General features: G+C 62.6%; 85 protein-coding genes and 3 tRNA genes (1 of these 88 running past the window's edge). 35 read left to right on the top strand and 53 right to left on the bottom strand.

Annotated elements, in window-relative coordinates:
* Positions 1 to 179 precede the first annotated feature (179 nt).
* Positions 180 to 3,554 (bottom strand): hypothetical protein, encoded by a 3,375-nt coding sequence (locus NKI16_RS27320; protein ID WP_352571433.1) that lies wholly within the window; start codon positions 3,552 to 3,554, stop codon positions 180 to 182.
* A gap of 96 nt (positions 3,555 to 3,650) precedes the next feature.
* Between NKI16_RS27320 and NKI16_RS27315 the strand changes: the two genes are divergently transcribed.
* Together NKI16_RS27315 and NKI16_RS27310 are read left to right on the top strand one after the other, a co-directional pair.
* Entirely contained in the window at positions 3,651 to 4,118 is a 468-nt protein-coding gene (locus tag NKI16_RS27315) for a peroxiredoxin (protein WP_352923902.1), read from the top strand.
* Positions 4,119 to 4,256: 138 nt separating this feature from the next.
* Positions 4,257 to 5,537, top strand: coding sequence for a M23 family metallopeptidase (locus NKI16_RS27310; RefSeq protein ID WP_352622773.1), 1,281 nt, complete (start codon positions 4,257 to 4,259; stop codon positions 5,535 to 5,537).
* A gap of 75 nt (positions 5,538 to 5,612) precedes the next feature.
* Here NKI16_RS27310 and NKI16_RS27305 read toward each other — a convergent pair whose 3' ends face one another.
* Complete coding sequence (locus NKI16_RS27305) at positions 5,613 to 6,404, bottom strand: alpha/beta fold hydrolase (RefSeq protein ID WP_352575968.1); 792 nt, start codon at positions 6,402 to 6,404, stop codon at positions 5,613 to 5,615.
* Between the two features lie 321 nt (positions 6,405 to 6,725).
* Here NKI16_RS27305 and NKI16_RS27300 point away from each other — a divergent pair, with 321 nt between their 5' ends.
* The 6 genes from NKI16_RS27300 to NKI16_RS27275 all read left to right on the top strand — a co-directional run bounded on the left by NKI16_RS27300 (position 6,726) and on the right by NKI16_RS27275 (position 12,312).
* The gene (locus NKI16_RS27300) at positions 6,726 to 7,892 is read left to right on the top strand and encodes an ROK family transcriptional regulator (RefSeq protein ID WP_352827832.1); all 1,167 of its coding nucleotides are present in this window, start codon (positions 6,726 to 6,728) and stop codon (positions 7,890 to 7,892) included.
* Positions 7,889 to 8,653 carry an ATP-binding cassette domain-containing protein gene (locus tag NKI16_RS27295; protein WP_352456627.1) on the top strand — a complete coding sequence of 255 codons (765 nt, stop codon included), beginning with the start codon at positions 7,889 to 7,891 and terminating at the stop codon, positions 8,651 to 8,653. The genes NKI16_RS27300 and NKI16_RS27295 overlap by 4 nt, the downstream gene beginning before the upstream one ends.
* A gap of 39 nt (positions 8,654 to 8,692) precedes the next feature.
* Complete coding sequence (locus NKI16_RS27290) at positions 8,693 to 9,733, top strand: sugar ABC transporter substrate-binding protein (protein WP_352571438.1); 1,041 nt, start codon at positions 8,693 to 8,695, stop codon at positions 9,731 to 9,733.
* Positions 9,734 to 9,896: 163 nt separating this feature from the next.
* On the top strand, positions 9,897 to 10,892 hold the full coding sequence (locus NKI16_RS27285) for an ABC transporter permease (protein ID WP_023674669.1): 996 nt from the start codon (positions 9,897 to 9,899) through the stop codon (positions 10,890 to 10,892).
* Positions 10,889 to 11,659 (top strand): SDR family oxidoreductase, encoded by a 771-nt coding sequence (locus NKI16_RS27280; protein WP_023674668.1) that lies wholly within the window; start codon positions 10,889 to 10,891, stop codon positions 11,657 to 11,659. The genes NKI16_RS27285 and NKI16_RS27280 overlap by 4 nt, the downstream gene beginning before the upstream one ends.
* A complete protein-coding gene (locus NKI16_RS27275; RefSeq protein ID WP_023674667.1) occupies positions 11,656 to 12,312 on the top strand; it encodes a GNAT family N-acetyltransferase in 657 nt (218 codons plus the stop codon). The genes NKI16_RS27280 and NKI16_RS27275 overlap by 4 nt, the downstream gene beginning before the upstream one ends.
* Positions 12,313 to 12,490: 178 nt before the next feature.
* Here NKI16_RS27275 and NKI16_RS27270 read toward each other — a convergent pair whose 3' ends face one another.
* Together NKI16_RS27270 and NKI16_RS27265 are read right to left on the bottom strand one after the other, a co-directional pair.
* Positions 12,491 to 12,853 (bottom strand): hypothetical protein, encoded by a 363-nt coding sequence (locus tag NKI16_RS27270; RefSeq protein ID WP_156937277.1) that lies wholly within the window; start codon positions 12,851 to 12,853, stop codon positions 12,491 to 12,493.
* A 186-nt stretch (positions 12,854 to 13,039) separates the two neighbouring features.
* Positions 13,040 to 13,115: transfer RNA gene (locus NKI16_RS27265), tRNA-Val, on the bottom strand.
* A gap of 217 nt (positions 13,116 to 13,332) precedes the next feature.
* Between NKI16_RS27265 and NKI16_RS27260 the strand changes: the two genes are divergently transcribed.
* Positions 13,333 to 13,409 (top strand) — tRNA-Asp (locus NKI16_RS27260).
* A 236-nt stretch (positions 13,410 to 13,645) separates the two neighbouring features.
* Here the strand turns inward: NKI16_RS27260 and rbsK are convergent.
* Genes rbsK through NKI16_RS27245 form a run of 3 tightly spaced genes read right to left on the bottom strand, consistent with a single transcriptional unit; the run spans position 13,646 to position 16,134 of the window.
* A complete protein-coding gene (gene rbsK, locus NKI16_RS27255) occupies positions 13,646 to 14,587 on the bottom strand; it encodes a ribokinase (protein WP_031211227.1) in 942 nt (313 codons plus the stop codon).
* Positions 14,588 to 14,591: 4 nt separating this feature from the next.
* Positions 14,592 to 15,044: an RbsD/FucU family protein gene (locus NKI16_RS27250; RefSeq protein WP_352622784.1), complete on the bottom strand. Its 453-nt coding sequence runs from the start codon at positions 15,042 to 15,044 to the stop codon at positions 14,592 to 14,594.
* A 31-nt stretch (positions 15,045 to 15,075) separates the two neighbouring features.
* Positions 15,076 to 16,134: an ABC transporter ATP-binding protein gene (locus NKI16_RS27245; RefSeq protein WP_023674664.1), complete on the bottom strand. Its 1,059-nt coding sequence runs from the start codon at positions 16,132 to 16,134 to the stop codon at positions 15,076 to 15,078.
* 293 nt (positions 16,135 to 16,427) lie between these two features.
* On the opposite strand from NKI16_RS27245, the gene NKI16_RS27240 reads away from it, so the two are divergent.
* The 3 genes from NKI16_RS27240 (at position 16,428) to NKI16_RS27230 (ending at position 20,273) form a co-directional block, all read left to right on the top strand.
* Complete coding sequence (locus NKI16_RS27240; protein WP_023674663.1) at positions 16,428 to 18,092, top strand: ABC transporter substrate-binding protein; 1,665 nt, start codon at positions 16,428 to 16,430, stop codon at positions 18,090 to 18,092.
* Between the two features lie 128 nt (positions 18,093 to 18,220).
* Complete coding sequence (locus tag NKI16_RS27235) at positions 18,221 to 19,342, top strand: carbohydrate ABC transporter permease (protein ID WP_292654234.1); 1,122 nt, start codon at positions 18,221 to 18,223, stop codon at positions 19,340 to 19,342.
* Positions 19,343 to 19,355: 13 nt separating this feature from the next.
* Positions 19,356 to 20,273 carry a carbohydrate ABC transporter permease gene (locus NKI16_RS27230; RefSeq protein WP_352622786.1) on the top strand — a complete coding sequence of 306 codons (918 nt, stop codon included), beginning with the start codon at positions 19,356 to 19,358 and terminating at the stop codon, positions 20,271 to 20,273.
* A gap of 50 nt (positions 20,274 to 20,323) precedes the next feature.
* On the opposite strand, the gene NKI16_RS27225 is transcribed toward NKI16_RS27230, so the two are convergent.
* From NKI16_RS27225 to NKI16_RS27215, 3 genes are read right to left on the bottom strand one after another with little or no spacing between them, the layout of a single operon-like run.
* Positions 20,324 to 21,067 carry a creatininase family protein gene (locus NKI16_RS27225; protein ID WP_352622788.1) on the bottom strand — a complete coding sequence of 248 codons (744 nt, stop codon included), beginning with the start codon at positions 21,065 to 21,067 and terminating at the stop codon, positions 20,324 to 20,326.
* 5 nt (positions 21,068 to 21,072) lie between these two features.
* Complete coding sequence (hxlB, locus tag NKI16_RS27220; protein ID WP_352622790.1) at positions 21,073 to 21,639, bottom strand: 6-phospho-3-hexuloisomerase; 567 nt, start codon at positions 21,637 to 21,639, stop codon at positions 21,073 to 21,075.
* Positions 21,636 to 21,833 (bottom strand): hypothetical protein, encoded by a 198-nt coding sequence (locus NKI16_RS27215; RefSeq protein WP_352590603.1) that lies wholly within the window; start codon positions 21,831 to 21,833, stop codon positions 21,636 to 21,638. The genes hxlB and NKI16_RS27215 overlap by 4 nt, the downstream gene beginning before the upstream one ends.
* On the opposite strand from NKI16_RS27215, the gene NKI16_RS27210 reads away from it, so the two are divergent.
* Entirely contained in the window at positions 21,824 to 22,846 is a 1,023-nt protein-coding gene (locus NKI16_RS27210) for an aldo/keto reductase (RefSeq protein ID WP_023674658.1), read from the top strand. The genes NKI16_RS27215 and NKI16_RS27210 overlap by 10 nt on opposite strands.
* A gap of 87 nt (positions 22,847 to 22,933) precedes the next feature.
* On the opposite strand, the gene NKI16_RS27205 is transcribed toward NKI16_RS27210, so the two are convergent.
* The 4 genes from NKI16_RS27205 to NKI16_RS27190 all read right to left on the bottom strand — a co-directional run bounded on the left by NKI16_RS27205 (position 22,934) and on the right by NKI16_RS27190 (position 28,303).
* A complete protein-coding gene (locus NKI16_RS27205; RefSeq protein ID WP_023674657.1) occupies positions 22,934 to 23,206 on the bottom strand; it encodes an HU family DNA-binding protein in 273 nt (90 codons plus the stop codon).
* Positions 23,207 to 23,402: 196 nt separating this feature from the next.
* Positions 23,403 to 25,814: an endopeptidase La gene (gene lon, locus NKI16_RS27200; protein WP_023674656.1), complete on the bottom strand. Its 2,412-nt coding sequence runs from the start codon at positions 25,812 to 25,814 to the stop codon at positions 23,403 to 23,405.
* 280 nt (positions 25,815 to 26,094) lie between these two features.
* Positions 26,095 to 27,369, bottom strand: a complete 1,275-nt coding sequence (clpX, locus tag NKI16_RS27195) for an ATP-dependent Clp protease ATP-binding subunit ClpX (protein WP_006332719.1) — start codon at positions 27,367 to 27,369, stop codon at positions 26,095 to 26,097.
* Positions 27,370 to 27,673: 304 nt separating this feature from the next.
* Positions 27,674 to 28,303, bottom strand: coding sequence for an ATP-dependent Clp protease proteolytic subunit (locus NKI16_RS27190; protein WP_023674655.1), 630 nt, complete (start codon positions 28,301 to 28,303; stop codon positions 27,674 to 27,676).
* A gap of 347 nt (positions 28,304 to 28,650) precedes the next feature.
* On the opposite strand from NKI16_RS27190, the gene NKI16_RS27185 reads away from it, so the two are divergent.
* Positions 28,651 to 29,241, top strand: coding sequence for a hypothetical protein (locus tag NKI16_RS27185; protein WP_023674654.1), 591 nt, complete (start codon positions 28,651 to 28,653; stop codon positions 29,239 to 29,241).
* A 3-nt stretch (positions 29,242 to 29,244) separates the two neighbouring features.
* Here the strand turns inward: NKI16_RS27185 and NKI16_RS27180 are convergent, their stop codons facing one another.
* Complete coding sequence (locus tag NKI16_RS27180; RefSeq protein ID WP_352622793.1) at positions 29,245 to 30,348, bottom strand: NAD(P)/FAD-dependent oxidoreductase; 1,104 nt, start codon at positions 30,346 to 30,348, stop codon at positions 29,245 to 29,247.
* Positions 30,349 to 30,445: 97 nt separating this feature from the next.
* Between NKI16_RS27180 and NKI16_RS27175 the strand changes: the two genes are divergently transcribed.
* Positions 30,446 to 31,693: a cytochrome P450 gene (locus tag NKI16_RS27175; protein ID WP_352622795.1), complete on the top strand. Its 1,248-nt coding sequence runs from the start codon at positions 30,446 to 30,448 to the stop codon at positions 31,691 to 31,693.
* Positions 31,694 to 31,715: 22 nt separating this feature from the next.
* Here NKI16_RS27175 and NKI16_RS27170 read toward each other — a convergent pair whose 3' ends face one another.
* The 5 genes from NKI16_RS27170 to NKI16_RS27150 form a co-directional block, all read right to left on the bottom strand.
* Complete coding sequence (locus NKI16_RS27170; protein ID WP_352622797.1) at positions 31,716 to 32,066, bottom strand: cupin domain-containing protein; 351 nt, start codon at positions 32,064 to 32,066, stop codon at positions 31,716 to 31,718.
* A 5-nt stretch (positions 32,067 to 32,071) separates the two neighbouring features.
* Positions 32,072 to 33,352: an O-acetylhomoserine aminocarboxypropyltransferase gene (locus NKI16_RS27165; RefSeq protein WP_352622799.1), complete on the bottom strand. Its 1,281-nt coding sequence runs from the start codon at positions 33,350 to 33,352 to the stop codon at positions 32,072 to 32,074.
* Positions 33,353 to 33,525: 173 nt separating this feature from the next.
* On the bottom strand, positions 33,526 to 34,047 hold the full coding sequence (locus NKI16_RS27160; RefSeq protein ID WP_352622800.1) for a CoA-binding protein: 522 nt from the start codon (positions 34,045 to 34,047) through the stop codon (positions 33,526 to 33,528).
* Positions 34,048 to 34,121: 74 nt separating this feature from the next.
* Entirely contained in the window at positions 34,122 to 34,544 is a 423-nt protein-coding gene (locus NKI16_RS27155; protein ID WP_352622802.1) for a VOC family protein, read from the bottom strand.
* 9 nt (positions 34,545 to 34,553) lie between these two features.
* Positions 34,554 to 35,375 carry an enoyl-CoA hydratase gene (locus NKI16_RS27150; RefSeq protein ID WP_352622803.1) on the bottom strand — a complete coding sequence of 274 codons (822 nt, stop codon included), beginning with the start codon at positions 35,373 to 35,375 and terminating at the stop codon, positions 34,554 to 34,556.
* Positions 35,376 to 35,532: 157 nt separating this feature from the next.
* Between NKI16_RS27150 and NKI16_RS27145 the strand changes: the two genes are divergently transcribed.
* The 3 genes from NKI16_RS27145 to rpsI all read left to right on the top strand — a co-directional run bounded on the left by NKI16_RS27145 (position 35,533) and on the right by rpsI (position 37,161).
* Positions 35,533 to 35,997: a PaaI family thioesterase gene (locus tag NKI16_RS27145; RefSeq protein ID WP_352622804.1), complete on the top strand. Its 465-nt coding sequence runs from the start codon at positions 35,533 to 35,535 to the stop codon at positions 35,995 to 35,997.
* A 215-nt stretch (positions 35,998 to 36,212) separates the two neighbouring features.
* On the top strand, positions 36,213 to 36,677 hold the full coding sequence (rplM, locus tag NKI16_RS27140) for a 50S ribosomal protein L13 (protein ID WP_023674645.1): 465 nt from the start codon (positions 36,213 to 36,215) through the stop codon (positions 36,675 to 36,677).
* Position 36,678: 1 nt separating this feature from the next.
* Positions 36,679 to 37,161 carry a 30S ribosomal protein S9 gene (rpsI, locus tag NKI16_RS27135; protein WP_023674644.1) on the top strand — a complete coding sequence of 161 codons (483 nt, stop codon included), beginning with the start codon at positions 36,679 to 36,681 and terminating at the stop codon, positions 37,159 to 37,161.
* A gap of 108 nt (positions 37,162 to 37,269) precedes the next feature.
* Here the strand turns inward: rpsI and NKI16_RS27130 are convergent, their stop codons facing one another.
* Positions 37,270 to 38,163: a LysR family transcriptional regulator gene (locus NKI16_RS27130; protein WP_352622806.1), complete on the bottom strand. Its 894-nt coding sequence runs from the start codon at positions 38,161 to 38,163 to the stop codon at positions 37,270 to 37,272.
* Between the two features lie 94 nt (positions 38,164 to 38,257).
* On the opposite strand from NKI16_RS27130, the gene NKI16_RS27125 reads away from it, so the two are divergent.
* Positions 38,258 to 39,136, top strand: coding sequence for an aldo/keto reductase family oxidoreductase (locus NKI16_RS27125; RefSeq protein WP_352622807.1), 879 nt, complete (start codon positions 38,258 to 38,260; stop codon positions 39,134 to 39,136).
* Positions 39,137 to 39,491: 355 nt separating this feature from the next.
* Here NKI16_RS27125 and NKI16_RS27120 read toward each other — a convergent pair whose 3' ends face one another.
* Positions 39,492 to 40,550, bottom strand: coding sequence for a glycerophosphodiester phosphodiesterase family protein (locus NKI16_RS27120; protein ID WP_352622808.1), 1,059 nt, complete (start codon positions 40,548 to 40,550; stop codon positions 39,492 to 39,494).
* A gap of 305 nt (positions 40,551 to 40,855) precedes the next feature.
* Between NKI16_RS27120 and speB the strand changes: the two genes are divergently transcribed.
* The 3 genes from speB to NKI16_RS27105 are packed head-to-tail and all read left to right on the top strand — an operon-like array spanning position 40,856 to position 43,659.
* Positions 40,856 to 41,863: an agmatinase gene (speB, locus tag NKI16_RS27115; RefSeq protein ID WP_352449331.1), complete on the top strand. Its 1,008-nt coding sequence runs from the start codon at positions 40,856 to 40,858 to the stop codon at positions 41,861 to 41,863.
* A 29-nt stretch (positions 41,864 to 41,892) separates the two neighbouring features.
* A complete protein-coding gene (argC, locus tag NKI16_RS27110) occupies positions 41,893 to 42,819 on the top strand; it encodes an N-acetyl-gamma-glutamyl-phosphate reductase (RefSeq protein ID WP_352456603.1) in 927 nt (308 codons plus the stop codon).
* Positions 42,820 to 43,659, top strand: coding sequence for an aminoglycoside phosphotransferase family protein (locus NKI16_RS27105; protein ID WP_352590579.1), 840 nt, complete (start codon positions 42,820 to 42,822; stop codon positions 43,657 to 43,659). It abuts the gene before it with no gap.
* Here NKI16_RS27105 and NKI16_RS27100 read toward each other — a convergent pair.
* A complete protein-coding gene (locus NKI16_RS27100; RefSeq protein ID WP_352456601.1) occupies positions 43,649 to 44,743 on the bottom strand; it encodes a COX15/CtaA family protein in 1,095 nt (364 codons plus the stop codon). The two genes, NKI16_RS27105 and NKI16_RS27100, sit on opposite strands and share 11 nt — an antisense overlap.
* 150 nt (positions 44,744 to 44,893) lie before the next feature.
* Here NKI16_RS27100 and NKI16_RS27095 point away from each other — a divergent pair, with 150 nt between their 5' ends.
* On the top strand, positions 44,894 to 45,121 hold the full coding sequence (locus tag NKI16_RS27095) for a DUF2842 domain-containing protein (RefSeq protein WP_023674629.1): 228 nt from the start codon (positions 44,894 to 44,896) through the stop codon (positions 45,119 to 45,121).
* Here NKI16_RS27095 and NKI16_RS27090 read toward each other — a convergent pair.
* On the bottom strand, positions 45,118 to 46,176 hold the full coding sequence (locus tag NKI16_RS27090; RefSeq protein ID WP_352456600.1) for a polysaccharide deacetylase family protein: 1,059 nt from the start codon (positions 46,174 to 46,176) through the stop codon (positions 45,118 to 45,120). The two genes, NKI16_RS27095 and NKI16_RS27090, sit on opposite strands and share 4 nt — an antisense overlap.
* Positions 46,177 to 46,265: 89 nt before the next feature.
* On the opposite strand from NKI16_RS27090, the gene NKI16_RS27085 reads away from it, so the two are divergent.
* Positions 46,266 to 47,495, top strand: a complete 1,230-nt coding sequence (locus NKI16_RS27085; RefSeq protein ID WP_352622809.1) for a GNAT family N-acetyltransferase — start codon at positions 46,266 to 46,268, stop codon at positions 47,493 to 47,495.
* Between the two features lie 23 nt (positions 47,496 to 47,518).
* Here NKI16_RS27085 and NKI16_RS27080 read toward each other — a convergent pair whose 3' ends face one another.
* On the bottom strand, positions 47,519 to 49,768 hold the full coding sequence (locus tag NKI16_RS27080) for a GumC family protein (RefSeq protein WP_352622810.1): 2,250 nt from the start codon (positions 49,766 to 49,768) through the stop codon (positions 47,519 to 47,521).
* Positions 49,769 to 50,023: 255 nt separating this feature from the next.
* Here NKI16_RS27080 and NKI16_RS27075 point away from each other — a divergent pair, with 255 nt between their 5' ends.
* The 7 genes from NKI16_RS27075 to NKI16_RS27045 all read left to right on the top strand — a co-directional run bounded on the left by NKI16_RS27075 (position 50,024) and on the right by NKI16_RS27045 (position 56,134).
* Complete coding sequence (locus tag NKI16_RS27075) at positions 50,024 to 50,587, top strand: polysaccharide biosynthesis/export family protein (protein ID WP_352491882.1); 564 nt, start codon at positions 50,024 to 50,026, stop codon at positions 50,585 to 50,587.
* Positions 50,588 to 50,599: 12 nt separating this feature from the next.
* Positions 50,600 to 51,724 (top strand): glycosyltransferase family 4 protein, encoded by a 1,125-nt coding sequence (locus tag NKI16_RS27070; RefSeq protein WP_352622811.1) that lies wholly within the window; start codon positions 50,600 to 50,602, stop codon positions 51,722 to 51,724.
* 116 nt (positions 51,725 to 51,840) lie between these two features.
* Positions 51,841 to 53,376, top strand: coding sequence for an undecaprenyl-phosphate glucose phosphotransferase (locus NKI16_RS27065; RefSeq protein WP_352622812.1), 1,536 nt, complete (start codon positions 51,841 to 51,843; stop codon positions 53,374 to 53,376).
* Positions 53,373 to 54,662, top strand: a complete 1,290-nt coding sequence (locus NKI16_RS27060) for an O-antigen ligase family protein (RefSeq protein ID WP_352622813.1) — start codon at positions 53,373 to 53,375, stop codon at positions 54,660 to 54,662. The genes NKI16_RS27065 and NKI16_RS27060 overlap by 4 nt, the downstream gene beginning before the upstream one ends.
* Positions 54,663 to 54,698: 36 nt before the next feature.
* Positions 54,699 to 54,775 (top strand) — tRNA-Pro (locus NKI16_RS27055).
* Positions 54,776 to 55,558: 783 nt separating this feature from the next.
* Positions 55,559 to 55,792 (top strand): hypothetical protein, encoded by a 234-nt coding sequence (locus tag NKI16_RS27050; protein WP_352622814.1) that lies wholly within the window; start codon positions 55,559 to 55,561, stop codon positions 55,790 to 55,792.
* Between the two features lie 147 nt (positions 55,793 to 55,939).
* Positions 55,940 to 56,134: a hypothetical protein gene (locus tag NKI16_RS27045; RefSeq protein ID WP_352622815.1), complete on the top strand. Its 195-nt coding sequence runs from the start codon at positions 55,940 to 55,942 to the stop codon at positions 56,132 to 56,134.
* Between the two features lie 38 nt (positions 56,135 to 56,172).
* Here NKI16_RS27045 and NKI16_RS27040 read toward each other — a convergent pair whose 3' ends face one another.
* Positions 56,173 to 56,631 carry a YbaK/EbsC family protein gene (locus NKI16_RS27040; protein ID WP_352622816.1) on the bottom strand — a complete coding sequence of 153 codons (459 nt, stop codon included), beginning with the start codon at positions 56,629 to 56,631 and terminating at the stop codon, positions 56,173 to 56,175.
* Between the two features lie 119 nt (positions 56,632 to 56,750).
* Positions 56,751 to 57,029 carry a helix-turn-helix domain-containing protein gene (locus NKI16_RS27035; RefSeq protein ID WP_352471998.1) on the bottom strand — a complete coding sequence of 93 codons (279 nt, stop codon included), beginning with the start codon at positions 57,027 to 57,029 and terminating at the stop codon, positions 56,751 to 56,753.
* 317 nt (positions 57,030 to 57,346) lie between these two features.
* Between NKI16_RS27035 and NKI16_RS27030 the strand changes: the two genes are divergently transcribed.
* Positions 57,347 to 57,538 (top strand): hypothetical protein, encoded by a 192-nt coding sequence (locus NKI16_RS27030; protein WP_023674514.1) that lies wholly within the window; start codon positions 57,347 to 57,349, stop codon positions 57,536 to 57,538.
* A gap of 126 nt (positions 57,539 to 57,664) precedes the next feature.
* Here the strand turns inward: NKI16_RS27030 and NKI16_RS27025 are convergent, their stop codons facing one another.
* The 7 genes from NKI16_RS27025 to NKI16_RS26995 form a co-directional block, all read right to left on the bottom strand.
* Positions 57,665 to 58,006 carry a hypothetical protein gene (locus NKI16_RS27025; protein WP_023674512.1) on the bottom strand — a complete coding sequence of 114 codons (342 nt, stop codon included), beginning with the start codon at positions 58,004 to 58,006 and terminating at the stop codon, positions 57,665 to 57,667.
* A gap of 74 nt (positions 58,007 to 58,080) precedes the next feature.
* Entirely contained in the window at positions 58,081 to 58,623 is a 543-nt protein-coding gene (locus NKI16_RS27020; protein WP_023674511.1) for a MerR family transcriptional regulator, read from the bottom strand.
* Positions 58,624 to 58,866: 243 nt separating this feature from the next.
* A complete protein-coding gene (locus NKI16_RS27015) occupies positions 58,867 to 59,190 on the bottom strand; it encodes an integration host factor subunit alpha (protein ID WP_023674510.1) in 324 nt (107 codons plus the stop codon).
* A gap of 104 nt (positions 59,191 to 59,294) precedes the next feature.
* On the bottom strand, positions 59,295 to 60,266 hold the full coding sequence (locus NKI16_RS27010; RefSeq protein WP_352622818.1) for a beta-ketoacyl-ACP synthase III: 972 nt from the start codon (positions 60,264 to 60,266) through the stop codon (positions 59,295 to 59,297).
* A 9-nt stretch (positions 60,267 to 60,275) separates the two neighbouring features.
* Positions 60,276 to 61,346, bottom strand: a complete 1,071-nt coding sequence (plsX, locus tag NKI16_RS27005; protein WP_023674508.1) for a phosphate acyltransferase PlsX — start codon at positions 61,344 to 61,346, stop codon at positions 60,276 to 60,278.
* A 123-nt stretch (positions 61,347 to 61,469) separates the two neighbouring features.
* Entirely contained in the window at positions 61,470 to 62,018 is a 549-nt protein-coding gene (locus NKI16_RS27000) for a YceD family protein (RefSeq protein WP_352456592.1), read from the bottom strand.
* A gap of 40 nt (positions 62,019 to 62,058) precedes the next feature.
* Positions 62,059 to 62,598: a ubiquinol-cytochrome C chaperone family protein gene (locus NKI16_RS26995; RefSeq protein ID WP_023674506.1), complete on the bottom strand. Its 540-nt coding sequence runs from the start codon at positions 62,596 to 62,598 to the stop codon at positions 62,059 to 62,061.
* 114 nt (positions 62,599 to 62,712) lie between these two features.
* Between NKI16_RS26995 and NKI16_RS26990 the strand changes: the two genes are divergently transcribed.
* A complete protein-coding gene (locus NKI16_RS26990) occupies positions 62,713 to 63,246 on the top strand; it encodes an outer membrane protein assembly factor BamE (protein ID WP_023674505.1) in 534 nt (177 codons plus the stop codon).
* Between the two features lie 124 nt (positions 63,247 to 63,370).
* On the opposite strand, the gene NKI16_RS26985 is transcribed toward NKI16_RS26990, so the two are convergent.
* Together NKI16_RS26985 and NKI16_RS26980 are read right to left on the bottom strand one after the other, a co-directional pair.
* On the bottom strand, positions 63,371 to 65,512 hold the full coding sequence (locus tag NKI16_RS26985; protein ID WP_023674504.1) for a sodium-translocating pyrophosphatase: 2,142 nt from the start codon (positions 65,510 to 65,512) through the stop codon (positions 63,371 to 63,373).
* Between the two features lie 254 nt (positions 65,513 to 65,766).
* A complete protein-coding gene (locus NKI16_RS26980; protein ID WP_023674503.1) occupies positions 65,767 to 66,267 on the bottom strand; it encodes a DUF2165 family protein in 501 nt (166 codons plus the stop codon).
* A gap of 79 nt (positions 66,268 to 66,346) precedes the next feature.
* On the opposite strand from NKI16_RS26980, the gene NKI16_RS26975 reads away from it, so the two are divergent.
* Entirely contained in the window at positions 66,347 to 66,580 is a 234-nt protein-coding gene (locus tag NKI16_RS26975; RefSeq protein WP_023674502.1) for a hypothetical protein, read from the top strand.
* 27 nt (positions 66,581 to 66,607) lie between these two features.
* Here the strand turns inward: NKI16_RS26975 and NKI16_RS26970 are convergent, their stop codons facing one another.
* From NKI16_RS26970 to NKI16_RS26910, 13 genes are all read right to left on the bottom strand, one after another.
* Entirely contained in the window at positions 66,608 to 67,357 is a 750-nt protein-coding gene (locus NKI16_RS26970) for an ABC transporter permease (RefSeq protein ID WP_023674501.1), read from the bottom strand.
* Positions 67,354 to 68,292 carry an ABC transporter ATP-binding protein gene (locus NKI16_RS26965; RefSeq protein WP_023674500.1) on the bottom strand — a complete coding sequence of 313 codons (939 nt, stop codon included), beginning with the start codon at positions 68,290 to 68,292 and terminating at the stop codon, positions 67,354 to 67,356. Before NKI16_RS26965 ends, NKI16_RS26970 begins: the two co-directional genes overlap by 4 nt.
* A complete protein-coding gene (locus NKI16_RS26960) occupies positions 68,289 to 69,464 on the bottom strand; it encodes an ABC transporter permease (RefSeq protein WP_031211170.1) in 1,176 nt (391 codons plus the stop codon). Before NKI16_RS26960 ends, NKI16_RS26965 begins: the two co-directional genes overlap by 4 nt.
* A gap of 43 nt (positions 69,465 to 69,507) precedes the next feature.
* On the bottom strand, positions 69,508 to 70,419 hold the full coding sequence (gene osmF / locus NKI16_RS26955) for a glycine betaine ABC transporter substrate-binding protein OsmF (protein ID WP_023674498.1): 912 nt from the start codon (positions 70,417 to 70,419) through the stop codon (positions 69,508 to 69,510).
* A 159-nt stretch (positions 70,420 to 70,578) separates the two neighbouring features.
* Positions 70,579 to 71,796: an MFS transporter gene (locus NKI16_RS26950; protein ID WP_352622820.1), complete on the bottom strand. Its 1,218-nt coding sequence runs from the start codon at positions 71,794 to 71,796 to the stop codon at positions 70,579 to 70,581.
* Positions 71,793 to 72,293 (bottom strand): transcription antitermination factor NusB, encoded by a 501-nt coding sequence (gene nusB, locus NKI16_RS26945; protein WP_352449306.1) that lies wholly within the window; start codon positions 72,291 to 72,293, stop codon positions 71,793 to 71,795. The genes NKI16_RS26950 and nusB overlap by 4 nt, the downstream gene beginning before the upstream one ends.
* Positions 72,290 to 72,784 carry a 6,7-dimethyl-8-ribityllumazine synthase gene (ribH, locus tag NKI16_RS26940; RefSeq protein ID WP_352622821.1) on the bottom strand — a complete coding sequence of 165 codons (495 nt, stop codon included), beginning with the start codon at positions 72,782 to 72,784 and terminating at the stop codon, positions 72,290 to 72,292. Before ribH ends, nusB begins: the two co-directional genes overlap by 4 nt.
* Before the next feature lie 130 nt (positions 72,785 to 72,914).
* The gene (locus NKI16_RS26935; RefSeq protein WP_352622822.1) at positions 72,915 to 73,532 is read right to left on the bottom strand and encodes a riboflavin synthase; all 618 of its coding nucleotides are present in this window, start codon (positions 73,530 to 73,532) and stop codon (positions 72,915 to 72,917) included.
* Between the two features lie 30 nt (positions 73,533 to 73,562).
* Positions 73,563 to 74,693: a bifunctional diaminohydroxyphosphoribosylaminopyrimidine deaminase/5-amino-6-(5-phosphoribosylamino)uracil reductase RibD gene (gene ribD, locus NKI16_RS26930; protein WP_352622823.1), complete on the bottom strand. Its 1,131-nt coding sequence runs from the start codon at positions 74,691 to 74,693 to the stop codon at positions 73,563 to 73,565.
* 2 nt (positions 74,694 to 74,695) lie between these two features.
* A complete protein-coding gene (gene nrdR, locus NKI16_RS26925) occupies positions 74,696 to 75,205 on the bottom strand; it encodes a transcriptional regulator NrdR (RefSeq protein WP_023674492.1) in 510 nt (169 codons plus the stop codon).
* A 152-nt stretch (positions 75,206 to 75,357) separates the two neighbouring features.
* Positions 75,358 to 75,933, bottom strand: coding sequence for an invasion associated locus B family protein (locus tag NKI16_RS26920; protein ID WP_502897627.1), 576 nt, complete (start codon positions 75,931 to 75,933; stop codon positions 75,358 to 75,360).
* 66 nt (positions 75,934 to 75,999) lie between these two features.
* Positions 76,000 to 77,313 carry a serine hydroxymethyltransferase gene (glyA, locus tag NKI16_RS26915; protein WP_352622825.1) on the bottom strand — a complete coding sequence of 438 codons (1,314 nt, stop codon included), beginning with the start codon at positions 77,311 to 77,313 and terminating at the stop codon, positions 76,000 to 76,002.
* 116 nt (positions 77,314 to 77,429) lie between these two features.
* Entirely contained in the window at positions 77,430 to 79,076 is a 1,647-nt protein-coding gene (locus tag NKI16_RS26910) for a Na+/H+ antiporter (RefSeq protein WP_023674489.1), read from the bottom strand.
* Here NKI16_RS26910 and NKI16_RS26905 point away from each other — a divergent pair.
* A complete protein-coding gene (locus tag NKI16_RS26905; protein ID WP_156937265.1) occupies positions 79,071 to 79,208 on the top strand; it encodes a hypothetical protein in 138 nt (45 codons plus the stop codon). The two genes, NKI16_RS26910 and NKI16_RS26905, sit on opposite strands and share 6 nt — an antisense overlap.
* Here NKI16_RS26905 and NKI16_RS26900 read toward each other — a convergent pair.
* The 4 genes from NKI16_RS26900 to NKI16_RS26885 form a co-directional block, all read right to left on the bottom strand.
* Positions 79,205 to 80,458 carry a L,D-transpeptidase family protein gene (locus NKI16_RS26900; protein ID WP_023674488.1) on the bottom strand — a complete coding sequence of 418 codons (1,254 nt, stop codon included), beginning with the start codon at positions 80,456 to 80,458 and terminating at the stop codon, positions 79,205 to 79,207. The two genes, NKI16_RS26905 and NKI16_RS26900, sit on opposite strands and share 4 nt — an antisense overlap.
* 328 nt (positions 80,459 to 80,786) lie before the next feature.
* Positions 80,787 to 81,302: a transcriptional regulator LdtR gene (gene ldtR / locus NKI16_RS26895; RefSeq protein WP_352622826.1), complete on the bottom strand. Its 516-nt coding sequence runs from the start codon at positions 81,300 to 81,302 to the stop codon at positions 80,787 to 80,789.
* 202 nt (positions 81,303 to 81,504) lie between these two features.
* Positions 81,505 to 81,927: a DUF6163 family protein gene (locus NKI16_RS26890; RefSeq protein WP_352621071.1), complete on the bottom strand. Its 423-nt coding sequence runs from the start codon at positions 81,925 to 81,927 to the stop codon at positions 81,505 to 81,507.
* Positions 81,924 to 82,422, bottom strand: the 3' end of a protein-coding gene (locus NKI16_RS26885) for an enoyl-CoA hydratase/isomerase family protein (protein ID WP_352783441.1). The gene runs 545 nt beyond the window's last position; 499 of the gene's 1,044 nt are visible here — the last part of the coding sequence; its start codon lies beyond the right edge, outside the window — the gene reads right to left on this strand; it ends in the stop codon at positions 81,924 to 81,926. Before NKI16_RS26885 ends, NKI16_RS26890 begins: the two co-directional genes overlap by 4 nt.

Below are 82,422 nucleotides of genomic sequence, written 5' to 3'. Positions count from 1 at the left end.
CCGCTAAACACGGGGGCTGCGCGGCGGACACGCCGACGTCACCGCAATGCCACGCCATTTTGCAGAACTTGACGCACACAACTGTCAGTCGCCTTTGGATCATGGGCGTGAATTCGCGGGGCGGACGAGCGGCCGCTTAAGATCAAAACTCGGTCGCTCGAGGTAATTGGGTTTTGACCTCAGCGATACTCGAAGATCGACCGGAAAATCCCGGGCGCTATCACCGATAGCGGATTGACCTCCAGGTTCGGCTTGTTGGCGTTGCCCTTGAGCCTGTAGGTGACGCCGATCAGGCCGCGGTCGCGGCCGTTGCCGAGCAGTGCGCCGATCAGCGGCAGTTCGCCGAAGATGCGGTTTACGCCGTAGGCCGGCATGAACGTGCCGGTCATGTCCATATTGTTGTTCTGGTCGTAGAGCGTGCCCTGGAAGGTGGTGCCGATGCGCGAGCCGCGCAGCACGCCGTTGCGCAGCTTCAGATAGCCGCTGCCCTTGTCGATTTCGCTGAAACCGCGCTCGAAATTCACCCTCGACGTGTCGAGATTGCCTTTGACCGCCTCGTTGAGGCTGCGGCTGTCGCCGGCCGGCGTCGTCGACACGATCGAGGCGAGCTTCGGCTCATTAACGATAAAGAAGTTCTTGGCGTCGACCTGGCCTTTCATCGGCCCGTCGCCGGCCCCGGTGAGCGCCAGCGTGATCGAGCCGCCTTCCATATGCTCGTAGATGTTGAGGAAGCGCAGTATGGCGCCGGCGTCGGCCGACTTCATGTTGAGCGTGCGCAGGCCGCCGCCGGTCGTGTTGCTGATGGTGATGGCGGCTCCCGAACTTGCTGTGGCGCTCACCTTGAGCCCGTTCACCCGGGAGCCGGCGGCGCTGTAGTCGAGCTTCAGATTCGACAGCACCTCGTCATGGAAGCCGGTCAGGGAACTGACGTCGGCGCTGACCGAGATCGCATCGACGCCAGTGGTCTTGGTGGCGGTGTCGACGTCGGACGTGAATTGCTTGATCAGCGAGCGTGCGTCTAGCGCGCTGCCGCTGACCTCGACAGCATAGGCCTTGCCCGACCGCTTCACCGAGACGGCGACGTCGTCGCCCCTGTTCAACGTGACCTTGCTGAACCGGGCCGAGGACAAGGCGCCGTTGACCAGCACCGCGCTGCCGTCGATGGAAAAGGTCTTGCCATCGAGTTCGAAATTGGAGAGCGTCGTGGTGTCGCCGGTCTTCGCCATGGCGAAGACGACCTTGGCGGGAATGCCAGGCCCCTTGCTCCAGCCGGCCCAGGGAATGTCCAGCCTGGCATTGGTCAGGTCGGCCGACACGTTCTGGTTGCCGGTGCCACTCTTGTCGATCGCCACCTTGATGGTTCCGGAAAGCAGCGTCGACAGGCCAGGCATGGCGGTGGCGCGCGTCTTGTCGTCGAGCACCAGCGCCACTTTACGACTGCGCGGCGGGCCGCCATCCCTGAGCGGCTCGATCAGGTCGAGCTCGGCCGGAATGCCGTTGAGCAGCGCCTTCGCCGAGATCACCGCCCGGTCGGGCGCGACCGTGATCGAGCCGTCGGCATGGCTGACTGTCTGGCCCTCGAACGGCTTGCCCAGCGACAGGTCCTTGTAGTCGAGCGCCACCAGCCAATCGAGTTTGGAAGAGTCGACACCGGACTGCAGCGGAATATCGGCCTTGACGTGGCCGGTCACCGTGCCGGATAGGTCGTCCGGCAGCAGGCCGACATGGCGCATGGCGTTGATCGGGTCAAAGGATGCCAACTCGGCGATTGCCGGCGCCTCGCCGGCGACATCGATGTCGAGCGCGCCGATCACCGGCGGATGGTTCGCGGCCTTGACGGTGAGCGTGCCGTTGCTCGCCGCCACCGTGCGGCCGCTCGGCATATAGACGCTGCCCGACGACAGCGCGACGTCGACGTCATTGCCGTGGAAGCCGACGACGCCAACGGCATCGCGGATCGGCGGAATGCGGCCGGCCGTGTCGAAGCGCGATCCTTCGACCTGGAATCGGCCGAACACTTCATCGGCGGAAAGCGGCACGCCGTTGCCGAGCCGTCCGGGCACGACCTGGAACTGCAGGCTGCCATCGACGACGCGGCCGCCGAACAGGTTCTTAAGCACCCACAGCCTGGCATTGCGCGCCGAAAACCATGGCCATAATTGCTTGACGTGCGAGACCGGCATGTCGTGGACATTGAGCGCCACCGATATGCCCGGCGCCTGGTTGGCGACGAATGAAACCGAAGCCGTGCCCAGCACTTCGCTGCCCGGTCCGGACCGGACGCCGATCTGCTCGGCGACCAGCTTTTGGCTCGTCGGCTGGTAGACGCCGGCGATACGGGCAATGAAGCTGAGTGCCGGCTCCGGCGAATCGGAAGGCGCCAGGGTCGAACCGTCGCTGGTCAGGTCGTAACGATAGGATGGCTCCTCGCCCGCTGCGCCGGTAGCCGGCTTCGGCCCGATCGAACCGGCGAAATCGAAGGTCGAGCGGCCGGTTTTCACCAGCAAACTGTCGACCTGGATTTTGTTCGACCCGGCGACGAGTGTTGCATCGAGATCGATGTCGGCCGGAAGCAGGCCGCGCGAACCGAGATCGAGCACCGATCCGGTCAGTGACAGGGCAGCGGTCAGCCGCGAACCGTTGTCGCCGGTCCCTTCCGACCCCGCCAGCTTCAAGGCGATCGCACCCAATTTGCCACCTGCCGCAGTGTCGGCATCCGCTGCCTGGATGCTGGCGTCCAGCGTGGTGATGCGTCGCGTCGCCGGATCGCGGGTGGCGGAAGCGGCGATGGTAAGCGCCCTGCCGTCGACATCCGCGTCGGATGAAAACTCCATGCTTCCCGGTCCCGACTGCGAGACGGAGGCCTCGGCGATGGTGACCGACTTGACGGATCCGGTCTCGGGCAGTGCCAGTTCGACGTTGCGCAGATCGATCTGGCGCATCGAATCCTCGCGCACCGCGTCGAGCGCGCGGTTGAGGTTGGCGAAGACGGCGGCGGAAAGTTTTTCCGGATCGATGAGGCCGTCCTGGTTGCGCAGCTCGGCCGTCCAGTCGCCGCCGGACGGCATTGCCGCCATGACGATGTGCGCGTCGGAAATCCGGGCGCTGGTCAGCCGTACCTCGCCCGAAAGCAACGGGATCAGCCGGATGCCGAAGCGGACCCGGCCTGCATCGGCCATTGGTTTTCCGTCGGCGGTCTTGAGGCTGACGTCGCTGACCTGCAGCGCAATGAAGCTCGACCCGTCAAGCGTCAGCCGTGCCGGCCCGACGGCAACGTCGACATCGAAGCCGGCCAATTTCTCGATTGCCGTTTCGGCTTCCGCGCGAAGCCGCTCCGAGCCGAAGCCGGACACGCCGATCGCATAGACGCCGGCGGCAGCCAGCAACACAAGGGCGACAAGGCCGGCAAACAGCCGCGCCATCATACGGACGCCGCGACCGATCGACGCCTGGCCGAGCGGCGGGACGCGGCACGCGGACGGAAAGGTTCCCAGGTCGGTGATCTCGTCACGCCTGAACCTGATCTTCTCGTGCTGCGGTAGCTCCTGATCCACGCAATCTTCCGTTGAAACGAATTCGATCGTGGACGAATCCCCGCTCGACATTATATCGATGCAGCCTGGCGCGTAACCTCAAACAAGGGCATCGATATGGCTGACCTCGACGTGGGCGATGTTGCGCCGCAGTTCGATCTTCCGCGCGACGGCGGCGGTTCACTCAGCCTCGCCGCATTGCTGGGAAAACCCATCGTACTCTATTTCTACCCACAGGACGACACCACAGGCTGCACCAACGAGGCGATCGGCTTTTCGCAGTTGAAGCCGGAGTTCGAAAAGGCCGGCGCTGTCGTCATCGGGCTCTCGCCGGACAGCGTCAAGAAACACGACAAATTCAAGGCGAAATACGATCTGAGCGTCGACCTTGTCGCCGACGAAGAGCGCAAAGTGATCGAGGCTTACCATTTGTGGGTAGAAAAGAAGCTCTACGGCCGCACCTATATGGGCGTCGAGGGGGCGACGTTCCTAATTGGCCGGGACGGACGCATCGCCAGGATCTGGCGCAACGTCCGCGTCAAGGGGCACGCCGAAGAAGTGCTGGAGGCGGTTCACGCCCTTTGAGAGCTGCGCCAGGCCGCTGCAATTCGATACCCGTTTTGCGCGAAGACCTTTGCCTGTCGTTCGATCCGGCAAAACTTTGTTAACCCTAATAATGTGTAATCAGGCTCGTCGTTGGTGTCGTAACGAAAGCTTGGTCCCGTGAACGTAGCCAGTCAGTCAGCGGTCTTCGGCAGACGCAAAGAGCCCCACACGGTCATCATCGCCCGGGGCGACCAGATAAGGCATTTCACCATACGCCCGTGGCTTGCGGCATTTTGCGGCTCGGCGCTGGCGGCGATCGTCATTGGCTACCTGCTGGCGACCTCCTATCTGGTGCTGCGCGACGATCTGATCGGCGCCACGACGGCGCGGCAGGCGCGCATGCAGCAGGCCTACGAAGACCGCATCTCGGCGCTGCGCAGCCAGGTCGACCGCATCACCAGCCGGCAGCTACTCGATCAGCAACTGATGGAAACCAAGGTCAGCGAATTGCTGGAACGGCAGAGCCAGCTCAGCCTGCGTCACGGCCGCCTCGGCCCGATCCTCGAACGAGCCGAAAACGAGGTCGCAACGCCGCCCGTGCCGGCGGCAAAGCCGGACGAACATGCCGACGCGACCGGGAGTATCCAGCCGACGGCGTATACTGTCGCCAGCCTTGCCGCTCCTGTGGGCGTTGACGACACTAGGCCGTTCTCGCTGTGGTCGACCCGCGCCGATCCGCTGCCGAGCGAAAGCGCGGCCGACCGGGCAGACAAGCTCTTCGTTTCGATCAACAACTCGCTGAAGGCCATCGAGAGCCAGCAGCTCACCCGCATCGCTACACTTGCCGACAATGCCTACAAAAGCGCCGACGCGATCTCGCAGGCGCTCGAGGCCGCCGGCCTGCCCGTCGATAGCGAATTCGAAAAGAGCGACGTTGGCGGCCCGCTGATACCACTCGACAGCTCGTTGGTCTTCGACAGCAAGGTCAAGGAGTTGGACGAGGCTCTTGACGCGCTGGATCATCTTAAAAAGGAAGCGCGCCGGCTGCCGCTCGCCAACCCCGCCCCCGGCCGCAGCGTTACCAGCCCGTTCGGCGTGCGCACCGACCCCATCCTCGGCACGGCCGCCTTGCATTCCGGCATGGATTTCAGGGCGCCGATCGGTATGCCAGCCAAGGTCACGGCAGCCGGCTTGGTCGTCAAGGCCGGCTGGAACGGCGGCTACGGCCGCATGATCGAGGTCGACCACGGCAACGGTTTTGTGACGCGTTACGGGCATCTCAGCGAAATCGACGTCGCCGTCGGCCAGAAGCTCGATGCCGGAGACATCATCGGCAAGACCGGCAACAGCGGCCGCTCAACCGGCCCGCATCTGCATTACGAGGTCCGCCACAACGGCGAGGCGATCGATCCGCTGCGGTTTTTGACCGTCGGCAAGAAGGTCGAGCGGTATCTGTAGAGCCGGCGATTCATTCGGCGTGAAGCCTGGCGCGCGGCCAACCGCCCGCCAGGCGATATCAAAGATAGATCGCTTTCAGCCCTCAGCAGCAGCCATGAACGCGCCGAGCCGCCGGTTGAACGGCTCACCGGTCTGCTGAACGCTGTGCCCCGCGCCGGCGATCACGGCACGATCGGCACCAAGCACGTTTTCGAGCACGTCGCAGACGGCGTCGAATGCTGCGCTGTGCCCGCCGGATACCACCAGTTTCGGGAACGGCGCATCGGCAAGTTGCCGAAGCGGAATTTCGGCCTCCCATGGCCCGCGTTCGACGACGAGCATGGCCGCGCCTTGCGCGAGCGGGGGCGGCAGCGGGTCTGGCAATTGTATCGCCGAGCCGACCAGATGGAGGAACTGGCGCAAGAAAAGCGCGGGATCGTCGCGGGGTCCGCTTTGCCAGTGGGTCTTCAGGCGCGTCACGAGTTCATTCACGGCAACATCCCCGCGCGCAAGGTCAAAGGCCGGCGGCTCGATCACCGTGAGCGAACGGATTGCTCGCGGGCGCATCGCTGCTGCAAGAAGAGAGATGACGCCGCCATAGGAATGCCCGACCAGATGGACGCGGCTTTCGTCCCAGAGGTCATGCGTCCGATCGAGGAATCCGGCGACCAGTCTGGCGTCGACGACGAAATCCTCGCGTTCGGCAGGGGAACTTGATCCGTATCCGGGCCGGTCGACCACAACCAGCTTCCAGCGCTCCGCAAGCGGTTGCTGGGCGGACCATGTCATCATGCCGTTCGTGACGCTGCCGTGGACGAACAGAACCGGCGGCCCGTCGCCCCGCACCTCATAGCCGAGATCAATCCCGTCGAGGGTCAGCTTCGGCATCGCATCTCCTCCCGCAGACCGGCGAGAGGAAGTATGCTCCCTGCAACGGAAAGGCGCAACGAACTCCGATCCCTGGCCGGCTCACAGCCGGGTTCCGAAATGGGCTTCAGGGCGCTGATCGGATTGCCGGCCAAGGTCATGCCTGGCTCCCGTCCAGCCGGTGGCGCTTCATACTGGAAAATTGCCAGAGTTGGCCCATCCGCCGGCGGGCGCGAATTCGCCGGCGTTAGAAGGACCTTGGCCACAGGCGAATTATTTTTGAATTCCATTTGACTGAATAAATCTTCAGTGCCAGTCTGGCCTCTCTCGAGGGCACAAGGCATGGCACTGCGGGGAACCAATCAGGAGTTCGGGCGGCCGTATAACCGGCGCATCGTGCTCGAATCCATCCGCCTTCACGGACCGATCGCCCGCGGCGAAATTGCCAGGCGGGTCGGGCTCACCGTGCAGACGGTGTCTACCATCGTTCGCGAGCTGGAAGAGCACGGTTACGTGTTGTCGCTGCGCGAAGAGCCCAAGGGACGCGGCCTGCCACCGGCAACGCTGCGCATCAATCCGGAAGGCGGCTATGCCGTCGGCATCCACGTCACCCCGCTGGGCATCAATGCCGCCCTGATCAACCTAAGCGGCGATGTTATCGAGAGCACCTACCGCGAAGCCCCAAATGCAACGCCCGACCACGCTTTCGAGCTGATCGGCGCCATGGTGCTCGAATTGACGGCATTGCGGCCCGGTGGCCGCGTTCTCGGCATTGGCATGGCGCTGCCCGGACCGTTCGGCGTGGAGTCCATGAGCTTTGTCGGGCCGACCACCATGACCGGCTGGAAGGATGTGGCGCTGCGCGAGCGGCTGGCCGCCTCGACCGGACTGCCGGCCTTTTTCGAAACCGATATGGCGGCGGCTGCTATCGGCGAGCGCCTCTACGGCCTCGGAACGGCATATTCCGAGTATTACTATCTTTATTTCGGCGTCGGTCTCGGCGGCGTCATGGTGCATGACGGGGCGGCATTGCGCGGCGCCTGGGGAAACGCCGGTGAAATCGGCCACATTCCCGCAGTGCCGGGCGGCGAGCCCTGCCCGTGCGGCAATCGTGGCTGCCTCGAACGGTATCTCTCGCTCGAAGCGCTGCGGCGCCGCAACATCGCCGACGCCGAGTGGGTGAGCGAGATTGCGCCGATCTTCCGCAACGCCGTCACCATCATCGAAAACCTGTTCGATCCCGAAACCATCATCCTCGGCGGGCTGGCGTCCACCGAGCTGCTCGAAAGGCTTGCCGGCGCGGCCGCGCACCTGCCCAATTCGGTCTCGGCGCGAAGCGACCGCGCGACCCCCCGCGTCCGCGTCGCGCGCGGCGGCCAGCATGCGGTGTTGCGCGGCGCCGCCGCGCTTGCCGTCTCAGGAGTGCTTTCGCCGCGCTTCGGCCAGATCTTCACCGCCGAGCGCGAACGCGGTCGGGATCTCTTGCATAACAAGGGGATCGCAGCATGAGCGAACCGCTGCTGGTGCTCGACAACGTAGCCAAGAATTACGGCGCCATCGAAGCGCTGAAAGGCATCAGCTTTTCGATCGACAAGGGCGAAGTGGTGGCGCTTCTGGGCGACAACGGCGCCGGCAAATCGACGCTGGTCAAGATCATTGCCGGCGGCCTGGAGCCGTCCTCCGGCCGCATGCTGTTCGAAGGCAAGGAATTCCTCGCCAAATCCCCCGCCGAGGCCAAGGCCGCGGGGATCGAGACGGTCTACCAGGACCTGTCGCTTTGCACCAATGTCGACGTGGTCGCCAATTTCTTCATGGGCCGTGAGATCACCAGGAAGGTTCTCGGCATTCCAGTGCTCGACGAGCGCGCCATGGAGCAGGTGGTGCAAAAAGCCTTGGCAAGCGCGGGCACCCGCATTCCCTCGCTTCGCACCAATGTCGAGCACCTCTCGGGCGGTCAGCGACAGGCCATCGAGCTCAACCGGTTCGTGCATTTCGGCGGCAAGCTGGTGCTTCTCGACGAGCCGTTCGCAGCGCTTGGCGTCGAGCAGACGCGGCGCGGCCTCGACATGATCCGCCAGGTGGCGAGCCAGGGCATCGGCGTCGTCATAATCACTCATATCATGCAACAGGCCTTCCAGGTCGCCGATCGGATCGTGGTGATCCGGCAAGGCGTCGTGGCGGGCGACGTCGCACGCAACAAAACAAGTCCCGACGCGGTGATCAACATGATCACCGGAGAGACGCTCGCCGGTGCCGGACCGACGAACTGAGGGACAAACGAGGGGTCCGGCGCAAGAGGAGCGAACGACATGAAGAAAATACTTCTTTCCGTCTTCGGTATCCTGGCACTGGCCTTTGCCACGCTCACGCCGGCATTCGCCCAGTCCAAGGGCACCGTCTACTACATGGTGCCGACATTGCTCGATGAGTTCCAGACCGGCTCGGTGAGCGCGCTGGAATTGTTCCTGAAGCAGGTCGGCTACGAGATGAAGACGCTGAACGCCGACAACAAGACCGACGCTCAGCAATCGCAGATGAACGACGTCATCGCGCTGAAGCCGTCGGCGATCATTCTTGCCGCCGTCGATTTCAATGCGCTGAAACCGTCGATCGAGGCCGCCCGCGCCGCCGGCATCCCGGTCGTCGAGTTCGACCGCCAGATCACCTCGACCCCGTCCGACTTCACCTCGGTGGCCGGAACCGTCGAGATCGGCTACGTCGCCGCCGACCAGGCGCAAAAGCTCCTGACCGCGAAAAACGGCTCGGTGAAGGGCAAGATCCTGCAGGTGCTCGGCGATCCGGGCGACCCCTACACGCTCGATATCCAGAAGGGTTTCGAGGAGAAGATGAAGGCGTTCCCGGACGTCAAGATCATCTCGCTGCCGGCCATGCAATGGGCGGCGGATGCAGCCGGGACCATCGTGAACGACCAGCTGCTCGCCAACCCCGACATCGACCTGATCTTCAGCCATGCAGCGCATCTTTCGGTCGCTGCCGTCGCCTCGCTCGAGGCCGCCGGCAAGAAACCGGGCGACGTCATGCTGATGAGCTCGAACGGCGCTCCGGTCGGCCTCGACCTGATCCGCAAGGGCTGGCTCAACGTCGAAGTCGAGCAGCCGCTCTATGCCCAGGCCGCGGCGGTCGCCATGTTCATGGACAAGGTGGTCAACAAGCAGGAGATCAAGCCCGGCGAATATGATGTGCTTGGCCTGAAATCGACCCTGACCAAAGAAGCGTGGGGGCCGAACATCAAGATCCCCGGCGCTGCGATCACCAAGGAAAATGTCGATAACCCTGCCTTCTGGGGCAACATGAAGCCGCCGACCGAAACCATAAAGCCGGTCGAATAGCAAACTCGCCAGAAGCTCCGGGCCATTGCCGGCCCGGAGCCCAGCCCTGCAGCCCCGGTGCGTTCAAACGGACGCGCACGGGTATGCTGCAGCAATTTTCAACCGCGCCTGATAGTCCGAAGACCGAGTGGTTTTTCGGGGTCGGCGCCAACCGGATCCTGAGATGAACCCCCGCACGCGCCAAACCCTCGAGTTCATCCTCGACAATCTTGTCTGGTTCATGCTGGTCTTCGTGCTGGTGGTCTTTTCCATCCTCATCCCGAACTATTTTCAGCTCGGCATTTTTGCCAACATCATCGAGGCGTCGAGCGTGCTCGGCGTCATGTCGATCGGCTTGGCGCTGGTCATCATCGCCGGCCATATGGACCTGTCGGTCGAATCGGTGGCGGCGCTCAGCGCCATGGCGGTCGGCATCCTGTTCTGCTCGTCGGGCATCGGCCTTGGCATCCAGTTGCAGCCGCAATGGCTGATGGTTCCGGTTTCGCTGCTCATCGCGCTTGCCGTCGGCGGCCTCATCGGCGCCTTCAATGGCTACCTGGTGGTCAGGGTCAAGATGAGCGCTTTCATCATCACCCTGGCATCTTACATCTGGGTGCGCGGCCTGGTGCTGGTTATCTCCGGCGGCCGCTCGGCGCAGGACCTTACGCCGGCAATCCGCTGGTTCGCCATTCAGCGCCTGGGTGGCCTGCCGCTGACTGCCTGGATCGCCATTGCGTGCTTCGTGGTGTTCTCGCTGATCATGGCCAAGACGCCCTTCGGCCGGCACCTGATCATGATCGGCGGCAACGAGACGGCGACCTTTCGCGCCGGCATCCGCGTGAACCGCAACCTGGTCATAGCCTTCGTTCTCGCCGGCGCCATTGCCGGCCTTGCCGGCTGGCTGCTGGCGATCCGCACCTCCGGCGCGACAGCTAATCTCGGGGTCGGCCTGTTGTTCAATGCCTTCGCCGCGGTCGTCATCGGCGGCGTCAGCCTGAAGGGCGGCGTCGGCACCTTGCCCGGCGTCTATGCCGGCGTGCTGCTGCTCTCGGCCATCAACACGGCGATCAATTTGATGGGCCTGCCGGCCAACTTCACCCAGGTGATCCACGGCCTGCTGGTGCTCGCCGCCGTGCTGCTCGATGCGTTCAAGCAAACCATCCGCCAGAGGCTCGCATGACCGGCCGTCTGGAAGATAAGGTCGCGCTGATCGTTGGAAGTGCGCGCGGGATCGGCAAGGGCATCGCACAACGCTTTGCCGAAGAGGGCGCGACGCTTGTCCTGGCCGATACCGAGGCTGAGGCCGGGCAAGCGACTGCGGACGAGCTCGGCGCCGCCTTCATCCGCACCGACATCTCGCAGATGGCTGATGCCGAGGCTGCTGTTGCACTGGCGCTCGACCGTCACGGCCGGCTCGACATCATGGTGCAGAATGCCGGAATCTATCCCTGGCAATTGCTGGAAAACACCAGTCCCGACGATTGGGACCGGGTCATGGCGGTAAACTTGCGCGGCAGCTTCATCGCTGCTCGCGCCGCACTGGTGCCAATGAAGGCACAGCATTTTGGCCGCATGCTGTTCACCTCCTCGATCACCGGCCCGCATGTCACCAGCCCCGGCCACGGCCATTATTCAGCGACCAAGGCCGGCATCAATGGGCTGATCCGTTCGGCTGCGCTCGAATTCTCGGGCTACGGCATTACAGTCAACGGCGTCGAGCCCGGCAACATCCTCACTGAAGGCATAGAGCAGCATCGCGGTGCGGCCTTCATCAAGAACATGGAAGACGCCATCCCGCTCGGCCGTCTCGGCAGCCCTCGCGATGTGGCCAATGCCTTCCTGTTCCTGGCCTCTGACGATGCCAGCTACATCACGGGCACGACCATCATCGTCGACGGCGGGCAGCTTTTGCCCGAGGGCAAGGATTTCCGGCTGCTGCCGCCATGACCCTCGATTTCGGCGGCGGTTTCTTCCTGCGCCGGGCGACCACTGCCGATCATGCAGCGCTTGCGATGATCTGTCTCAAGACCGGCGATGCCGGCAAGGACGCCAGCGGCCGCGAGGACGACCCGGAACTGCTCGGCCTCCTCTACACTATTCCCTACCAGGTGCTCGAACCCGAGCTGGCCTTCATTGTCGATAGTCCCGCAGGTGCGGCCGGCTACCTGCTTGGCGCGGCCGATACGGGCGCTTTCAATGCCAGCGTGGCATCAGACTGGTATCCCGACCTTCAGCGGCGCGTGGCAGACCCCGGACCCGACAGCTCGCGCTGGCGCGGCAGCGACTGGGCGCGGCATCGGGTCCATCATCCCGATTTCGCTGTTCCGTCTGCGCTGACCGCCTATCCGTCGCACGGCCACATCGACCTGTTACCGCAAGCGCGCGGAAGAGGCATCGGCAGGCGCGCCATGGAATTTCTCGGGCAGCGCCTTGCCGCGAGCGGCTCAACCGGCATCCACCTCGAGGTCATGCCGGAGAATGATGATGCGCTAAGGTTCTACGAGGCGATCGGGTTTGATGTGCTGCAGGACGCTGATCCGCCGAAGCATCGCATCTTTGTTGCAAAACGGCTTGCTCATGCGGCGGAAGCTGCAGGCTGAGCGCGGCAGGCAATTCCATGAGTTGCACGGAACACGGTGACCGGGAGGTTTATAGAAGTACAATGCTGCGGTGCTGCAGCAACGAGCTACCCCGCGTGAACACCTTTGCCGCACGGAACCAAACCTTCGTCGCGGCAATGGACATGGAAGGGCCGCCGCATCAACGCGGTGCGGCTAATCAGAGTCTTGGCGGAGCGTCTACTAGTCCAGTTGTGAGCGGAATAGGAACATCCGTACGCGGTTCCCCCGCCACAATCGAGAACACATAAAGCAGATAGATAGCTAATACCAATAGCGCGAGGAATGAGCCATTGGCGAAAATTCCTGCAACCGTGGTGCTGCGATAAGGTTCAACTTTTTCTTTCTTAAAGATGTCTTCTTCGCTACGCGTTGTCTTCACAACCCGTTCGCCTGGAAGCCGGTTTTTTTCAGCCTCCTTCGATATCTTGTCTGCGAGATCTCCCGCGATCACGGCATCATTCGGAAGATGACTCGTAAGCCATCCAGGAATATTTTCGCTCCCGCCCATGCCCATGCGCAAGTGAAATACTGCAAGTTGTAGCTTTCGGCAATCGTTTCCCTCATGAGAGGCAAGCAGATCAGACTTAAGTCCCTACGGAAAGACAGTTCGAATCAGACCAAAGTCCGAGTAGCACAGTGGTCGGATGCGTCTCACCTGGGCAATCAGCTTGAGCGGTGTAGCCCAAACTGAACACATCGAGGAAAATGGTGGGCGATGACGGGCTCGAACCGCCGACATCTTCGGTGTAAACGAAGCGCTCTACCAACTGAGCTAATCGCCCGCCCCGGGCCGGACCTTTAAGCAGTTAGGACCGGCTTCGCAAGGCCAAATGAGCGGCGAGTGGCTTGGCCGGGAGCCGGTTTCGGCAACAAAGTTCGGCTTGTCAAAAAACCTTCTCCTGTTTGCTGTTATGCTGTCCGGGTCCGCTTGACACCCGGTGGCTTACCCCTTATCCACCGCCCCAACGACGAACACGGCTGACACGTGCTCGTCCATGCGCGGGTGTAGCTCAGTTGGTTAGAGTGCCGGCCTGTCACGCCGGAGGTCGCGGGTTCGAGCCCCGTCACTCGCGCCATTTCTCCTTTGGGGTCACGTCCCCTTGATGTCGGAGAAATGTCGACGTTGATTTGTCAAAAATCATCTTCTTTCGTGACCCGGTCTAGGTCCATTCCTTTCGAATTCTGGCATTGATCCTCATCCATCGACCTGCCCGCCTGTTTGTGGTCAAGCCAGAAGACAATAGCTTCTCGGACAAGAGTCGGGTCTAACCCATTCGCTCCCGCTTACAGTCTCATCCCGCAGTGCCGGGCTTCACCCCTCGGCGAGCAGCGCCTCGACCTCCTGCAGCGTCGGCATGGACGGCGCGGTGCCCGGGCGCGTCACCGAAATGCCTGCGACGGCGCAAGCGAAGCGCACCGCCTGCAGGGGTTCCATCCCCCTCGACAGCGCCGCAGCCAGGCCGCCATTGAAGGCGTCGCCCGCACCCGTGGTCTCGATGACCGGGCCGGCGGCGACCGCTGCGACATGCTCGGAACGGTCGGCCGTGTGCAGCAGCGCGCCCTTTTCGCCGAGCGTCACGATTACAGCGCCCACGCCCTTCTCGAGCAGGCTGTCGGCGGCACGGCGGGCATCGTCGATGGAGGATACCTTGATGCCGGTCAGTTCCTCGGCCTCAGTCTCGTTCGGCGTGACATAGTCGCAAAGCGTGTAGATACGGTCCGGAAGCCTGGCCGCCGGCGCCGGGTTGAGGATGGTGGTCACCCCTGCCCCGCGCGCGATCTCCAGCGCCCCCAGCGCCGCCTCGATCGGCTGTTCGAGCTGGGTGACGAAAACGCCGGCCGCGCGGATCAGGCCGGCATTTGCCTCGATATCGGCGGGCGAGATCAGCATCGCCGCACCAGGGCTGACGATGATCGCGTTGTTGCCGCTCGTCTCCTCGATGAAGATATAGGCGGCACCGGTGTAGCTTTCCGGCGTGTCGATGACGGCGCTCTTCACGCCGGCGTGCGACCAGGTCTGTCTCGCCATATCGGCAAAGGGATCGACGCCGAGGCGGGTAAGGAAGGTGATATCGGCGCCGAGCCGGCCGGCTGCCACCGCCTGGTTCGAGCCCTTGCCGCCGGGGCCGAGCGTGAAGGACGTGCCCAGGATCGTCTCGCCCATGCGCGGCTGGCGGGCGGCGCGGTAGGCCGTATCGGCGACGAAGACGCCCAATATGACAACCGGCTTCATGACGATCGGTTTCGCCGGCATGCCGCTACTCCGCATCCGGTGGCACGACGCCCTTGCGGAACGCAAAACAGCCATAGAAGCGGCGCTCGCCGGTCTGGATGACGCAATAGGCCTTCTTGGCGCGTTCGTAGAAGGCGTAGCGCTCGACCGAGATCATCGGCCAGGCCTTGCCCTCGGCGGAATCGATCTCTTTTTGCACTTCCTGCTGCACGGCGGGAATGTCGTCCGGCTTGCCGACGATCTCCATGCGCGCGGCCGCGTCGTCGACGAAGGTGTCCAGCGGATAGAGCGACAGTACCGCCTTGACCACGTCGGCCGCCGACGCATCGATGCGCAGCAGCCGGCCAAGCACGGTCTGGCGCGCCACCGAATCGGACGGGAAATTGGTGTCGGCGATAATCAGATCGTCACCGTGGCCCATCGCCCGCAGCGCCTGCAGCACATCGGCATTGAGCAGCGGATCGATTCCTTTGAGCATGGTATTCCTCGCGAAGTTTGCTGGGGCGAAATCAGAGACGCTTGCCGGTCTCTGCGTCGAAGAGATGCACCTGGTCGAGCCGCGGTTTCAGGTGCAGTATGTCGCCCGGCTTGAAGTCGTGGCGCTCACGGAACAGCGCCACCATCTCGCCCTCGCCGAAGCGCAGGAACACCAAAGTCTCGGAACCGGTCGGCTCGACCACCGAAATCTTCGCCGGAACACCATCGGGATGGATTTCGAGATGCTCGGGCCGCACGCCGTAGACGACATTACGGCCATCCTCGACGGCACTGGTCGCCGCAATCGGGAACGGCGTCCCGGCGATCTCGACGACGGGCTTGTCGCCCTTGCGCACGACGCCCTTGAGCAGGTTCATCGAGGGCGAGCCGATGAAGCCGGCGACAAACAGGTTGGCCGGCCGGTCGAATAATTCCAGCGGCGCGCCGACCTGTTCGATGCGACCGTCGCGCATCACCACGATCTTGTCGGCCATGGTCATGGCCTCGATCTGGTCGTGGGTGACGTAGATGGTGGTGGTCTTCAGCCGCTGGTGCAGTTCCTTGATCTCGGTGCGCATCTGGACACGCAGCTTGGCGTCGAGATTGGAGAGCGGCTCGTCGAAGAGGAACACCTGCGGGTTGCGCACGATGGCGCGGCCCATGGCGACGCGCTGGCGCTGGCCGCCAGAGAGCTGGCGCGGATAGCGCTTGAGGTAGGGATTGAGGTCGAGGATGTCGGCGGCGCGCTTGACCCGCTCAGTGACCACCGCCGGGTCGGTTTTGCGCAGCTTGAGAGCAAAGGCCATGTTCTGCTCGACCGTCTTGTGCGGATAGAGCGCGTAGTTCTGGAACACCATGGCGATGTCGCGCTTGGCCGGCGGCAGATGGTTGACGACGCGCTCGCCGATGGCGATGGTGCCGCCGGAGACCGTTTCCAGCCCGGCCACCATCCTCAGCAGCGTGGACTTGCCGCAGCCGGAAGGCCCGACCAGCACTACGAACTGCCCGTCGGCGATGTCGACGCTGACATCGTGCAGAACCTTGACGGTTCCGAACGCCTTGGCCACATTGCGGATCGCGACTTGAGCCATCATTCCCCCTTCAGTTGCCGTGAAGCTAAACAACGCAAACGGCGAGGGCAAGTCAGTCTCTTATAGATAAAAAACCCATTCACGTTGACACCGCACTTCGTTGTGCGAATAGTGACAGTGTCCGGCTTATGACCCTGTTCCGGGCGCACCGGTACGCTTGTCCGGCACTGAATGCCAAGCGTCGCGGGAGGGAGAATTCGGGCCGCTATTTACGGGAGTCGCTGTCGTTGGGGAACATAATCGGCGCTCCACCATCTGAACCAATTCACAATTGACCTTCTGGGAGGAACGAAATGAAAGTCAGCCTTTATAACCAACTTGTCCGCGCCGGGGCCACCCGCCGCGACGTGCTGAAGGGAGCGGCCAGCATGGCCGCCCTCGCGGCGGCCTCAAGCGCCGGACTTGGTGCGCTGACGCGCACGGCTGCGGCCGCCGACGACCTGCGTGCGCAGATCCTGCAGATCCCGGGTGTCGGCAAGGGTCAGCCGACCGATGCCGACTTCCAGCAGGTCGGCGAGCTTTGCCTTGGCGCCACCAAGGCCAATGTCAAGGAAGGCGAATTCGCCGGTGTCGAACTCACCTTCATGGGCCTCAACAACCAGAACCTGCACAATGTGCTGTTTCGCGGCTTCCTGAAGCCGTGGGAGACCTATACCGGCGCCAAGATCAACTGGATCGACCTGGCGCAGGCTGACTACAACGCCCGCCTGCAGCAGTCGATCGCGACCGGCACCGTCGATTTCGACATCATCGAAATGGGGGCACCGTTCGAAGGCGACGTCTGCGGCAAGGGTCTCACCTCCGAGATGCCGGACTGGGTCAAGGACCAGATCGACATGAAGGATGTCGTGGCCTATCTGCAGCCGCCGGTGGGCACATGGGACGGCAAGCAATATCGCGTGACCGTTGACGGCGACGCGCATAACTTCAACTACCGCACCGACGTGTTTGCCGATGCCGACCTCGCCAAGGCCTGGAAGGACGGCGGCGGAGAAGGCGAATGGGGCGTGCCGAAGACCTGGCAGCAGGTGCAGGCGGTGACGAAATTCCTCAAGGGCAAGCAGGTGAAGGGCCAGGATGTCTTTGGCTATCTCGATGCGCCCAAGCCCTGGGGCGGTTTCGGCTTTTATTTCCTCGGCAGCCGCGCCAGCGCCTACGCCAAGCATCCCGACGACAAGGCCTGGCTGTTCGATGCCGACACGATGAAGCCGCGCGTCAACAATCCGGCATGGGTGCGGGCGATCCAGGACGTCATCGATGCCCTGCCCTCCGAACCTGCCGACCAGATCAACGCCGACCCGAACACCACCGCCTTCCAGCAATTCTTGGCAGGCACCGGTTCGATGGTTACCTGGTGGGGCGACGTCGGTTCGAACGTCAAGACCAACGATTCCTCGGTCGTCGGCGACATCACCGGCTTCTCGATCCTGCCGGGCTCGGACGATGTCTACAACTCCAAGACCGGCCAGTGGGACAAGCTCGCCAGCGGCCCGAACCATGCACCGAACTGCGCCTATCTCGGCTGGGGCGTTTATGTCATGGCCCGCGTCGACAGCGACGAAAAGAAGAAGAAGGCGGCATGGTCTGCCGCTGCCCATCTCGGCGGCAAGGACCTGTCGCTCTGGTGCGCGGCCTATCCGTCGGGTTTCCAGCCCTATCGCAACTCGCATTTCAACATTCCGGAATGGGTGGCGGCGGGCTACGACGAGGCGTTCATCACCTCGTATCTGAAGTCGGAAGCCGACAGCTACAACCATCCGAACGCGGCGATCGAGCCGCGCATCCCCGGCATCTTCCAGTACTACAGCGCCGCCGAGGACATTTTGGCCAACACCTTTGCCGGCAAGATGAAGGCGCAGGAAGGCGCCGACGCCATCGCAGCCGCCTGGGAGAAGCTGACCGACCAGATCGGCCGCGACAAACAGGTCAAGCTCTACAAGGCCTCGCTCGGCATGTAGGCTGAGATAGTGAAACTGGTTCGGCGGCGCACAGCCGCCGGACCTCACCTTGACCGACTTGGCCTCGACCGGCTCGGCCGGTCATCGAGCCTCCTGTGAACGGGCAAGAACGCGTGGCTGACCGGACCCTGGCTGACCAGACTTTGTCGACAAGTGAATGGCCGGCAGGCGCCGTGCCATCCGACCTGATACCGCGGAGCCGCAAACGGCTTGGCTGGGCTCTGATGGCTGCTGCGACGCTCGGCCTTCTGGCGGTGATCGCACTGCAAATCCTTTACAAGAGCGATGTCGATGCTATCGGCTTCGAAACCTGGCGGCCGGTGGTCTACGCCTATGTGCTGTGGGGTGTCGCACTCGGCATCGGCCAGGTGCTGACGCGCGGCGAGGACGGCCAGCGCGCGCTGTTCCTGCTGCCGGCGCTGCTGTTCACCATAGCCATGGTGATCTTCCCGACGCTGTTCGGCTTCTACATCGCGCTGACCGACTGGAACCTCAGTTCCTTCAGCGGACGGCAGTTCAACGGGCTCGACAATTTCTGGCAGATGCTGAACGACGCCTATTATCGCAACGCGCTGTTCAACATGGTGCTCTACGTGCTGGCGGTGTTCGTCGAATATGTCATCGCCTTCGGCCTGGCGCTGCTGCTCAACGCGCAGATCCGGGCGCGAAAATTCTTCCGCGTCGTGTTTCTCATGCCGCTGATGCTGTCGCCGGTGGCGGTGTCGTGGATGATCGGCAAGTCGCTGATGGAATACCGCTTCGGGCCCGCCGCGACGCTGGCGCGCCATCTCGGCTGGGAAAACCCGGCCTTCTTCTCAAACCCGATCACCGCCCGCATCTCGATCATGGTGCTCGACGCGTGGACGTTCATCCCATTCATGATGATCATGCTGCTCGCCGGCCTGCAGGCGATGTCGCGCGAGGTGCTCGAGGCAGCGCGTGTCGATGGCGCGACTGCCTGGCAGACCTTCTGGCAGGTCACCTTCCCGTTGATGCTGCCGGTGTCGGTGACAGCGGTCATCCTGCGCATCATCTTCAAGCTGAAGCTCGCCGACATCATCATCACCGTCACCTCCGGCGGCCCGGGCGGCGCGACCGATTCGGTGTCCAGTTTCATCTACCGCGAATATCGCGACCGCTCGAACGTCGGCTACGGCACGATGCTGGCGATGGCCTATTTGATCATCATCATCGTGTTCGTGACCTGGCTGCTGAAATTCGCCAGCCGCTTCGTGCGCAACGTCAACTGATCGGGCCGGCGAGATGAGCGTTCAAACCACCGACTTTGCCGCCTCCGAAATCCGCTCGCCGGCGGCGTTCTTCGCCAACCGCGTCTTCATCTACGGCGCCCTCATCTTTTGGGCTTTCATCTGTCTGTTCCCGATCTATTGGACGATTACCACTTCGTTCAAGACTGCGGTCGACGTCACCCAGGGCCATCTGATCCCGTTCGTCGACTTCCAGCCCGACTGGAAAGGCTGGCGGTCGCTCGGCCTGTCTCCGGACTCGATCTTTCGGACGTCGACGGTTCGCGACGAGTTTATCAAGCGCTTCATGAATTCGGTTATTACCTCGGTCGGCGCCTCGACCCTCGCCATCGTCATCGGCAGCCTCGCCGCCTATGGGCTGACCCGCTATCGTTACAAGTTCGCCTGGTTCAGGAACGAGGATATTTCCTTCTTCTTCCTGTCGCAGCTGATCCTGCCGCCGGTGGTTTTGGCCCTGCCCTTCCTCGTGCTTTACCGCGAAGTCGGCCTGCTCGACACACGCGTCGGGCTGATCCTGCTCTACACGCTGATGGTGCTGCCGATCGTCATCTGGATCATGCGCGACCAGTTCAACTCCATCCCGGTGGAGTTGGAGGAGGCAGCACTCGTCGACGGCCTGTCGATCTGGGGCGCCTTCTTGCGCATCGTCATGCCGATCGCGCTGCCGGGCATGGTCGCCGCCTTCATCCTGGCGATGGTGCTGTGCTGGAACGAGTATTTCTTCGCCGCGCTTTTGACCTCGACCGACGCAAAGACCATTCCTGTCATGGTGGCCAGCCAGACCGGCTCACAAGGCATCAACTGGTGGTCGATGGCAGCGCTTGCCACCGCCGCCATCACACCGCTCGCCGTCATCGGCATCGCGCTCGAGCGTTACCTAATCATGGGCATGACAGCGGGCGCGGTGAAATAACTGCGCCGGCTCTCCCTTCTCCCCTTGTTGCGGGAGAAGGGAAAAGCGCGCTAACCCGAAAGTGTTGCCCGCAAATGCTCGAGGATCATGGCCACCCCTTTTTGCCCCAATTCCGCCGAGGCTTCGGGCGCACTTGCCGTGTACCAGCCGGTGTTGTCGGCGAAGCGGCCGGCATCCACCGCTTCCGGGCACAGCGCCAGCATCAATGACGTCTCGCCGGTGCCGGCATGGTCGAACGGGTACCGGCTGTGCATTGAAGCCGGCATCAGCGGATGCACTTGCACCCAGTTGAAGAAATTGCTGCCCTCGTCGTGCTCGGCATAATAGTCGGCCATCGCCGGAGAGCCCCACCAGCCTTCGCCACGTTCTTTCTCCAGGAAGCGGAAGATCGCCTGCCGGCCGGCGGCCTTGAAGGCGAGATCGGTCGGCATGCCGGCGGCAAAATTTTCGGTCTGGTGGTGAATGATGGCGTGGATGTTGCGGAAGCCGATGCGCAGCAGGCTGTAGAACAGTTCTTCCGCAAATGGCGCCAGCACATTGCCGCCGACCTGCACCGAACCACTGCCTTCCGGTGCTGCAACCGCATAGCTCGCCGCGCCGTAATAGAAGGGCGGCAGAATGACGATCTCTGCTTCTTTTTCGAACAGTTCCAGGCTCTTGACCACCGCCAGCGTGTCCATTCCGACGGCCATGTGCTCGCCGTGATATTCGAGCACACCGAGCGGCAACACGACCGGCCGGTTCTCGGCGATCGCCTTGCGGATCTGGTGCGGCAGCATCAATTCGTAGCGCATGACACCTACTCCATATTGGTGTGGCGGGCGCGCATCGCTCCCGGCGAGACGCCGGTCAGATCCCTGAGCTTCAGCACCATCACTTCGAAGAGGACGAACAGCGCGCCTTCGAAAACCGAGCCCATCGGCAGGACGGATGTCTTTTCAGGGTCCTGGTCGTCGGCCATGGTCTGAGCCGGGATAAGCAGTGTGAAGTCGGCCAGCTTCGCGGCAGTGCTGTCGGCTTGCGCGGTGAGCAGCAGGACTGTGGCACCGGCCTCGCGCGCGACCTGCAACAAGGTCAGCACGGTCGACGTCTCACCCGGGCCGGAACTTGCGAGGAAGACATCGGCCTCGCCCAGCGGCGGCGTGGTCATGTCGCCGACGACCGACACCGGCAGACCGAGATGGTAGAGCCGCATGGCAAAACCCTTGACCTGCAGCGCCTCGCGGCCGCAGCCATAGGTGACGATCTTTTTCGCTCCAGCCAGGATGGCGCAAGCGGCGTCGATGCGGCTTTCGTCGATGCGCTCCAGCACAGTGCCAAGCTCGTTCAGCGCAATCCCAAACAGGTTTTCGCCGGCAGCCGTCATGACATTTGCACCAGCTTGCCGGTGCCGGAGAACCATTTGAATATCTCAGTCACATCTGCCCCGAACAGCTTGTTTTCACTCATGCTATCACCGCGAAAATCGGTGTCCAACGACACGCAGTGCTTTTGATGCGCCACAGCCGTGATAGTGTCACGGCAAATCGCAAATGAGGAAACGGCAGCATATGAAGACACGGCATTTCGACCGCATCGGCAATGGCGGCATCACCTTCACCGAGCTCGGCTTCGGCACTGCGCCGCTCGGCAATCTTTATCGCGCCGTATCCGATGAGAATGCCAATGCTACGCTGGAGGCGGCATGGCGGGTCGGCTGCCGCTACTACGACACCGCGCCGCTCTATGGGCTGGGCCTTGCCGAAACGCGGCTCAATCCGTTCCTGCGTTCGAAGAAGCGTGACGACTACGTGCTGTCCAGCAAAGTCGGGCGCATCATGCGCGCCTGCCCGCCGGAACAGCGCACCGGCATCGGCAAATTCTTCGACACCCCATCGCGCCGCGAGGTCTACGATTACAGCTATGACGGCGTCATGCGCTCCTTCGAAGCCTCGCTGGAACGGCTCGGCGTCGACCGCATCGACATCCTCTTCGTGCACGATGTCGACATCTTCACCCATGGCAGCAAGGAAGCCTCGGACCAGCGCATCCAGGAATTCATGAGCTCCGGCTATTACGGATTGCTGGCATTGCGCGACCAGGGCGTGATCAAGGCGTTCGGCGGCGGCATCAACGAGTGGCCGGTTGCCCAGACGCTGGCCGAGCGCGGCGATTTCGATCTGTTCCTGCTTGCCGGGCGTTACACGCTGCTGGAGCAGGAAGCGCTGCAGTCTTTCCTGCCGCTATGCCAGCAACGCGGCATCGGCATCGTTCTCGGCGGGCCGTACAATTCCGGCATCCTGGCAACCGGGCCGAAGCCCGGCGCCTACTACAACTATTCGGAGGCGCCGCAGGACATCATCGACCGCGTCACCCGCATCGAGGCCGTCTGCAAGCGCCACGGCGTGCGCCTGATCGAGGCGGCGCTGCAGTTCCCGCTGCTGCATCCTTCCGTCGTCTCGGTAATCCCCGGCGGCCAGCGGCCGGGCGAAGTCGAAAGCAATCGCTCGCTGCTCGACGCGAAACCGCCATCGGCGCTGTGGGCCGATCTCAAGAAGGAAGGCTTGATGCGCACTGACGCGCCGACGGCATAGTGCCGCCTTTCCAACGACGCTGCGGGCACAGAAAAGAAAAACCGGATATACCGGCTTTTCTTTTCTCTGAAAGACTTAAGGAGGCGCTTAGTTGACCGCGTCCTTGAGGCCCTTGCCGGCCGAGAACTTCGGCACGGTGCGCGCCGGGATCTTCACTTCCGCACCGGTCTGCGGATTGCGGCCGGTCGACGCGGCGCGTTGTGACACGGTGAAATTTCCGAAGCCGACAAGCCGGACATCGCCGCCCTTTTTCAGTTCGCCGGTGATGACGGAAAACACCGCATCAACCGCCGACTGCGCGTCACCCTTCGAAATACTCGCGGCATCGGCGACAGCGGACACCAGTTCGTTCTTGTTCATAAAAATTCCCTTCCATGAGAAAACCGGAACACTCGACTCATCCGGCAGGAAACGGACTTTAGAAAGAAGCGCTCCGGCAACCAAGTCGAAAAGCGCCACGAAAGTTGAAAAAAGCCCGGAAATCCGGGGTTCTTCACATGAAAAAGCCGGGCTCAAGGCCCGGCTCTCTCTTTGTGCATTGCAACTTTAGCAAGAGCTAATGCGCCAGCGATTTACCAGCTTCGTCCCCGACATCGACCACGGCCGGCGCATTGACGGGTTCAACCCACTGGATCGGTTCCGGCATGCGCACCAGCGCATGGCGCAACACTTCGCCAACCCGTGAGACCGGAATGATCTCCATGCCGCTCTTCACGTTCTCCGGAATCTCCGCCAGATCCTTGGCGTTCTCTTCCGGGATCAGTACCTTCTTGATGCCGCCGCGAAGTGCGGCAAGCAGCTTCTCCTTGAGGCCGCCGATCGGCAGCACCCTGCCGCGCAGCGTGATCTCGCCGGTCATCGCCACATCGGCCTTGACCGGGATTCCGGTCAGCACCGAGACGATCGCCGTCGCCATCGCCACGCCAGCCGACGGTCCGTCCTTGGGCGTTGCGCCTTCCGGCACGTGGACGTGGATATCGCGCTTGTCGAACAGCGGCGGCTCGACGCCGAAATCGATGGCCCGCGAGCGGACATAGGACGCCGCCGCCGAAATCGATTCCTTCATAACGTCGCGCAGATTGCCGGTCACGGTCATGCGGCCCTTGCCGGGCATCATGACACCTTCCACCGTCAACAGCTCGCCACCGACTTCCGTCCAGGCGAGCCCGGTGACCACGCCGACCTGATCGTCGCTCTCGACCTGGCCGAAGCGGAAGCGCGGAACACCAAGATAATCGGCAAGATTGTCCGCCGTGATGTTGATCGTCTTCTTCTTCGTCTTCAGGATCTCGGTCACCGCCTTGCGCCCGAGCTTCATCAGCTCGCGCTCCAGGCTCCTGACGCCCGCTTCACGGGTGTAGGTCTGGATGATGCCGCGGATCGCGTCCTCGCCGACGGAGAACTCCTTCGGCTGCAACGCGTGGTCGCGGATCACCTTGGGCATCAGGTGACGCTTGGCGATTTCGATCTTCTCGTCCTCGGTGTAACCGGCGATACGGATGATCTCCATGCGGTCCATCAAGGGCGCAGGGATGTTCAGCGTGTTCGCCGTCGTCACGAACATCACGCTCGACAGGTCGTATTCGACCTCGAGGTAATGGTCCATGAACGTCGAGTTCTGCTCGGGATCGAGCACCTCGAGCAAAGCCGATGACGGATCGCCGCGGAAATCCTGGCCCATCTTGTCGATCTCGTCGAGCAGGAAGAGCGGGTTGGATTTCTTCGCCTTCTTCATCGACTGGATGACCTTGCCGGGCATCGAGCCGATATAGGTGCGGCGGTGACCACGGATCTCGGCCTCGTCGCGCACGCCGCCCAGCGCCATGCGGATGAACTCACGGCCGGTCGCCTTGGCGATCGACTTGCCGAGCGAGGTCTTGCCGACGCCGGGAGGTCCGACGAGGCACAGGATCGGCCCCTTCAGCTTCTTCTGGCGGCTCTGCACGGCGAGGTATTCGACGATGCGGTCCTTGACCTTGTCGAGGCCGAAATGATCGGTATCGAGCACGTTCTGGGCAAAGGCCAGATCCTGCTTGACCTTGGAGTTCCTGCCCCACGGGATCGACAGCAGCCAGTCGAGATAGTTGCGCACGACGGTCGATTCAGCCGACATCGGCGACATCGTCCGCAGCTTCTTCAGTTCGGCTTCCGCCTTTTCGCGGGCCTCCTTGGAGAGCTTGGTCTTCTTGATGCGCGCCTCGATCTCGGCGGCCTCGTCGCGGCCGTCCTCGCCCTCGCCGAGCTCCTTCTGGATCGCCTTCATCTGCTCGTTGAGGTAGTATTCGCGCTGCGTCTTCTCCATCTGGCGCTTGACGCGCGAGCGGATACGCTTCTCAACCTGGAGCACCGAGATTTCGGCTTCCATGAAGCCCATCGCCTTCTCCAGCCGTTCCTTGACGGACAGCGTGGCGAGCATCTCCTGCTTCTCGGGGATCTTGATGGCAAGATGCGAAGCGACCGTGTCGGCGAGCTTGGAATAGTCGTCGATCTGGCTGGCGGCACCCACCACTTCGGGCGAGATCTTCTTGTTCAGCTTGACGTAGTTCTCGAAGTCGGTGACGACGGAACGGGCCAGCGCCTCGACCTCGACCTCTTCCTCCTCCGGTTCGACCAGCGCCGCAGCACGGGCTTCATGGAAGTCGGGACGGTCGGTGAACGCGACGATTTTCGCGCGCGAGGCGCCTTCGACCAGCACCTTCACGGTGCCGTCCGGCAGTTTCAGCAATTGCAGCACATTGGCGAGCGTGCCGATGTCAAAGATGGCATCGGGCTCCGGATCGTCGTCGGCGGCATTCATCTGGGTCGCAAGCAGGATCTGCTTTTCCTGACCCATCACTTCTTCCAGCGCCTTGATCGACTTTTCACGCCCGACGAAGAGCGGAACGATCATGTGCGGGAACACCACGATGTCGCGCAGTGGGAGGACTGCGAAGACCCCGTCGCTGGGAGCCTTGGATAATTTGGCCATTGTCCAACCTTTCATGTCGCGGCCGCCAATCGGCCAACCGCGAATCTCATATTAACGACCGGGGATCGTTCCGCCTACCACCGTTTGTGACGGGAGTTTTACAGCACAGAATTCGGCACCACGGCCTTCTGCCATTAGTTGGAGGCACAGGGGGTAAAGATCAAGGGTCAACACGGTCCGTCCCTCCAATCCGCAGCCATTAGGCGGCGCCGTACGCGGTGTGCGACAGCAAAACGGCGCCCTGCGGCGCCGTTTCAGAAAAATCCATTGCCGGCTCACGTCAGGCGCTGACGTTGCCCTTCTTTTCCTTCTGCTCGGAATAGATGTAGAGCGGCCTGGCGTTGCCTGACACCACCTCTTCCGAAATAACGACTTCGCGCACGCCTTCCAGCGCCGGCAGCTCGAACATGGTGTCGAGCAGGATCGCTTCCATGATCGAACGAAGGCCGCGCGCGCCGGTCTTGCGCTCGATGGCGCGCTTGGCGATCGCCGACAGCGCGTTCTCGTGGAAGGTCAGGTCGACATTCTCCATCTCGAACAGCCGCTGATACTGCTTGACCAGCGCGTTCTTCGGCTCGGTCAGGATCTGGATCAGCGCCGGCTCGTCGAGATCCTCCAGCGTCGCCAGGACAGGCAAACGGCCGACGAACTCTGGAATGAGGCCGAACTTCAAGAGATCCTCAGGCTCGACCAGGCGGAAAACATCGCCGGTGCGGCGATCCTCGGGCGAAGCGACGATGGCGCCGAAACCGATCGAGGTCTTCCTGCCGCGATCCGAGATGATCTTGTCCAGGCCGGCGAAAGCGCCACCGCAGATGAACAGGATGTTGGCGGTGTCGACCTGCAGGAATTCCTGCTGCGGATGCTTCCTGCCGCCCTGCGGCGGCACGGAGGCGACAGTGCCTTCCATGATCTTCAAAAGTGCCTGCTGCACGCCCTCGCCCGAGACGTCGCGGGTGATCGAGGGATTGTCCGACTTGCGCGAGATCTTGTCGATCTCGTCGATATAGACGATGCCGCGCTGGGCGCGCTCGACATTGTAGTCGGCCGACTGCAACAGCTTCAGGATGATGTTCTCGACGTCCTCGCCGACATAGCCGGCCTCGGTCAGCGTCGTCGCGTCGGCCATGGTGAAGGGGACGTCGATGATGCGGGCCAGCGTCTGCGCCAGCAACGTCTTGCCGCAGCCGGTCGGGCCGATCAGCAGGATGTTAGACTTCGCGAGTTCGACGTCGTTGTTCTTGCCGGCATGGGCGAGGCGCTTGTAGTGGTTGTGGACGGCCACCGACAGCACGCGCTTGGCGTAAGGCTGGCCGATGACGTAGTCGTCGAGAACCTTGAGGATTTCCTGTGGGGTCGGCACGCCCTCTCGCGACTTCACCATCGAGGTCTTGTTCTCCTCGCGGATGATGTCCATGCACAGTTCGACGCATTCGTCGCAGATGAACACCGTCGGCCCGGCGATCAGCTTGCGCACTTCGTGCTGGCTTTTGCCGCAAAACGAGCAATAAAGCGTGTTCTTGGAATCACCGCTGTTGTTGCCGACCTTGCTCATTTTCCTGTCCTTTCATGGCCGCCCGCCGATGGTCTGGTTGAAAGGGCGCATATTCAATCTATCGCGGGAATCCGCTGCCGCCAGTGCCCCGGCTCCCGCAACGCATTCCGTACGAAACACAAATCGGAAAACGGGGCAATGATTCGAACAACCCCACGCAAAGCTAAGCCGTCGAAAATCAACATAGCCTTAACGTAGGCAATTGCACCCGTCGAGGGAACAGCCAATTGTGGCCGAAATGCCGCAAGCTGCGCCAAAAGCGCGTGATCCCGCCACTCATTGCCACCGCAGGGCCACCGCGGGCCTATAAGGCAATACCTTCGACCGGCTCACGTGACGAAATGACCTTGTCGATGAGGCCGAAATCCCTGGCCTCGTCGGCAGTCATGAAATGGTCACGGTCGAGCGTTTTTTCAATCTCATCGTAGCTCTTGCCGGTGTGCTTGACGTAAACCTCGTTGAGGCGACGCTTCAGCTTGATGATGTCCTGGGCATGGCGCTCGATGTCGGAAGCCTGGCCCTGGAAGCCGCCGGAAGGCTGGTGGACCATGATGCGGGCGTTCGGCGTGGCAAAGCGCATGTCCTTGTGGCCCGCCGTCAAGAGCAGCGAGCCCATCGAGGCGGCCTGACCGATGCAGAGCGTCGACACGGCAGGCTTGATGAACTGCATGGTGTCATAGATCGCCATGCCGGAGGTGACGACGCCGCCGGGCGAGTTGATATAGAGGTTGATTTCCTTCTTCGGATTCTCCGCCTCGAGGAACAGCAGCTGCGCGCAGACCAGCGTCGCCATGCCATCCTCGACCGGGCCGGTGATGAAAATGATGCGCTCCTTGAGGAGCCGCGAGAAAATGTCGTAGGCCCGCTCGCCGCGATTGGTCTGTTCGACCACCATCGGAACGAGGTTCATGTAGGTTTCGACGGGGTTCTTCATGGACTATCCCTTTTTGAGGATGGGATTCCGGCGCCGGAGATTTGCAATCGGGCAGAATCGGTTCTGGATCGTTATTGTGTAAATAGGATGCCGGCTCACCCTAGCGCAAGGCCGCCTCTCCTAGCCATCCGGTTAAGTCGAATCAAGGTTTCCAAACCAGTTTCGCCTGTCGCCGTGCCGGCAGCCCCTCTCCTGCCGTGGGAAGGGGCGCTCATGCTTGGCCGTTGTTTAGCAGTTTCTTAACCGCATCGCTTAACGAAAAGTGGTGAAACCGCTTTTTCCGGCCACGGCTTACCCTACAATTCAACGTTGAACTCGCTTCACGCAGTTCAAACAGGGGGAGTGCGATGATCAAGAAAGTTGCTTCCTTGGCCCTTACCGGCATCAGCGTTCTCGGCATGGCGTCCGAAACGGCTGCCGGCGGACGCTCGGTCGAATGCTACGAGCAGGTTAACCGGCCGGCCGTCTACGACACCGTCTACGAGGATGTGCTCGTCAGCCCAGCCGGCCAGCAGGTGCAGTATGAAGCGCCGATCTACGGGACGCGTGAGCGCGTGGTGCAGATCGCGCCGGCGCGCGTTAGCTACGAGACCGTGCCCGCCATCACCCGCACCATCTACCGGTCCGTGAGGGTCAATGACGGCGGCTATTCCTGGGAATGGCGCATCATCAATGGCCGCAAGGTGCTGTGCAAGGTCAGGCACAAGGCGCGCTATGAACGCATGGCCGAGATCGTCGTGGTTGAGCCGGAACGCCGGCGGCGCGTTGTCCTCCCCGCCGAATACGAGAGCGTCGCCGAAGAGGTTCTCGTGCGGCCGGAGCAACGGCGCATCATCGACATTCCGGCGTCCTATCAGACAGTGGCCCGCCGCGTGGTGGTCAGGGAGGGCTCATCCAGCTGGCGCCGCGTGCATATTCCGAGGCATTGCCAGTATTAGCGCTCAGGCCACCTCCGCCCTGAGCCATTTCTTCAGGCCGTCGACATCGCCGTTGCCGACGTAGGCCGCAACCCTTCTGCCGACTGCCGCGCCGAACTTGTAGCCGTGGCCGGAGCAGGCCGAGACGACCAGGCATCTGCCTTTCTGGTGAGCCAGGAATTTCTCGTCGGCGGTGAAGGTGTAGGCGCAGGTGACCACCTCGGTGACCTTATACTCCTCGATATGGGCAATCGGCGGTGAAAACAGGTTGCGGATCGCCTCGCCCTCGCCCGGCACCGGCTGACGGTTCCAGTCTGCATCGCTGGTCGGCACCCTGTGCAGGCCCGAGCCGAATTTCATGCCGGCGCCGCCTGTCGGCGGGATGGCGTAGCCGTCGACAGTGCCGCCGATGTTGAGGACGACCGGTGCTGCCTGCCAGACCGCTTTCAGGTCCGCCGGCGGTTCGACATAGGCGAGCGCGGTGCGCCAGGTTTTCAGCTCGCCATCCAGCTCCGGGAACAGTTTTAGCACCCAGGCGCCGGCAGCGACGACGATCCGGTCGGCCTGCATCGTTTCGCCGCCCGCCAGCACGACATGCCCGGCCTCGGCGTCGATCTCGACCACCTTGCTGTTCTCATAGACATTGGCGCCGTTCGCGCTCAGCCACCTGGCGAGGCCGGCAGCGATCTTGCGGCAGTGCAGCGCGCCGCCGTCCGGCGAAAAATACGCATAGCGGAATGAACCAGGTTCTAGGAACGGCCAGCGTTCGACCGCGGCATCCGGCTCGAACAATTCGAACGGGTAGTTCCCGGCTTCCATGCCTTCTCGGTATTCCTCGGCCTCGTCTCCCGGCTGGCGCGAAATGCAGATGAAGCCGCGCGGATCGAGATGGCTTTCACCGAGATCGGCCCACATCTCATCCCAGGCTTCATAGGCTTCGGTGATCAGCCGGCCGTAGCCCGTTCCGGCCCGGTAGGCGCGGCGGATGATGCGATGATGGTCGCCGGAGGCGGCGAGCGGATTGGGGATCGGTCCCTGCTCGACGATCGAGACGAGGTGCCCGGCCTTGACCAGCGACCAGGCCGTGGAAAGCCCGGCAATGCCTGCACCGACCACGATCACATTCATGAAAACCGTCCTTCCGCAACCGCTTCGGCGGCTCACCTCACGGGAGGGCCAACATACGGTCTGGCACCAGACTGGCAAGCCGCGCTAATGATCTGGCATGACCGAATTGAAGCCGCCCTATCTTGCCTTTGATCCAGCCTCCCGCCGCCTGCGGCTCGATCCGCACGAACCGGCTTTTTTCCAGGACCCATATGAAGCCTACGCCTTCCTGCATGGCGCATCGAACGCCTTCTTCTGGGAAGAATTTGGTTTCTGGTGTTTTGGCGGCTTCGACGACGTCAACCGACTGCTGCGCGATCGCCGCTTCGGCCGCCAGAACCCGGCCGGCATTCCGGACAGCCGGGGCATCGGCCAGGACCGCACGCATCTCAGCGCCTTCGACGGTGTCGAGGCCAATTCGATGCTGGAGTTGGAGCCGCCCGTCCACACACGGCTCAGAACGCTGGTCAACCGCGCCTTCGTCTCGCGCCAGGTCGAGCGGCTCAGGCCGCGCGTCGAGACGTTGGCCAACGAACTGATCGACCGTTTCGAACCGGACCGGGTCGACTTGCTGCCGGCTTTCGCCGCTCCCTTGCCGATCACCATCATTGCCGAAATGCTCGGCGTGCCGGTCGAGATGGGGCCGCAGCTGCTCGACTGGTCGCATCGGATGGTCGCCATGTACATGCATGGCCGCACCCGCGAGACGGAGGACACGGCCAATCGCGCCGCGCGCGACTTTTCGAGTTTTTTGCGCGGCTATGTCGCCGAGCGGCGAAAGAGGCCGGGCGAGGATCTTCTGTCGCTGCTGATTGCGGCACAGGAGGACGGCCAGAAACTGTCGGAGGACGAGCTGGTATCCTCGGCCATCCTTTTGCTCAATGCCGGCCATGAAGCAACTGTCCACCAGACCGGCAATGCGGTGCGCTCGATCCTTGCGCAAGGCGGCGACCCGCGCCGCTTCTTCGCCTCACCGGAAGCAACAGCCGCGACGGTCGAAGAGTGCCTGCGCTTCGACGCGCCGCTGCACATGTTCACGCGCTACGCCTATCAGGAGGTCGAGGCCGGGCCGGGGATCATCGTCCAGCCGGGCGAGACGATCGGGCTGTTGCTCGGCATGGCCAATCGCGACCCTACTGCGTTTGCCGAGCCCCTCGCCTTCAGGCCGGACCGTGCCGACCAGAAGAACGTATCGTTCGGCGCCGGCATCCATTTCTGCATCGGCGCGCCGCTCGCCCGGCTCGAACTGCAGGTGTCGCTGAAAACCTTGTTCGACCGGCTACCGCAGCTGCATCTTGCCGAACAGCCGCGCTTCCGCGACACCTATCATTTCCACGGCCTGGAAACGCTCGCCGTACACTTCTGAGCATTCGGTCCGGCAGGGGTGATCAAAGCTTGATCACATACTCCTTGCGAGTCGTTTCAAGCACTTCCCAGCTGCCCTTAAAGCCCGGCCTCAGCACGAAACTGTCGCCTGCCCTGACAGTGCGCGCCTTCCCGCCGTCTTCGGCGATCACCGAAACCCCTGACAGGATGTGGCAGAACTCCCATTCGTCATATTCGATGCGCCATTTGCCCGGCGTTGCTTCCCAGATGCCGGCATAAAGGCCACCCGCCTGTTCCTCGACATTCCAGGTGCGGAATTTCGGTTCGCCTGAAATCAGGCGATCCGGCGCCGGTGCGCCATGCTCGGCTTCGACGGTGTCGACGCCGACGGAAAGAAATTTCGGCGTGGTCATGGCGATCAAACCTTGGCGAGAGCCTGTTCCAGATCGGCGATGATGTCGTTGACGTCCTCGATGCCGACCGAAAGCCTGACCGTGTCCGGCCCCGCCCCGGCGTTGATCTTCTGCTCGTCGGAAAGCTGGCGATGCGTGGTCGATGCCGGGTGGATGACCAGCGACTTGGTGTCCCCGACATTGGCCAGGTGCGAGAACAGCTCGAGCGCCTCGACGAACTTGATGCCCGCGGCATAGCCGCCCTTCAGCCCGAAAGTGAACACCGCGCCGGCGCCAAGCGGCGAGTACTTCTTCTGCAGCGCATTGTTCTTGTCGCTGGGCAGGCCGGGATAGGACACCCAGGCGACCTTGGGATGGTTGGAAAGCCATCCGGCGACCGCCGCCGCATTGTCGCAGTGGCGCTGCATCCTGAGCGGCAAGGTTTCCAGACCGGTCAGGATAAGGAATGCGTTGAACGGCGAAATCGCCGCGCCGATGTCGCGCAGGCCGAGGACGCGAGCAGCGATGGCGAAGGCGAAATTGCCGAAGGTCTCGTGCAGGACGAGGCCGCCATATTCGGGGCGCGGCTCCGACAGCATCGGATATTTGCCCGACTTCGACCAATCGAACGTGCCGCCGTCGACAATGGCGCCGCCGATCGAGTTGCCGTGACCGCCGATGAACTTGGTCAGCGAATGCACGACGATGTCGGCGCCATGCTCGATCGGCCGCAGCAGATAGGGCGAGGCCAGCGTGTTGTCGACGATCAGCGGCAGGCCGTGCTTGCGGGCAATGTCGCCGATCTTCTCGATATCGACGAAGACGCCGCCCGGATTGGCCAGGCTCTCGATGAAGATTGCCTTGGTCCTGTCGTCGATCTGGCTCTCGAAGGTCGAGATATCATTGGTGTCGGCCCAGCGCACCTGCCAGCCGAAATTCTTGAAGGCGTGGCCAAACTGGTTAATCGAGCCGCCGTAAAGCTTTGTCGCTGAAACGAAATTGTCGCCGGGCTGCATCAGATTGTGGAAGACCAGCACCTGCGCGGCATGACCCGAGGCGACGGCAAGGCCTGCCGTGCCGCCTTCGAGTGCCGCGATGCGCTCTTCCAGCACCGCCTGAGTCGGATTCATGATGCGGGTGTAGATGTTGCCGAACGCCTTCAGCCCGAACAGCGAGGCGGCATGGTCGGCATCGTCGAAGACGAAGGAGGTCGTCTGGTAGATCGGCGTCGCTCGCGCGCCGGTCGCCGGATCCGGCTTGGCGCCGGCATGGACGGCGAGCGTGTTGAAACCGGGCGTGCGGGCCATCGAAAAACCTCCCTGAATGGTGAATGGTGAATGGTGAATGGTGAATGGTGAATGGTGAATGGTGAATGGTGAATGGCAAAGTCGGCCAGCCCCACCCTGATTGCAAGCGGCTCATATGCCGCCTTGCCGGCCTTCCAGAAAAATCCTTCTATTCACCATTCACTATTCATTACCTACTTCTGGCGAACGCCGAAACTCTGGAACCCCGGCCGCATCAGGGGCTTCTTCGACGACAGCACGCCGGAATTGACGCCGGTCCAGCCGATCTCGCCGGACAGCTTGCCATATTCGATCTTGGGGCAACGGTTCATCACCACCTTGATGCCGGCGGCTTCGGCGCGCGCGGCCGCCTCGTCATGGCGTATGCCAAGCTGCATCCAGATGACCTTCGGCAGCGGATCGAGCCGCAGCACCTCGTCGACAATGCCGGGCACGGCAGCGGAAGCGCGAAAGACGTCGACCATGTCGACAGATCCTGGAACGTCGGCGAGTCTGGCATAGGTCATCTGGCCTAGAATCGCCTTGCCGGCCTGGCCGGGATTGATCGGGAACACCGAAAACCCTTTGCCGAGCAGATATTTCAGCACGAAATAGCTCGGCCGCACGTCATTGGCCGACGCGCCGACCATGGCGATGGTCTTCACCGAATTGAGGATGCCGGCGATATAGGCGTTGTCGTAGGCGTCGTGGTTCATGCCTCGTCATACAGCGCTTCGGAGTGAGGTGCCAACTGCCGCGTCAGTGGCTTGCAATGGGCCAGGGAAAGCCGTCAGCCGGGCAGCGAAATCGATCCGTCTTCCGCGATCGGAAAAGCCGGATTGTGCGCCACTTCCCAGATGTGCCCGTCCGCATCGGCGAAATAGCCGTACCAGCCGCCCCAGAAGGCGCGCCCGGCCGGCTTGACGATCTTGCCGCCGGCCTTCTCAGCCGCCGCAAGCACTTCGTCGACCTCGGCGTCGGAGCGGGTGTTGTAGGCGAGGTAGACGGCCGACGGCGCCTTCGAGAAGCTGACGCCCGAATCCTCTTCGGCGCTTGGGCGCGGAAACAAGCCAAGAATGGCGCCGCCCATCTGGAAGAAGGCAACGCCGTCGGTGATCCCGGCATGGCGGGTCAGGCCCATCGCCTCATAGAAGCGCGTCGCACGGTCGAGATCGTCGGTGGCGATGGTGATGATGGAGATGCGCGGTTCCATATCCGCCTCCTATTCCTCCGGCCATTCCGGCTTGCGCTTGCCGATGAAAGCGCCGATGCCCTCTTCCGCATCGCGCGCCAGCATGTTCTCGACCATGACGCGCCCGGTGTAACCATAGGCCTCGGCGAGCCCCATCTCGGCCTGCTCATAAAAGGCTTCCTTGCCGATCTTGACGACCAGGGACGATTTGGACGCAATGGTTTGCGCGTATTTGGTGACAATCTGATTCAGATATTCGCGCGGCACGACGCGGTTGACCAAACCGAATTCCTTGGCGGTTGCCGCATCGATCGTCTCGCCGGTCAAAAGCATCTCCATGGCGTGTTTGCGCGAGACGTTGCGCGACAGCGCCACCATCGGCGTCGAGCAGAACAGTCCGATATTGACGCCAGGCGTGCAGAAGGTCGCCTCGTGCGAGGCGATGGCGAGATCGCAGCTGGCGACCAACTGCAATCCGGCCGCCGTCGCCAGGCCGTCGATCTCGGCGATCACCGGCTTAGGATGGCGAACGATCGCCTGCATCAGCGCGGCGCAGGCGGAAAACGTCTTTTCGAAGAAGGCCCTGCCGCGATCGGCATCGGCGCGGTGCGTGCTCAACTCCTTGAGGTCGTGCCCGGCGCAGAACACTTTGCCGGCCGCCCCAAGGATGATGACGCGGACGGATTTGTCGGCCTTGGCGCGGTCGAGTTCCGCCATCAGCGCCGCCATCACTGCAAGCGAAAGAGCGTTGGCCGGCGGATTGGCGAGCGTCAGGCGCAGCACGCCGTTGTCCAGCCTGGAGACGACCGGCCCTTCGGCAACGGCAGGCTTGATGGCGACGATTTCGGCCATAGGTCGTTCCTCCGCGATTCCGGATCGATGATGGACTAATCTAGTATGCCGTCCCCCTTCGTCCAACTCCCTCGTCCGCTTCTGCCATAATGAATGGGCTGTTGCCGGGAACGCCACGTCGCGTTCATACAAGCAGGGCGCAAACCGGGAGACTGAAATGCCCGCCCACAGCAATCTCAAGCCGGTGCTGACGGCTGCCGAAATCAACGCGCTGATGGCGACCATTTTCCCGCAGCTCAACGACCAGTTCACCTTCTACGAGGCGTTGGAGGTGTTTCCAGGCGGCTGTATCGTGCGGCTCAACGCCGACGAGCGCCATTTGCGTCCCGGCGGCACCGTGTCGGGTTCGGCGCTGTTCACGCTGGCCGACATAGGCGGTTATGTCTGCGTGCTCTCGCATGCCGGACCGGATGCGCTTTCGGTCACCACCAGTCTCAACATCAATTTTGTCCGCAAGGCCGAGGCCGGGCCGATCGACGGCCATTGCCGCATCCTCAAGCTCGGCAAGAGCCTGATGGTGTTCGATATCGACATCGTCGCCGGCCCGGAGGGACACACGGTAGCGCACGCAACGGGCACCTATTCGATCCCGCCAAAGCGGATTGATGGTGTGGTAAAATAATACCTTTCATCCAAAGCATTGTTTTTGCTGTATTTTGATAGCTCGCCGACATTTCACGCGCCTTGACGCAGTCGCCGTCCTCTCCTATAAGCCCTCACGGAAACAGCGGCCCGCAAAGGTCGCCGTTTTGTTATTGGCAGCGGGCAAGCGCCTTTCGCCAATCCAAGCAACAAGAAACGCCTTCTTTTGAAGGTCCGAACCGAAAGCAACAATCCATGGCAACCTTTTCGCAGAAGCCTGCGGATGTGGTGAAGAAGTGGGTGCTGATCGACGCCGAGGGTCTCGTCGTCGGCCGTCTCGCCACTGTCATCGCCAATCATCTTCGCGGCAAGCACAAGCCCACCTTCACCCCGCACGTCGACGACGGCGACAACGTCATCGTCATCAATGCCGACAAAGTGGTGTTCACCGGCAAGAAGTTCACCGACAAGGTCTATTATTGGCACACCGGCCACCCCGGCGGCGTCAAGGAGCGCACCGCGCGCCAGCTGCTCGAGGGCCGCTTTCCCGAACGTGTCGTCGAGAAGGCCGTCGAACGCATGATCCCGCGTGGCCCGCTCGGCCGTCGCCAGATGAAGAACCTCCGCGTCTATGCAGGCACGGAACATCCGCATGTCGCCCAGCAGCCCGTCGTCCTCGACGTGGCCAAGCTGAACGCCAAGAACAAGAAGGTTTCGTAAGATGGCTGAGCTTTCCTCGCTCGCAGAACTCGGAGCTGCCACCGGCAATACCAACACCCAGCCGGCCGCACCCGTCCACGTCCAGAAACTCGATAAGTCGGGCCGCGCCTACGCCACCGGCAAGCGCAAGAACGCCATCGCCCGCGTCTGGGTGAAGCCCGGCTCCGGCAAGATCGTCGTCAACGACAAGGTGTTCGCCGAATATTTCGCGCGCCCGGTGCTGCAGATGATCCTCAACCAGCCGATCATCGCCGCCAACCGCGCCGGCCAGTACGACATCGTTGCCACCGTCATCGGCGGCGGCCTCTCCGGCCAGGCCGGTGCCGTGCGCCACGGCATCTCCAAGGCGCTGACCTATTACGAACCGGCGCTGCGCGCCGTGCTCAAGAAGGGTGGCTTCCTGACCCGCGACAGCCGCGTCGTCGAGCGCAAGAAGTACGGCAAGGCAAAGGCCCGCCGGAGCTTCCAGTTCTCCAAGCGTTAAGCGCTGCGCAATTACACGTTTTCGAAAGGCCGCCTCCGGGCGGCCTTTTCCACAAAAAGGGGCACCAATCACCCCATCGGGCGCGGCTCGCACGCATGGTGGCAGACTTCAGGCCTTGATGAAGTCAATGAACGCCCGCAACGGCGCCGGCACGAGGCGCCGGCCGGGATAGTAGAGGAAGGGCCCGGAGAAGCTCTGCCACCAGGATTCAAGCAGCGGTTCGAGCGCCCCGCTCTCGAAGTGAGGGCGTAGCCAATCCTCGAACAGGCTGATGATGCCGGTGCCGGCGATGGCTGCATCGACTTTGAGGTCAGTCGCCCCGCCCAGGGTCACGACAAGCGGCCCCGTCGGGTCGACCCGCACCACCTCGCCGTCGCGCTCGAATTCCCACGGCGGCATCGCACGGCTGGCAAAGCGGCCGCGCAGACAGGCGTGGCCGAGCAGGTCGCGCGGGTGTTGCGGCCGGCCATGACGATCCAGGTAGGCCGGGCTGGCGGCGGTGGCGAAGCGCTGCACGCGCGGTCCGATCGGCACAGCGATCATGTCCTGCTCCAGCCGCTCCTCATAGCGAATGCCGGCGTCGCACCCCGCCGCCAGCACATCGACGAAGCTCTCCTCCGAGATCACCTCCAACCGGATGCCTGGATAGGCGGCAAGGAACCGCGGGACGATGCTGGGCAGCACCAGCCGCACCGCGCTGACCGGCACATTGAGGCGCAACGTACCTGCCGGCCTGTCGCGAAAGCCGTTCACTACGTCGAGGGCCGATTCCACCTCGGTCAAGGCAGGACCGAGCCGCGCCAGCAGGCCTTCGCCAGCTTCGGTCAGGACGACGCTGCGGGTCGTCCGGTTGAGCAGCCTGACACCGAGCTGCGTCTCCAGGCGCCGCACCGCCTCGCTCAAGCCGGACGCACTGCCGCCGCTGGCGCGTGCCGCATCCCGAAAACCTTTGGCGCGCGCTACGGCCACGAAGGCGTTCAGGTCCCCGAGATCAATCTGCATTGTTCGTCATTCCGCACAGCCCGTGCGAATTGTACCCAATTATCATGAGATCGGACAGCGTCTATCTGTGCACCGTTCCTGAAGGAGAAAGACCATGTCCAGCGTCGACCAGTCCGGCACATTCATCCTCGGCGACCGCAAGGTGAGACGGCTCGGCTACGGTGCCATGCAGCTCGCAGGGCCCGGCGTCTTCGGCCCACCAAAGGACCACGACGCGGCATTGGCCGTACTGCGCGAAGCCGTTGCACAAGGCGTCAACCATATCGACACCAGCGACTTCTATGGCCCGCACGTGACCAACCTGTTGATCCGCGAAGCGCTCGCACCCTATCCCGACGACCTCGTTATTGTCACCAAGATCGGTGCCCGACGCGGCACGGATGGCTCATGGCTGCCGGCCTTCTCGGCAGAAGAGCTGACACAGGCGGTGCACGACAATCTGCACAATCTCGGACTCGACGTGCTGGAGGTGGTCAACCTTCGGGTCATGTTCGACGCGCATGGCCCCGCCGAAGGGTCGATCGAGGCGCCGCTTGCGACGCTTGCCGAGCTCCAGCGACAGGGCCTTGTGCGCCACATCGGGCTGAGCAACGTCACCGCTGCGCAGATCGCCGAAGGCCGCAGGATGTGCAGGATCGTCTGCGTGCAGAACCAGTACAATCTGGCGCATCGGGGCGATGATGCCTTGATCAACGATCTCGCCCGCGACGGCACCGCCTATGTGCCGTTCTTCCCAATTGGCGGCTTCAACCCGTTGCAGTCGTCGACCTTGTCCAAGGTCGCCACACGCCTCGGCGCCACGCCCATGCAGGTCGCGCTCGCCTGGCTGCTTCGCCGCGCGCCCAACATTCTTCTGATTCCGGGCACGTCTTCCGTCGCGCATCTGCGCGAGAACCTCGCCGCTGCCGACCTCGAACTGTCGGACGATGTCATCAAGGAGCTGGATGGTGTGGCAATGGCGGCCTGCGGATAGATTACCGAAGGCAGTGATGAGCCAATCTCCCCCAAGTGGGTTCCCTTGCGGGGGAGATTGCCGGCAGGACAGCGAAGGCGCGCGACCTCACAGGCGGGACAACCGAGACGCTGAAGGATCGTCGCATTTTTCTGCCACTACGCCACATTTTGTTCTTGCTTTGTGCCGGCAGCTATGCTACTAATCTGCGTATGGTGCTAATTGGCTCCAACGACCCGCCCACAGAGGCGGGTTTTCTGTTTCTGGGTTCCTTCGAAAGTTTGGCGCTGCCGGCCTGGGGTCGGCGGGACAGCGCCCTTCTGCCCTGCCGGGCATCGTCCCCACAAGAGGGAGATCCAGTTCTCGCCGCGCCGGTCTAGTTGATGCTGGCCGTGTTGGCCGGCTCGGCCGGGCGCTTCTCACCGGCATAGGGCACGCGAAAACCGTTCGCCGCCAGCCAACTGATGGCGGCCTTCGGTTCGTCGGTCTGGATGATGGTGGCGCCGCGCTCGACCCAGAAGCCGTAGGTCTCGCGCGGCAGGCTGGCCGCAACCGCCAACTCGTCGCCGCGACCGCCAGCGAGGAAGCCGCCCGGCTTGTTGACGATGGCATAGGTGTCGGCCCAGATGTGCCAGTCGCCCCTCACCGCCAGCGCGCGCATGCGCGGGCTGAACAGCGGGCCGCCGGTCTCGGTCAGTGTCTCTGATCCCATGCGCCAGTTGATCATCTCGACCGCGCGCATCGGGAAGGCCCGGCTCACTTTCTCGGCAAACATGGCGTCGCGAACCGCGTCATCGGCGATAATCGGCATGAACTGGAAGCCGCTGCCGATCGCGTCCATGGCGGCCTTGACACTGGCAATCCGCTCCGCATTCCACAGGTTCTCCTTGACGATCACCTGTTCGGCCATGCCGAGGTCGCGCGCAACCGCGACCATGCCGACGAGGCTTTCGGTATCGAGCTTGTTGTCGAGATTGATCAGGATCCTGTCCCTGGTCGTCATCAACATCTCGCGCAACGTCGAGACCGTCTCGCCCGTAACGGCGCCGGTGCCTTCGATCACCAACCGGCAAGTCTTGAGTTCGGCCATCGTGCGGTTGACCACCTCACCCTTGCAATTCGTCGTGCGGTCGAGCCAACTGTCATGCATGACGACGAATTGTCCGTCCTTCGAGCGCCTGATATCGACCTCGACGATTTCGGCGCCCATTGCGATCGACGCCTCGACGGCGGCGATCGAATTTTCGGGATAGAGCGTCTTGCCGGATTGCATGCCGCCGGCGCGGTGCGCGGCCACTATCACATGGTCGCGCCATTGGTTGGCGTGCTCGAAGCGGTTAAGAATCTGCCTGGCGCGCGTTTCGCCTGCCGATGCCTGGCCAAGGGAGAGCGCCAGCGCCGCGGAAAGCAGAAGGCTCAGCCAAATCGTTCGCATGAGACAAGTCGTTCGCACGAGAATCGCTCCGTACCGGGATCGCACCCCGGTTAAGCGATGCCCGTGACAGGCAGGTGAACGAAGCCGGCTTGCAAAATGCCGGAAAATCAAGTCAGCGCCGGCCGAAGCAGTCTTCGGCGGCTACTTTCGGTTGCTTGCCAGGCAATCTCCTGGCGAGCCATGCCGGGTTCGCCTGGCGAGCAAGGATTTGTGACCGGATCGAATGGCCATGATCCTCCGCAGGGGTCGCAATTCTGAGAATTATGTCCAATAAGGTTGCGCGTCGACGCACAGGAGATCGCTTCATGCCGCCAAGGACCATCGATCACGCCTTCACCACCCGCTCCAGGACGGGTGCGTCGTTCGAGCCGACCTATGCCGGCGCCCTGTCGTTCATGCGGCGCAAATATTCGAAGGACGTGAAGGACGCCGATGCGGTGGTGTGGGGCATTCCCTTCGACGCTGCGGTCACCAATCGGCCGGGCGCCCGTTTCGGACCGCAGGCAATCCGCCGCGCCTCGGCCATCCTCGACAACGATCCGCAATATCCGTTTTCGCGCGATCTGTTCGAACAGCTTGCCGTGGTCGATTATGGCGACTGCCTGCTCGACAGCGGCAATCACCAGAAGACGCCTGCCACGATCGAACGCGAAGCGGCGAAGATCCTGAAATCCGGCGCCTTTCTGCTGTCACTCGGTGGCGATCACTTCGTCACCTGGCCGCTGCTCAAGGCGCATGCCGCCATCCATGGCCCGCTGGCTCTGGTGCAGTTCGACGCACACCAGGACACCTGGCCCGACGACGGCAAGCGCATCGATCACGGCTCCTTCGTCGGCCGTGCAGTCAAGGAGGGCATCATCGACCCCGACCGGTCGATCCAGATCGGCATCCGCACCCATGCGCCCGACACGTTCGGTATCAAGATCCTGTATGGCCATGAAGTGGAGGAAATGCGTGCGTCGGACATCGCGTATGCCATCGTCGACCGTACGGGCGGCAAGAAGACCTACGTTACTTTCGACATCGATTGCCTGGACCCGGCTTTTGCGCCCGGCACCGGAACGCCGGTCGCGGGAGGCCCGTCTTCGGCAAAGATCCTGTCGGTGCTGCGCCAGATCAACCAGCTCGATATCGTCGGCGCCGACGTCGTCGAGGTTGCGCCAGCCTATGATCACGCCGATATAACGGCAATTGCCGGGTCGATGGTGGCCATGCACTATCTCGGGCTGTTGGCGGAACGAAAGGCCCGACTCGAAGAAATGAACCAGGGCAATCACGGCGTCGCCGGATTGAATCAGGCAAGCGGCATATAGCTTTGAGATAACAGGAATTTTGGCAAGCAATGAAACCGAAAATCTTCATCGACGGCGAGCACGGCACCACCGGTCTGCAGATAAGGGCGCTGCTTGCCGAGCGTGGCGACCTGGAAATCATCTCCATCCCGACCGAGCGCCGCAAGGAAACGGCAGCGCGCGCCGAGTTCCTCAATGCTGCGGATGTCGCGATCCTCTGTCTGCCGGACGCAGCCGCCAAGGAAAGCGTTTCGCTGATCGCCAATGACACCACCAAAGTGATCGACGCCTCGACGGCGCATCGTGTCGCCGATGGGTGGGAATATGGCTTCGCCGAAATGGACAAGGACCAGGCGAAGAAGATCGCTTCGGCGAAGCGCGTCGCCAATCCGGGCTGCTGGCCGCAAGGACCAATCGCGACGCTGCGGCCGCTGGTTGCGGCGGGGCTGCTGCCGGCCGATTTTCCGGTCACCGTCAACGGCATTTCCGGCTATTCCGGCGGCGGCCGGCCAATGATCGAGGATTATGTCGCCAAGGGCGAGGATGCACCGGAATTCCTGCCCTACGGACTGACGCTGCAGCACAAGCACGTGCCGGAGCTCAGGACGTATGCTAGGCTTTCGCACGATCCGATTATGCAGCCGGCAGTCGGCAATTTCGCGCAAGGCATGATCACGGTGGTGCCGCTGCAACTCGGCGGCCTCGACCATGTGCCGACCGGCGCCGAGCTTCACGCGGCGATCGCCGATCATTTCGCTTCCCTCGATGGCGGCGCGGTCGAGGTGGCGCCGTATCTGCATCAGGAACGCATGCCTGACATCGATCCGGAGATCTATAATGGCACCAACCGGATGAAGCTCTATGTCTTCGCCAATGACGATCGAGCGCAGGCGCTGCTGCTTGCGGTCTATGACAATCTCGGCAAGGGCGCCTCGGGCGCCGCCGTGCAGAACATGGATCTGATGCTCGGCCTCTGAATGGATGTGCCGGCATTTCCAAAGCGCTGGAAGGTCGGCGCGCCCGAACTCATCGCCGAAACGTTCAGCAGCCGCATCTGGAAGGTCGCGCGCGAAGACGGCTCACCGGCAATCGTCAAGGATCTAAAGCCTTTCGACGATGTCGAGGACGAGTTGCGCGGCGAGCATTTTCTCGCCTGGCGACGCGGCGAAGGCGCGGTGCGGCTGCTGGGCCGCGATGGCCACCGCATGCTGCTCGAGTATGCCGGCGAAACCTCGCTGTCACAGATGATTGCGGATCAGGGCGACAATGTCGCCACCGCGATCGCGGCGGAGGTAATGGCCAAGCTGTTCTCGCCGTCGAAGCACCCTGCCCCGCCGGACCTTCAGCCGTTGCGGACCCGGTTTTCCAGCCTGTTCAAAAAGGCGAAGGCCGATCGCGCCGCCGGCGAAAAGAGCCTGTATGTCGAAGCTGCCGAAATCGCGGAACGGCTGTTGTCCAATCCGCACGACGTACGGCCGCTGCATGGCGACCTGCATCACGACAACATCATGCACGGTCCGCGCGGCTGGCTGGCGATCGATCCGAAGGGCGTTCTCGGCGACCCCGGCTTCGATGCCGCCAATGTGTTCTACAACCCACTCGACCGAGACGATCTTTGCCTCGATCCGCGGCGGATCGCGCATATGGCGCATGTCTTTGCCGCAACGCTCGGCCAGTCGCCGCCCGCGATACTGGACCACGCCATCGCCTATGGCTGCCTGTCGGCTGCATGGCACCATGAAGATCGGAATGCGGTCGACGAAAACCGCGAACTGGCGATTGCCGCGGCAATCCGGCGGGTGCGGCTCAGCCTCTGAGAGCGATCTCGTGGGGCAGCGGGTAAGCGCCCTTGGTACCGCGCCAATGCGCGGCGGCGAAGCCGAGCAGAAACAGCGCGAATGCTTGATGCGTCAGGGCCATGTGCAGTGGCACATGCATCAATAGCGTGCCGATGCCGATCGATGCCTGCACCACGACAATCAGGAACAGCAGCGTCGCGCGTCGGGCATGCGTCGTGCCCGGCAGGCGCCGGCGTGTCGCAATCATGTGCCAGAGCGCGGCCGCGAAGATCGTGTAGGCGCCGACCCGGTGGACGAATTGCACCGTCTTCGGGTTTTCGAAGAAATTGCGCCATGCCGGCTCCAGCAGCAGCAGGTCGCCGGGAACCAGCTTGCCGTCCATCAGCGGCCAGGTGTTGTAGCTCAAGCCGGCGTCTAGCCCTGCGACCAGCCCGCCGAGATAGATCTGGACCAGCGCCAGCAGCACCAGCAAGCCGGCCAGGCGTTGCGTTGAGCGGTCGGCGGCCGGTTCGGAGTGTGGGGCCAATCCGCGCGCGACCACCATGGTCGCCGTGAATATCAGCGCCGCCAGCGTCAGATGCGTCGCCAGCCGGTATTGGCTGACCGAAACCCGGTCGACCAACCCGGACGCCACCATCCACCAGCCTATCGCGCCCTGCAGGGCGCCGAGAAGGAGGATGCCCGACAATTTCGTTCCGAGCCCGCGCTCGATGCGGCGCGTCGCCCAGAAGAACAGCAGCGGCAGGGCGAAGACCACGCCGACACTACGCGCCAGGATGCGGTGCACCCATTCCCACCAGAAGATCGACTTGAACGCCTCGATGCTCATGCCGTTGTTGAGTTCGGCATATTGCGGGATCTGCTGGTAGCGCAGGAACTCCTCCTGCCACTCGGCATCATTGAGCGGCGGGATGACGCCGTGTATCGGCTGCCATTCGGTGATCGACAGGCCGGAATTGGTGAGCCTTGTAGCGCCGCCGACCAGTACCAGCGCAAACAGCACCAGGAGCACGACATAGAGCCAACCGCGCACCAGCGCGCGGTTGCGAAGGTCGCGATCGCGGGCGGCGAAAGGCGCGGCATCGGATATGGCAGCAGCCATGGATTTGTCCCGGCAGTTGAAGTCGCGGATTGGTGAACCATCGCAACCCGGCTTGCAAGACCGGACAGCGCGGCACGCCGTCGCGCCGTTTCTGGCGGGTTGCGCGTATTGGCTGTTCGGCCTAAGCGATAGCTTCAACGAGATCGCGCCATGCCCATTCGCCTGAAAAAGCTGATCGGAAGCTTCCTGCTGGTAGTGCTGGTCATAGTCTATGCGCTGGTCGCCTCGATCGTGGCGGTCGCCCAATTGTCGCAGTCCGGGCCGCTGGCGCACTTCATCTTCTTCCTGCTCAGCGGGCTTTTGTGGGTGCTGCCGGCGATGGGCATCATCAAATGGCTGATCCTGGAGCCGCGGCCGAAGGGGCGAGGCAACAGTTAGATCGTCACCACCGTCTTGCCGGCATTGGCCAGCGGCGTCGTCACGCCCGACAACATTGTTCGGATGTGGGCGACGCTCTGATAGCGGCCATTGACCGAAATGCGCGGCAGGGCGTGCAGGAAGCCGGCATGCTCGGCGCGGAGTATGCCGTGGCGGGTCGTCACCGCCGAGGCATAGCCGGCATCGCGGACTAGGCCTACTTCGCGGCGGCCGACGGCACTGGCATAACCGTAGGGATAGGCGAAATGGCGCGGCTCCTCGCCGAGTTTGGCCTGCAATATGCGCTTGACGTCGCCGATCTCATGTCGCGCATCGCTCTCGGAAAGCCGCTTCAGATTGCAGTGATTGACGCTATGTGCGCCGATCGTCACCAGCGGGTGCTCGGCCATGGTGCGGATCTCGTCCCAGTTCATCAGCGTGCTCGGGCGCGGAGCACCCAACTCGATGCCGTTCGAGCGCGCCAGATCCCGCAACACCGCACGCTGGTCCTGCTCGCGCACCTTCAGCGTCAGATGAGCGTGCAGGCGCGCATTGGCCTGGACCTTTTTTCCCGGACTCGAGCAGTCGATTGTCACCGGGCCATCCGGCGTCGTCAGCGTCAGGCGATCGCGCGCATTGACGATGTCCTCGACCACGTCCCACCACAAATCGGCAGCGCCGTCGATCAGTCCCGGCGCGACGTAGATGGTGATCGGCGCGCCGTGTTTCTCCAGCACCGGCAGCGCCTCGGTCATGTTGTCTCGATAGGCGTCGTCGGCGGTGATCGTCGCAAACTGGCCGTCCTTGTCGCCAGCCTTGATGCGCTCGATCGCCTCGTCAAGCGTGACGAAACTGTAGCCGTTCGCCTTCATGTCGGCGATCACGGTGTCGAGAAACCCAGGCGCGATGTTCAAGTGGCGGTTGACGCCGTTCGGCTTTTCCGGTGTCGCGGTTACCCGATGCAGCATCAGGATAGCGCCGAGACCGCCGATAAACGGCTTGGCCAGCGGAGCGAGACCGGAATAGCGGGCGAGATTGAGCGCCAGTTTGCGGATTGCCTCGCCCCCGTCGATCATTCATTCACCTTTTGCGCCTAAGCTCATCAAGCATGGAATGCGCCTGCGCGGACCCCCAATCGCGACGAATACGCCCTAAGGATTGAGGTATGGTTGACGCCACCGCGTCATTTGACGGCAATCAGCTGGCAAGCAGCGAGGCGTCGCCGTGTGCCTTGCCGGCCGGCAAAGCCGGCCTGTCAACCTCGGTCGCCGATAGTGCGGCGTTGGCGGCGTACGCAGAATTCTGCCATTCGGCGCTTTTTGCCCCTGCGCAAAGCGCAGGCTGGATCCTGAACTGGGCCGCACATACCGGCGCCGACGTTGTCGTTGCGACGCTGCGCGCCGAGGACAGGCCGGTTTTCTCACTGGCGCTGGAGGTCACTCGCAGTGGAGCGTTCCGCGTCGCCCGGTTCATGGGCGGCCGCCATGCAAACGGCAATTTTGCCGCCGCCGACCCGCAATGGCTGGCGAATGCCGATAGCGCGGCGATCCGCTCGATGCTGGCTGCGATTGCCAAGGCGCGGCGCGACATCGATCTTGTTGCGCTGGAGCGGCTGCTGCCCGATCTCGACGGCGTTGCCAACCCGCTCTCCGCCTTGCCGCATTTTTCGAGCCCCAATCTGTCGCTGGCCGCCGGTCTTGTGGGAGGATTTGACGCACTGCTCACCCGCGTGAGCGGCAAGCGCAGGCGCAAGAAGCATCGCTCGCAGGCGCGCAAGTTCGAGGCCGTTGGCAGCTATCGTCGCATCGAGGCGAGGACTGCGGACGAAGTGCACATGCTGCTCGATGCCTTTTTCGAGATGAAGGAATTCCGCTTCCGCAAGATGGGCATCGCCAATGTTTTCGGTGAGGCGGAGGTGCGCGCTTTTTTCCGCTCGCTGTTTGCCGACGCGCTTCAAGAGGAAGATCCGTCCTTCGTCCTGCATGGGCTGGAAGTCGCCGGCAAACTTCGTGCAGTCACCGGATCGAGCCGCTCGGGCAAGCGGCTGATCTGCGAATTCGGGGCGATCGCCGAGGACGACCTCGCACACACCAGCCCGGGCGACTTCCTGTTCTTCGAGAACATCCAGGAAGCCTGCGAGGCGGGTTTCGAAATCTATGATTTCTCGGTCGGCGACGAACCCTACAAGCGATTGTGGTGCGATGTCGAAACGCAGCATTTCGAGGTGCTGGTTCCGCTGACGCTGAAAGGTCGTGCGCTGGCGCTTGCGCTCAGGCACGGCGCAAGCCTGAAGGCATTCATCAAGCACAGCCCAATGGTCTGGAAGCTGACCAAGCTGCTGCGCCGCAAAGCCGTGGGGCGGACAGCACCGGCCGCAGGCGAAGACGACAGCTGATTTCGATTTGAGAGAAAACTGCCTCAGGCGGCCGAGCGCCGTCCCGGCATTGGGCCCGGCGCCACATGGCCGATTGGCGTGACCAGCGTCAGGTCGGGATAGCCACTCTCGATGAGCGCGACCGCGGCCTGCGTCACCTCGTCGTCCGGCTCAAGCATGGAGAGCAAGACCTCGGTCCCCTCGCCCACCAGGCGGCTGATGCCTTGCGCGTCGGCCGGTCCGCATTCGACCACGACCAAATCATAGGCGGTGGTCAGCGACTGCATGATAATCGGCAGCCGGTCGGCGGCGCGCATGGCGCGGACCGGATCGGCTGTGCCGACGGGAATAACGTGGCAGTCCGAATAGAGATCGGGGTGGATCACATCGCTGAACTGCGCTTGTGAGGCGAGCAGATCGGTGATGCCCGGAAACAGCCCGCTGTCCAGCATCGGCCGCGAGGCAGCACCCGAAGCGGTGAGATCAAGCAGCAGCACGCGTAGCCCGGCGTCGGAGACTGCGCGCGCCACCAGCACTGCCGAGGCTGCCGCCTCGTCGCCTTCTGGCGACACGAATATGGCGCGGGCGGCACCGGTGGCGATCAGTTTTTCCGCGGCCTTGTCGATGTCGACCTCGCCGAGGATAGAACGTGCCGGTTCAATGTCTCCAGCGGCCATTTCAGAGTACTCCGGTTCGATTTTCTCGGCAGCCGCTTCCGCCACCGCGACGGGTTCCGGCTCCACTTTGCTTTCAATGATATTGTCGTCATCGGCCTCATCGATCTCGACGACTGCCGGTTCGGACCGGCCAACCGACGGGTCGGGCTCGGCCATCACGCGTTCGGCCTGGACAGCCGGCATCGCAACCTGCTCGATGCGCTCGAAATGGGCACCGGCGGCCGGACGCATGGCGCGGCCGGAAAACAGTTCCTGCAGCAGCGTGACGATCGCCATGATGAGCAACGAGCCGACAAAGGCCGCACTGACAATCGGACCAATCTTGGGGAAATAAGGTTCGGCCGGCACCTGGGCGTCCGAAAATACGCGAGCGTCGACGGGCAGATAGTTGCGATCCTTGCGTGCGGCCGCCTGGAGATAGCTGGATGAATAGAGATCGAGCTGCTGACGCTTGGTCGCGGCATCACGCTGCAGCGCATCGAGTTCCACCTGCTCTTCGCCGGCGCGGGCGGACGCCGCCTTCAGCGTGTTGACGTCTGCCACGAGTTGAGCCTCTCGCGCCTTCGCCGTCTCGGCCTGCGCCATCAGACCTTTCATGATCTTTTCCGCTTCGTTGCGGATCTGGCGGTCGAGATCCACGAGCTGCGACTTCAGCGCGCGGATGCGCGGATGGTTGTCGAGCAAGGTGGTGGAAAGGTCGGCGATGTTGTTCTTGAGTTCGACTTGCCGCTCGCGCAGGCGCTGGATCAGTTCGGAAGACAACACCTCCGGAACGGCATCCAGCGAGCCGCCATTGCGCAACGCCCTGCGCACGCTGTCAGCGGTCGCTTCCGCCGAAGCGCGATTGGCGCGCACGCGTGACAGTTCGCTCGACAATTCGGACAGCTGCTGGGTGGCAAGCACCGAATTGTTGCCGCCCATCAAAAGATCGGACTGCGCACGGAATGCGGCAACCTTGGCTTCCGCCTCCTTCACCCGGTTCTGCAGATCCGCGATTTCCGGCGCCAGAAAGTCGGTGGCGGCGGAATTCGATTCGAGCTTGGCATTGCCCTTGGAGGCGATATAGGCGTTTGCAATGGCGTTCGGGATCGCGGCGGCAAGCTTTGGATCCTCTGACGAGAACTCGATTGCGATCGCGCGGGTTTTTTCAACGCCATAGACGTTGAGCTTCTCATGCATTGCGTCCAGCACGCGCTCTTCCAGCGGAATCTCGAACGGATCGCTTTTCAAGCCAACAAGGACAAGGGCGCGGCTCAGCGCCGACATCTTCAGCGCCTCGTCGAATTCGGGCAATTTCGCCAGGTTGAGCTTCGTCGCCACCTGCTTGAGGATGTCGGGGGACGAGATGATCTGGACCTCGGTGGCCACAGCCTCTTCGTCGGGAATCGACCGCTCGTTGCCGTTGGCCCCGGCCGGCCGCGTGAACTCCGATTCTCGAGGCCCGATCTCCAGCTTGGCTGCCGCCTTGTATTCGGGCGTTGCAAGCCAGGCGAGCGCAAAGGCCAGGCCGGTTACAACCAGTGCGACGACAAGGATGCGCAACCAGTTTCGCGCCAGGCTGGCGAAAAGCTGCCTGAGATCGACGTCGACATCTGCGGCCGCGGATTGAACGGACATGCATCCCTGCTCCGGTACTGAGTCAGCATGCACCGTAAACAACTATGGTAACTCAGCCGTTAATATCGCGGTAAGAACCTGTTAGGCTCTACTAACAAGCCGCAAACAAGAGGCTGAAAACCATCTGCATTTGTCGATCCGGCCCGCATCGGCCGCGCGCCTTTACCGGCCATTAACCCTAACAGGATGATAACCGAGCTCGATCGTTAAGGTTTGCCGCAGAGTCGCCGGCTATTCAAAGGTACGTGTCCGCTCATGAAAAGCACTGCTCCCCTTTTCCGCGCGCTGCTTGCCGTATCGATGCTTTCGGGCTGCTCCAGCTACCGGCCGACGCCGGCCGCATTCCATGAAGTTCTCGACCAGCCCTATCGCCTCGGCGCCGGCGACCGCGTCCGCGTAACCGTGTTCGAGCAGGAAGGACTGACCAATACCTACAGCGTCGACCAGTCCGGCTATCTCTCGCTGCCGCTCGTCGGCAACGTGCCGGCGCGCGGCCACACCGCCCAACAACTTGAAAGCGAGATCGCCGAGAAACTGCGCCAGGGTTATTTGCGGGATCCCGATGTTTCGGTCGAAATCGATCGCTACCGGCCGATCTTCGTCATGGGTGAAGTGAGCGCGGCGGGCCAGTATTCCTACGTCCCGGGCCTGACCGTGCAGAAGGCCGTCGCCATCGCCGGCGGGTTCACGCCACGCGCCAACCAGGAAAGCGTCGACATTACCCGCGACATCAACGGCAAGGTGATAACCGGACGCGTGGTGACCTCCGACCCGCTACTGCCCGGCGATACAGTCTATGTTCGCGAACGCCTGTTTTGATGTGCTGACAAAGTGGCGGACACACTCAGGATCGTCCACTGCTTTCGCTCACCGGTCGGAGGCATCTTCCGGCATGTGCGCGACCTGACCGAGGCTCAGGTCGCCGCCGGCCATGCCGTCGGCATCGTCTGCGATTCGACGACGGGCGGCGATTTCGAGGAACGGCTGTTCGAACAGATGAAAGGCAGCCTGGCGCTCGGCATTCACCGCACCCCGATGCAGCGGCATGTCGGGCCAGGCGATCTCGCCTCGGCCCGGCGCACCTATAGGATCATAAAAGAATTGCGGCCGGACGTGCTGCACGGGCATGGCGCCAAAGGTGGCGCCTATGCCCGTCTGTTCGGCTCATTGTTGCGGGTATCCAGGTCTCGCGTAGCCCGCCTTTATTCGCCGCATGGCGGCTCGCTTCACTATGACGAGACCACCGCCATGGGGAAGCTGTTCTTCGCGCTCGAGCGCTTCATGGCTCGCTTCACCGATTGCCTGCTGTTTGTTTCCGATTATGAGCGACGGACTTATCGCAGGAAGGTCGGCGAGCCGCCCATTCCGAACGCTCTCGTCCACAACGGCCTGCGCGCCGCGGAGTTCGAGCCGGTGCGGACCGAGCACAATGCGGTTGACCTCCTCTATATCGGCATGATGCGAGACCTCAAAGGCCCGGACATCTTCATCGATGCGCTGGGGCTAGCCGCGACACGGCTCGGCCGCCCATTGAAGGCGCTGATGGTCGGCGACGGCGACGACCTGCCGCGCTATCGCGCCCAGGTGAATCAGCGCGGCCTGGACGTCGGCTTCCTGGCGCCGATGCCGGCCAGGCTCGCCTTCACGCTGGCCGAACTGGTCGTCGTTCCCTCGCGCGCGGAAGCCATGCCCTATATCGTTCTGGAAGCGCTCGCCGCCGGCAAGCCGATCATCGCGACGTCAGTCGGCGGCATACCGGAAATCTTCGACACCGGCTCGCCTGCCCTGATCCGGCCCGACCCGCGCGAACTTGGCGACAAGATAAGCGCCGCATTGGCCGATCTCGACACCTACAAAGGCCTGATGCCCGGCCTCGCCGACCTCAAGGCACGCTTCGGCGCCGATGTAATGGCCGCCGAAATCGAAAAGGCTTATTTCGCCGCGCTCAAAAAATAGAGCAACGGGTTTCCACCGGGCTGCTCCTGGTGAAAGCGTCTCCAAAGCCATCTGTTGTTTCAAGGGTTTCTTAGCTCTCTTTTGCTATTCACCTGAGGGAAACCTGCGGACGCCCCATGAACGAAATCGACCCAGCGCGCCGTTTTTCTCTAGACGCGGTGCGCAAATTCGACGCCCCTGCCGAGAACAATACGGCCGGCGGCATGAACGATGTTGCCCGCCAGGTCGCCTCGCAATACCGGCGCGATACGATGTCGCCGATCATGGTGAGCGGCGTCCTGCGCATGATGGAATTCGCGCTGCTGTTGGTGTCAGGTCTTGCCGTCTATTTCTATTATGTCGGCTTTTTCAACTATCTTGCCTGGCAATACTCACTGACGATCGCCGCCACCTCGTTCCTGGCGGTCGTTCTGTTCGACGTCACCGACTGCTACCAGATCGTCGCGCTGATGCGGCCGATCGCCAATTTCGGCCGTCTCCTGCTGGTCTGGGCCGGAACATTCGCCTTGATGGCGCTCACCGCCTTCACCATGAAAATGTCGGAAGACTATTCGCGCCTGCTCTTCGGCACGTGGTTCGTCGTCGGTTTCGTGTTGATCCTGGGTCTCCGCCTGGTGATGTCGAAGCTGATCCGGCGCTGGGCGCGCGACGGGCGGATGGAGCGCCGCGCCGTCATCGTCGGCGGCGGCAAGGCGGCGGAGGTATTGATCCGCTCGGTCGAAAGGCAGCCCTACAACGACATCCGCATCTGCGGCATCTTCGACGACCGCGGCGACAAGCGGTCGCCGCCGGTTGTCGCCGGTTATCCCAAGCTCGGTACAATTTCCGAACTCATCGAATTTGCCCGCATCGCGCGCATCGACATGCTGATCGTATCGCTGCCGCTGACCGCCGAATCGCGCGTGCTGCAGTTATTGAAGAAGCTGTGGGTGCTGCCGGTCGACATCCGGCTATCGGCGCATTCGAACGCGCTGCAGTTCAGGCCGCGCGCCTATTCCTACATCGGCTCGGTGCCGATGCTCGATATCTTCGACAAGCCGATCAACGACTGGGATTCGGTCGCCAAGCGCGCCTTCGACATTGTCTTTTCGATCATCGGCATCATCGTGTTCTCGCCGGTGATGCTGGCGACCGCAATCGCGATCAAACTCGACAGCAAGGGGCCGGTGCTGTTCCATCAGAAGCGGCACGGCTTCAACAACGAGATCATCGACGTCTACAAGTTCCGTTCGATGTATACCGACAAGGCGGACCCGACGGCCAAACAGACCGTGACCAAGAACGATCCACGCGTCACCCGCGTCGGCCGCTTCATCCGCAAGACCTCGATCGACGAACTGCCGCAGTTCTTCAATTCGCTGTTCGGTTCGCTGTCGCTGGTCGGGCCGCGCCCGCACGCCATTGCCGCGCAGTCGCACAACCTCCTCTACAATGAGGTGGTCGACGGCTATTTCGCCCGTCACAAGGTCAAGCCCGGTGTGACCGGCTGGGCGCAGATCAATGGCTGGCGCGGCGAGATGGACACCAACGAGAAGATTCGCATGCGGACGGAATACGACCTCTATTACATCGAGAACTGGTCGCTCCTGTTCGACCTCAAAATCCTGTTCCTGACGCCGATCCGCCTGCTCAACACGGAAAACGCATATTGAGCGCGACGGCCTATGAATTGCCGGCGGCGGCGGTCAACGCCAAGCTGATCGCACTGATTGCGTCGGGGGCGGTTTTCCTCGGCGTCTTCCTGTCCGGTTTCGTCATTGCCGAGCCCGCGCCGTACGATCTCTACATGATCGGGCTGATCGTGGTGTGGCCCTTGTTCGGCATGCGTATACAGCGCGCGGCGGTGCCGCTTCTGGTGCTGCTGGTTATCATGAACATCGGCGGCATGATCTCGATGACGCAGATGTCGGACCTCGCCGGCACGCCGCTCTATCTCGCCGTCTCGCTGTTCCTGGCCTTAACCGCGGTTTTTTTCGCTTCGGTAACGGCCGTCCAACCCAGTCTCTACCGGGTGATCTTCGTCGCCTATGTGGTGTCGGCAGTGCTGACTTCGTTGGTCGGCATAGCCGGCTATTTCCATGCCTTTCCAGGAGCGGAGATCTTCACCAAATACGACCGTGCCGCCGGCGCCTTCCAGGACCCGAACGTGTTCGGTCCGTTCCTGGTGCTGCCCGGCATCTACCTGCTCTACCTGCTGCTTACCGGCTCGGTCGCACGCATGCCGCTATTGGCGGTGCCGTTGCTGATCATCACCTCCGGCATCTTCTTTTCCTTTTCGCGCGGCGCCTGGGGCATGTTCGCCGTTTCGGCGATCCTGCTGACCGGTGCCTTGTTCCTGCAGAGCGCCAGCGGCAAGTTCAAGCTGCGCGTCGTCGTCATGACCATCGCCGCCGTCGGACTGCTGGTCATCGCAATGATCGTCATCCTGCAACTGCCAGGCGTCGCCGAGATGTTCTCGAACCGCGCACAGCTCGAACAAAGCTACGACACCGCCCGGCTCGGCCGCTTCGCCCGCTATACGATCGGCTTTCAGATGGCACTGGAGCATCCGTTCGGCATCGGCCCGCTCGTCTTCGGCAAGATGTTCGGCGAGGACACGCACGACATCTGGCTGAAGATGCTGATGGATTACGGCTGGCTAGGCTTCGTGTCGTTCCTGACGCTGACGTGCTGGACGATCGCCGCCGGCTTCCGCATTCTGCTGCGCGACCGGCCGTGGCAGCCTTATCTTCTATGCGCCTACGTCGCCTTCATCGGCAATATCGGGCTCGGCACCTTCATCGACATCGACCACTGGCGCCATGTCTACCTGCTGCTTGGCTTGATCTGGGGTGCCATCGCGCTCGAATACCGCCACCAGTGGCAGCTGCGGGCGGCGCAGCGACCGGCAATCCCCGTCGCGGTTGCTTCAGGCAGGACAGCAACCGAATTCGGTTGACCGGACCCGGTCTATCACGATACATCGCGACCGGTCCGGAGTGTAGCGCAGCCCGGTAGCGCACTTGACTGGGGGTCAAGGGGTCGTCGGTTCGAATCCGGCCACTCCGACCATTAAAATCCAAAGGCTTAGCCAGTTTTCCCCCAAAACTGGCTGTACAGACGATAGCCGCACTGCAGCCAGCGCAACAGGCGTGATCTCATCGAGGGAACCGATCACGCATCACTCGTGCGAGGCACGGAGGCTGGCGTCTAGCCAGAAGCCCACCGAGAAACCGCGCGGTAATGGCTAGGTAAGCTTTGCTGCGTACGCCAACCTTTATCGTGAGCCCGTATTCCAGCTTCAATAAGAAAAGGTCCCGCCGCACATGCCAGAACGGCGGGACTCGATCAGGCGCCTTGCATCAGGCAGGGGTGACTCGGGGGTTGGGCATGCCCGGTGCGCGCGGATCGTACTGAACCCTAGGCGCATCAGCCGCAATGCGTCCACCAACCGTCGGTTGGAAAGAACTAATTCAATCCCGACGGCTGGCCTGGCCTGAACAGGCGCGCGCTCAAGGCTCAGTTTCTTCCCGGGGAGGAGCTTTTTGGTCAGGACAATCAGGATAGGGCAATTCTTCACACGGAGAGGGCCTGTCGCCAACGCTGCGGTAATGTTCCGCGAGTTTTGCGAAACCGTAGGCGAAGGCGAAAAGAAGCGCGAGGACAACCGCTATTCGGACGGCCATACCGTATTGTAGCAGGATCCTCCCATTGGAGCGCGCGGCGTTTTGGTACGTTTGAATGTTGAGTTCGAAAAAGGTTGGCTGTAGTTGAATTGCCGTCGTCCGCAGTTGTAAAGGGCGAGCGGACGCTTCGAAGATGCCACGCGCTTTCGCCCTTTCCGGGAGAGATGCAATGTCGCTTCAAGGGGTTGCCTGTCCTGCCGATCTGACCATGTTGACCAAGGCACTCGATGCCCGATGCCGTGAACTAGGCCTCGCTGATGGATATCCAGGCAGAGAACTGCTCGGCCGCAGGGTGATGGATTTATTTGAAAGTGGTCAGCTCAGCGCCGAAGATTTGAGACTGGCTCTGAGCGGCGAGATCTTTAACGCCAAAAATCCTCCGGCCGGAGCCAGTGGGCTTTGATACGGCAAGCGGCTATCCGCGCAGCCATTTGAATTACTGGCCCAGCGTCGGCTTCCGTGTGCGCAAGAGCGCGTGTGAACAAATGTGATTTTGCGGTCGCTGCCAGACGGGCTAACTTTACCCATTGAACGAAAGAGGAGAATGATCATGAAGACATTCCTCGCAATAGCCGCGGCACTGACCATGTCCATATCAGCTGCCGCTGCGGATTGCCCCGCGCATTCCAAGGTCCAGGCATCGGTCGACACGCAGACGAAGACAGCAAGCGTCGAGAAGGCCGATATGTCGACTGTCACGGACGCTCAGACGATCAAGAAAGAAGAGCCACCGAAGACCGAGTAGCGGTAACGCTCAGCGGATCCCACGACCCGGATAAATGGCTACTGGCACACATCCACCCACTCGGCGTCGACGAGTTCGGCCAGGCGTTGCGGGCTGAGCCGTACGGCGGCATTCGTCGCGCCTGCCGCCGGGACGACCTCGTCAAAGGCGCGCAGCGAGATGTCGCAGTAGACCGGGAGCGGCGCCGGTAGGCCGAACGGGCACACCCCACCGACGGGATGATCGGTCGCGGCGAGCACCTGCTCGGCGTCCAGCATTCGCGCCTTGCCACCAAACCGGTCCTTGAATTTGCGATTGTCCAGCCTGGAGATCCCGCTGGCCACGATCAGCATCGTCTGGTCGCCGGCGCGCAAGCAGATCGTCTTGGCAATCTGCGCCGGCGCTACGCCATGCGCTTCGGCGGCCAGAGGCACCGTCGCCGAGCTTGCCTCCGTGACGATGACTTCAATGTCGGGCGCGTGTGCGGCGAAAAAGGCGCGAACGGATTCGAGGCTCATCTCCAGCAATTTCCGTCTGGCGTCGCCGTGGCGGCCGGCCAGTCCACTACGTGGCCGAAAAAACGAAGCCCGCCAGGGCAACCCATGGCGAGCTCGTGGAATAAAAGCATGGCAGGTCGCTACGACACGGATCGCCTTTTGGCAGGCAACACGGCTTCGTCAAACAGAGCGCTTTCCGGAAGTTGAAGCGCGGAGGCAATACGCCGACGTTTCGAGGGATCGGCATCCTTGCCGCTTTCAACGTCGGCAATCTCATAGGCTGCCAGCCCGCACGCCAGGGACAGCTCTTCGATGCTGTATCCACGGGCTTCCCGGGCGGTTCGGACGGCACTGCGTTCAGGCGTAACCGCGCTCGCCGCCAGTTCGGAGTAAGGTTCGCGTTTTGCTATTTGGGGCATTGGCAACTCCGTGGGATGAAAGAGTTAGATCAAATCATGTTGTTGCCTGAGACGATCGGGAGAATGCCCGCTCGCCGGTGATTTGCCAAGCATCAAAGATAGCGTCACGGCATCGTGAACCGACGCCGGAATGAATGGCGGATGCCGGCGCGCCGACATCTGGCCGGATCGTCAGCAGACACAGTTCGGAAACAAAATTCTACAGGCCGGAAAAACTGCCGAAAAACTCCAAGGCGATAGTCCCAACCGCAGCGCTCGAGTCACCGACCTGAATCGGTGACGCTCAAATTCCGCCTGCGCAAAAAGGAAACGATGTCATGAAGAAGCCTCTTCTCTCCGCCCTTGGACTTGCAATCGCACTTGCCCTCTCGATGCCGATCATCGGCGCAAGCAGCGCGAATGCGACGACGATGCACACCACCGTCAAGAAGCATCACCGCCATCACTACCATCACCGCGTCCACCACTACCGCCACCATCACAAGAAGGTTGTCGCGAAGAAGTACTGAAAACACCCTCGGGCGAACAACCCGCAATCAGGCGTTCTGGTGCTTGATCAAGGGCGGCGCGCTTGCCGGGCTTTCCGTGTCGGCGAAAAATGGCGGCGGTCCGCTGACCACCGCCATTTGCTTATCTCAACGTGCCGATCTTGAACGCGCTCGCGGTGCTTGTTGCTGCCGGCCGCCGAGGAACAGACTGGCGACGAGCCCGACCAGAACCAGCCCGACAGCGGCCGCCGTCGCCGGGTGATCTCGGGCGGTCTTCTCGATCGCCCGGCCTTGCCTTCTGATTGCCGGCAAGGCATCGCCGAGGCGCTCAGTGATATCCGAATAATAATCCGACGCGGTATCGCGCCCGTCTTCGTAAAAGGCGCCGCCCCGCTTTAACACGGCTTTCTTCAAGGTGGCCAGTTCCCTGGTCAGGGCCGCGACCTGTTTGTCCAGATCGGTGTCGGAGATGCTCGAAAGCGATGCCATGACGTGCTTCCTTCATCTGTAGAAGGAAGCCTAACGCATGACCCTGAAGACCGTTCCGGTCAGCCCGGCGGGCTCTAGCGAACCTGATCGAGCAGGCGCTTGCATTCCAGGAGGTCGAACAGCGCCTCCTGCAGCAATGCGCGATTGTCACGGGAAAGTTTTGACGTGTCCGGCGGAACCGGACCTTCCTCGTCGGTCTTGCCTATACCGAAAAAACGACGGCTGGGTTTCACCCTCGGCTGGCCAACCAGCATTTCGTCGTCCGGGCCGCGCGGCTGCGCCGCTTGCGTCAGCGGTACCGTGTCGGCCTGTCGGCGCTGCGAGATCGCCTCGACCGCCGCCATGTCGCCACTGCCGACGGCGATCAGAAACTGGTTGCCGTTCTCGCGCAACAGCTTCTGCACGCCCTTGATCGTATAGCCCTGGTCGTAGAGCATATGACGAATACCCTTGATCAGTTCTACGTCCTGCGGACGGTAGTAACGGCGGCCGCCGCCGCGCTTCATCGGCTTGATCTGGTTGAAACGCGTCTCCCAGAAGCGCAGCACGTGCTGCGGCAAATCCAGATCCTCCGCGACCTCGCTGATGGTGCGGAAAGCATCAGGGCTCTTGTCCATGGGCGAATCCTCACGCTAGAGCATGATCGCGAAAGGCGGGAACCGGGTTCGGGCGACATCACGCTTAACAAGGAGAGCAGCTTTCCGTCCCGCCGGAACGGATCACACCCAAATACCGATCCGGCCTACCGAATCGCATCTTATTTCAGCGGTTTATGAAACAATATTCAAGCCCGGCGCAAAAGCAGGGTTCGCTTTTCAACCGAAGCCTGGAGCAGGATTCTTGGCAAGGGGATTGGGCGGCTACTTGCTGCCCTTGACTTTGCTGTTTTGATGGGAGCGCAGGATACGGTTCTTCAGCACGTTCGACGACTTGAAGGTCATCACCCGGCGCGGCAGGATCGGCACTTCCTCGCCGGTCTTGGGATTGCGCCCGATGCGCTCGTTTTTGGAGCGCACGTGGAAGGTCGCGAAGGACGACAGCTTCACCGTCTCGCCGCGAACGATCGCCTCGCAGATCTCATTCAGCACCGCCTCGACAAGCTCAGCCGATTCAGTACGCGACAGCCCAACCTTGCGGTAAACGGCTTCGGCGAGGTCGGCGCGCGTAAGTGTCTTTCCCCCCATACGAACCGTCCCATCAGCTCAAAAACATAAATCGATACAAGCAACGGCAGAACCTAAGTAATTGATCCGTCAAGGTCAAGGACCCGAACCCGATAGTTCGGCACTTACCAGCGGAGCAGGACGGCACCCCAGGTGAAGCCGCCGCCCATCGCCTCGAGCAGTACCAGGTCACCCTTTTTGATGCGACCGTCGGCGACGGCTGCGGACAGTGCCAGCGGCACGGAAGCCGCCGAGGTATTACCGTGCAAATCGACGGTCACCACCACCTTCCGCTCCTCTATCCCGAGCTTTTTGGCCGAAGCGTCAATAATTCGTTTATTGGCTTGATGCGGCACGAACCAGTCGAGATCGGCGGCGCCGATGCCGGCCTCTGCGAACGTCGCCTCGATGACGTCGGTGATCATGCCGACCGCATGCTTGAACACTTCGCGGCCTTCCATCCTGAGGTGCCCGACGGTTCCGGTGGTCGACGGCCCACCGTCGACGAAAAGCTTGTCCTTGTGGATGCCGTCGGAGCGCAGGCTGGCCGCCAGAACGCCTCGGTCGGCGATGCCGCCTGCCCCCGTGCCTGCTTCCAGCACCATCGCGCCGGCGCCGTCGCCGAACAAAACGCAGGTCGAGCGGTCGTTCCAGTCGAGGATACGCGAAAATGTTTCCGAGCCGATCACCAGTACCCGTCTGGCCAAGCCGCCGCGGATATAGAGGTCGGCGGTCGTCACTGCATAGACGAAGCCGGAGCAGACCGCCTGCAGGTCGAAGGCAAAACCGTGGTGCATGCCGAGCCGGTTCTGGATCTCGACCGCGGTCGCGGGAAAGGTGTTGTTGGGCGTCGAGGTCGCCAGCACGATCAGGTCGATGTCGTCAGCCGTCAAGCCGGCGCTGTCGAGGGCTGCGCGCGCTGCCGCCTCGCCCAGCGAGGCCGTCGTCTCGTCGTCGGCCGCAATGTGGCGCTGGCGAATGCCGGTGCGCTGGACGATCCACTCGTCCGACGTCTCGACCATGCCTTCGAAATCGGCATTCTTCATAATGCGGCGGGGCAGCGCGGCGCCCGTGCCGCGCACGACTGATCTGATCAATGCTCTTTCCTATTCCTTTGCGTCGATGACGACGTCGGATTTCCGGATTGTCTGGGCATTCGGATTGCGGGCATGGAACAGGTCGAGATCGGCTTCGATGCGGTCAAGCAGATTGTTGCGCACCATGTCGTAGCCAAGCTCGATCGCCGCCGCGAAGCCATCCGAATCAGCCCCGCCATGGCTTTTCACCACGATGCCGTTCAATCCAAGGAAGACGCCGCCATTGGAGCGGCCGACATCCATCTTCTCGCGCAGGCGATCGAAGGCGGTCTTGGCGAAGATATAGCCGATCCTGGCCATCAGCGTCCGGTTCATCGCCGCGCGCAGATAGCCGGCGATCTGCCTGACGGTGCCTTCCGCCGTCTTCAGCGCGATGTTGCCGGCAAATCCTTCGGTAACGACGACGTCGACACTGCCCTTGCCGATGTCGTCACCCTCGACAAAGCCATGGTAGTTCATCGAGGCCATGTTGGCCTCGCGCAACATACGACCCGCCTCCTTGACCTCTTCCTGGCCCTTGATCTCCTCGACGCCGACATTGAGCAGGCCGACGCTCGGCCGTTCGATGCCGAAAACCGAGCGCGCCATGCCGGTGCCCAGAATGGCAAAATCAACCAGTTGATGCGCATCCGCGCCAATGGTGGCGCCGACGTCCAGCACCACGCTCTCGCCGCGCAATGTCGGCCAGAGCGCCGCGATTGCCGGGCGATCGATGGTCGCCATGGTGCGAAGGCAGAATCTGGACATTGCCATCAGCGCGCCGGTATTGCCGGCCGAGATGCAGGCGTCGGCAGTGCCTGCCTTGACCGCCTCGACGGCCTTCCACATCGATGACTTCCAGCGGCCATGGCGCAGCGCCTGGCTCGGCTTGTCGTCCATCCGAACTGCGATCTCGCAGTGGATGAACTCGCTCGCTTCCGCCAGCTTGGGGAATTTGGCGAGTTCGGGCCGTACCACTTCTTCGCGCCCATAAATGACGAAGCGTATATCCGGACGGCGGGTGGCGACAGTCATGAGCGCCGGGATGACCACGCTTGGCCCGTGATCGCCGCCCATGGCATCGATGGAAATCCTGATCACGCGGTGTTCATCTCACGGTTGCTTGGCCAGCGGGCTTGCCAAGGTGCGGGGCTCGCGAAGGTTCGGCGAAAATAACGGTTTTGGGCTGCCGCACAACCAACTTTTCTCAAATTGGGTCAGCTATCAGGATTTTCCCAACAGTGATCTGAGCTTTTGCTGGAATTCATTCTCCACAGGCTCGGCATCGCCGGCGGCCTCCAGCGATACACCCGGCTTGCGCGGATATGGATCGATCGCCAAGCCAAAGAACTGCTCGGCAAGCGCCCCGACGTCGATCGCATCGCCGGAAAAGGTTTCCGGGCTGTCCGGTCCTTCGGCGTCGAGCAGGATCTCACCGCCCCCGTCGAAACCTTGCCGCCCGAGCTTGGATTGCTCCGGCAGGAACAGCGCTTCGACCGGCTCATCGATATGCGCCTCGACCGGGTCGAGGGTGACGATGCATGCCTGCGTTATATCGGCCTCGACATGGCCGCTGACTTTCACGCCGTTGCGCTTCCAGGGCTCGACCAGGAGTTCGGCGCGATAGTTCTCGACCGAAAGCAGCTCGTGCTCGACGGCCAGCAGGGCGCGCTGCCCAGCGTCGGCATCGATCACCACCGGCAGCCCCTTTTGCGGCAGCCGGGCGACATTTGCCAGGAATGACACCGGGCTGTGGGTATCAGGGTGTTTCATCTTCGCCTCCACTTCGCCACCTTCATCGGCCTGCCGTCGCTCAAGCGTTGGCCACGGGAAATGCCACCGTTCCGGAAACGATCGATTCGGTCGGCTGTTCCGCGAGTTGCCTTGATGCATCGGCGGCATAGAGTGCCAGTTGCGACGCTTGCGGCCAGGCGCCGGCATCCGGCCTGACATTGCGGGCAAGGGCGGCGGCGAGTGCATCATGGTCATTTCGTTGCAGCGCATCATCATAGGCGGCGGTACGGCCATAGAACATCTTCGCCAGTTTCCGCATTCGCTTCGGCACGCCGACGTCGCCAATGCCCAATTCACGCAACGAATGTTCGACATCCATGAAGAACTCATCGATCAGCACCTGCGCAACCTCTGCCGCAGCACCGCCCTCGCCGCGCAACCGGTGCTGGAACAGGAACATGTGCAACGACAGCATCTCGAAGCGGCCGAGCGGCGTGTCCGGGACGTTCCAGGCGGAATAAAACACCGTTTGCCGCGCCGCCGCCACGATTTGTGCGTAAAGCGCCTCGGTGATGGCGCGGTTGGCATGTCGTTCGCGGCCAAAGAGGCGCTGGAACATTTGAGGGTGGTCTCCCGGGACCGTTTGTTGAAGTGGCCTTGTTGCATCGGCAAGCAAGCTGGTTTACCGGTTTTGCGGCCCAGCGCAAGTTGCGGCCAGCTTATGGAGTTGTAGTTGCGCGCGCTGAAATTCAAGTCGACTTTCCTGCCCAGGCCCGGCGGTGCGGTTTCGCTGCTGGTGATCGCTGCGGCGCTTTCCGCCTGCAATTCGTCCAAGATGATCGGCGATCTCAATCCGAGCGAGACGCTGACGCAAGGCTACGTCATCGACCAGCAGGCGATCGACCTGGTGCCGGTCGGCTCAAGCCGCGAACAGGTGCTGCTGGCGCTCGGCACTCCCTCGACGAAGGCGACCTTCGATAACGAGGCCTTTTATTACATTTCTCAGACGCGCAAGCGCTATGTCGCCTTCGACAAGCCGCGGCTGGTCGACCAACATGTGCTGGCGGTCTATTTTGGCGATGACGGGCGCGTCACCCAGATCGCCAATTACGGCTTGAAGGACGGCAAGGTGTTCGACTTCATCTCGCGCACCACGCCGACCGGCGGCAAGGACCAGAACTTCCTCAGCCAGATCATCAGTGGCGCCAGCAAGCTGGCGCCTGGTGTTCCCGGCGCCAGCGGCGGCAGCACGCTCGGCGGCACCTGATCCACCCGAGGGTGTCGGCTTCCTTCCGTTCCTTTCGCTTCCCTGTAAGCGGCATATCTCAGGCAATGAAAAACCCGCGGGAGCGATCCCGCGGGTTTTTGTCTTAAGGCCATAGCGACCGAGCTTAGCCGTGCGCGAGAACGGCCAGCAACAGCAGCGCGACGATGTTGGTGATCTTGATCGCCGGGTTGACCGCTGGGCCGGCAGTATCCTTGTAGGGATCGCCGACCGTGTCGCCGGTCACCGAAGCCTTGTGCGCTTCGGAGCCCTTGAGGTGCTTGAGGCCGTCCTTGTCGACGAAACCGTCTTCGAACGACTTCTTGGCGTTGTCCCAGGCGCCGCCGCCGGAGGTCATCGAGATGGCAACGAACAGGCCGTTGACGATGACGCCGAGCAGCGAGGCGCCGAGCGCGGCAAAGGCGGATGCCTTCGAACCGGAGATCAGGAGGACGCCGAAATAAACCACCAGCGGCGCCAGCACCGGCAGCAATGATGGAACGATCATCTCCCGGATCGCTGCCTTGGTCAGAAGGTCGACGGCGCGCGCATAGTTCGGCTTCGAGGTGCCGGCCATGATGCCCGGATCCTCGCGGAACTGCTTGCGCACCTCCTGGACGATAGCACCCGCGGCGCGGCCGACGGCGGTCATGGCGATGCCGCCGAACAGATACGGGATCAGGCCACCGAAGATCAGGCCGGCGACGACGTAAGGATTGGAGAGGTCGAAGGAGACGTCGCCCATGCCCTGGAAGTACGGGTATTTGTCGCCATTGGCGGCAAAGAACTTCAGGTCGTTAGAGTAGGCCGCGAACAGCACCAGCGCGCCGAGGCCGGCCGAGCCGATGGCGTAGCCCTTGGTTACCGCCTTGGTGGTGTTGCCGACAGCGTCAAGCGCGTCGGTTGACTGGCGCACTTCCTTGGGCAGGCCGGCCATTTCGGCAATGCCGCCGGCATTGTCGGTGACCGGGCCGAAGGCATCGAGCGCGACGATCATGCCGGCGAGGCCAAGCATCGTCGTCACCGCGATCGCCGTGCCATAGAGACCGGCGAGCTGGTATGTCGAGATGATGCCGCCGACGATGACGATCGCCGGCAACGCCGTCGCTTCCAGCGAGACCGCGAGGCCCTGGATGACGTTGGTGCCGTGACCGGTGACCGAGGCCTGGGCGATGGAGTTCACCGGACGCTTGCTGGTGCCGGTATAGTATTCGGTGATCACCACGATGAGGCCGGTCACCACAAGGCCGACCAGGCCGCAGATGAACAGGTTCGTGCCGGTGATGGCCATGCCGGCGACAGTACCGATCTCACCCCAGCCGATGCATGCCGAAGTGGCGACGGCAAGGCCGACAATCGACAGCAAGCCGGTGACGATAAGGCCCTTGTAGAGCGCGCCCATGATCGAGCCGCTGGAACCGAGCTTGACGAAGAAGGTGCCGACGATCGAGGTGAGGATGCAGGCGCCGCAGATGGCCAGCGGATAGAGCATGGCCGCGCCGAGCACGGCGGTGCCACCGAAGAAGATGGCGGCGAGGACCATGGTGGCGACCACGGTCACCGCATAGGTCTCGAACAGGTCGGCGGCCATGCCGGCGCAATCGCCGACATTGTCGCCGACATTGTCGGCGATGGTGGCCGGATTGCGTGGATCGTCTTCGGGAATGCCGGCTTCAACCTTGCCGACGAGATCGCCGCCGACGTCGGCGCCCTTGGTGAAGATGCCGCCGCCGAGACGGGCGAAGATCGAGATCAGCGAGGCGCCGAAGCCGAGCGAAACAAGCGAGTCGATGACGACGCGATCGTCGGGCTGCAGACCCATGAACTGGGTCAGGATCAGGTAGTAGATCGAGACGCCGAGCAGGGCCAGGCCAGCAACCAGCATGCCAGTGATGGCGCCCGACTTGAAGGCGATCTCGAGGCCGGCAGCGAGGCTGTTGGAAGCCGCCTGCGCGGTGCGCACATTGGCGCGCACCGAGACGTGCATACCGATGAAGCCAGCGGCGCCCGATAGAACGGCGCCGATCAGGAAGCCGATGGCGGCGGTGATCGAAAGCAGCCACCAGGCGAGCAGCAGGACCACGACGCCGACGATGGCGATAGTGGTGTACTGGCGCGCCAGATAGGCCTGCGCGCCTTCGCGGATGGCCGCGGAAATTTCCTGCATGCGTGCATTGCCCTGATCGGCCGCGAGGACCGAACGTGTCGCCCAGATGGCGTAAAGGACTGAAAGCAGACCGCAGGCGATGACAGCTGAAAGTATGGTCATTGCCGAATTTTCCTCGATTGGTGGCCCAAAAGAACCCCTCCCCGGGCCGTTGAGACAGGGACGAATTTTCCGCAACCGGAATCCGTCCCTTCGCAGCGGCTTATGCGAAACAGGGCTCGGAACGTCAAGATATTGTTCCGTTCCTGTCCGGCTTTCGCCCAAAAGATCCCGGGTTTCGTCCAAAAGGCTGGACGGCAGTGTGCGCCTGTCGACACTGCCATCCGGTTAGATCGGTTGAAATCGGCGAACGGCGGTCAGGCTTTACGCGGGTCGCCGTCCGGCTGGACGACGAAGACCAGCACCACCAGCATGGTCATGTAGAATTTGAACGCCGCCTCCTGACCATTCCAAATCGAAGACTGCCACATGGCGAACCACTCGCCGCCAACGACCATGAAGCCGAAATACCAAACAAGGAAACCCATGGTGGCGGCTATGATGACGAACTTCTTGGCATCGTTGAATGCCTCTCCGCTGGCTTTGCGCGCCTGCCAGAGTTGCCAGGCGGCGATTAGGTAAAGCAGGCAGGTCAGCGCCTCGCCAATGATGATCAGCCAGTAGCCAGCCGTCCACAGCGACGGGTTGGTGATCGAGCGGTACATCAGTGCATTGCCGGGAAAGGTCGTGTCCATGCTCAGCACATGCTGGACAAAGGCGAAGTTTGAGCCGTAATCGGTGATGTTGCCGAAGGCGACGAGGAAGGCGAAAGCCGCCAGACACAAACACATGACGATCTTGGAGAAACGCGCGGTCATGGCAAGAACTCCTGCTGAAAGATCGGGGCATCGCACTCATCAATCGCCGAGTCCCGAAGATCGCGCAACGGGTGGGCCAGTGATCATCGTGCTCACAGCCATTGCGAGACATTATGCCGGCAAGCAAGACATTGCCGAGACTGTCGAAGCCCTCGATCTCGACAGTGATTGCGCGGTGGGCGACTTGGTCTCTGTGGTTAGAGCCGACACACAGCACGATTTCGCCATCATCCGCCGCCGCTGGATCACCGGCGAGACGGGCACAACGCTGGAACTGACGCTCGATCATCCGACGCGGTCGACCGGCCACTGAAAAAAGAGCGAACTTCGCCCCGAGACGCTACTCGGGCTCGCGTCCCATGCGCCAGGCGGTATAGCGCTCGACCGCCGACAGCCCGTCATAGATCAGCACGGCAAGGGCGGCGACGATCAGGCCACCCTGCAGGATGAAGGCGAGGTTGTTCGACAGCAGGCCTGCGATGATCACCTCGCCCAGTGTCCTCGCCGCTACCGTCGAGCCGATGGTCGCGGTGGCGAGGCTGATCACCACCGACAGCCGGATACCGCCGAGAATGATCGGCGCGCTGAGCGGCAGCTCGACCTTGACCAGTCTTTGCCAGCCGGTCATGCCGACGCCACGCGCCGCATCGACGACGTTGGCCGGCAGCGTCGTCAGGCCGGTCAGCGCATTCTCGAAGATCGGCAGCAGCCCGTAGAGAAACAGCGCAATCAGCGTCGGCTTTTCGCCGAAGCCGACGGCCGGCACGGCAAGCGCCAGCACCGCCACCGGCGGAAAGGTTTGGCCGATATTGACCAGGCTGCGCGACAGCGGCAGGAATTCGGCGCCGGCTGGCCTGGTGACCAGAATGGCGAGCGCGACCGCAACAATCGTCGCGGCAACCGTCGCGATCAGCACGGTCCGCAGATGCAGCAGCGTCAACGTCAAAAGGCTGCCCTGATTGTAGATTACCGGCGCGTTGTTCTCTGTCAGCGGCTTCAGCAGCGGTTCGAACCAGCCGGGATTGGTGACGAAGGCAATAAGCACTACCACCAAGGCCAGCCTGAGCAGCGACGGAAGCCAGGCTTTCATGCCGGCCTCGCCGCGCGCTTAACCAGCCCGTCCACAGTGACGCGGCCAAGCGATTTGCCGTCAGAATCTTTCACCGGAAGTGCCGGGCGGCCCGACCACAGGAGTTCGGCCAACGCGTCGCGTTGGCTGGCGTCACCGGGGATCGCCTCGCCTTCGGCCGTGCCTTTTTCCACCGCGTCGCGCACCCGGCCAAGCGACAACAGCCGGAACGGTTTTTCGCTGGCGCCAACCAGGGTCTCGACAAACGCGCTGGCCGGTTTCGCCAGTATCTCGGCCGGCGCGGCATATTGCACTACTTTGCCGCCATCCATCACCGCGATCTTGTCGCCCATGTGAACGGCCTCTTCCATGTCATGGGTGACTAGGATGATGGTGGTGCCGAAGCGTTTCTGGATCGCCAGCAGATCCTCCTGCGCCTTGTTGCGGATGATCGGATCGAGCGCACCGAACGGCTCATCCATCAACAGCACGTTGGGTTCCGCGGCAAGCGCCCGGGCGACGCCGACGCGCTGCTGCTGACCGCCGGAAAGCTCATGCGGATAGCGTGGCCCGTAGGCTTGCGGGTCGAGCTGGTATAGCGTCATCAGCTCGTCGACGCGGGCCTTGATGCGGTTGGCGCCCCAGCCGAGCAATACCGGCACAGTGGCGATGTTCTGCGCCACCGTGCGATGCGGAAACAGGCCGTGGCCCTGGATGGCATAGCCGATGCTGCGACGCAGCTCATAATCCGGGACCGAGCGGTTATCGACGCCGTCGAGCTTGATCACGCCCGATGTCGGCTCGACCAGCCGGTTGATCATGCGAAGCAGCGTCGTCTTGCCGGAGCCGGAGGTGCCGACGATGACGGCGATGCTGCGCGGCTCGATTACTATCGACACGTCGTCGACGACTGTCGTCTCGCCGTAGCGCTTGGTGATGCCTTCGATCTCGATCATGCCGTTTCAACCCTGCGCTTGCTGGCGCTCATTTCGATCACTGCATCGAGGATGATGGCAGCGGCGAAGGCCAGCACCACCGTGGGAACAGCACCGAGCAGCACCAGGTCCATCGCCGTCTGGCCGACCCCCTGGAATACGAACACGCCAAAGCCGCCGCCGCCGATCAACGCGGCAATCGTGGCGAGGCCGATATTCTGCACCAGCACGATGCGGATGCCGGTGAGGATCACCGGGAAAGCCAGCGGAAACTCGACGCCGAACAGCCGCTGGCGGTCGGTCATGCCCATGCCGCGCGCTGCGTCGTTGGCGGCACGCGGCACACCGGCGAGGCCGACCACGGTGTTGGCCACTACCGGCAGCAGTGAATAGAGGAACAAAGCGACGAAAGCCGGCGCCGTGCCGATGCCGCGAATGCCGAGCGCGGCAGCTCCCGGCACATGCGAAGCGACCCAGCCGAGCGGTGCAATCAAGAGGCCGAACAGCGCAATCGAAGGAATGGTCTGGATGATGTTCAGCACGTTGAGCACACCGGCCCGCAATTTCTCGACGCGGTGGCAGAGGATGCCGAGCGGCAGGCCGATAATCACCGCTGCCGCCAGCGAACCCAGCGCCAGCGTCACGTGCTTGGAGCCTTCCGCCCAAAAACTATCGGCGCGATTGAAATATTCCTTGAGGATCGACAGGCTATTCCAGCTTCCCGAGACGAGCAGCAGCCCGATCGCCGCTGCGGCGGCAACAAGCACGCCGATCCGTGCCTGAGGCGACAGGTTCAGCCTAGTAAGCACGTCGGCGAGCAGAAGCGTGAAGGCGAAGATAAGCAGCCAAAAGCCCGAAGCCGGCGAGATACGGGCGAAGGTGTTGCCGGCAGGTGTCAGGAAACTGCCGGCGACGCCGATCAGCAGCGCCAGCGCTGCAAGCGCAACCACACTGGCGGCGAGGCGCAGAACAAGCGGCGTTTTCAGCAGCGCAATGAGCGCCGCTGCGACGACAATCGCCATCAACAGCGGACCGACCATCGCAGGCAAAGATTCGAGGATCGAGCGCGCCTCGCCGGGTACGATGCGATTGGCGCGGAACGTGGCGAATGGTGCCGCAAAAGCCGCATAGGCTGATATCGCCGCGATGACCACGCCGAGCTTGTCGAACCGGATGCGCACGCCCTCCCCCATCGGCCGATCCGGCGCACCTCGAAAGCGGCGCGCCGGAATCGCCTTACTTGAGGAAGCCGTTCTTTTTCAAAAAGTCCTCGGCGACGCCCTTGACCGGTTCGCCGCCGACCTGCACTCGGCCGTTCAACTCCTGCAGCGTGACAAGGTCGAGCTTGGCGAAGACCGGCTTCAGCAGCGTCTCGATTTCGGGATGCTCCTTCAGCACCGCCCCGCGGATGATCGGCGCCGGCTGGTAGACCGGCTGCACACCCTTGTCGTCCTCAAGCACGATGAGGCCGGAGGGCGCGATGCCGCCGTCGGTGCCATAGACCATGGCGGCGTTGGCGCCGTTAGTCTGGTTGGCTGCGGCGGCAATGGTGGCCGCCGTGTCGCCGCCGGACAGCGTGATCAACTGGTCCGGCTTTAGCGTGAAGCCATAGGTCTTCTGGAAAGCGGGCAGCGCGGCCGCCGAATTGACGAACTCGGCGGAGGCCGCCAGCACCACCTTGCCGCCGCCCGAGACATATTTGCCGAAGTCGGAAAGAGTGACGAGCTTATTGGTATCGGCGACCTCCTTGCGCAGGGCGATCGCCCAGGTGTTGTTGGCCGGTGACGGTGACAGCCAGACGATCTTGTTGGAGTCGTAGTCGAGCTTCTTGGCAGTCTCGTAGGCCTTGGCGGCGTCTTTCCACACCGGATCGTCGGCCTTCTCGAAGAAGAAGGCGGCGTTGCCGGTGTATTCCGGATAGATGTCTATCTCGCCGGCTGTAATCGCCTTGCGCACCACAGGTGTGCCGCCGAGTTGGATGCGGTCGGTGGTCTGGATATTATTGGCGTTCAGCACCAGTTGGATGATATTGCCGAGCACACCGCCCTCGGTGTCGATCTTCGACGACACCACCACCTGGGCACTCGCCGAGGCCAACGCAATTCCGAGCGCTAGTACAGCGCCGGCCAGAACCTTGATTGAAAACATCTCACAAATCCCTTGCTGTGAACCGGAATACGGCTGCCGCATATGAGCATGGCTTCGATGCCCCGTCGGGGTACACGGTTTCATAAGAGGGGGGATGGGCGCAATAATTTTGTTCAGATGTGAGTGAATCCGCTGCCGCGACGTCCCGACAGCGTGACGTCAGTTGGCCGCACGCAAGCCCGTCATCTTCAACACGCCCAGTGCCACGAAGCACAGCGCGACGACCGGGAAAATCATCCAGTTCAGCATCTCCCAGCCCCAGGCATTGTAGACCGCGCCCGACATCAGCGAGGCGAAGGCGACGGAGCCGAACAGGACGAAATCGTGGAACCCCTGGACCTTGCCTTTTTCGGATGACTGGTAGCTGTCGGCCACCATGGCGGTGGCACCGATGAAGCTGAAGTTCCAGCCAAGGCCGAGCAGGATCAGCGCCGTCCAGAACTGCCACAGTGCCAACCCTGACAGCGCCACTATGGCGCAGCCAATCAGCAGCACCAGGCCGATGGCCACGATCCGCTCCGCGCCGAAGCGATAGATCAGCGACCCCGTGAAGAAGCTCGGCGCGAACATCGCCATCACATGCCAGGAAATGCCGAGCGTGGCGTCGTCGGTCGAAAGGCCGCAGCCGACCATGGCCAGCGGCGCGCCGGTCATCACGAAGCTCATCAGTGCGTAGCTGCCGACGGCGCAAAACAGCGCTGCGACGAAGCGCGGCCTGGTGACGATTTCCGAGAGCGGGCGGGCGTCGCTGTCGGCGATTTCCACCTTGTCGGTTGCCTTGGCCGGGATGCGCAACAAAGAGAGAATGGCGGCGCCGACCGCCGCCAGCACCAGGATGGACGCAAACGAGCCGGCAAACTTCACCGGCGAGAACAGATCGCCGGTGAAGATGACGATCTGCGGCCCGAGTATGGCGGTGACGATGCCGCCGGCAAGCACGAAGGAGATGGCACGCGCCTTGAATTCAGGCGGCGCATTGTCGGCGGCGGCAAAGCGGAACTGCTGGACGAAAGCGCCCCCGATGCCGATCACGGCCAAGCCGAAAGCGAATAGCCAGAAGCTGGCATGAAACAGCGCCAGCGTGGCGACCAGCCCGCCAAGCGCCGTGACCGCTGTGCCGGTCATGAAGCCGTCGCGCTGGCCGAGCCGGCGGATGATCGCCGCGGCCGGCAGGGAACCGAGCGCCACGCCGACATTGAAACCGGTGATCGGCGCGGTTGCCAGCGACTTGTCAGCATCGAGCAGGTACTGCCCGGCCAATCCGCCCATGGAAATGGCGATGGGTGCGGCCGAGCCGATGATCGCCTGCGAGGCTGCGAGGATGAAGGCGGTGCGACGCGCTTCCTTGCCCGCCCCAACGGCGACGATAGCAGTCATGAGGCGTCCTTGCCACGGCCCTCGCCACGCACCCGGCGCGACACGCGATCAAGCACCGCATTGACCAGTTTCGGCTCGTCTTCCTCGTAAAATGCCTTGGCGATGTCGACATATTCGGAGACGATGACCGCCACCGGCACGTCCTCGCGCTGCATCAGCTCGTAGACGCCGGCGCGCAATATGGCGCGCAATGTGGAATCGAGCCTCGACAGAGGCCAGTCCTCGGTCAGCGCCTGTCGGATGACTGGATCGATGGTCTTCTGGTGCTCGACAACGCCGGCAAGAATGGCGCGAAACCATTGCGCATCGGCTTCGCGATAGAGCGCGCCATCGACTTCCTTGCCGAGCCTGAACGCCTCGTACTCGGCGGTGATCTCGAACACGCCGCTGCCGGCGACATCCATCTGGTAGAGCGCCTGCACGGCCGCCAGACGGGCAGCACCGCGCTTGTTGGCGTGGCGAACCGCAGGCTGGCCGGGCGAAGCGGGTTCGCTCACGATCGCTCTCCCAGTTGTTCCTTTAGGGCGATCATGGTCAGCGCCGCACGCGCGGCAAAGCCGCCCTTGTCGCCTTCCGAACGTCTTGCTCGCGTCCAGGCCTGTTCGTCGTTTTCGGTGGTCAGGATGCCGTTGCCAATGCAGACCGCATCCTGCACGGATAGGTCCATCAGGGCACGGCTGGATTCATTGGCGACGATATCGAAATGATAGGTGTCGCCGCGGATCACCGTGCCGAGGGCGACGAAGCCGTCATAGTTCGTCCCGCCTTCGGAGGCACCGTCGAGCGCGAACGAAATCACCGCCGGGATTTCGAGCGAGCCCGGAACGGTGACGACATCGTATGTCGCGCCCGCTTCCTCGAGGGCCTTTGTCGCGCCTTCGAGCAACGCGTCGGCAAGGTCGTCGTGAAAGCGCGCCTCGATGACAAGAAGGTGGGCCTTCTTCTTCGGACGGATGAACGCTTTGCCGTGTTGGGATGTGCCTGCCATAGATGTCTCCGGGGATCGCCGGTGACTTAGGCCGAAGCCGGTTTGATCGCAAGCGGAAGATTGCCGAAGGAACTTTCAAGGCCAACTCGGCGGCGGTCGCATCAGGGAATGGGCTTTATGGACGAGCGCCTCAAAGCCCCTCTTTAGCCGCCTCCACCAGTCGCGCCGCGTAGCGGGCCATGGTGTCGATCTCGAGGTTGACGCGGTCGCGGACCTGGCGCTCGCCCCAGGTGGTGACCGTCAACGAGTGGTGGATCAACAGCACGTCGAAGCGGGTGCCTTCGACCTTGTTGACGGTGAGCGAAGTGCCGTCGAGCGCGACGGAACCCTTGGGGGCGATGAATTTGGCAAGGTCGCGCGGTGCTTCCAGGGTGAAGCGAACGGCGTCGCCCTCTTCCTTGCGCGCCACGATCTCGGCCATGCCGTCGACATGGCCGGACACTATATGGCCGCCAAGCTCGTCGCCGATCTTCAGAGCCCGCTCCAAGTTGATGCGCGTGCCGGATTTCCAGCCCATCGCGGTCGTCAGCCTGAGGGCCTCTTCCCAGGCTTCGACCTCGAACCAACGTGCGTTGGCGCCATCTTCCGGCAATCCCGTTACCGTCAGGCAGACGCCGCCGCAGGAAATCGAGGCGCCGATAGCAATGGTCTGCGGATCGTAGGCGGTGTCGATACGCAAACCGACGCCTTCCCTGAGCGGCTTCACGGCAGCGACAGTGCCGACGTCGGTGACGATCCCGGTAAACATTACTTTGGTCCAGTGAACATCAGTTCGGTCCTAGATGTCTCTTATCCATTCGGCATACGTGTCTTCGCCGAAACGCATGTCGCGCAATTTACGAAACCCTGGCGGGATATGGTTGGCATCGATCGGCGATGCGAAGCCGCCCTCGCCGATCGCATCCGGCCCCTGAAACAGCACGATGCGGTCGACCACTTGTTCGGCGAGGAAGGCCTTGGCGACCTTGGCGCCGCCCTCGATCAGCACGCTGGCCATGCCGAGTGCCGCCAGATCCTCGAGCAGTTCCGGCAGCGCAATATCGCCTTCATACGTCTCAGTGCCGATGAAGCGCACGCCGGCGCGTTCGAGCGCGGCGCGCCGGTGCGGATCGGCCTCGGCGCAGGCAGCGACATAGAGCGGCACACGGTCGACGCCGGCGACCAGTTTCGAAGTCTCGGGTAGCCTGATCTGACGGTCGAGTACGATGCGCGCCGGCGAACGGCTCTCCAGTCCCGGAAGCCGAACCGTCAGCGCCGGATCGTCCTCCAGTGCGGTGCCGATGCCGATCAATATGCCATCGGCTTCGGCGCGCATCAGATAGACTTCGCGTCGGGCGATATCGCCGGTGATGGAGACCTGTCCCTCGCCTTTCACGCCGATCTTGTTGTCGCTCGAAAGCGCAAGTTTCAGGATCACTTCCGGGCGTTTTTTCAGAGATCGAATTAAATAGCCGGCCATCTGCTCCGCGGCCTCGGCCGCCAACACTTTTTCCACCACTTCGACGCCGGCGGCACGCAAGATTGCATAGCCCTTGCCGGAAACACGCGGGTCCGGATCGCTGGCAGCGCCGACCACACGCGCCACGCCGGCACTGACCAGCGCATTGGCGCAAGGCGGCGTGCGGCCGTGATGGGCGCAGGGCTCCAGCGTTACATAGGCGGTGGCGCCGCGCGCCAGTTCGCCGGCCTCTGCCAAAGCCTCGGTCTCGGCATGCGGCCGGCCGCCGACGGCGGTGACGCCGCTGCCGACGATCATCGGCCCGTCGCCATCGTCGCGTACGATCAGCGTGCCGACGGAAGGATTGGTGGACGTCCGGCCGGCATTTTTGCGCGACAGCCTGAGGGCTGCCGCCATATAGCGGCGATCGAGGACCTCTTGCTCAGCCGTGCTGCGTTCGGACCCTGCCATGCTCAGCTGGCGTCCTCTTCGCTCTTCAGCTCTTCGCCCCTGGGCTCGTCGGTTTTGAGCTCGTCGCCTTTGAGTTCGCCCAACACGTCGTGGAAATCCTTGGCCTCGCGGAAATTGCGGTAGACGGAGGCAAAGCGCACATAGGCGACATCATCGAGCGACTTAAGCGCCTCCATGACCAGCCGGCCGACTTCCCCCGAGGCCACCTCGGTCTCGCCCGAGCTTTCGAGCTGGCGCACGATGCCGGTCACCGCCCGGTCGATACGTTCCGGGTCGACATTGCGCTTGCGTACCGCGATCTCGACAGAACGCAGCAACTTGTCGCGGTCGAACGGCACCTTGCGTCCAGACTTCTTCACCACGACGAGATCGCGCAATTGGACGCGCTCGAAAGTGGTGAAGCGGCCGCCGCAATCCGGGCAGACGCGCCGCCTGCGGATCGCTGCACCGTCTTCGGCAGGGCGCGAATCCTTCACCTGCGTATCTTCGGACTGACAGTAGGGACAGCGCATGGAGAGCCTTCGGTTCGCGATTCTCGTAGTGCGAACGGCTTAGAGGTTTTTGCCACGATGGCAAAGTATGGCCGATGACCGATCGCGCCTCAGAGATAGCGAGGCGCGAGGAAAATTGCGAGAGCGGCAATCAGTTGACAGCGGTCCGCCAATCAGGGCGCGACGTCGCCGGTCGGGAAGCCGCAAGACGTGCCGAGATAGCGATAGGCCTTGGTGAAGCCGTCCATCGATATGGTCGCGACCGGCTTGTCGGCGAATCTGACATCGAGGGCGCTGGTGCGGCGCATGGCGCGCAGTACCGCGAGCGTGGTCTCGGACTTGTTGTCTATCATCCACTGTCCGTCGGCGATAAGACGAAAACCGGCCTTGATCTTGTCGTTGACGTCCCGGAACACCACCGGGATGTTATCGCCCTTGGGCAAGTCACTGTTTCTCACGGCGATGATGAGGCTCGGATAACCATCGGGTGGCAATACGTCGCCATTCGAGATGGCCAGTGTAAGGGTGCCGCTGGTGCCGTTTGCATCGAAAAAGACCGTCGACGCGGCGCAGGTCTTGCGCACATCCTCACCGGTGTTGACCTCGTCCACCGTGGTGGACCAACTGCCGAAGGTCTCTGTCTTGGGTGCTGCCGGGGTCGGCTCGGTCTGCGCCAAGGCGGGGCCGGACAGCTGCAGAATAGCCGATGCCAGCAAGGCACCAAAGCCGGCGAAACGGAAAGTTTGCATCATTAAGCTTCTCCGCAGTTGCCTTGCTGTCGCACCGGAGTTGTCACGGGCGACACTCCGCGTCGATCAACCGAGATACGGATAAAGCGGAAAACGATCCGTCAATGCCGCCACCTTGGCCTTCACGGCCGTCTCGACGGCAGCATTGCCCTCGTCGGAATTGGCGACTTTCAGTCCATCCAGCACTTCGGCGATCAGCTTGCCGATCTCACGGAACTCGGCCTGACCGAAGCCGCGCGTGGTGCCGGCCGGCGTGCCGAGCCGAACGCCCGATGTCACGAAAGGCTTTTCCGGATCGAAGGGGATGCCGTTCTTGTTGCAGGTGATGTTGGCGCGGCCAAGGGCAGCCTCGGCGCGCTTGCCGGTGGCGTTCTTGGGACGCAAGTCGACCAACATCAGATGGTTGTCGGTGCCGCCGGAGACGATGTCGAGACCGGTTTCCTGCAGACTGGAGGCCAGCGCCTTGGCATTGGCGACGACGCTCTCCGCATAGATCTTGAAGCTCGGCTTCAGCGCCTCGCCCAGAGCCACCGCCTTGGCGGCGATCACATGCATCAGCGGTCCACCCTGCAGGCCGGGGAAGACGGCCGAATTCATCTTCTTGGCAATATCCTCGTCATTGCAAAGGATCATGCCGCCGCGCGGCCCGCGCAGCGATTTGTGCGTCGTGGTGGTGACCACATGGGCATGCGGCAGCGGCGACGGATGCATGCCGCCGGCGACCAGGCCGGCGATGTGGGCCATGTCGACCATCAGATAGGCGCCGATCGAATCGGCGATCTCGCGAAAACGCTTCCAGTCCCAGACACGTGAATAGGCTGTGCCGCCGGCCAGGATCAATTTCGGCCTGGTCTCATGGGCGGTCTTCTCGATCGCGTCCATGTCAAGCAGATGATCGTCCCGGCGCACGCCGTAGGAGACGACCTTGAACCATTTGCCGCTCATATTGACCGGCGAGCCATGCGTCAGGTGTCCGCCGGAATTGAGGTCGAGGCCCATGAAGGTGTCGCCGGGCTGCAGCAGCGCCAGGAACACCGCCTGGTTCATCTGGCTGCCGGAATTCGGCTGGACGTTGGCGAAGTTGCAGCCGAACAGCTTTTTCGCGCGTTCGATGGCCAGTTCCTCGGCGACATCGACGAATTGGCAGCCGCCATAATAGCGCTTGCCCGGATAGCCCTCGGCATATTTGTTGGTCATGATCGACCCCTGTGCCTCGAGCACGGCACGCGAGACGATGTTTTCCGAGGCAATCAGCTCGATCTCGTGGCGCTGGCGGCCGAGTTCGTTGCGGATTGCGCCGAAAATCTCGGGGTCGGCATCGGCAAGCGTGGTTTCGAAAAACGATTCGAATTTGTTCGACACTGCCGCTGCTGTTGCCATGGGCTGAAATCCTCAAGGTTCGGGGTCTGTCGCGCCATTAACACAGTTGCTTTCGGCCCGCCACGTTTGCAGCGCGAAATTTGCTGGCCGGATTGCGCCAGAGAGACTGGCAGCCTCTATTTCCTTGCCTGCCGGCCCTTCAGCAGGGCCTCGGTGAGCGTGATCTCGGTGAACAGCGCCTGCATCGTATGGTCGTTAATCTGGCCGCTGCGAAACATGGCGCGCACAGCCGCGCGTTCGGCCTCGATGCCGGCCAGCCTCAATTCGAGCTCCAGACGTCCGGCTTCGCGGGCCTCGGCGCGCGCCTCGTCGGCTTCGTCGGAGGCAGCGATGCGGCGACGGTAGCCGGCGACGATGCTGTCGGCGGTGGCAAGCCGGGCGCCGGGTGTTTCCCCTTCATCGCCGTCGGTCGCGCCGGCCATGCTCTCGATGCGGGCGATGGCGGCCTTGGCCGCGCCCACGCGCGCAAGACGCTCCTCGGCAGCGCCAGGATCCTCGCCCGGCTCGACCAGCCCTCGTGCCACCTTGGGTAAGGCAAGGCTGGCAATGAGCAATGAGCAGATGATGACGCCTGCGGCGAGGAAGATCACCACGTCGCGCGCCGGAAAGGGCGAACCATTCGGCATGGCGAGCGGCAGCGACAGGATGCCGGCCAGCGTGATGGCGCCGCGCACGCCGGCAACAGAGCCGGCGATCCGAACGCGCAGCCCGAACGGCTCGGCCTTCTGCTCGCGTAATCGCGCTGAGACGCGCGTCGCGATGTCGCCGACCCAGATCCACAGGAAGCGCAGCCCGATCAGGCATAGTGTCAGCGCGACCACCGTGGCGATTGGCTGGATGACCGGATAGCGGCTGCCGAGCTCAGGCGGCACGTTGCCGATGATTTCGGGAAGCTGCAACCCGAGCAGGATGAACAGCGCGCCGTTGAAGACGAAGGATAGCGTCGTCCACAGCGATACGGTCTGTATGCGTGCCGAGACGCCGAGAAAGCGGAAAATCCCGGAGCCGCCGGTGAGCACTCCGGCCGTGACCGCCGCCAGAATGCCCGAGGCGCCGACATTCTCGGCGCCGAGATAGGCGATGAACGGCAGCAGGACCATGACCAGCACCTGCACCTCGGCCGGCACGCCGCCGATACGGTTCAGCAATTGCAGCGCCTTGGCGGCGACGAACAAGGCAGCCACGCCGGCCAGGATGCCGGCAGCGACGGCATAGAGGAAAGTCACGGACGCCGCGACGAAGGAGAAGCTGCCGGTCAAGGCAGCTGCCACCGCAAAGCGGAACATCACGAGGCCCGACGCATCGTTGAGCAGCGCCTCGCCCTCCAGGATGTGCATCAGCCGGGCCGGGACCAGGCTCTTGTCGACGATCGAGGAGACGGCCACCGCATCCGTCGGGGACAGCACCGCAGCAAGTGCGAAAGCGACGACGAGCGGGATGCTCGGGACAAGCCAGTGCAAAGCGTAGCCGAAGCCGACAATGGTGAAGAAGACCAGCCCGATGGCGAGGTCGAGGATCGGCCCGCGCAGCGCGATCAGTTCGCGCTTGGGCGCACCATAGGCGTCGCTGAACAGCAGCGGTGGGATGAACACCAGCAGAAACAGCTCGGGATCGATCTCGACATGCATTCCGCGCACCGGCCAAGCCAGTGCCGCGCCGATGGCGATCTGCAGCACAGGTAGCGGAACCCGCACCGGCCGGACCAGCGCGCCCGAAACGGCGACGAAGATGAGCACGACCAGAATGAACATTGCGACATGCATGATGCGATTTCCGAATACGGCGCCGCGCGTTCTTTTGCTGGCGATCAGTCCAGCAAAGCTTGCCGCGAAAGACTCGGCAACGAAAAAGGCCGCCCTTCCGGCGGCCTTTTGCAAATGAACTCAGCTGCTTAGAGCGCGGATGTGATCTGCAGCTCGTTGGCTCCGTCGAGGCCGTAAATGTCGTCACGGAACTGGACCACGCCCGGCCCTGTCGACCAGGCCGAGACGTAGAGAAAATAAACCGGCACCGGATTGGTGACCTGCACCGGCGTGTTCTCCCCGGTCTTGATCGCCGCCTCGAAATGCTGGCGGTCCCAGCCCGGTGTGTCGCGCAGAATCCAGGTGACGAGGTCACGCACGTTCTGGACCCGCACGCAGCCAGAGGAATCGAAGCGCATCAGCTTGCCGAACAGGCTCTGCTGCGGCGTGTCGTGCATGTAGACGCCGTCCGGGCTGGGGAAATTGATCTTGACCGAGGCCATCGCGTTGCCGGAACCGGGATCCTGGCGGAAGCGGTATTTGGCGGCATCGTCGGTCGACCAGTCGACCGTCATCGGGTCGACCTCGCTGCCGTCCGGCGCAAACAGGCGGATATGGCTATCCTTGAGATAGTTGGGGTCCTTCCGCATCAGCGGAATGATGTCCTTGCGCACGATCGAGACCGGCGCGTTCCAGTACGGATTGACGATGATTTCGTTGATCTTGGAATTGACGATCGGCGTCTGACGATCGATCTTGCCGACGATTGCGGTGTGGCGCAGCACGACGCGGTCGTTCTCGACAGCCTCGATCTGCGCCGCCGGGATGTCGACCAGCACATAGCGGTTGCCAAGCGTGCCGGCCCGCTCACGCAGCCGTTGCAGATTGGTCTGCAGCTGACCAAGCCGAACCGGCGCCGACACGTTCATTGCCGCGAAAGTATATTTGCCCGTGGTTCCGTCGGCCGGCAAGCCGTGACGCAACTGGAAGCGCTTGAGCGCCGAGTCGACGTAAGAATCGAACGCTTCCGAGAGCCCGGCGCTCTGCGCCAGATCGCCCGATATCATCAAGCGCCTGCGCAGCGGCACCACATCGGGATCCTCGACGCCAAGCTGCAGCTTCTTGGTGTCTGGAACCTGCTCCCAGCCGCCTTGCGCGACGATATTCTGATACTGCATGATCGCCTGCTCGGTGAAGGACACCGTCTGCAGGCTGAAGATCGGCAGCGTCGAGGCAACCTTGCCGCCTTCGCTGGCACGCGCATCGAATTGGTCGTCCCAATTGCCGCGCGCCGAGGATTTCAGGATATCCCCGATCACATCCTGCGCACTGGCGCGGCCGGCGACCATTGCGGCTGCGAGCGCGGAGGCTCCTGAAAGGAAGAAACGGCGGCTGGTTCTCATGGACGTTCCAGACATTCTTGCTACAATTCAACCCACCGGGCGGTCTCGCCCGCACTCTAGAGTTGGCTTCTTAACAATTAGCCAACCATGGCCCGCATCACTTCGGTGTAAACCACATGGGAAGTGACTTGAGCACAGGACAAATGCACGGCTTTGGCCCCAGCATCACCCGCATCTTCGGTTCCATTGGAATATGGCGGCAACGTGGCTGTTGCTCGAATTTGGATCGGCCGGCCTGACGAAACGGCAAGACCGGTGCTTTTCGGCACTGGCCTTTGGTCCACTCCGCGGCAGCACTTCCGTAGTCCAGCTTCAGATCTAGATGCGATTACATACGGTAGGCGATGGTATCGTTCCAGAACCGATCCAGGCGCTGCAGGGCGCGGTTCATCTGCTTGAACTCTTCCGTGTTGATGCCGCCAACCTGCTCGATCGAACCGACATGGCGCTCGTAGAGGCCGGCGACGACTTCCGCCACCTCATTGCCCTTCGGCGTCAGCGAAACCCGCACCGAACGGCGGTCGATGCGCGAGCGCTGGTGGTTGATGAAGCCGAGATCGACCAGCTTCTTCAGATTGTAGGAGACATTCGAGCCGAGATAATAGCCGCGCGAGCGCAGTTCGCCGGCGGTCAGCTCCGAATTGCCGATGTTGAACAGGAGCAGCGCCTGGATGGCGTTGATGTCGGAGCGACCGTTGCGGTCGAATTCGTCCTTGATCACATCAAGCAGACGGCGATGCAGCCGCTCGACCAGCTGCAGCGATTCCATGTACAGCGAACGGATCGCCTCGCGGCGGTCATCGGATACGTTGGCGGCCTTCGCCGCCGGACGCGAATTGATCATTGTCTTTGCCTCTCGTTTGTCGCCCGGTGATTTTTTGTTCTTCACCTTGATCGCGACACTATCGAATACTCATAAAATTCGACTTAAACGCCAAGGCTAACAAGAGCTTACCGGTAAGGGGTTTCGAAAGAGGCTTAACGGACGGTCACCCGAGCAAGGATAATTAACCTAAAGATTTAGCCAACGATCCTGGCCGGAATTGCTATCGCCGGGCTTGCCGCTTCTGGATCCAGATCACCACGCGGAACACTATGTAGAGCAGCGCCACCGCAAGGTGCGAGGCGACGATCAGCGGCCGGTGGCCGAACAGCTCGGGGAAGCCGGCATACATGACGCTCTCGGTCACCGCGCAGATGAACCAGATCACCGGCCCCCAGGACGCCAGCATCCAGAGGCCGGCGGCAGCGAATGGAAAAAACACCGCCAGCACCACCGCCGCCACCTGCCAGTGCACCGGCATCAGGTCGAAGCGCCACAACGGGCCGGGGTAAAAGCCGATCAGCCGGATCCAGTACAAGATGCCGAACAGCAGACAGTAGCCGGCGATGACGCGCTGGAACCAGGCGAAGATGACCTCGATCGTCGAGGGCTGCAGCACTACGCGTCTCGAGGCCACGTCGCTCACAGCTTCAGTTCCCGCTCGCCGAGCGGTGCGAAATAGGCGTCGACGTTGGCGGCGCTGACGTCATCGATGCCTGCCGGCCGCCATTGCGGCGTCGAGCCTTTATCGATGATGGCGGCGCGGATACCTTCATAGAAGTCGTGCCCGGCAAGCATGCGGTTGAGGATACGGAACTCCATTTTCATGCACTCGTCCATCGACAACGTCTGCCCGGCGCTGATCTGGCGCCATGCAACATGCAAGCTGGTCGGTGAACGTGTGCGGATGGTGGCCAGCGTCTTTGCCGCGAACTCGTCGACAGCGGCTGCCCGCTCCAGACTGGCGACGATATCGGCCAGCGACGGCTGCGCGAAATGCCGGGCGATGGCTTCCAGCGTCGGCCTGTCGGTCTCGCGCCTGGCCGGGACGAAGCAGCCGCGCAGCACCGATTCCGGGTCGCCGCTTTCCGCCAGACGGTCGAGGAAGCCGGCCTGGTCCTCCGCCTTGATCGTATGGGTG

The sequence above is a fragment of the Mesorhizobium sp. M0698 genome (assembly GCF_040320455.1).
GTDB lineage: Bacteria > Pseudomonadota > Alphaproteobacteria > Rhizobiales > Rhizobiaceae > Mesorhizobium.
The sequence above is the reverse complement of the archived record's forward strand: the minus strand, read 5'-3'. Positions and strand labels throughout refer to the sequence as shown.

Coding starts and splice junctions, on each gene's coding strand:
- NKI16_RS27230 (WP_352622786.1), top strand. CDS start 19,356: ATGAGCGTTCAAACCACCGACTTTGCCGCCTCCGAAATCCGCTCGCCG.
- NKI16_RS26965 (WP_023674500.1), bottom strand. CDS start 68,292: ATGATCGAGATCGAAGGCATCACCAAGCGCTACGGCGAGACGACAGTC.
- NKI16_RS27180 (WP_352622793.1), bottom strand. CDS start 30,348: ATGAATGTGATCGTGGTCGGTGCAGGCATTGCCGGGCTTTCCACGGCC.
- rplM (WP_023674645.1), top strand. CDS start 36,213: ATGGCAACCTTTTCGCAGAAGCCTGCGGATGTGGTGAAGAAGTGGGTG.
- osmF (WP_023674498.1), bottom strand. CDS start 70,419: ATGTTTTCAATCAAGGTTCTGGCCGGCGCTGTACTAGCGCTCGGAATT.
- NKI16_RS27090 (WP_352456600.1), bottom strand. CDS start 46,176: ATGATCGACGGGGGCGAGGCAATCCGCAAACTGGCGCTCAATCTCGCC.
- NKI16_RS27185 (WP_023674654.1), top strand. CDS start 28,651: ATGATCAAGAAAGTTGCTTCCTTGGCCCTTACCGGCATCAGCGTTCTC.
- NKI16_RS27000 (WP_352456592.1), bottom strand. CDS start 62,018: ATGAAACACCCTGATACCCACAGCCCGGTGTCATTCCTGGCAAATGTC.
- NKI16_RS27240 (WP_023674663.1), top strand. CDS start 16,428: ATGAAAGTCAGCCTTTATAACCAACTTGTCCGCGCCGGGGCCACCCGC.
- NKI16_RS27305 (WP_352575968.1), bottom strand. CDS start 6,404: ATGCCGAAGCTGACCCTCGACGGGATTGATCTCGGCTATGAGGTGCGG.
- NKI16_RS27275 (WP_023674667.1), top strand. CDS start 11,656: ATGACCCTCGATTTCGGCGGCGGTTTCTTCCTGCGCCGGGCGACCACT.
- NKI16_RS27025 (WP_023674512.1), bottom strand. CDS start 58,006: ATGGCATCGCTTTCGAGCATCTCCGACACCGATCTGGACAAACAGGTC.
- NKI16_RS27030 (WP_023674514.1), top strand. CDS start 57,347: ATGAAGAAGCCTCTTCTCTCCGCCCTTGGACTTGCAATCGCACTTGCC.
- NKI16_RS26980 (WP_023674503.1), bottom strand. CDS start 66,267: ATGACCGCGCGTTTCTCCAAGATCGTCATGTGTTTGTGTCTGGCGGCT.
- NKI16_RS27280 (WP_023674668.1), top strand. CDS start 10,889: ATGACCGGCCGTCTGGAAGATAAGGTCGCGCTGATCGTTGGAAGTGCG.
- NKI16_RS26935 (WP_352622822.1), bottom strand. CDS start 73,532: ATGTTTACCGGGATCGTCACCGACGTCGGCACTGTCGCTGCCGTGAAG.
- NKI16_RS26970 (WP_023674501.1), bottom strand. CDS start 67,357: ATGAAAGCCTGGCTTCCGTCGCTGCTCAGGCTGGCCTTGGTGGTAGTG.
- NKI16_RS26950 (WP_352622820.1), bottom strand. CDS start 71,796: ATGACTGCTATCGTCGCCGTTGGGGCGGGCAAGGAAGCGCGTCGCACC.
- NKI16_RS27225 (WP_352622788.1), bottom strand. CDS start 21,067: ATGCGCTACGAATTGATGCTGCCGCACCAGATCCGCAAGGCGATCGCC.
- NKI16_RS27105 (WP_352590579.1), top strand. CDS start 42,820: ATGGATGTGCCGGCATTTCCAAAGCGCTGGAAGGTCGGCGCGCCCGAA.
- NKI16_RS27100 (WP_352456601.1), bottom strand. CDS start 44,743: ATGGCTGCTGCCATATCCGATGCCGCGCCTTTCGCCGCCCGCGATCGC.
- NKI16_RS27295 (WP_352456627.1), top strand. CDS start 7,889: ATGAGCGAACCGCTGCTGGTGCTCGACAACGTAGCCAAGAATTACGGC.
- clpX (WP_006332719.1), bottom strand. CDS start 27,369: ATGAGCAAGGTCGGCAACAACAGCGGTGATTCCAAGAACACGCTTTAT.
- argC (WP_352456603.1), top strand. CDS start 41,893: ATGAAACCGAAAATCTTCATCGACGGCGAGCACGGCACCACCGGTCTG.
- NKI16_RS27065 (WP_352622812.1), top strand. CDS start 51,841: ATGAACGAAATCGACCCAGCGCGCCGTTTTTCTCTAGACGCGGTGCGC.
- NKI16_RS27290 (WP_352571438.1), top strand. CDS start 8,693: ATGAAGAAAATACTTCTTTCCGTCTTCGGTATCCTGGCACTGGCCTTT.
- rbsK (WP_031211227.1), bottom strand. CDS start 14,587: ATGCCGGCGAAACCGATCGTCATGAAGCCGGTTGTCATATTGGGCGTC.
- NKI16_RS26900 (WP_023674488.1), bottom strand. CDS start 80,458: ATGAGAACCAGCCGCCGTTTCTTCCTTTCAGGAGCCTCCGCGCTCGCA.
- NKI16_RS27145 (WP_352622804.1), top strand. CDS start 35,533: ATGCCCGCCCACAGCAATCTCAAGCCGGTGCTGACGGCTGCCGAAATC.
- NKI16_RS27175 (WP_352622795.1), top strand. CDS start 30,446: ATGACCGAATTGAAGCCGCCCTATCTTGCCTTTGATCCAGCCTCCCGC.
- NKI16_RS27120 (WP_352622808.1), bottom strand. CDS start 40,550: ATGCGAACGATTTGGCTGAGCCTTCTGCTTTCCGCGGCGCTGGCGCTC.
- NKI16_RS26910 (WP_023674489.1), bottom strand. CDS start 79,076: ATGCATGTCGCAATGTTCATTCTGGTCGTGCTCATCTTCGTCGCCGTT.
- NKI16_RS27160 (WP_352622800.1), bottom strand. CDS start 34,047: ATGAACCACGACGCCTACGACAACGCCTATATCGCCGGCATCCTCAAT.
- NKI16_RS27085 (WP_352622809.1), top strand. CDS start 46,266: ATGGTTGACGCCACCGCGTCATTTGACGGCAATCAGCTGGCAAGCAGC.
- NKI16_RS27130 (WP_352622806.1), bottom strand. CDS start 38,163: ATGCAGATTGATCTCGGGGACCTGAACGCCTTCGTGGCCGTAGCGCGC.
- NKI16_RS27075 (WP_352491882.1), top strand. CDS start 50,024: ATGAAAAGCACTGCTCCCCTTTTCCGCGCGCTGCTTGCCGTATCGATG.
- NKI16_RS27245 (WP_023674664.1), bottom strand. CDS start 16,134: ATGGCTCAAGTCGCGATCCGCAATGTGGCCAAGGCGTTCGGAACCGTC.
- NKI16_RS27020 (WP_023674511.1), bottom strand. CDS start 58,623: ATGGACAAGAGCCCTGATGCTTTCCGCACCATCAGCGAGGTCGCGGAG.
- NKI16_RS26905 (WP_156937265.1), top strand. CDS start 79,071: ATGCATGATGCGATTTCCGAATACGGCGCCGCGCGTTCTTTTGCTGGC.
- NKI16_RS27095 (WP_023674629.1), top strand. CDS start 44,894: ATGCCCATTCGCCTGAAAAAGCTGATCGGAAGCTTCCTGCTGGTAGTG.
- NKI16_RS27170 (WP_352622797.1), bottom strand. CDS start 32,066: ATGACCACGCCGAAATTTCTTTCCGTCGGCGTCGACACCGTCGAAGCC.
- ribH (WP_352622821.1), bottom strand. CDS start 72,784: ATGGCAGGCACATCCCAACACGGCAAAGCGTTCATCCGTCCGAAGAAG.
- NKI16_RS27210 (WP_023674658.1), top strand. CDS start 21,824: ATGAAGACACGGCATTTCGACCGCATCGGCAATGGCGGCATCACCTTC.
- ldtR (WP_352622826.1), bottom strand. CDS start 81,302: ATGATCAATTCGCGTCCGGCGGCGAAGGCCGCCAACGTATCCGATGAC.
- speB (WP_352449331.1), top strand. CDS start 40,856: ATGCCGCCAAGGACCATCGATCACGCCTTCACCACCCGCTCCAGGACG.
- NKI16_RS27150 (WP_352622803.1), bottom strand. CDS start 35,375: ATGGCCGAAATCGTCGCCATCAAGCCTGCCGTTGCCGAAGGGCCGGTC.
- ribD (WP_352622823.1), bottom strand. CDS start 74,693: ATGGCAGGGTCCGAACGCAGCACGGCTGAGCAAGAGGTCCTCGATCGC.
- NKI16_RS27205 (WP_023674657.1), bottom strand. CDS start 23,206: ATGAACAAGAACGAACTGGTGTCCGCTGTCGCCGATGCCGCGAGTATT.
- NKI16_RS27285 (WP_023674669.1), top strand. CDS start 9,897: ATGAACCCCCGCACGCGCCAAACCCTCGAGTTCATCCTCGACAATCTT.
- NKI16_RS27015 (WP_023674510.1), bottom strand. CDS start 59,190: ATGGGGGGAAAGACACTTACGCGCGCCGACCTCGCCGAAGCCGTTTAC.
- NKI16_RS26920 (WP_502897627.1), bottom strand. CDS start 75,933: ATGCAAACTTTCCGTTTCGCCGGCTTTGGTGCCTTGCTGGCATCGGCT.
- NKI16_RS27035 (WP_352471998.1), bottom strand. CDS start 57,029: ATGCCCCAAATAGCAAAACGCGAACCTTACTCCGAACTGGCGGCGAGC.
- NKI16_RS27125 (WP_352622807.1), top strand. CDS start 38,258: ATGTCCAGCGTCGACCAGTCCGGCACATTCATCCTCGGCGACCGCAAG.
- NKI16_RS27045 (WP_352622815.1), top strand. CDS start 55,940: ATGAAGACATTCCTCGCAATAGCCGCGGCACTGACCATGTCCATATCA.
- NKI16_RS26960 (WP_031211170.1), bottom strand. CDS start 69,464: ATGGGGGAGGGCGTGCGCATCCGGTTCGACAAGCTCGGCGTGGTCATC.
- NKI16_RS26995 (WP_023674506.1), bottom strand. CDS start 62,598: ATGTTCCAGCGCCTCTTTGGCCGCGAACGACATGCCAACCGCGCCATC.
- NKI16_RS27190 (WP_023674655.1), bottom strand. CDS start 28,303: ATGAAGAACCCCGTCGAAACCTACATGAACCTCGTTCCGATGGTGGTC.
- NKI16_RS27080 (WP_352622810.1), bottom strand. CDS start 49,768: ATGTCCGTTCAATCCGCGGCCGCAGATGTCGACGTCGATCTCAGGCAG.
- lon (WP_023674656.1), bottom strand. CDS start 25,814: ATGGCCAAATTATCCAAGGCTCCCAGCGACGGGGTCTTCGCAGTCCTC.
- NKI16_RS27040 (WP_352622816.1), bottom strand. CDS start 56,631: ATGAGCCTCGAATCCGTTCGCGCCTTTTTCGCCGCACACGCGCCCGAC.
- glyA (WP_352622825.1), bottom strand. CDS start 77,313: ATGGCAACAGCAGCGGCAGTGTCGAACAAATTCGAATCGTTTTTCGAA.
- NKI16_RS27300 (WP_352827832.1), top strand. CDS start 6,726: ATGGCACTGCGGGGAACCAATCAGGAGTTCGGGCGGCCGTATAACCGG.
- NKI16_RS27155 (WP_352622802.1), bottom strand. CDS start 34,544: ATGGAACCGCGCATCTCCATCATCACCATCGCCACCGACGATCTCGAC.
- NKI16_RS26985 (WP_023674504.1), bottom strand. CDS start 65,512: ATGACCATACTTTCAGCTGTCATCGCCTGCGGTCTGCTTTCAGTCCTT.
- nrdR (WP_023674492.1), bottom strand. CDS start 75,205: ATGCGCTGTCCCTACTGTCAGTCCGAAGATACGCAGGTGAAGGATTCG.
- NKI16_RS27165 (WP_352622799.1), bottom strand. CDS start 33,352: ATGGCCCGCACGCCCGGTTTCAACACGCTCGCCGTCCATGCCGGCGCC.
- NKI16_RS27315 (WP_352923902.1), top strand. CDS start 3,651: ATGGCTGACCTCGACGTGGGCGATGTTGCGCCGCAGTTCGATCTTCCG.
- NKI16_RS27250 (WP_352622784.1), bottom strand. CDS start 15,044: ATGCTCAAAGGAATCGATCCGCTGCTCAATGCCGATGTGCTGCAGGCG.
- rpsI (WP_023674644.1), top strand. CDS start 36,679: ATGGCTGAGCTTTCCTCGCTCGCAGAACTCGGAGCTGCCACCGGCAAT.
- hxlB (WP_352622790.1), bottom strand. CDS start 21,639: ATGACGGCTGCCGGCGAAAACCTGTTTGGGATTGCGCTGAACGAGCTT.
- NKI16_RS27050 (WP_352622814.1), top strand. CDS start 55,559: ATGTCGCTTCAAGGGGTTGCCTGTCCTGCCGATCTGACCATGTTGACC.